Source organism: Priestia sp. MDV22-iso46 (genome assembly GCF_058629175.1).
The window spans coordinates 1,381,529-1,496,871 of the sequence record NZ_JBZVWT010000001.1; the positions used below are offsets into that span (position 1 = coordinate 1,381,529).

A 115,343-nucleotide genomic window follows, 5' to 3' on the forward strand; every position below is an offset into this window, starting at 1 on the left:
AGAGCTTCTTCTTTTCCCACATTAGATAGCTGCTCTAGTTTTTCTACTTCCATCTTATTCGTATCCCACTTTTGACGACAAATGGTTTCGACAACCTCTAGCGGAACGTAGCGAACGGGGAACATTTTAATTTTGATTACTTTTTGCATGCGGACAAGTTTATTAAGTTCAAGACTTACATTAGATCTCTCTAAATCTAACTGTTCAGCAATTTCAATCGCTGAGCTTCCTTGTTTATGTAAAAGTTCCACTTCTGTAAACTCTTGAAAATTACTCAACAGCTGATTGTATACCTTATCAATTCGTTTCATTAGAAGCACCTTCTTTATTTTCAGTTCACGATTGGGATTTTCTCTTTCAAAGAAATGATCATTCCCTACTACTACAAGCTATTTCATCTACAAGTACCCTCATGTCATACTAATCTATGAAAACGCTTCAAACCATTATATGTAAATATATTAAGTTAGTCAAACCTGCATGTCAACCGGTTTCATTCTTAAAGTTATAGTCTGTCTGAATGTTTCATTTTCTTTAAATAACTATTAATGTAGATACTGCTTTTTTATTTTAATCACCGCTGCGGTTACAGCACATTTTTGATTAAATAATAAAACGAAAGAAAACAGCAGCAGTTGTCGCCATCTTCTTTCGTTTTTAAAAATTATTTATCCGTACTTAATTGCCCTTGTGGTAAAATACTGTTTTTCACAACAGCTGTTTTTGATCCTTTAATATTTAACAAGAAGCTAGGAGCAAAAGTAGAATGTTCCTCTGAATAGAAGCCTCTGTTTGTCATGTAACTTGTGATTACGACATTGTCTCCTTTCACTTGTGGAACTGCAAAATGTGAATACGTAAACGTTTTGTCATTAGGGTCGAGGTCCATATGTAAAACAAGTCCTGTATCATTTAGCGGCTTGTATTTTCCTGTCAGCGTATTTGATACGTACCCTAGCATATATACATCATCTTGGCCGATACCATCAATAGTCATTTTAGATCCGCGAGAATCTGTGAATAAGTACCATTTCCCATCTTTTTTAAATACATTTGCGCGTTCAATTTCATCTGTCACCGTGTTTGAAGTAATCAGTGGATCCATTACTTTTTTCAAGGTATAATCGTTATTTAGTTCAACAATGCCTAATGCACCGTTTGCTAAAGAGGCTTTCTTTTTATTAGAGCTCTGAAGTAATTTCTCTTTTTCTGATTGGAAAAATGGATTATTTCCACCGTAGTAAGCTCGATTGTAAAGGGAATCTTCACCTTGATAACCATCTTCAGTTCCTGTGTTTGCTTCAAACACAAGGTATTTATGCCCTTTATCCTCTACATAGTGAGGATCTCTCAACGTATGATTATCTCCTGAACCATATGCGCCTTCGTCAATAAACTGCTGAATATTTTGATACTTTTTACCATCACCATCAAAAATGGATTTATGATCTTCAACACCTTCAATTTTTAACGTATCTCCACTTGGCTGGGATACATTTACTTGAGCTGTTGTTAAGGTTTGTTTTCCATAGTTTGTACCTGAAAAGTTAGTATAGAATAAGCGTATTTTTCCGTCTGATGTTAAAGTAGCAGATCCTGACCATTCTTGTGTTTGCTTTTTCAAATGAGGATCATTCGGTACAAATTTTTCACTGTCTTTGAACACTCTTCCTGCATTTTTCCAACTGTCAATCGAATCTTCACCGATTTTTTGATAAAACACATAAATAGATGTATCATCAGCATCTTTCGGATCACCTGCTAGTGCAAATACAACTTGGTAACCATGATAGTTGGCTACTGTTCCGTCAGCATTTTGCAGAGGCCAGCTGTCCCATACGTCTAAATCAATTAAATTGCCCGATTTATCATACCCTTTTGCAGAGGCAATATTTTTGATTGTTGATTTATCAAAAGCTGGAACTTTAAACTGTTCGCTTTTTTGCTGCTGAGGAATTTTCAGCATGTTATCACGCGTAATATGGGAAACTCCATAATTATTGTTGGTATCTTTATGATTGCTTTCAGCAGCCCATGTTTGAGATCCAGCACCTACTAACAGAGCTGTAGCAAAAGATAAAGCTGTAGTTTGCTTTGCGATTTTCTTAATATTCATCTGTTTTTCTCCCTTTTATATAATACCTTTTCTTGTGTCACTCACAAGCAATTCATTTTCTATGTATCGAGAAGTAATATCAATCTGGCGAAATAACAGAACCGGTTCCATTACCTTTCCAAGATTACTTGCATAATATTGAAAAGTCAAATAGGTAAAATGGCGTGATTATCTCATTTTTCTCCCCTTGTATTTTTTATTTGGTTATAAAGTCTTAAACCTTCAACTTTTTGATTAAATGGGCAAATTCATCATTATATTTAACCTGCTATTTTTTATAAGCTCTTCTACAGCTGTTAAAGTAAGCCATTTTTAAAAAAATATCGTTAATGTATTTTTTGTGAAATAGTGGAATAATTTATTATATAATAGTTCCTATTGGCAATAATAAGAGACAAAAGAATTAGATGATTACTTTTCAATTTGATTCTTTTATCCTGTTAAATTTTATGTAGCTTTTCACGAGAAATCGTTATCATTTTAATAATCAATAATACATTTTTCAGAAAATCAAAAAGAGCTCTTTATAAAGAGCTCTTTTTGATATCATTTATGCTGTTTTTAAATAGCAGTTCTTATTTAAATGAATCAAGTTCCGCAGTACGTTTGATAAGGCTGATTAGACGGAGCAGACGGTGTACAATACTCTGGCTGACCCGGAGATTCATATGGGCTAGAAAGCACTTCAAGAAGGGTTTCCATCACGCTGTAGTCTTCTTTTTGTGCTGCGTCTAACGCTTCTTCCACTCGGTGATTTCGAGGAATGACAGCCGGATTATTATTTTTCATAAGCTCTTGTGACTCCGCTTTAGATTGTTGTTGTCTACCTAGTCTTTTCTGCCATAGCTCATGCCACTGTGCAAACTCTTTGCTTTTAAACAGATCACTATTTTCTAGCTTATCGAAAGTTAATGCACGAAACGTATTTGTATAGTCAGCTTCATAGGTTTTCATTATTGTAAGAAGCTCTTGGAATAATGCTTCATCTTCTTTTTCTTCGTTAAAAAGCCCAAGTTTAGCCTGCATACCTGCCAGCCAGTTTTCCCGATAGAATTTTGGAAATTCCGTCACGGCGCTTTGCGCTATTTCAACTGCTTTTTCTATATCTTGATCCAATAGCGGTAATAAAGCCTCAGCAAACCTCGCAAGATTCCACCCTGTAATGCCTGGTTGATTTTGATAAGCGTAGCGCCCTTGTACATCAATTGAACTAAATACAGTTTCTGGATCATAGGTATCCATAAATGCACATGGTCCATAATCAATTGTTTCTCCACTAATTGTCATATTATCCGTATTCATGACGCCATGAATAAAACCAATAAGCTGCCATTTGGCAACTAGGGTAGCGTGACGCTTAATCACTTCTTGAAGCAATGATAAATATTTTTTTTCATTCTTTTCTATATGGGGAAAGTGACGTTCTAATGCATAGTCAGCTAAAGCTTGAAGGTTTTCGACCGTTCCCCATTTTGCAGCGAACTGAAATGTGCCAAAACGAAGGTGACTGGAAGCTACACGCGTCAAAATCGCCCCCGGCAGTTCTTTTTCACGAACAATGGATTCGCCTGTTGTTACGACTGCTAGGCTCCGAGTAGTCGGAATACCAAGAGCATGCATGGCCTCACTAATAATATACTCACGCAGCATAGGTCCTAGAGCTGCACGACCGTCTCCTCCGCGGGAATACGGAGTTCGGCCTGAGCCTTTAAGCTGAAGATCTACTTTCTCACCCGAAGGCGTAACTTGCTCCCCTATCAGCATAGCCCGGCCGTCTCCTAGCATGTTAAAGTGACCAAATTGATGCCCCCCATAAGCTTGTGCAAGCGGGAAAGCACCTTTTGGGACACTGTTTCCAGCCAAAATGCTAACTCCTTCTGGGCTTTGCAGCTGTTCTTTTTGTAACCCTAGAGATGCGGCTAAAGAGTCGTTAAATTTAACTATTTTAGGTGAACTCACTGGATTAGGATCAAGAGGCGTAAAAAAGATGTTTGGTAACTCCGCATAGCTATTACGTAAATTCCATCCTGTTTCTTTTTGATTAGTCATCGTATCTCCTTTTCTTTTTGTGTCTTAAAACATAATTCTTTCTTTACTGATCGTTGTTTTATAAGCGCAGTAGCCCTTCTCTGTCCTACTTTCTTCTGGGCATCTTAGAGCAGGACAGTTTCTCTTTCATTCATTATCTCTTTTACTATTATATCGTATTTGCTCGTACTTTTAATCTAAAGTGCCTTATCCATTTATATACCTCCACTTTGTTGACGGGCTATTAAATGCTCAAAAAAGAAGAAGTATTAATATACTTCTTCCTCTGTATTTTACCCCCAAATATCTTTTAAATTCCAATACGTTAACTCTTTTACGATTACGTTTCCTCCTTCAGTAAATAACTCAATTCCGAACCTGCTTTCTTTTGGATAAATACGGCTCGTCATGGTCGCTTGTCCTTCGTTTGCAAATACTTCAACGGAAGAACGGTCCACAAATATTCGTAAAGCTAGTGTCTCACCTGCTTGTAACGCTACTTTCCTCACTCCATCTTCTTTTCCCGAGTAAGTACAGTCAAGCAATAGCTTTTGCTCATTAAGGTTGTAACACATAAGCGTTTCTTCGTTGTTTATTCCACGAATTTTTATTCCTACCGATGAAGCTTGGCAGTCCGCTAAATCAAATACAGCTTGTATCTCTAGCAAGTCTTCATTTACTTCTACTACATAGCTGTTAGAAAGAGCTTTATTGGTTAGCATATTATACTGAGTTTTCCGAAGTGATGTAAGCTCTTGGACGGGGTTCATTAACACTTTATCCTCTCTTAAAGTTAGTTCTCTCGGAAGCGTTAGCGCACCGCACCATCCATCCTCTTTCGTTGGCATATTAGCTTCCCACATGTCCATCCAGCCAATTGCAATTCGCCGCCCTTTATCATCTAAAAGCGTTTGAACAGCATAAAAATCGTGGCCGTAATCTAATTCAGTAAATGACCCATGATGAAATGTATTGGTTTCATAATTATATTCTCCAACTAAATATCCTGTTTGGAAAAGGTTGTGATAAGAATCACCTTTTGCTTCTATCCCTTGAGGAGAAATCATTAACACATGCTTTCCGTCTAACTCAAAGAAGTCTGGGCACTCCCACATATACCCTAGATCTCCATCGCTTTTAGCAAGAACACCAACATATTCCCATTTTCGTAGATTTGAAGATCGGTATAAGATAACACGTCCCTCTTTTTTCTTTGTTGAGTTTCCTAGAATCATATACCAGAAATCTTCGTGCTTCCATACTTTAGGATCCCGAAAATGATGAGAGCTATCTGCTGGAGGCTCAGCAATAACTGGGTTGGTCTCTGCTTTTTCAAAGGTAATGCCGTCTTTACTAACAGCTATATTTTGGTTTTGAAAAAAAGTATCCAGCTCTTTGTCTATATAATTATGTCCTGTATAAATTAACGTAAGCTCTCCTTCGTTATCCACGGCACTTCCAGAAAAACATCCATCTTTATCAAATGTATCTCCAGGAGCTAAAGCAATCGGTAAATGCTGCCAATGAACAAGATCTTTGCTTTTGACATGTCCCCAATGCATCGGTCCCCAATTCTTGTCATATGGATGATGTTGATAAAAAACATGATATTCTCCTTTATACTGAACCAACCCATTCGGATCATTAATCCAGTTCGCTGGCGCCATAATATGATACCCTAACCGGTATTGATAATTTACCTTTTCTCTGCTTCATTTAATGAATGTTGAGCTTGTTCGATTTTATTTATCGTTAACATCATCATATCCCCCTATATAATCTGCGTTTTTTCTTGTACATCTTTTCTTATAAACTTGTGTTTTTTAGAGTTTAGTAGTGTAAACATCGAAATAACGTTAAATACCAAAACCATACCTCCCATAATTAAATAGGTACGGGAAAAACCTACGCTATCATATAATCCTCCGGCTATAGGTGAAAGAACTGAAGCACCTATTTGTGAAGCGAATTGGAATCCAACCAAATAAAGTATAGAAGATAGGCGCGTGTCAAAGTTAGCTGCCAAATATTTAAAGATGGCAATGAGCATAATAGGAAGTTCTAATGCATGAATAAGTTTCATCGAAGATATTCCAATTGGACCAACAACAAGCCCTGACCCAATAATACGAAACCCCATTAGAAATCCTGCTAAAATTAAACTATTTTTTGCACCGATCTTATTTACAATAAACGGTGCTGCGAACATCATTCCAGCTTCTAAAAATACTTGAAACGAATTTAAGTAGCCAAATACTTGGTTACCTATCGATTCAGTAGGAAACAAAGATGCATAATAGATAGGAAATTGCTGATCGTATCCCCCATACACGCACGTAACGCCAACAACATAAATCATAAAAAACCAAAATTCCTTCAATAAGAATAAATTACCTACATCTCTCAGCGTGACGGATTCAGCTTTTTCCATTTCATAGCTGCTCATTTCTACTTTTACAGAAAAAATAATAGCCATTAGGATAACCGCTGAAACAGACGCCACCCAAAAGTTAATATGGGGATTAATATTAAATAGTTGTCCTGCAAAAAATGTAGCTGCAGCCCAGCCTAATGACCCCCACATTCTAGATTTTCCGTACTCAAATTTATATTTTCGGCTGACTTTCTCTATGTATGTTTCAATCGCTCCGATGCCCGCCAAAAACGCTACTCCTAAATATAAGCCTCCAATAATAGCTCCTATCAACACATTGTATTGAAGCAAAGGTCCATAAACAAAAATATAAAATGGTCCTACAAACACTAAAAGACAGCTAATAAAAAATAAAATATGTTTCTTTAAACCTATCCTGTCAGATATATATCCGTACAAAGGCTGCATACACAAAGCAAAGATAGCGTTTACAGAAAAGATTAAGCCTGTAGCTGATCCGTTCAACTTAATCTCTTGCCCTAACCAGATAGAAAATAAAGAGTAGCTAGACGACCACGTAAAAAAGAAGAAGAAAAAATATGCACTCAGCTTCCAATATAAACTTTTTGAACTTTTCATTTTAGTTACCCCTTTAGCTTAAGATATAAAATCTTTTATCTAACAAAATGAAAGCACTTTCAATTTGATTTTATGTCAACCGGTTTCATACTTTATATTGCAAAAAGATTGTATTAGGTGTAAAAGTGGGCTTTGTGGTATGTTTAAATTGTTTAATAAACCGTTTACAATTCTTACATAGATTTTTATCGATTAAAATAAAACGTAACGACTGGAAAGCTGCTTGCTTGATTGCATTTATTTTAAGACTTTTACATGTCTGATATATACTATAAAAGCAATGCTTTGGAGAAATTAGGAGGAAACTAGATGAAAGCCAAAATTAGTGATGTAGCAAAAATTGCAGGTGTTTCACCGACTACCGTTTCTCGTGTATTAAATAACCGTGGTTACATAAGCAAAGAAACGCGAGAAAATGTTTATAAAGCAATGAAAGAAATTAATTATTTCCCAAATGATATTGCGCGTTCATTATTTAATAAGCGAACAAATTTAATCGGTATGATTGTCCCGCAAACGAGCAACCCTTTTTTCGGAGAGTTAGCCTTTCACATTGAAAGTATATGTGCTTCTCTTAACTACAAAGTACTTCTTTGTAACAGTCTTAATCGAATTGATAAAGAAAAAAAATATGTAGAGATGCTCATTAGAAATCAGGTAGATGGTGTTATTGCCGTTACTTATAATAGAGGTATTTTTGATTCAGAAAGTCAAAGTCTTCCTGTGGTAGCAGTGGATCATTATTTATCGAAAGATATTCCTACCGTATCTTCTGATAACTATTCTGGAGGAAAACAAGCCACGGAATTGCTCATTTCAAAAGGTTGTAAGCATATTGTTCATATTAACGGCCCCCTTAAACTTGAAACTCCAGCTAACTTAAGAAGGAAAGCTTATGAAAACGTGATGAAAAAGGACGGAAAACAGCCTATCACGTATGAAATTTCAAATACCTTTGACCGCAACATTCAGCGAGAAACTATTTCTAAGGTTTTCGAAGAGCATCCGGAAGTAGATGGTATTTTTGCAAGTGATGACTTACTTGCAGCTTTAGTAGTTGCGGAAGCACAAAAAAGAGGAAAAAACATCCCAAGAGATTTAAAAATCGTGGGCTATGACGGAACGGAGGCCAGTCAGACTTTGTTACCTGGTCTAACTACAGTTCAACAGCCCATTGAATCGATTGCTCAAACAGCCATTGATATTTTACTAAAAGAAATTGAAGGAGAATTCAGCAATATACCTCGTGAAATCTGCCTTCCCGTTAAGCTTCTAGAGGGACAAACAACGTAAAAATACGTTTTTTATAAAATAAATATCAGTTTGTTGCATATTCTTCTTCCTTTGTTCACACCTTAACGTTACAGAAAGGAGTTGAATACAATGGCAAACAACAAAAGCAGCAATAATAATGAATTATTAGTATACGGAGCTGAACAAGCAATCGATCAAATGAAATATGAAATCGCTAGCGAGTTCGGAGTAAATTTAGGAGCTGACACTACTGCACGTGCAAACGGATCAGTAGGCGGCGAAATCACAAAACGTCTTGTACAATTAGCTGAGCAACAACTTGGCGGCGGACGTTTCTAAGACAATTTCATACACACCATGACTTAAGGAAGAATGGATATCCATTCTTCCTTTTCATATATTTACTTTCCATCTTTATATAAAAATTATTATTCTTCCTCCTCTTTACTGACTGATTTTGTTTTTCCTTTCTTTAGTACAGCGCTGATTCCTAAACAACAGACAGCTGCTATCCATCCGGAGATGAGAAAATAAACGGAAGTATTTGCAAAGAGTGTGCCTATTAAAATAAACAGGCCTCCGAGAATAATAAAAAAGACGTGACCCTCACCATTTCTTTTCACCTTCATCACCTCTCCCTACCTATACAAACAAATGTTCAGATACAAAAGAAACTTCTTGATAAACAAGAAGTTTTCTTCGTGCGTTCCTTTTTAAATAAAAAGTAAAGGTGTTTTCTTTTTATTTATTCAACGAAACCCCTCAATATTCTTCTCAATTACATGCTATTCAATAATTTCTGCGGTTTTATACTCTTTCATAAATACATCAATGACATCTCCTGCTTCTTCGTTCTCCTCCTCCATTTGAACGAGTATTTCGTTTTGTGCATTTACCGAAAGGATTCTGACATCCGACATTCGGTTTATATCCAGCTGCAGTTCCAAATCTCGGGCAACTTCATCAGCTTTTAGTGAATCTTTAATAATATATCTGTGGCTTCTCATAACATTCGCTCCCTTTACGTTATATGAACGAATATAGTTTATCCAAACTATCAGCGTACAATGACATTTTTCTTGTATCTTTCATTTAAACAAAACAAAAAAACGGCTTTTCTCAGCCGTTTTTTTGTTTTGCCTTTCACTTATGAAAAAGCATATTTATTTCTTTATTTGACCGTTCTCTGTATCAGGTATCATACGCTTATTTATTCCGAATGCGTAAAAACTAATGACAACAAGAGCGAGGAAAATAACCCCTACAATAAGTGAAATACGCGTTTCATCATTAAACCACATGCCTACAAGCACCATAAGTAAAAAAGCAATAGTTATATAGTTTGTTACAGGCGCAAAAGGCATTTTGAAAGGATGACTGTTCATTTCAGCACCTTTAGCTTTACGGAAACGAATTTGGCTGATAAGAATAATGAACCAAGGAATCATTCCTGGAAGCACGCTAGCGCTGTATACATAAACAAATACATTCGGTGGAGCGATGTAGTTTAAAATAACGCCAATTACTAACCCAATCATAACAGCGAGTGTGCTGTAAATTGGAACACCGTTACGAGAAATTTTCGTAAAGAATTTAGGTGCTTGACCGTTTACACCAAGCGTATAAAGCATGCGTCCTGCACTAAAAATTCCACTATTACAGCCTGACATCGCTGCTGTAATAACTACAAAGTTAATGATACCTGCAGCTGCTGTAACGCCAACTTTAGCAAATGTAGATACAAATGGACTTCCTAAAGAATCTAACTCATTCCACGGATATACCGTCACGATGACAAAAATTGCTCCAATATAAAAAATTAAGATTCGCCAAATGATGCTTTGAATTGCGCTTGTTAACGTTTTTTTAGGATCTTTTGCTTCACCAGCTGTAATACCAATTAGCTCGACTCCTTGATAAGCTGCAATAACAAGAGATAGCGCAAAGAAAAAGCCTGACCATCCACCTGCAAAGAAGCCGCCGTGTGCCCAAAGGTTTGATAACCCGATTGCGTCTCCGCCATTTCCAAATCCAAAGAAAATTAACCCAAGTCCTGCGATAATCATTAAAATAATTGTTACAATCTTAATCATCGCAAACCAAAATTCAAACTCTCCAAATGATTTTACTGAAATTAAGTTTGCTGTGCCTAAAATCACCATGGCGATAATACCAGGCACCCAAGCTGGTAAATGGGGAAACCAGTAATGCATATATGCTCCTACCGCTATAATTTCAGACATACCTACGATTACAAATTGAAACCAGTTGCTCCACGCAGCCATATAACCTGCTAATGGATGAATATATTTGTGGCCAAATGTAGCGAATGAACCTGTGCTTGGTTCCATGTACAGCATTTCGCCCATGGCACGCATAATAAAGAAAATAAACATTCCGCAGATTGCGTAAGCAAGCAATACCGATGGACCTGTCCATTGGATGGTGCTTGCTGATCCCATAAATAATCCAACGCCAATTGTTCCGCCTAGCGCGATCATTTGAATGTGACGGGATTCTAAGCCTCTTTTTAGCTCTTTGTCTGCCATTCCATTTCCTCCTCCTAAACTTGTTATAGCTCTGTTAGGAAAGATACTTTTTGTGTCTGATGGAACAGCTATCGTTTTCAAAACCTTCCATTTTTACCCAGTACCTTTACGACTAAACTATTTTTTCTATTTTTAGCTATTCGACTGTATAATTACTTATTTTATAATAATGAATTTCCCTCAGAAATACAATTGTTTTTTTCAGAAAAACACTCAAGTAAACCATTTACCTTTGTTAAATCAATCATCTCAGTGAAATAGTTTTTTATTTCAGTATAATTTAAATTTTATGAATATTAAAAATAAATACGATCGTAGGATAGGCATAGCATACTGGAACACTCTATTTCTTAAGAATAACGAAATGAAACCGCTACTTAATCGAAAAAATTCCTTTCTTCTACTTTTACGTTTTTTCTTTCTCTTCTTAGGGAAAGTATCCATAGAAAATAGAGATGAGGAGGGATTTTTTCATGTGGCAAGCTGCGATGTGGGGCGGAATTTCAGGATCAGCTGTCCTTCTTGGTGCTTTAGCAGCAGTTTTTTTGCCTATCGGCAAAAAGATAATTGGTTATATTATGGCTTTTGGGACAGGTGTATTAATCGGAGCATCTACCTATGAGCTGCTTGGAGACTCGGTTCATAACGGTGGTTTAAAAGCTACTTCCCTTGGTTTTCTTGCCGGGGCTGTCGTTTTTACTTTTTTAGACTATCTAATTTCACGTCAAGGAGCGAATAAAAGAAAGAGGTCTACCAAACAAATGGCTGCGAATAGTTCTGGAATTGCTATATTTATAGGAACCGTAATGGATGCAATCCCAGAGTCCATTATGATTGGAGCTAGCTTAATTGAAAATGCAACCGTTAGCTGGCTTCTAGTTATCGCTATTTTTATAAGTAATATTCCTGAAGGACTGTCAAGTACGACCGGTCTAGTGAAAAGCGGATTCTCTAAAAAGAAAATTTTTTTACTATGGGCAGCTGTTTTGTTCATTTCAGCTTTTAGTTCATGGACAGGCTTTGTTTTTTTAGACCATGCATCTGAGACACTTATGGCTGCTATTGCTGCTTTTGCCGGCGGTGGTATTATTGCTATGGTAGGTTCTACAATGATGCCAGAGGCCTATGAAGAAGGAGGTTCTATTACGGGATTAATTGCTGCACTTGGATTACTTGCTTCACTGATACTGGATCATTTTTCTTAATCGTCTTCATACTACTTCTATCGTTTCCAAGTAGAAAGCAGAAAGCCTTCTACTTGGAGACATTTATCCTAATCACATTATTATGAATGTGTCTTCTTAATAAGTAAAATCGTAGTTTTCTTTTATTTCCCGAGTAAAAGCTTTCCAATCCGTAGCTTCAAATTCTGCATTGCGTGCTTTTAACTCTTTTTCCATTCCTTGAATCTCTTGAACAGCTTCTATAGTTCTTTCACTTCCTGGCCCTACTCTCCAAATTAATTCTTTGTATTCTTGTATTTTCTGTCGCAGCGATGCGTTATCCATTTCTACATATTTTGACATGTTTCTAAGCTCCTTTTTCTTATTTCTATTAACCATATCATATTTCATATAAATTTTTTTAAGATTAATTTTAACTTAATAAATACTACTATACAGGGCTTCGTGGTCTGATAATTTTGAGAAAAATCTAATTTTTAGAAAAAATATAAAATAACCAGTTTAATCCTTTTTTGACCGGGAAGACAGACTATGAATTCAAATTTATTAGGAGGGATGCAAGATGGCAACTAATAAAAAGAATGAAAAAATGAGCCGTGAAGAAGCAGGAAGAAAAGGTGGAAAAGCTACTTCCAAAAATCATGACAAAGAGTTTTACCAAGAAATTGGTGAAAAAGGCGGAGAAGCTACTTCCAAAAATCAAGGTAAAGAATTTTACGAGGAAATTGGAAAAAAAGGCGGCAGATCCAGCAGCAGCCAGCGTAATAATTAACTAGTATTAACTAGTATTTGAAGTATATAAACAGCTCGAAGAAGAAAAGTTCCTTATAGTATAAGCCACAGGAACTTTTCTTCTTCTAACTAATCTTCTCCATCTCTTTATGGTAATGGGCTAACGATTGATCTTTTATGGATGAGAATAGCTCTGAATTAATAAAAGGAATCAATTTCTTTCCTATCTCCCAAGCATTACATTCAATTTGATACAAAAGACCTATATCTTCTGTCTGATCAAATTTTGCACTCAAAGATAAAAGGTCTTCATCTAGCGCATGACCTAATTCGTGAGCTAAAATAATCCATTGATAAGATTCTAAACACTCATTTGAACCAAACAAGTGCCGACACTGTATTTTAATATCTTTTTCATATAAAAAAATAGAATGCGTGCTAGGAACGTACTTTCCGCCTACACACCGCGTTCCAGGAAACTCATCTTCAATAACTAGCTTTATTGTTGGATCTACTCCATGAACAAAATCATGTAAATTCATAAAATCCCCCACTTCTTTTCTCCAAACTTTAATTTTTTCCCAAAAATACATGTACAGGTTTACCATTATACATACGTTTATCTAAAATAACGTATGTATGATTTTTTTTCAATATGTACACAGCTATACATAAAAAAAGCAAGCATGGCTGCTTGCTTTTTTATGTATTAAAGCGGTGCTTCAACTTTTATATTGCCCACGTATCCTTACAGTTTTATATGTAAAATTTTATTAACGATATCGACTCGAATATTCGAGAATGCTGCGCAGCATTTGACTTGTACTCTGTGATTCATTTGTGCGTTCTTTATATTCAAGAGGGCGACTAGGAGTTGACTTATTTTCTTCTTTATATTGAGAATTTTTGTTTTCTGACACGTTTTTTCACTTCCCTATCTCTATTTTATCCAGAGCAGCTCAAAGCTGCTCTTTTTGTTGTCAATCTTTTATTTGTTATGACGGCTTACCTTTGCTTTTTGAAGCTCATCTGTATGAATATCGTTTGATAAAATACTTTTATTCACATTATCGACAGCAGCTGCACTGCTGCTGACTCCTTGGTTTGTGCTTTTATTTTGTTTACTCATTCCATCCACCTCCATGTGTAACATCTATATCTTATGGAGTTATAAAAAGAAAATAAGAGGTAGTATTAGGAAAATGACCTGCTTTTCTTTTTGCTTGCATCCCTCAAATTGAATAAAAAATAAAATCTCCATATTTAACAGAATGCACCAGAAATAAATGTTCATACTAAGAGTAGAAATTCTGCATATTCATTTTGAAAATATAGGAGGAAATAAGTTTGAGTACAAATAGAAACACACTATCCATTTTTGCTTTAGGCGGCATTAATGAAATAGGAAAAAATATGTATGCGGTTCAATATGATGATGACATCATTGTAATCGACTGCGGCTCTAAATTTCCTGATGAAAGTTTATTAGGAATTGATTTGATTATACCTGATATTACATACTTGCAAGAGAATCGAGAAAAAGTTCGAGCACTGGTTGTTACGCATGGCCATGAAGATCATATTGGAGGTATTCCTTATCTTTTAAAACAGTTGAACCTTCCAATTTATGCAACAAGCCTTACCCTTGGATTAATTGACATTAAACTCCAGGAACATCAATTATCTGCAGAGACGGAGCTTATTGAAATCAACGAAGAGTCAGAAATTACATTAGGCAATATTCCGCTTTCTTTTTTTAAAACGAATCACAGCATTCCAGATTGTCTTGGAATTGTCTTTCATACGCCTGAAGGAGCTGTTGTGCATACCGGGGATTTTAAGTTTGATTTAACTCCTGTTAACGACCAATATCCAGATCTTCATAAAATGGCAAAAATCGGCAGTGAAGGCGTACTGGCTTTAATATCAGAAAGTACAAATGCTGAACGCCCTGGATTTACGCCTTCAGAAAAGCTAGTTGGCAAACATGTAGAAGAAGCTTTTCGTAAAGCAAAGCGAAAAGTAATTATTTCTACTTTCGCCTCCAATGTTAACCGCGTACAGCAAATTGTAGATGCAGCGATTAAAACGAACAGAAAACTTGCGCTGCTAGGAAGAAGCATGGTTAACGTTGTATCAGTTGCGTTAGAGAAAGGGTATTTAACCATTCCTGAAGGGATGCTAATTGAACCTTATGAAGTACATTCACTTGCGCCTGAACAAGTCGCTATTCTCTGCACTGGAAGCCAAGGCGAGCCGATGGCCGCTCTATCTAGATTAGCCAGCGGAAATCATCGACAAGTAGAGATTCTTCCTGAAGACACGGTCATTTTATCAGCAGGGCCTATTCCTGGCAATGAACGTAATATCTCTCGTATTGTCGACAGTCTTTTCACACTCGGGGCTCATGTGATTTATGGTTCAGGAAGCGCAACAGGTATGCACGTATCAGGACATGGCTATCAAGAAGAACTGAAATTAATGGCTACATTGATGAAACCAAAGTACTTTATCCCGATTCACGGTGAGTTTCGAATGCTTCATCACCACAGCTTATTAGCAGAATCTGTAGGGGTGGAAAAAGAGAACATTTTTATTATAAATAACGGTGATATTGTTGACATCAAGGGCGGAACAGCTGTTCAAACAAGAAAAATCCCTGCAGGCAATGTATATGTAGATGGGTTTGGCATTGGAGATGTTGGCAACGCGATTTTACGTGACCGCAAACAGCTTTCAGAAGATGGTATGCTGGTTATTGTTGTTACTCTGAATAAAGCGGAAGGGAAAATTGTGTCTGGTCCAGATACCATTTCACGAGGCTTTGTTTATACAAGAGATTCAGAGCAGTTATTGAAAGATGTTAATCGACAAGTGACTAAAATTGTAAATCAATTACAAAAAACTCATGTTCACCAATGGAGCATTATGAAAAAAGAAATCAAGACAACGCTTGGCCAATTTTTATATAACCAAACCAAAAGAAGACCTATGATCCTTCCCATCATTATTGAAGTTTGATTACTCAAGTAAAACTGCCTTAGTCCCCACTAAGGCAGTTTTACTTTATAAATCCGAAGCTTAGCCCAAAGTTAGAAGTCGCCCTTTATAGTTTATGAATAGGCACTCCCTTTATATGTATGGTTAAAAGTGTTAGGTGTATTTCTTCTTTTTTATCCCATTCTATAAGAGAGATATTTCACCGTGAATATCTTGTGAAAGTATCCTATCCTTGAGGTGATTATGATGAATGATAAAAATCAAGTAGATCAGCATTCAGAACTATTCCGCCACAACTGGACGAGACCGAAGCGTTCAAAGTCCCAAGTAAATGGACATACAGAGATGTCTCAAACGAACATCATCTTGCGAAGTAATGCAAAAGCTCATCGTTGGTAAGGATACACTTCAACAAAAAAAGACGCGAACGCGTCTTTTTTTTATTATTGGCCGTCTGCTCCGCTTTGAGTTATCTTGCGAATATGACCATCTTCATAATTATTTTCTCGTAGCGCTTTTGCTTTGTCATCTACTATTTGTTTTTGATCTACTTGTGAAGAAGGAGTCTGCTTGTTTTTTGGCATAATCATAACCACCTTTTATTTTTGTAATTGTACAACGTGCATAGTGTCCCTCATAAGGATTAAATATATGTTAGCTAGTGGCTTCTTCTTCTTTCCACTTATGGCGCAGTTTTAAAATAACGAGGCTTATAACAATTAAAAAGCCTAAGCTTGCAAAGAAACCTGGCCTGCTTGCAGATTCTAACAGCGTACCGCTTACTGCAAGCAGGATTAATAAGAGGCCAACAGCTTGTTTTACTTTATCCCAAACGGTTTGTTTGATTAAGCGATGAAAAGAAATTAAAATAAAGAACCAGTTATAAATCAGCATCAGTCCCGCTGCTGTTGTAATGTACTCATAAATTTTCCCGGGCAATAGCAAGGAAAGAACAATAGAAACAACTAATCCCGCTGTTGTTAAAAGTAAAGCCGGTAAAGGAAATTGCAGCTTTTTCTTTTTTTGTTTTGAAAACAATGCAGGAGCATCTCCATCTTCTGAAAGAGTGACAATCATTGTTGTTACAGAAAAGAAAGACGCCGACATTGTTGAAAACCCAGCAACAATCATTGCTCCATTAAAAACATGAGGAAAAAATGGAAGATGGTATGTTTCTAAAGCCGTTATAAATGGACTTTGATTTCCATGAAAATCATGAAATGGCACAATTAAAATAGCTAAACTCAGTGAAACAATATAAATAATTCCAAGGAGAATAAGCATACTTCTTCCCGCTTTCGGTGCGTCTTCCTTTTTTTCTAAACGAACCGTCATGATCCCCATGACTTCGATGCCGCCGAAAGCATAAAAGGCATAAAGCAAAGCGCCCCATAAACCTAAAAACCCGTGAGGAAGTACTTCACTTATCGTTCGCGGCAATCCTTGTTTGGCACCTTGGTCAAGAAATCCAAATAAAGCGAGACTAGCTAATACAATAAACATTAAAATGGCAGCCACTTTTGTAACAGCAAATACATTTTCCATTCGTTCAAAGCCTTTTGTTCCGATTAATACAACAGCAATGCCTAAAACAGCATAAATAGAGGCAAAGACCCACAGTGGAATACCGTCAAACCAAAAACGTGTAAAAAGAGATAAAGCCGTGAGCTGACTCCCCATGATCAGCATCTCTGAACTCCAGTACACCCATCCGCTGCTAAATCCTGCCCATCTTCCATAAGCTTTTTTAGCATAGGAGCGAAACGAACCTTTTTGAGGATCTTGAGCACTCATTTTAGCCAGAGCGTCAAATACAATAAATGTACATACTGCTGCTAGTAAAAAAGCAATTAATACAGAGGGACCCGTGGCTTTTATTGCAATACTTGATCCTAAAAAATAGCCTGTACCGATTATGCACCCTACTCCGATTAAAGACAGCTGCCACCATTTTAATTTCCCTTCAACCTGACTTCCGCAGCCTATTTTCTTTTTCATACTATCACTCCTTACACCTCGATGTAGTGTGTGATAGTTTGAAAAATTTATGCGTAAAAAGAGGCAGCTTTCTACTATTTTTCAGCAGATAGAAAACGCTTTAAATTTAGTTCTGCTTTCTCCCCTTTTAAATAATGAATTGCTGTACAGCTTGCCAGCCGAAATATATACCAAATCCTATTAGAGAAAGGCCGGATATAACGGAAACTGCAGTCAAAAATGTCGCTGCTAAGTACCTTCGAAAAGTGCTTGCTAAAGCTGCCATAGCAATATCCCAGCATAAAATCCCTGTAAAAATAGCACAGCTGTATAAAATGAGCTGTTCTGTTTCGTATGTATTAGCTGTTTTGGCTAAAACAGAGCCATAAATACCAAGCCAAAAAAGAATAGTAAGCGGGTTTGTTAATGAAATTAAAAAACCTGAAAAAAAACACTTTAATACCGAATCTCCTTTTGCGTTCCGATGCTGTGTAATTTTCCCTGTGCTCATTAACCCTTCAATACCGGTATAAATTAATACGAAACATCCAAACGAAAAAAGAAACGTTTTCATAAAATCGCTGTTTAAAAAATGAACGGACCCAAAATAAACCACAAGCATATAAAGAGCGTCAACCGATGTTGCTCCTATCCCTAAGAACCAAGCATGTAAAAAACCATTTTTGATTCCTTTATCAAGCTGAGCGGCGTTAATTGGACCGATTGGTGCGGCTAACGATAGCCCTAATAACATATAGCTGAAAAAAGCTCCCACATGCATCCCTCCCTGCTTCTGAGGTTTTATAAATTGAACTATGATAAATGTATGCAGCCTGCTTAGCTTGTACTACGTAATTTTTATTTTATTTCTAAATCCTTTTGTATAGCTACGAAAAACCAGCGCATGTTAACTGTAAATACTATACAGAAGGATGAGAAGCATGAATTCATACACTCATATTAAAGAAGCATTACAATTAGCTGAACAGGCTGTTTATCAAGGGCAGATGAATTTGGATGCAGCCAATTTTCAAAAAGCTCAAATGCATTTGAATATGGTTCAGCAGCAAATTAATGAACAAAAAGAAGCGGCGTCTGGTGATAAAGAATTAAGACGAATGGAAGAACACTTAAGACATTTACGTGAAGCGCAGCAGGCTATTCAACAAAATTTTTAATAAGGATAATAACCACCTTTTTTCACTTTTATACGAAAAACTAAAAAAGCTCTACGAACTCACTGAGTTCGTAGAGCTTTTGATCTTCACCTGCAGCTTTTAAGAGCTGCGTAAAGAGTATCATTTTTTCTTTAGCCTTATACATACTTTCCGTAATCAGGACGAGCAATTTCATCGAAATTCTTCGTAAGCTTCAATAAATTAGTTGAAAGCCATTCTCCGGAAACTGGTTTTCCATGTCCGGTCACCGCCACAGATGGATAAAGTGACTGAAGCACTTCAACTGATCTTTTGGCAGATGCCCAGTCCGTAGTTAAATAACGAGGAGGTCCACTAATTTCCAATTCTTGCTCTAGTACATCCAGTAAATATTCTTGCTTAGTGGTAACAAAAGCATCTCCGGCGATAAGCGCAAGATCTTGCTTTCTAAAAAGAGAAATATGTCCTGGAGAATGACCAGGGGTGTGAATCCATTCCCATTGCGGCATATGGGGTACAGAGCCGTCGGCTGGTAAAGCTTGCACATGAGAGCCTAAATCGATGGCTTCCGTTGGAAATAGTGGAGAAAGCTTTGCTACAAGCCCGCCTTCGACTGTGCCATCTGGTGTAGGATAATTTTTTTTACCCGTCACATATGGAAGTTCAAGTGGATGTGCATATACCGGTATTTGCCACTTCTCCACTAGTTCAATAATAGATCCAATATGATCAAAATGTGCATGTGTAAGAATAATTGCTTTTGGTTTTTTTCCTTTTCCAAACCTTTCCTCTGCCTCTTTGATAATCATAGAAGCCGAATTAGGCATTCCCGCATCCACAAGTACAAAACTATTGTCTTTGTCTGGATTTCCTATAAAACATACGTTAACAATCTGTGTAGTATAGCTGTAGACGTCGGGCGTCACTTCGACTCCTTTTCCACTGGCTATAGAACTCATGGGAATGAAACTTTCCGTTGATGAACTTCCGTGCATATCCCTATTCAATTTATAATTTCCTCCTTTAGCGTGTCACTTCATATACGTGATACACGTTTATGCTATCCACCTTTGCTTTCGTTATTCTTTTTTTAAATAGCTCTCTTTTATGTATCCATAAAAAAAGAAAGGAGAAAAACTCCTTTCTTTTTTTACATCAATTATACTTTTGCCGGAACTTTAACGCCCATGATCGCTTTTGGCTCTAGATATTCTTCAATACCAAATGCTCCCCACTCGCGTCCAATACCAGATTGTTTGAATCCACCGAATGGTGCAGCTCTGTCTTGCTCGGCATCGTTGACGATGATTTGACCAGCTCTAATATTTTTAGCAACATAGTCAAGTGTTTCTTGGTCTTTTCCGACGGCATAGCCTGCAAGTCCATAAATTGTATCGTTTGCAATTTCAAGAGCTTGCTCTAGATCATCATACGTAATAATAGTTGTTACAGGTCCAAAGATTTCTTCTTGTGCAATAACCATATCATTTGAAACGTCAGTAAAGACTGTCGGTTTAACAAAGTATCCTGTCTCTAAGCCGTCTGGTTTGCCCGTTCCGCCAGTAAGAAGCTTTGCACCTTCGTCCATTCCTTTTTTAATATAATCCTGTACGCGATCCCACTGTTTTTCCGCTACGAGCGGTCCAGTTACGTTGTCTTTATTTAACGGATCACCAACTGGGAATGATGGTAGAACCTTCTTCACTGCTTCTTCAAATTTTTCTTTCATAGAGGCAGGAATGATAATGCGCGTTGCCGCCGTACATACTTGCCCTGTATTCATTGCAATGTGTGAAACTGCTATTTTAGCCGCTTCTTCTACATCCGCATCCTCTAATACAACTAGCGGTGATTTCCCGCCTAGCTCAAGCGCTACTTTTTTGATTGTTTTAGCCGCGTTTTGCATAATTTTCTCGCCTACAGCACCTGATCCTGTAAATGATACAAAATCAATGTCCGGGTGAGAACTAATACCGTCACCAATTGTGCTTCCCGTTCCGTTTACAAGGTTAAAGGCACCTTTTGGTACACCAGCTTCATCAATGATCTCTGCTAATATCATCGCTGCATACGGTGTAAGTTCTGATGGTTTTAATACCATTGGACTTCCTGCTGCGATAGCTCCTGCAATTTTAGTAGACGTCTGATTTGTTGGGAAGTTCCATGGTGTAATAAGTCCGCTTACTCCAATAGATTCTTTCACGACCTTGTAGCTTCCATGATCTTTTTCAAATGTGTAATCTTCAAGTGCATTAGCTGCTTCTTTAAAGTGGCTAAGTCCCATTTCATAGTGAACTTCTTCTGAAATCTTTAAAGGAGCGCCAAGCTCTTCAGTCATAACCTCAATAAGCTCCTGTTTACGCTTTTCATACCCTTTTGCAATATTGCGAAGCATTTTAATTCGCTCTTCTTTTGTTGTTCTTGAAAATGTTGGAAGAGCTGCTTTAGCTGCTGCCACGGCTTTATCTAGATCTTCTTTTGTACCTAAGCTAATTTTACCAATTGATTTTTCAGTAGCAGGATTGATCACATCTGACGTTTCGTTTCCTGTTGATTCAACCCATTCTCCGTTAATAAAGTGTTTTAAGTTTGTACGCATTGATTTGATCTCTCCTTTTAGTTTGTTAATTGTTGAACTATGTCATCTAGTTTTTATCTACCCGCCTGTCTGCTTCTCAAACACCGCTTATATTATTTTTGTTTCTTTCACTGCCTTATCCCTTTTCCAATCCGCTTTTCGCAGCTGAAATTATTTTCCCCCTGAAGCTTTTTAGTTCTTTATAACAAACAGAGATTGAGTCATAACGAAATCAATCCCATCTAAAGCTGAACAATTGGGATAAAGGAGCTAGTATGGATTATTTGTTATACCCCTGTTGATCTCCGTGCAAGCCTTCGCTTTCCGCGGACGGTCGATGAGCCTCCTCATCGCTTACGCTCCTGCGTGGTCTCACTAAATGGAACCTATATTCACCATAACCACAAAAAAATCCCAACGAGTTTGATTCTACGTCAAGAATCTCGGTTCCTCGTTCGGATCTTCCTTTAACTAAAACACTTTTGTTTTCCCCTCTTTTGTATTAACGTACTTCTTGTAAACGATGTACCACTCTGCTTTCAATTAACGGTTCTGTTTGCTGTCTGTATTGTTGATAGTGAGGTGTTTCAATGTGAGCCTCAATATCTTTTTTGCTTTCCCATTTCTCATAAAAAACAAATGTGCCTGCTTTTTCTGTATCCTGGTGGAGAGTGTATTGAATACATCCTTTTTCTCCTCTTGATGGTTCAATAACTTTTACTAACTCTGATCGAAGCTCTTCTTCTTTTCCTGGCTTGGCTTTCAAAATGGCGTTAATAATAATTTCTGACATCGTTTTTCCTCATTTCTTTAAAAAATATTTCCTATAAAAAGCTTCCCTCTTTTTGTATTTATTACACTGACCATCATATTTTTTGTATGATGATTGATTTCTCTAGTCCAAGACAGCAAAACATCCATGTTATCTACAGCGGTCTTTCTTGATGCTGTTGATAAAAAAGCCTGTAGGCTATAAGCCTACAGGCTTTTTTACATCTTATTTCAATAATTGCTTTACGACTGCTTTTGCTACACTGATTGTTGACTGAGGATTTTGACCTGTTATTAGGTTGCCATCTGCTTGTACATTATCTGTCCAGTTTGGAGCAGCTACTACATTTGCCCCAAGTTCACGCAGACGTGTTTCCAAAAGAAACGGCATGAAGCGGTCCAATGTTGTTTCACGTTCTTCATCATCTGTAAACGCAGCGACATCTTTTCCTTCGACCAACGGCTTTTCATCTGATAATGTAACACCTACTAAGCCTGCGGGTCCGTGGCATACAGCGGCTACTACTTTGTCTCCTTCGTATAGTTCACGAATTAAAGCATGGAGCGTTTGATTATCTGGCAGATCAAACATTGTGCCGTGACCGCCTGGTAAGAAAACAGCATCGAATTTAGCACTGTCTGTAATTGTATCAAGTTTTAGGGTATTCTCTAGATGCTTAGCTGTATTTAAGATTTCTTGAGAAGTCTCCCCTTCAAGGCTGCGAGCATCCACCGGCGCTTTTCCTCCTAGAGGACTTGCTACCGTAATCGTAAATCCAGCTTTTTCGAACTCTACGTACGCTTCACCAAATTCTGAAAGCCAAAGGCCTGTTGGATGATTTTCTTTCATTTTGTCAGCCGTTGTTACGACCATTAATATATGTTTAGACATAGTAACGTCCTCCTGTAAATAAAGATAGTATTTTCTGTTTCCGCCTTACACACTATATTGTAAAAGAGGAATTACTATAATACAAATTAGAAAATATCTGCTTATCCATAAATATTTTTATAGATAATGTGTCATTGTTAATAAAGCATCTGCGAAAGAAACAACCATATAACACCTGAACTTATTTTTTATACACTCAAAAAAACCGCCCTTTTGAGTAAGCGCGGTTTTTCCAGAAAAGCATAGAATCTGTCTTTTATTTTAAAGAACAGATTGAGCGTTCATTTGTTTCACTTTCTTTTCTCCCGTTCTTTTAAGACTTACCATAAAAATAAACGAAATACAGTACAGCCCCGCCAAGTACGTCATCGCTACTGTCATATCATAGCTTTGCAAAAGATAGCCGACAAGAATGGGTGATAACCCTCCCAACGCTCGCCCAAAGTTAAAAATAGTGTTCGTTGCAGTGCTGCGCACTTCTACTGAATAGTGGCTGCTGATCAATGCTCCGTATCCCGCGAACATTCCGTTTGAGAAAAATCCGACTACAGCTCCTCCTATAAGCAGCCCTGCACTTCCTTCGGCATACGAGTATAAAAATACCGCACAAGCTGAAGCGAGAAGAAAGATTCCAAAAGTACGTTTCGAACCAAAACGATCCATAAATTGACCAAATGTTAGCATGCCTATAATCATTCCAACGGCTGTACTGATTGTCCAAAGAGCTGAACTTGAAACAGAGAGGCCTTGTGATTGCTGAAGCATAGACGGAAGCCATATCATGAGTCCGTTATAGCCTGCAATTTGAACTGTAGCCATCACTGCCAGCGAAATAGTCGTCATCGCCGTCCTAGGCGTAGCGAATAATTGACGAAGCTTACCATTATTTTTAACAACCGCTGTTTTCTCTTTTTGAGCTTGTAGCCACTCAGGAGATTCGTTTAAATTTTTTCGTACGATAAAAGCAAAAATGACGGGGATAATTCCGACAAAAAACAGCGCTCTCCATCCGAAAATCGGCAGGATCAGAGAACTTAAAAGCGCCGCAAGGATCACTCCAAATTGTGCGCCAATACTAACATAGGATGAAGCTCGTCCTTGCTTATGTTTCGGCCACGCTTCTGCTACAAGAGCCATACCGATCCCGTACTCTCCTCCAGCCCCAATTCCGGCAATAAATCGCGAAGCATACACTTGTTCAACATTTGCTGCAAAACCTGTCAATGCCGTTCCGACTGCAAATAGAAGAACCGTGTAGGTAAAAACCCGCACTCTTCCAAATTTATCTGCTAAAATTCCGAAGATGACTCCACCTATCAGCATTCCTATATTCGTAATAGAAGAAATAAGTCCACCTGTTGCTAAATCAATGTGAAATTCAGCAATAATCATTGACATAGCAAACGAGATAAACATAATGTCCATCCCTTCTAACGTCAAACCTGCTACTGATGCTACAACTGTCTTGTTACGATAATTCATGTTGTTCCACCCTCCAGTGTATTCTTTCTGTATCAACGCTCTTTCTTTTTTGAAGGAATGGATAAATAACATATCTCCATTCTCTTTTGAAGCCTCTCTGGACTTCGTTTAAAAGAGGTAAGTAACACATAAAAGCCCTTTTGTCGCAGAGGGCAAAAGGGCACAGATAGGCATAGAAGCAGTAAATAAGTGATCCGTCCTTTTCGGCCTCTCTGGACCGTCTTAAAGGCAGTTATTATATTAATCATTATGTTAACACGCCGCACAGAACCTTTCAATAAGAAAAATATCTTCTTTAAAGCAGCTATGTACATCTCTCACTTTTTACATTCATATTATTTCGTTCATTATTTTTTAAATATGGTTAAAACCAAAGCCTAATGTATCATGTTCAAAACCTTTTTTAGGCGCACCTATCGTTCCATACACACAAACGCTAATCCATTCGTCGCTTGATCCTGAAAACTCAATTTTTCCTCGTACGATTGAAAATGTGAGTCCGACCGTCCGTAAAATATCACCCAGCTGCAGCGTTCCTCGACTAACTCCTTGAATGGCTTCAAGTATAGCATGATAAAGAGCGTGAACTTCCCGGTACGACTGGGCATTAATAATTTTATTTGTCTTGGCGCTCGTTTCAATTGCCGCCACGACTTTAGACAGCTCCATCGCTCCCACTTTTCCTACTGTGTAGCTGTATCCTCTCTCATTGATTTCCTTTTCAATACCTTCAGCTAGTTCCGTATTATGTAAAAGAACGAGTAAAGATGTTAATCTTCCCATTGAAAAATCATTAACTTGTTGAAATTTATTGCTCAACTGTCATTCCCTCCCTTCTATCCCCTTATTATTTTAACAGACGGTACCTAAAAGGGTGCTGATTATTCAACGAACGAGCGCTCACTTAAAGGGTTAGGAGATCTATGTGTACTGTCCACCACTGTTACGAAGTAGACTTTGCATAAATAAGTAACCCACCGTTTAGTAAGCGCTTACTTTATTTCTAAGGAAGAAATCATTTTTCTCTACTTACGTTAAGACAAGCTGTGATTCAACTTTTAACTTTCCCAGCATCTCTCTCGTCATTTTTTCTAGGTTATATTCTGCTTTAAATCCCCACTCTTCCATCGCACAGCTGGAATCTATATGGTTAGGCCAGCTTTCAGCAATTGCTTGTCGAACAGGATCTACTTGGTAATTCAGCACAAATTCCGGAATCGTTTTTCTGATTTCAGTCGCCATTTGTTCTGGATCAAAGCTCATGGCAGAAACGTTAAATGAATTTCGGTGCTTCAGCTTAGAACCGTCTGCTTCCATTAGTTGGATAACAGCATTTAATGCATCAGGCATATACATCATATCCATATATGTTCCTTTGTCAATATAAGAGGTATATCGCTTATGCTTAACGGCTTCATAATAAATCTCAACAGCGTAGTCCGTTGTTCCTCCACCCGGAGGCGTTACGTATGAAATTAAGCCTGGAAAACGTAGCCCTCGTGTATCTACTCCGAATTTATGATGGTAGTAATCGCAAAGTAATTCACCCGCTACTTTATTAACACCATACATCGTGGTAGGACGTTGAATTGTATCCTGCGGCGTCCAGTCTTTTGGAGTCGTTGGACCAAATGCACCAATTGAACTTGGAGTGAAAAATTGACACTGAAGCTCACGTGCTGCTTCGAGCGCGTTTACTAATCCGCCCATATTTAGATTCCAAGCTAGAAGCGGTTTTTGCTCGGCTGTCGCTGATAACAGCGCAGCCAAGTGAATAATCGTATCAACTTTATGCTTTTTAGCGATCGTAAATAACGCAGTCTGATCGGTTACATCTAAAATCTCGAATGGACCTGAAGTCACGACATCGCTCGTCGTTTTGCGAATATCAGTGGCAATAATATTTTCTGAACCATATATCTCTCTCATTTTCGTCGTTAACTCAGAACCGATTTGCCCTAAAGAACCCGTTATTAATACTTTTTTCATGTCAATATCCTCCTCGTGTACTGCCTAGATTAAACGTTTAGATTAATTTCATTTCCTTGCCTACCTTTTTGTAGATACGAAGTGCTTCATCTAACATTTCTTTCGTATGAGCAGCCGTCGGCATATTGCGAACGCGTCCTGTCCCTCTTGGAACGGTTGGGAAAACAATTGATTTAGCGTATACCCCTTCTTCTATTAATCTCTCACTAAAAATCTGCGTTTGGTTTTCATCTCCTATGATGCACGGAGTGATAGGTGTTTCACTTTCTCCAATGTTAAAGCCTAGTTCTTTTAATCCTTGCTTTAAATACCGGCTGTTTTCCCACATTTGCTGCTGTAGTTCTGTGCTTGTGCTTAGGATTTCAATTGCTTTCATACAGGCAGCAGCCGTGCCTGGTGTAATAGCAGTCGAAAACAAAAAGGGACGACTTCTTACTTTTAACCAGTCGATTAAGTCTTTTTTTCCGGCCACGTACCCACCTACAGCTCCAATCGCTTTTGATAATGTTCCAATCTGGAAGTCTACTTTTTCAGATAAGCCAAAATGTTTGACTGTGCCCATGCCGTTCCCTAATACGCCCGACCCGTGAGCATCATCTACGTATGTGATTAAGTCAAATTCCTCTGCGATTTCTACAATTTCCGGAAGCTTAGCAATGTCTCCATCCATTGAGAATACACCATCGGTAATTACCATTATTTTATTATATAAACCGGATTTTTGTGCTTCGCCTGCTTTTGCACGAAGATCTTCCATATCTGAATGCTTAAAAGGAATAATTTTTGCTTTTGATAGCCGGCATCCGTCAATAATTGAAGCGTGATTCAGCTCATCTGATAAAATCGCATCATGTTTATCCATAACCGCGGAGATGGCCGCCATATTACAGTTAAAGCCAGACTGATAAGCTATAGCTGCTTCTGTATGCTTAAACTCGGCTAGCTTTTCCTCTAGCTTAATATGAATATCTAGAGTTCCATTAATCGTCCGGACAGCTCCAGCCCCCACTCCGTATTTTTCAGTGGCTTCGTTGCACGCGTTAATAAGCCTCTCGTCTGTAGCAAGACCCAAATAATTGTTGGATGATAAATTAATTAATTGCTTTCCCTCAATTTGAATCACAGGTCCGTTTGGTCCCTCTACCGGATTAATGACATTGTATAATCCTTTATCTTTTAAATCTTCTAAATTATTATTCAAGAATTCTTTTAAACGTCTGCTTGTCATCTTCCATACCCCCTCATTGTTGTTCAACACGTCTTATAAACTTCTCTTTTCCCCATTAAAAGATTAATCTAAGCACTTACAGTATATGAGTTAAAAATCAAGTGTATTCCTGAGAAAGACAAATGTTTCTTTTGAAAGCGCTTAAAATTCAATGCTTATAGAATTCATAATAATAAACAACTAGGTAAATGTCCATACTAAAAAAACAAAAAATAAAAAATTTTCTGCATTGATAAGAATCTTTCTTATTATGAATGAGTTTACGGGAACGTTATCAGACAATATCTTTTTTATTTTCTTTCTTTGATAATTCTTTTAAGGAAGAGACTGATATATAACGAAATCAATCCAATCAACAGCTAGAAGCAGCCACATACATGAGACCTACATTCACCATACCCATAAAAAAATCCGAACGAGTTTGGTTCTTAATCAAACTCGTTCGGATGGTCCTTCAACTAAAATACTTTTGTAACAGCCTCTTCCGTTACTTTTGCATAGATATGGTCTTTATTTTTTTATGTTCGTTTTTTACTAATAAGCATGAAACAGCAAAGCTTAGTAATGCAGCTAAAAACGTTCCACTGTAAATAATGTGAACACCTGATGCAAGAATTTCATGCAGCTTTGACAGTTCTTCTGCTGGTACTCCACCTGTCTCAAACGAAGCATTTAAATTTTCTTGCCCTAATTTCTTTGCTTGTGAAAGTGTCACTAAGTTAAAGATTGTACCAAACACCGCAGAACCTAGCGTTTGACTAAATGTATTTGTAAACGTATTAAGAGCCACCGCTACTCCTCTTTTGCTAGCCGGGACCGCTGATTGAATAACTAGCATAAAAATAGGCGTAATAATACCCATTCCTAACCCAAGGACCCCAACGGCTACATAAATTAAAAATACGGGTGAGTGGGTGGAAACTAAAAACAGCATAAAACAAGCCGTACTTACAATTGCCGTGCCCAGCGTAAGGATGGAGTGCGTTTTAAGACGCCCTACTAAATTCCCTGAAAGCAGTGAACCAATCGTCCAGCATACTGGCATAGGCATTAATACAAAACCAGCAGCGGTTGCACTTTTCCCCAGCACTCCTTGACTCCAAATTGGAAGGTAGACCGTAATACTAATAACTACTGATCCCACAAGAAGTGTTAATAAGTTTATAACAGATACACTTCGAATGGAAAACAGTTCAAGCGGGATAAGAGGTTCGGGAGATTTCTTTTCTATATAAATAAAGCCAATGAATGTTAGAACAGCTAGAACAAATAACCCTATAATGGTGAGATCTCCCCAGTTTTGATGCTGACTTCCGGTTAAAAGCGCATATAAAAACGCAATTGTTCCCACTGAAAACGTCACCGCTCCAATATAATCGATATAGCGTTTTTCTTTTACCACTTCTTCTTTATAGTTTACTAAAAGAACAAAAAAAGCCATTAGTCCAAACGGTATATTTAAAAAGAAAATATAGCGCCAAGACAGCGTATCTACTAAGAATCCCCCAAGAAGAGGCCCCAGAACTCCCGCAACTCCCCAAACTGCGCTAATCCACCCTTGCGCTTTGGCTCTTTCTTTTGCTTCTTCATATAAGTCGCCAATAATAATCATTGTAAGCGGCATAACGACCCCGGCGCCCAGCCCTTGGATAGCTCTATAGACAATTAATTGCTGCATCGAAAAGCTAAGTCCGCAAAGTACCGATCCGATTAAGAAAATAATGATTCCAACAAGCATAACTTTTTTGCGGCCGAATAGATCCGCTAACTTTCCGTATATAGGTGTAGATACAGCAGTTGTCAGCATATAAATGGCATATACCCAGCTAACTAGCTCAATGCCCGACAAATCACTTGTAATTCTTGGAACAGCCGTACTAACAATGGTTCCTTCCATTGCAGCTAAAACAGTGACAAGCAGCAGCGCTGTCATGATTCGTTTCCTCATCTTTCTCTCTCCTTGCAACTGCGGGCATACCATGGTTTTTCTTATAGAAGATAAAAGCGGTTTCAATATACGGATACCCTTTTAACCTTTATATGTATGTGATGCCCCGCATATAGTTGCTGCCATATGCAGCCAAATAATTATTTTACTATAAATTTTTTCAAAGCGATAGATAATTTCAAAAATATGACTTTCCTCTCATTGATAGAAACATGCTTACATGATGTTTTATTTCCTTTTTAAATTGCAAAAAAGCATCCCGTAATACCTGTTACGGGATGCTTTTTTGTAATTTTGTATGATTAGCTTAGTCGGGGATCTTTTAATAAACGTTCCATTTCTTCCATATGATTTGTTTCATCTGCAATCATATCTTCAAGCTTTACAACAAGCTCTGTTAACCCTAACTCTTCGGCTTGCTTTTTACGCTCTTCGTAGCGCTGGATAGTTTCTTTTTCAGCCTTGCTCGCTTCTTTAAGCATTTCCGTCACGTTTGAAACGTGCTTCACCTCAGCCGGCTTTGTTGTTGGTTCACCGCCAAGGTTTTTGATTTTTTCTGATAAATAAAGGGCGTGTCCTTGCTCGTCAGGAATTTCTCCTTCAAAGAAAGGTTTTAAAATTTGATATTCTAGGCCGGTTACTGTAGACGCATAGTAAGTGTACTGAATAACCGCCGAATATTCACCCGCTAAATCGGTATTAAGTCCCTCTATTAGTTGTCTCATTTTCTCTTCCATTTGAATAAACACCCTTTCATTTGCTGTTAGTAGACATGTACCCTTTCTACCTAGTCCTAAACCGCAATAAGGCGATATTCTGCTCTTTCTTTTTAAAAGTAGGGAAATTACTGAATGGAGCGAAGATGTTTGATTTCTATATTTTTAAAGAGAGCCGTTCCTCCTTGAGAGAAAAGCGTAATTCCTTGGTCGTTGTGACGCGGAAACACCTCGCTAGAATGCACGGTTTTTCCATCATCAATAAAGACTTCAATGCTTGTTTTATCTACCAATATCTTCAAATGAACATTTTTCTTGCCTGCATCAAAATAATCACGGCTTTCCACATACTTTTTGCTTTGATCAGGCTGATTGCTATAGCTTCTGTTCACATACGAGACGTTATCTTTTGCAAAAATGCCCACATCAATGTGCCGCTTTTGATCTGCGGACTCTCGAAGTCGTAAGCCTACATTTTCTGCATCTGACCATGAAATATCTGTATCAAGCTGATAAGCTTCACCTTTTATCTTTAACTTTTTCTCTCCGTTTACTTCTACTTGTTCAAGAGAGTTTGTTGAATCAGTTAGCTGATTTAATTCTTCAACAGGCTTTGATAACAGGCTGTACTGATCGTCGTCTTGTTTTGAAAGCGTAATTTCACGGGTTACTGAATCGAAGCCGTTAAACCCTTCTTTCATCGTTGGCGTCTTATCTGGATAATCCCAGTTGTTCATCCATGCAAAAGCGTAGCGTTTTTCTAAGGAACCTGTATTTTTACCGTCTTCAAACGTGACTGCTCCGTACCAATCGAAACCATGATCGAGCCATTGTGGCTCGTCCATATCGGGAGTGAATGTTGTTCCATCGTAATTTCCTGTCCAATAAGCATAGGTGTTTGGCTTTCCGCTTTCTTTTCCATTTGCACTTGTCCCGAGAACCCACTTAACTGTCCCGTCATCTGCCTTCATTTGAAAAAGATCTGGACATTCGGTAATGCCAATATCTTTAGTTACAAATCCTCCCGTATACGTCCAATCCTTTAGATTAGAAGATTCATAAAATCCAATTTTTTCACCTTCTGACATGACGAGAACCCACTTGTCATGTTCATTATCCCATATGACTTTGGGATCTCTAAAATCTTTGGTGCCTGGATTAGGCATAATAGGATTTTTGCTATATGATTTAAAGGTTTTTCCTCTATCGGTACTATACCATATATATTGTTCTTGCTTTTGTCCATCGGCAGAAGGCTGGGTCATAATCGCTACAATTGCGTCTTTACCAAAGCCTGCTGTGTTATCTTTATCCTCTACAACGGATCCGGACCATATATCGCCATTTTTATTTGTATACTTTGGAATAGCTATTCCTTCATCTTTCCAATGAACCAAATCTTTAGACGTTGCATGTCGCCATTCCGTCCCGTTCCCTTTAGGATAATCATGATTGTATAAGTAATAGTAATGATATTTCCCGTCAAAATAAATGGGCTTTTGGGGATCATTTTTCCATTTATCAAGCGTACTAAAGTGATACACTGGGCGATAAGTGGATTCACTTTTATTCTCTTTTTCTTTTCCTTGGTCTTTTGTATCCTCTTTTTTGGATACGGTTGCTATAATGAGTCCAGCTATTACAACTAAAAGAACGGCAAGCGTTAGCCATTTATAAGCACCTTTTCTCTTCAAACAAACCCCACCTTTCTCTTTTTTGTCTACATCGAATAAAACAAAAGAAAATGGTGATTACAATCACCATTTTCTTTTGTTGCTATTGCAAAGCGCTTAGTCTTCATCCACTGTTAACTGACCTTGTTCAAGAACACTATCTTTTACAACAGATGTTTTTGAACCGTCAATATTTACTAAGAAGCTTGGTGCAAATGTAGAGTGGTTGTCTTCATAAAAGCCTCTGTTTGTCATGTAGCTTGTAATAACGACATTATCACCTTTTGTTTGCGGTACGGCAAAGTGAGAATACGTAAATGTTTTATCTTTAGGATCTAAATTCATGTGAAGAACTAATCCCGTATCATTTAAAGGCTTGTATTTTCCTGTTAACGTATTTGAAACATAGCCTAGCATATAAACGTCATCTTGTCCGATTCCATCAATCGTCATTTTAGATCCGCGAGAATCGGTGAACAAGTACCATTTTCCATCTTTTTTGAAAATGTTTGCACGTTCAATTTCGTCTGTAACTGTGTTTGATGTAATAAGCGGCTTCATTACTTTTTTGAGCGTATAGTCATCATTTAACTCAATAATGCCTAAAGCCCCGTTTGCTAAAGAAGCTTTTTCTTTATTAGATCCTTCAAGAAGCTTTTTCTTTTCAGATTGGAAGAAAGGGTTATTTCCTCCGTAGTATGCTCTGTTATATAGAGAGTCTTCGCCTTGGTAGCCATCTTCTGTTCCAGTGTTAGCTTCGAAAACAAGGTACTTATGTCCGTTGTCTTCTATGTAATGAGGATCTCTTAGCGTATGGTTATCCCCTGTGTCATAACCGCCTTCATCAATAAACTGCTGAACCGTTTGATAAATCTTTCCGTCACCGTCAAAGATTGACTTGTAATCTTCTACTCCGTCAACTTTTAACGTATTATCGTTTGGCTGAGACATGTTTACTTGAGCTGTCGTTAACGTTTGTTTTCCGTATTGTTTACCTGAATAATCCGTGTAGAATAAACGAACTTTACCATCTTTTGTTAACGTGGCAGAACCAGACCATTCTTGTGTTTGATTTTTAAGATGCGGGTCATTCGGAACGAATTTATCACTGTCTTTAAACACTCTTCCAGCGTTTTTCCAGCTGTCAATTGATTTGTCTCCAGCTTTTTTATAGAAAAGATAAACAGACGTGTCATTCGAATCTTTTGGATCACCTGCTAGGGCAAACACAATTTGATATCCATGATAAGTCGCTACTGTTCCATCAGCATTTTGTAATGGCCAGCTGTCCCATACATCTAAGTCAATTGTATTTCCCGATGCATCTTTTCCTTTAGCAGAAGCAATGTTTTTAATAGTTGATTCATCAAAAGCAGGAACTTTAAATTGATCACTGTTTTGCTGCTGTGGAATTTTCACCATATTATCGCGAGTAATATGCGAAATGCCGTAGCTATTATTAAAGTCTTTGCTGTCATTTCCTTTAGCAAATGTTTGATATCCCCCGCCTACTAGTAGGGCTGCAGCCAATGTAGCAGCAGTTGTATGCTTAGCAACTCGTTTCATTTTCATATGTTTTCTCCTTTTGTGTTAGTAAAGAATATAAATTTATTAATTCAATTAGCTATTAAAAATCCAAAAACAGAACCGGTTCCGTTCAACCAAAAGATTACTTGGATAAATGACGAAAGTCAAACATGCCAAATGTAGCTATTTCTGATTTTCATCTTTTTCATTGAGCTGTAACTAGGACCAAAGTTTACGTGTAAGGGCCTTTTTTATGTAACCGTTTTTCCAAAAAAAGTGGACGGCTTTTTTTACATTCCAAGCCACGATTTCCAGCCGTTGCGTTTTATACTTTCTACATGATTAAACACTTTATCTTCCCGGCATTGAAAGCGCTATTCCGTTTTTTATACTTTCCGACCATTCTGTTTTCATCAATCTCTTGAAAAATCAGTACTTTTTTTATTAGCCGGACATGAAAACGTTCTATTCTTTTTCCTTTCTGAAGATTAGGATGATAATAATAAAGGTCTAAAGTATGTTTTCAGAAAAAAATATTCCTTCTTTTTACCTACTCATTTTTATCTTTTTTAATGCATTATACGCTCTCTCTTTTGTAAAAAGAGAGAGCGTATAATGTATTTTTTAAATATTAAGAGTCTAAGCCAGTTGCTTTTCCTTCACGGCTGGAATCAGCTGCTCCAAATAAACGGCCGGTTTCTTTATCAATTTGAATACCTTGAACATTTCCGATTGGGAATGGCTCATCTCCAAAATTAAATCCCATGGCTTCTAGCTCTCCTTTGGCATTCATATCCACTCCGGCTTCCCAACCGATAAGTGATCCTGTACTATTAAAAATTCTTGGTTCTTCAATCGCTTCTTTTATATCCATTCCATAGTCTAAGACATTCATAAGCGTTTGAAACACAGACCCTACAATCGTTGGTCCACCTGGAGATCCTAAAGTGAGTACAGGTTCGCTGTCTTTAAAAACGATGGTTGGACTTTTACAGCTAACCGGACGCTTTCCTGCATCCGCTTGATTTAACCCTCCAGGAATAGCATCAAAATCAGTAAGCTCGTTGTTGAGTAAAAACCCATGGTCTTTAACCATAATTCCTGTACCAAAAGGATGTTCCACAGTTGATGTACAAGCGACAATATTGCCCCAGCGGTCAACTACCGTGAAGTGAGTTGTTTCACTAAGCTCACGTTCAGGTTCATAAGGCTGACGCACAACGTTCACTTTTTGGCCTTTCTCATAATCCCACGGGTTGCCAAAATCAACTTTCTCATTTTTATGCTTCCAATTAATTAATTTTTGACGTTCCTTTATATATTCGTCATTTAAAAGCCCTTTTAATGGAATGTCACTGTAGACTGGATCTCCAGAGAATGCAATTTTATCTGAAAATGCAATGCGCATAGCCTCTGCAAACAAATAATACTTTTCCCAAGATTTCACGTCGTACTGAGACACATCAAAGTCCTCTAATAGCTTTAAGATTTGCAGCACAGTGGTTCCTCCTGCACTAGGCATGTTGGAAGAAGCAATTCGGTGTCCTTTATAATCTCCCCACACGGGCTCATCGATCTTAATCTGGTATTCTTTCAAATCCGACAGTTCCATAAAACCGCCGTGCTCTTTGATCGTTGAAATAATGGCTTCTGCAATTTCACCTTCATAAAAAGCCTCGATACCTTTTTCTTGAAGAATGCGGAAGGTTTTAGCAAGATCTTTTTTATTAATCATATCTCCTTCTTGCATAGGCTTGCCGTTTGGGGAATATAGCTGCTTAGCATGTTCTCCTAGTCGGTAGGCATATGTTTTTAAAATATCTCCAAGAACCCAGTTTGTTTCCACACCTGCTTCTGCTGCTTTGGCAGCCGGTTCAATCAATTCAGCAAGGGGTTTTGTTCCATACTCTTTACGAGCTGCTTCCATCGCCTTTAAAATCCCTGGAATTCCAATTGCCGTTGCATGAGTAGAACGCTTTCTAAATGGAATAACTTCTTTATTTTCATCAAGAAACATTTCAGGATACGCTGCTTTAGGAGCCTGAGAATGCCCGTCAAAAATTTTAGTTGTTTTGCTTTCATTGTGGTATACCATAAAAAAGCCGCTGCCTCCAATACCGGTCATCATCGGTTCTCCAACGTTGAGCCCAAACTGAACGGCAATTGCTGCATCAATTGCATTGCCTCCGGCTCTTAGCACCTGTTCTCCGGCGTCTGTTGCAATTGGATGAGCACTGGCTACCATTCCTGTTTTTCCAACCGCTGTTTCTCTTCTATATGAACTCTTTCCTGAACGAGATAAACTTTTTCCATTAATCATCTTTTACAACCTCCTAGTTACTTACTTTATCTGGGATATTGGTAAAATACCCTATTGCTTTTGAGATAAAACTGTTTAAATTTGTATTGATTACTTTAGCCAGCCTATTTATAGACCAATATCCCTAGCGTATTTTAAGCCTTTGAAAGCCATAAAATAGAAAAAGCGCCAACCCTTTTTGTTTAAAGAAAAGGTTAGCACTTTTTGCGTTCTCTAACGTTTATACACTTTTACACTTGTACCGAAGCTACTTCATTATTTACGTTTAGCAGGTCATAAAGCTCTTGAAGCCTTCCTATTTCATAGGTTGAATTCCAATTTGTATCATTCTTTTTTTCCTGAGGATTAAACCAGCACGTGTCAATACCCGCTAGCTGCCCGCCTTGAATGTCTGCACTCAAAGAATCTCCAACAATTAATGTTTCATGTACGGACAACTCTTTTATACGTGAAAAAACATAATCAAAATATTCCTTCATAGGTTTTTGAAAGCCCGTATCTTCTGAAACAAATACTTCTTTAAAATAAGGATATAGACCTGAGTCCTGAAGGCGCTTATATTGCGTAGCCGATACGCCATTTGTAACAACATATAACTCATAGTGACAGTTCAGGTTTTTAATTACCTCAATTGCTCCGTCAATTAGCTGATGACCATTGTTCAAATACGTTCGGTACTCCGCTTCAAGTAGCTTTCCGTCTTTTTCTATTCCATATTCTTTACATAGAGTAGAAAAGCGAGTATTTACAACTTGCTCACGGCTTATTTTATTTTCTTCAAAAGCTGTCCATAACCCCTGGTTTATCAAGCTATAACGTTTTTTGCTTTCCTCAGTCAGCGGAATATCGTGGTTAGCAAAAAGAAGCTGTAAAGCCTGCTCTTCAGCTGCGTTAAAATCTAAAAGCGTATTATCAATGTCAAATAGCAGCGTTCGGTATGTTTTCATTCTTCTCTCTCTCCTTCAACTAATCTATTACTTTGTCTACTCGTATATATTGTCGTTTGCTAGACAGCTCAGTTTTTCCTTATCTTTGAGAATAATGGAGCCTTTCTTTTTTTCAATAACTCCTTGCGCTACAAATTTCTGAAGAACACGATTTAAATGCCGGTAAGTCGTTCCGATTAAATTAGCTATATCTTTTAAGCTTTCTGTTTTTTGATTCATAACCAAATGCGATTCTTCACAAAAAATAGAGAGCAAGTAACTAGCCAGCCGCACTTCAACTGGGTACATTAAATTAAAGCTTAGCGAGTTCGATTTTGCACAAAACTTTTTTGTGAGCATTTCCAGTAAAAACGTCAGCAGCTGTGGATCATTGCTCGCATGCTGTTTTAATCGTTTGTATGGTATACCGATAACAACTAAAGGTGAAACGGCTTCAACCGTATTCATAATATCAACATCTTGTACATACTCAATATCGCCTATTACTTCAAGGGGCTGTTTAAAGGAAAGAACAAGCGTCTTGCCTTCGGGCGATATGGTATAAACTTTAACCTTGCCTTTCATCAATATGTACAAACAGTGAGACGCATCTCCTTGAGAACAAAGACGTTCCCCTGCCTCGACATCATACAATGACAAATGTGGTAGTAACTCTTTTTTGAAAACCGACTCTAATTTATAAGTATTTATATACTCCATCAGCTGTTTCTCACTCGTAATTTCCCTCATGTTTTTCCTCTCCATCATAACGGTTTCTTTTATTAAACAATAACATTTCCTAAAATAAAAAGGACATATGTCTCAAATAAATTTTTAATTTTTACGTTATGTTCATAGCTCACTTTCAAGATAAATATATACACAAAAAAGACTCTAGCTTGTTCGCTTAGAGTCTTTTTTTGCTAAACGCTCTTTTTATTTCTACCGTATCCAACGTAAATAAAGACGCCAATCAGCATCCAGCCGATTGAATACATCCACGTTTTCATTGATAAGTTGAACATAAGAAAGATACAGCAAAGAATAGCAATAATTGGAATAAATGGTACAAAAGGTACTTTGAAACCGCGTTTTAGGTTAGGCTGAGTTTTTCGTAGAGCCAAAATCGAAAATGAAACGGCAGCAAACGTGACAATCGCTAGCATATTCGCTAAATCTGCCAGCTGTTTTAAATCAACAAAACCAGCTACAACAGCGCCTAACGCGCCCACAAGCCATGTGGATATGACAGGTTCGCTGTTTTTTCGGTTTACTTTCGCAAAAAGAGACGGCAATAATCCATCATGGCTCATTGACATCAGTATGCGAGGCACGACAAACAAATAAGCAAATACGACGGCCATAATACCAATAACCGCTCCTATAGATACAATGAACGCTGCCCATTCTTGTCCTACACTATTGAGCGCATATGACAACGCATCGCCTACGTTTAGCTCTTTATAGGAAACCATTCCTGTTAATACTAATGCAATTACTACGTAAATGACTGCACAAACACTTAGTGCAATCAAAATGCCTAGCGGCAAGTTTCTTTGCGGATTTTTCACTTCTTCTGCCGAAGTAGAAATGGCATCAAATCCGTTATAAGCAAAAAAGACGGAAGCTGCGCCTGCAAAGATTCCTTTCACACCAAAAGGGGTAAATGGGTGCCAGTTATTTGTATGAATAAAAAAGACGCCGACGGCTACAAATAAAAGAACAATACCTATCTTGATTAAAACCATTAAGTTATTTATTTTTTTACTTTCTTTTACCCCTCTTGTTAATAAAAACGACATGCACAGCACAATAAATACTGCCGGAAGATTAATAATACCTCCATCGCTCGGTATGGCCGTGAACGATTCAGGAAGTCTAATACCAAATTCAGTAAGCATATTATTCACATAAGATGACCATCCACCCGCTACTGAAGCTAAAGATACCGTATAGCAGCCTACGATGGACCACCCTATTAAATGCGCTACAAATTTTCCTAGTGAAACATATATGTATGTATATGCGCCTCCCGAACTTGGAATAGCTGAACCAAATTCTGCATAACACAGCGCAACAAGAATACAGGCTACTGCAGAAATAACAAAGGAAATGGAAACCGAGGGCCCTGCATCCCTGGCTGCAACTAACCCTGCTATAACCAGAACTCCTGTCCCAATAGTTGCTCCTACTCCCATCAAAATCACATCAAATAACCCTAGTGTCTTAGTTGATTCTTTTGCTGCATTTTCCTCTAACAGCTTGTTAACATCTTTTTTTGCAAACAGATTACTCATGATGACTAACCTCTCTTTATCTCATTACGAATGACTACTTTTTAGTGGTAGATCTTTCTATATATGTAACAGTGAATTATTTTACTACATTTAATTTTCTGTGTAAAATAATTTAGTTTTTTAACTTTTTAATGATTAAAACAAATTTACTAGTGATGTTTTTTTATAACACCATCATGATGTACCCGAACAGACTAAAAACATGTGTTAACAACTTTCTCAAAATTGGCTTCATTCACGATTGCTTTTGTACTATACTAAAGAAAAACTTCATAGGAGCAACGTAAAAGATGAACTTATTTTATTTTCTAAAGGGGTTAGTGATCGGTTTTTCCGTTGCTGCTCCCGTCGGTCCCATTGGTATTTTATGTATTAATCGCACGTTATCTAAAGGGCGATTACACGGATTTGTATCCGGGCTGGGAGCAGCTACAGCAGATGCTCTTTATGGATGCACCGCTGCGTTTGGCCTAACGTTCATTACAACCTTTTTACTAACCCAAAAGATTTGGCTTCAGCTGATTGGGGGATTATTTTTATGTTATTTAGGTGTACAAACCTTTCGTTCTCAACCTGCAGAGCACGCTGCCGCTGCTAAAGGAGGGGGTTTGCTTCGTTCTTATACATCCGTTCTTTTTTTAACGGTTACGAATCCAATGACGATCTTATTTTTTATTGGCGTATTTTCTGGTGTAGGCATTAGTAAATCAGTATTTGATGTTGCTTCTGCTTTGACAATGGTTGCAGGCGTATTTTTAGGATCGGCCTACTGGTGGCTTTCGCTCAGTTTTGCTATTAGTCTTGCCCGGTCGAAGTTTACGAATAACAGCTTGATCTGGGTAAATCGTATTTCGGGAGCAGTTGTACTGACTTTCGGGATATTTGCGTTATACAAGTTGATATAAAAAGTCATTTATCTCCTTTTCCGGGATGAAATTACTTTTTTAATAGAAAAGAATAATCTTAAAAAATACCCTAAACGCTGTCTTTTCTGTATAATAGATAAATAGAAAAACAGAAAAAGTATAAAAATGCTTGAAAACTACATACTCAATCATTAGTCTTCAAACATAATAAGGGGAAATAAAGCATGACCATTCTTCTAGTAGATGACAATCAAGTCAATCTATTTGTGATTGAAAAAATTTTAAAAGGTGCTGGCTACGATAACTGTGTGTCTCTTACGTCTGCCCATGCCCTTTTCGACTATCTTAACCTGGACGACGAGAACTCAAAAACGAATTCGGTCGATTTGATCTTACTTGATATTATGATGCCCGAAATTGATGGAATCGAAGCCTGCAGGCGAATTCAACAGGTAGAACGCTTAAAACATATTCCAATTATCTTTGTCACAGCTCTAGAAGACAGCAGCAAATTAGTAGAAGCTCTAGACGCCGGCGGAACAGATTACGTCACAAAGCCGATTAATAAAGTGGAACTGCTGGCTCGTATGCGGGTAGCCTTACGCCTTAAAGCAGAAATTGACTGGCACACGGAACATGAAAAGAAAATTCAAACTGAGTTAGATTTAGCTACGCACGTACAGCAAAACTTACTCAGTCCCCCTTTACGAGAGAAAGATATTCAAATGGAAGTTTCATATTATCCTTCTTTTAAATTAGCGGGTGATATGTACTATTGGCACAAAATTGACGAGCATCGGTACGGAATTATTCTTTTTGATATGATGGGGCACGGCATCTCTGCCTCGCTTGTTTGTATGTTTATTTCGTCTGTGCTCAGAGAAGCTATCAAGTCTCTCATAGACCCTGAGCAGGTTATTACAGAGTTGAATCGCTACATGGAATTATTGCACAGCGAAAAAGATGAAATCCCTTACTATTTCACTGCTATTTATTTAGTGATTGATACGGAAGCTAAGACAGTAGAATATGTGAATGCCGGGCATCCAGAAGGTTATATGTTAGTCGATGAACATACGCTCGTTCCTCTTCAACGAGGAAGCTGTCCTGTAGGGTTTTTTGAAGAAATGGACGTTCAGAAATCTGTTGTCAGCTTTGAAAACGATGTGCAAATTTTGCTATTTACAGACGGAGCTCTTGAATCAATGGGCCCTTGCGAAAATGAATCTGCTCTTCGTCTTCAAAAGCTTACTGAACAAAAATGGACAAATCCGCAGACATTTATGAATGAAATTTTTTCAGAAGAACAAAAGTTAAATCAGCCTGATGACATGTGCGTGCTTATGATTCAAGCACAAGCAGAATAAAAAAAGACCTCATAAATGAGGTCTTTTTTTATTGCTTTTGATAGATGCGCTCGTTCCCTGCAAACTCGATATAAGAAGCTGCTCCTTCAGCAAAGCGAAGCGTTTCTTTATCACCAAGCCCAAGAAATCCTTTTGCACACAGGCTTTCTGAAAATAAATTATACACTTGATTTTGCAGCTGAGCTGTAAAATAAATAAGGACGTTTCGGCAAATGATGACGTGAAATTCATTAAATGACTGATCCGTGACTAAATTATGCTGAGCAAAGATAATATTTTTTAACAGCGACGGATGAAAATATGCATAGTGATGGTCCGTCTGATAATATTCCGAGAAGGCGTTCTTTCCACCGGCTTGAATATAATTTTTTGTATATGACTTCATTTTACGTAAAGAAAAGGCACCTTGTTTTGCTTTTTCTAATACATCTTCGTTCATATCGGTTGCGTAAATGACCGTTTTATCCATTAACCCTTCTTCTTCTAAAAGAATCGCCATAGAAAATACCTCTTCACCCGTTGCACAGCCAGCGTGCCAAATGCGAATTTCCGGATAATCCTTTAATACCGGAATCACTTTTGTGCGAAATGCTTTAAAAAAGCTTGGATCGCGAAACATCTCTGTTACATTTATCGAAAAATCATTTAAAAGCTGATTCATAAATTCTTCTTCATGAATCGCTTTTTCTAACAATCGAGATACGGTTGGAATACGTTCAATTTTCATTCGATTATAGACCCGGCGACAGATAGAAGATTTAGCGTACTGTCTGAAATCGAATCCTGTTAATCGATAAATAGCCGTCAGCAGTAAATCAATCTCTAAATCTGTTTTTTTATTCATAACTAAGTCTTCACTTAAATCTAGGTGCTTCATATCCATTTATGTTTCATACCCCGCTTAATTTACTAGCCATACACGCATAACGGAGAACAGCTGATTTAAATCTAAAGGTTTGCTGATATAATCTGATGCTCCAGCTTCCAAGCATTTTTCACGATCATTTTTCATCGCTTTAGCGGTTAGTGCAATAATAGGCAAATCAACAAGCTTTAGCTCTCCTCTAATTTTCTGCATCGCTTCATATCCGTCCATTTGCGGCATCATAATATCCATTAAAATGAGATCAAATGGTTCACTATTCTTCATCATTTCAAGACACTCTATTCCGTTATGAGCTGTCATAATGGTCATACCTTGTTTAGCTAGCGCAGTTTTTAAGGCAAAGATGTTGCGCTGGTCATCATCTACGATGAGCACTCGCTTATCCTGAAACACATTTTCATCATCTGGCAATGAAGGTTCAACTGGTTGTACAGGATGGTCAATTTCAGTTATTTCTGCTTCAGGTTCAGCTTCTTCTATAGATACTGCTACTTCTTCATATGCAAAATTTACTTTTTCATAGTCAACAAGACCGTTAGAGAGACTAGGAAGATAGAGTGTAAACGTACTTCCTTTTCCTACTTCACTGCTTAGGGAAATCCAGCCGCCCAATAATTTTGCAAACTCACTGCAAATAGATAAGCCAAGTCCCGTTCCTCCGTACTTGCGAACCGTAGCTCCATCCGCCTGCTGAAACGCTTCAAAAATAAGCTGATGCTTTTCTTTTGGTATACCAATCCCTGTATCAGCTACAGCTATTTCTAGCCAGCAATCCGTATCCACTGTACGCATAGCTGTTGTAAGACGATGGTCAGCCACTCGTTGAATGGATACTGTGACAGATCCCGATTCCGTAAATTTAAATGCATTTGATAAAAGATTTTTCACAATTTGCTGGAATCTCTTTTCATCTGTGTGAATGATGTTCGGTACATCTTGTGCTTTATTAATTTTTAATTGTACTTTTTTCTGTTCAGCAACGTGGCTGAAATTACGTTCAATTTGATCTGGAAGCTCACTCATATTCATCTCAGCAAGCAAGACATCTAGTTTTCCAGACTCTACTTTTGATAAATCCAAGATGTCGTTGATTAATGCCAACAAGTCTTTTCCTGAAGAATGAATAATACGAGCATATTCTTCTTCATCTTCAGATAGCGTTTTAGCCGCGTTTTCCTCAAGCATTTCAGACAAAATAAGAATGCTGTTAAGCGGTGTTCGAAGCTCGTGCGACATATTAGCAAGGAATTCAGATTTGTATTGAGAATTCAATTCCAGCTGATGCGCTTTTTCTTCTAAATCTTCTTTTGCAGCCTCTAATTCAAACGATTTTTCTTCTGCATCTTTTGTTCTTTCTTCTAGCTGCTCATTAATCATACGCAGCTCTTCAGACTGCATTTGCAGTTCTTCTGATTGTGTTTGAAGTTCTTCAGACTGAGCCTGGAGCTCTTCTGTCATCGCCTGAGATTCTTTTAATAGACGGGCAATTTCCATACGTCTGATTACACCATTGATAGTGAGACCAAACGTTTCAATCACTTGACTAATAAGTTCTTGCTCTAAAACTGTAAGTTCGTGCAGCGATGCCAGCTCGATAACTGCAATTACTTCATCTTCAAACAAGACGGGTACAATAAAAATACTCTTAGGTTTTACGTCTCCTAATCCTGAAGCAATGAGCTGGTACGTGTCAGGTACATCGTTTATGACAAGGGTTCTTTTTTCTAAAGCAGCTTGTCCAATGAGCCCTTCGCCTATCAAAAAGCTCTCTCTTCCCGCGTCGCCTTTTCTATCTGCAAAAGCAGCTTGTTTGACGAATAGATCTCCTTTATCATTTTCCTCTCGAACATAAAATGCTCCGAAAGAAGCTCCTGTCATTTCTGAAACCGTAAAGAGAAATTTTTCCGCAAGCTTGTCTACAGATGCTATGCCTTGGTACATCGTTACAGCATGAGCAATGTTCGTTTGAAGCCAGTTTCGCTCTTCAATATTTTCTAACAACGCGTTCGTGGCTATCCCTAAATCTTTAATTTCATCATTAGATCGAACTTTAATTCTTCCTTTTAACTCGCCTTTTGAAGCCGTAATTCGTTTGATCGTTTGCGTAACTTCTTTAATCGTATTCACAATGGAATTGGACAAAACAATAGCGATAGCAAGTGAAATAAGCGTAACAAATAACAGCAAACCGTAAAGTCCAATTTTAATTTTTTGATTTTTCTCGTCTAACTCTGTTGCTCTTGTTTCAGTCGATTTTTTCTCTACATTTCTAAAAGAAGTAAACTGGCTGCGTATATCGTCCATATACTGGCGCCCAGGATCTTTCTCAAAAAACTGCTGAAGCTCTTTTGTATTATTTTCTTTTTTTAATGCAATGGTCGGTTCACCAGCAGCTTCAATCCAGTCTTGAATGCTTCCTTTAATCTTCTCCAGTTTCTCCTGCTGATTTGGATTATTATTTAGAAGCTGATACAGTGCATTATAATCTTTTTCCCAACTTGATGCTGCGCTGTTATAAGGTTCTAAGTAACTCGCTTCTCCTGTAATAATATAGCCTCTTTGTCCGGTTTCCATATCGAGCAGGTGTTTTTCAATTCGATTGGTCAGATCATGCACTTCAATATCATGATCAATGATAAAATTTCGTTCTTTTTGCAAAGATGAAATTTGACTGTTTAAAACAATAAATGCAATAAATAAACAGACAATAACAATTAAATATCCAATAATAATTTTGGATTTGATGCCAAACCTCATTTTCTTTTCCATAATGTTCCTACTTTCATTCTAGATATTCTTCTAGAAGCATTCGAAAAACATGTTTATTTTTGCCACTGGACAATTTTACTTTCAGTACACACTCTCCGCTCCATCTTCCTTTAGTTGATAGGGCTTCTCTCTTTTTCCTATCAATTCAACATTCCTATTATACACTCTATTTTTGTACAGAAGAATATATATTGTACAAGAGGGAAAGATTAATTTTCCAGTTTGTAAATATCTATTTTCAAGCTGTCTATAAAAATAGGCCCATGCTGTTAAAAGCATGAGCCTATCTTACAATATTTTTGTACACAATAAGGTAATGAAAAGTAATTTATGCTTTGGGGAATCACATAAATTATGACAACATAGGTATAAATAAATACTTACATGCGAAACGTAAAGCATCCATTATTTAAATTGTACTTGGATAATAGAAAGCAGTGCCACTTTTTTTAATTTAAATATATTTTTTTAATTTACATATCAGGTTAAAAAACTTTCATTTATTGAGCTTTTACCGACCTTAATCCGTTAGAAAAGCTGCAGATAAAAAGTTCTCCCACAAAAAAACCGTCTCTAAGTCAATAGCTTCACTTATGAGACAGCCTTTTCTTTTCCTTTTATTATTTTACCCAGCTTTCCGTCACTTTTTTATTTTTAGAAATCCAGTTTTTTACACCTTTTGTTTCGTCTTTTGCACTGTTAATTTCTGATTCTAAAGATGCTAGTTGATCGGCACTAATAGAAAAATCTTTCAGCCACTTTGCTGCTTCTGGATAATCTTCTTTAAATGCCTTTTTGCTAATCGACTGTATTTTTTCAGGTCCAGTTGGATTCATCGTATTTTTGGGATCTTTTAAGTATCTGAGATTATACTTTTCAAAAGCCCAGTGCGGGCGCCATAACGTAACAACAATGGGTTCTTTATTAGCAATGGCTTTATCTAATTCCGATAACATGGCGGCTGTGCTGCTTTCTACTAAATTCCAGTCTGTTAACCCATAGCTTGGCATCGCATGATCTTTAGTAAGACCGTTTATTCCAGATCCTGGTTCAATACTAATAATCTTTTCGTTAAACTCATCTTTCTTATTTTTTAAATCAGCTAGTGACTGCGCGTCTACGTAGTCGGGAACGGCCAATCCGCTATCTGCTTGATCATACCAAGTACCGAGCACATCAACTTGTTTTCCAAATCTTTTCATATAAGAACTATGAGTGGTCGGCATCCATACATCCAAAAATAAATCAATGTTTCCTTGAGCAACTCCTGAGAAAAGCGGAGCTACGTCGCTTTGAACTGCTTTAACTTTATAACCTTTTTCCTCTAATAATTCCTTCCATAGAAACGTAACAGCTACGGCTTCGTCCCATGGTATGTATCCAATTGTAATTTCTTTTTTAGTCGTGGTGCTGCTTGCCGTATTGCTATTGCCACATGCGGAGACAAGCAGCATAATGACGATTGTTAGCATAATAAAAGAAATTTTTTTTGATTGTTTCATATACTCCCACCTTTATTCATTTTATTTACTTGATTGAATACCTTCTCTTTTTTGAGTAGAAAGGTGCGTCAGACGATCTAAAATAACGGCAATAATGACAACTGCAATCCCACCGATAAATCCTAAGCCTACATCCAACATACTGATGCTTCTTAATACCTCAGCACCCAAGCCCCCTGCACCGACCATCGAAGAAATAACAACCATCGAAAGAGATAGCATAATAACCTGGTTTACACCCGACATAATCATAGGCAAAGCGAGCGGCAGCTGGACTTTAATTAATTTTTGCCATTCCGTCGCTCCAAAAGCTTCTGCCGCTTCTAAAGTGGTTTGGGGAACTTGCTGAAGTCCAAGCAGCGTCAGACGAACGGCAGGCGGCATTGCGAAAATAAAAGTAGCAATAAGAGCTGTAACATTCCCTAATCCAAATAAAAGTACGGACGGAATTAAGTAAACAAAAGCAGGCATTGTTTGCATAATATCAAGAATGGGCTTTATCACTGCTCCAACTTTGTTAAAGCGGTGTGATAATATGCCTAAAGGAACGCCAAATAGAAGTGAGATAATAGTAGAAGCTAAAACAAGAGATAAGGTCAGCATCGATGCTTCCCATAAATTCAAGCTAATAATAAGAAGTAAACCAAAACACGTAAATACAGCTATCTTCAAATCTGTTAACCATAGCGCTAATAGAACAAAAACAACGACCGTTACTAGCGGAGGAGAAGCGGTCAATACCCATTCGAGACTGCTTATTAAGCTGGTCATTATCTGGTTGATTCCAGTAAATACACCTGAAAAACTATCAATCATGTAATCAACAAATGAGTTTGCCCATTTATCTAAAGGGATACGAGGAATCGTCGCGGAATTTACCATCATATTTATCGGACCTCCATTTGATATGACTTAACTTCTTGTTGCTCGGTCACTGCAGTACGCTCAGTGAGATTTGCAATAAGAGTGTTTGGGGAAATCATACCTTGTAGGCGATGATGATTATCAACAATGACTACAGGCGAATGACTGTCTGTAAATAAAGGAATCATTTCTTGTAAAGACATATCCGGATTAACACAATGCGGCTGTGTCATTTCTTTTCCTTTTAAATCATGCTTATGAGCTTCTATCAGCTCCATCACCGTATAAATGCTTATTAAGCCCAATAAGCGGTCAGCACTATCAAGAACAAAAATAGTAGATAAATGATTGGTTCTCATTCTTCTTAATACGACTTGCGGTGATTCATACTCATAGGCAGCCGTTTCTACCGGCACCACCGCGTCTTTAGCAAGGCGAATTTTGCCGTAATTAACGTCTTGAACAAGCAGCTTTACATAACCAGTTGCCGGTTGACTTAAAATATCTTCAGCGGTTCCAAGCTGTACAATTTCCCCATCTTTCATCACGGCAGCCCGGTGGCCTAAAGTTAATGCTTCATCCAAATCATGCGTCACAAAAATAACTGTTTTTTGTACTTCTCCCTGAATATCAAGAAATAGCTTTTGCATATCTCTTCGAATAAGAGGATCTAAAGCTGAAAAAGGCTCATCCATCAGCAAAATCTCCTGCTCAGAAGCAAGAGCTCTCGCTAATCCAACCCGCTGCTGCATACCTCCTGATAATTCATAAATTCTTTTATAAGCTTGTCCATTTAAGCCCACCATTTCAAGCGCTTTTTTCCCTCGCTTTTCTCTTTCGTTTGCTGATACACCTTGTATCTCTAGACCGAACGTAATATTGTCAATCACGGTGCGGTTTGGAAGGAGGCCCACATTTTGAAAGACCATCCCAATTTTATTTCTCCGGACTTCCTGAAGCTGTCTTTTTGGCATATGAGAAATATCTGTGTTTTCTAGATATACCGTCCCTTCCGTCGGTTCTACAAGCCCGTTCAAGCATCGAAGTAAAGTAGATTTCCCGCTTCCTGATAATCCAATTAACACAAAGGTTTCTCCCTTTTTTACTTCGAAATGAGCATTGTAAATAGCAACGGTTGTCTTAGTAGCTTGTTCGACTTCATATTTACTTTCTCCAGCTTCTCGTAGCTTAAGAGCCTGTTCTTTTTGGCGACCAAATACTTTTGAAACATCGGTAACGCGGATAATGGGTTCTGTTAGTTTAGAGCTTGTACTCAATTTATTTCCCCCTTATTTTAAAGTAGATTGTTAGAGGTGGTCTGACACCTTAAGGTAACGTGTCAGACCACTTCTACTTACTATTCGACCTTCATACCGATTGCTTCCAATACATAATTGTAAAAATGAGAAACGTGCTGTTCGATAGGTACTAAAATACCTCCTTCTTTATAAGATTTTGAGCTCATATTTTCTTGACACCACTCACACGCTTCAAAGTCTTGTAAATTAACGCGGTGAAATAATTCCACGGCATCTTTTGGGTCAAAATCAGGCTTAGCCATTTCTTCCGGGTCGAATAACCATTCACAAATCACTTTAGACTTTTCCGCACTAATTGGAATAATACGATGAATAATAACGTGATCCGGTGTTAAATTGATAAATACAAGCGGCAGAACGGTAATGCCAAAATACGTGCGGTCATCTTCAGGAAGCAATCCTTTTAGCATAGGACGGCTTCCTTTCCCGCTGATTGAAAAAGCTTCTAATTCATTCCCAAACTTAGCTCCGCCTCCCACGGAACTTTGAGTGCCGATTCCCGAACGAAATTCAGGCAGCGTTGCCGTAAGTTCAGGATGAATAGAGGAACAGTGATAGCACTCTTGAAAGTTTTCTACAATAAGCTTCCAGTTTGCCTCGACTTCATATTCTTCACGATGAGCGGATTTCAAGTTTTGAATTTCATATCTAGCAAACGTATAAAGTTCTCCAAAACGATCAAAAATTTGTGCGTCTAGCTGATATTCAACAGACATAGGATTGTCAGATAAATTAACCCAAACCATGCCGTGCCACACTTCAATGTGAACGGATGTTAGTCCGTAATTTTCATTATGCACGAGTTCTTCTCGACAGTGGCTTGTGTTAGGAACACCTACTAAATCACCATCTAAGCTATAGCTCCACGAATGATATGGACAGCGAATGACACCTGCTTTACCGGATGCTTGGCTGCACAGCTTAGCTCCTCGATGCCGACATACGTTCAAGAATCCACGCAGCACGTGATCTTTTCCTCTAGTAATTAAAATATTTTCGCCTTCAACTCTCGTCGTAATATATTGTCCTGGTTCTGCTATTTCGTATTCAAATGCAACTAAACTCCATGATTTAGAAAATATATGATCTTTTTCTAACTTAAAAATGTCCCAAGATGTATACAGCTCTCCTTTCAACGTGGGCTCAAGTCTCCCATTATCATTCACTAAACCATGTTCCATAACCATTTACTATTCCTCCTTCGCTTCTTTAGAAACATTTAAATAGAACCATTCGCAAGAGCTGACGACGATTTATACTATTTTATTCGCCGCAAATCGCTGCGGAGTAAACAAATCAATTGGGTGATTAGTTTTTCCCTCTATCACTAAATCTGCTAAAATCTCTCCTACTACGCTTGCAAACTTAAAACCATGTCCAGAAAATCCCGCTGCAATCGCTACTTGAGGATATTCAGGATGCAGTGAAATGACAAAATGTTCATCTGGTGTATTGGTATACATGCACGTTTTCCCTTGTAAAAATCGACCGTTAAGCTGCGGAATACCTTGAGCTAGATAGTGCCGCATCATGTTCACTTCGTCTTCATATATATTTCGATCAATCGTTTCCGGCGTACACGCTGTTCCTTTTCGGAAAAACGCCACTTTTGCTCCTTCAGCCTTTAATCCAAAAGAAGGGAAACCATACAACTGTACATAATCATCTGCTTCCCAAATATAAATCGGCTGTTTTCCCACTGAAAAAACATCTATTCCTTGTGTTGGTTCAAAAAACATTTGCACATGACGCTCTACTTGTAAGCTAACACCTAAATCCCGTAATAAATCGGGTGCCCAAGCGCCTGCAGAAATAATGATTTTTCCAGCTTCGTATACTCCATTAGCTGTTACAACGCGCACGCCTTCACCAGAAGGATGAGCTTCCCACGACACCACTTCCTTAAAAAAATGAAGCTCAGCTCCGTACTTTTCTGCTTGAAGAAGGTGAGTATATACGCTCGCTTCCGGCCTAACGAATCCAGCTCTTTCTTCATATAGAGCAACCGTAGCAGGTGAAGGTGTAAACGCTGGAAACCGTTTGTAAATATCCTTTGCTTCTAGAATCTCATACGCAAGATTCCACTGTTTAGAGCTTTCGATGCTTCCAGAAACCGTCAAGCTATCAGGAGGTCCCATCATAAGTCCACCGGTAACCGTAAGAATTTCTTGACCGCTTTCTCTTTCAATTTCATTCCATAATTCGTAGGCGCGAAGCAATAATGGAACGTAAGCAGGGTCTTCAAAATACGACTGTCGAATGATTCTAGAACCGCCGTGACTCGATCCTAGGTCATGAGCGGGACCGTATTGTTCTAATCCCAATACCCGCTGACCTTTTTTGGCGAGCTGATAAGCAGCCGTACTCCCCATAGCTCCTAATCCGATAATAATGACATCATAATGTGTTGACATCTGCATTCCTCCTGTCTTTCGATTGATCAATTAAACTACCGCTGGGGAGTGTGTCATCATTGTTGCTTTATAACGCTGACCAAAGTATTCAACTTCTAAAACCATTTCTTCATGTACAGCTTGAGATAATAAAGTGTGTACAATACCTTTTCCTAAGCTGTATGAATAGCCGGCACTTGTAACAAATCCGAGGGCTGTTTCCCCATAAAAGACCGGTTCATATCCCATTACTATCGCTGAAGGATCATCTAATATGAGCGTCGCTAATACTGTTTCAGAATCTTTTCGCTGACGATCAAGCAATGCCTCTTTCCCAATAAAAACTGGTTTTGTTAAATCAACCATTTCATGAAGGTTAACTTCATATGGGTGATGCTCGCTCCAAAAGTCTTTCCCGCTTTTTAACGAAAAAGATTCAATTCGAAGGTTTTCAAGAGCTCGGTCTCCCGCGGCAATCAGCTGATAAGGCTGTCCTTGTTCAATTAATAAATCCCATAAATTCAGGCCTTGATCAGAAGTCGTAATCAACTCCCAGCTCTCCATTCCCCCGTAGGAATCACGCAGGGCAAGAACTGAACTATTTTCAATAAACAGGGTTTTCGCTTGCCCTTGAAGCCAAGTGCTGCTAAGGTCTGAGCGTTGAACCACGGACTTCATTACTCCTGTAGCTTTAGGACCAATTAATGCTATACTGCATGTCCCTGACGTTACATCTTGAAAAACAACTTGACCGTCTTGAGGCACGTGTTTTTGAATCCAGCTTGCTTCTACAGCTCCCGTACAAACAATCAAGAAAGTGGATATATTTTTGCGAATAACCGTTATTTGATCTTTTATGCCGCCTCGCTCATGCAACATACACGTACGTATGCTTTGACCTACTGTAATGTCTATATTTCCTGTCGTTAGCTTCTGTAAAAACTGGAGAGCTCCTTCCCCTTTAATCTCCAACCTTTTCTTTGCTGCCGTTGTATCGTAAATCGCTGCGTACTGACGAGTATGCAACTGTTCAGCCTCGATAATTGGTGACCAATATTCAGCGGACCACCCCTTTCTTATTACCATCTTCTTTTCATATGTGGATATAAGCGGATAGTTAGCTTCATACCACTGCGGCTGCTCCCACCCTGCTTTTTCGTTAAAATACGCTTTTAGTTCTTGCTGACGCATATAAAATGGACTTACGCGCATGTTTCGCGATACTTTTCGCTGCATAAATGGATGATGAATGCTATAAACCTCTTCATACTCTTCAATAGACCGCTGTTTGTAATAAACAGGGCTGCATGCATACGTATCAAAACGATTAATATCGCATAGCTCCAAATCCACAGTCGGAGCACCATTCATCACCCATTCGGCCATTTGCCTAGCGACACCTGCAGAGTGCGTTACCCATATGGCTTCCGCTACCCAAAATCCCCCTACTGCTTGTGATTCGCCAAGCAGCGGCATCCCATCAGGTGTGAAGGAAAAAATGCCGTTCATTCCTTTTTTTATTCCTGCTTGTTTTAATGCCGGAATTAATTCCATTGCATCTTCCCACGGTTTTTCAAAATCTTTTGGTGTAAAGGGTTTAACAGAAGGCATTTCTTTTGTTTCTCCGTATTTTGTAATGTCACTGAGTTCGACTGGAAACGGCTCATGCTGATATGATCCAATCCCAAGCCCTTTCTCTACCTGACGAAAATAAATTGCATTATCCTGATCTCGAATAAGAGGAGTCGCGGTTTCTTCCGTTTCTCCGTTTAATTCAAGTAAATCATTTGTAAACACATATTGATGAGCCATCGGCTGAAGAGGAATCGTTACACCGACCATTTCTCCGATGCGAGGCCCCCAAAATCCGGCACAGCACACGATTACATCTGCTTCAAATTTTCCAGCGCTCGTGTACACTGCTTTTACTTGACCATTTGTCACTTCGATATTCGTCACTTCTGTATGACCGTAAAATTCTACTCCGCACTCTTTAGAAAAACGAGTCATTTTATCAACGGCATGCAAAGGTTTGGCAATACCGTCTGACGGAACATAGAGACCTCCGCAAATACGTTCAGGACAAATCAGCGAATTTTTTTCCGCGCATTCCTGCGGTGAAAGAAGAAAAGCTTCGATTCCCCATGAGCTGGCAACACCAGCCTTTCTCTTTAGGTCTTCTAATCGCTCGGATGTACGGGCAACTTCTAAACTGCCGACCGGGTAAAAAGAGCGCTGTTCATCTGTACTCAACTCTTTAAAGGTCTCGACCGTTTGAGAAGCTAGTGTTGTCAGGATTTTTGAAAAGCTAAGCTGAAATACAAGCCCCGGAGCGTGAGAAGTAGATCCTCCCGTTTCAAACAAAGGGCCTTGCTCAATCACTGTTATGTTTCTTTGCCCCATTTTACTTAAATAGTAGGCAATGCTGCACCCGACAATTCCAGCTCCTATGACTACTATCCTCTTATGTTCCATCACTTCATATCTCCCTCCTTTTTTGGTTTAAAGATGTTAAATATTGTCGATAGTTAATTATATTTTTAATATTTATAATTTTCAAAGTATTTTGTCAAAAAGTGTGACATAGATTTTTTTGCACTTTCTTCCGCTAATGTTCGGATAACGCTTTCTTAACTTTAAAATCCCAGAAAAACCGCCGTCTTTTTCTTTCGAATAACGAATTTTAAAGAAACTATCTATCTGTCAAAATGACTCTTATCAATGAATGGTTATACTAAAAATGACGGAAAGAAGATAGCTAAAATAACTTAGCTATCTTCTTTTTAAACCATTTACCGATTAATTAATTTTGAAGGCCTAAATACTTTTACTTATTTTTAGACCAAAGTTGCTTGTTTGACTACTTTTTTCATTTCTTCTGCAACGTTTCTTTTGTCTTTTTCACTTGTAATCCCCCCGCCTACAATCACAAGATCAGGCTGTGACTGCACAACTTCAGGAAGTGTATTCAGTTTAATGCCTCCTGCCACCGCTGTTTTTGCATTTTTCACAACTCGTTTAATCGTTTGAAGCTGCTCGAACGGGGTTTCTCCTTCAGCTTGAAGATCATACCCTGTGTGTACACAAATATAGTCAACACCGAGTGCATCGACTTCTTTTGCACGTTGTTCAAGGTTTTTTACATTAATCATATCAACAAGAATTTGTGTTCCTTGTTTTTTGGCCTCTTCTACAGCGCCTTTTATAGTCGAATCATCAGTAGCGCCAAGAATGGTAATAATACTAGCACCCGCTTCAGAAGCTTTCATTACTTCATAAGCACCTGCATCCATAATTTTCAAATCAGCTAATACCTTTAAAGACGGAAAGGCTTCCTTGATTTCTTTGACTGCTTTTAGCCCTTCGTTAATCACAACTGGAGTTCCAATTTCTACAATATCGATATACTCTTGAACCTCCTGCACTACTTCTTTTGCCTCTGAAATATTTACAAGATCCAATGCTAATTGAAGTTCCATACCTACTTCACTCCTTCATTAAATGGGGTTGTCTAGCATGAATTCATTGTAAAACCGTTACTTTCAAAAAAAAAGTAGGCACTTTTAAAACATATAGTCACTAAAAATATACTATGGACGCTTCAATGCAGCGTATCATTCGTATTTATGTTAGAAAATTCTGAATAATAAGGGTAGCTTTATCCTTTTCAACAAAAGATTTTAACCCATATGGCTGGAATTATTCATTTCAGGCTCTATAACGGTTTCCATATAATTTTTTCCCCACTCATCCATGCTCTCAAGGATGGGCATCAAGCTTCTCCCGTGTTCAGTCAAGGAATATTCAACTTTTGGAGGGACAACCGGATAGACTTTTCGGTGAACGATTTGATCTTCTTCTAATTCTCGCAGCTGACTTACTAACATTCGCTGAGTAATTCCCGGCATCATGGACTTTAACTCCCCAAATCGTTTCGTCCCTTCTTTTCCTAGGTGCCACATAATCAACATTTTCCACTTGCCTCCAATAATCGTTAACGTTAATTCCTTTTCACAGTTAAACGTTTTGCTAAAAAGTCTGCTCAATCCTTTTTCCTCCCTTTTTATGCGTAATAGTATAGTTTTAGACACTATATGAAAATAAAGTGTCTACTTATAAAGGAAAATTGTACCTGCTATACTGTAATCTGTAAAGGTGGTAAAAGACTATATTCACTGCAATAGACCGTTAAAATAAAGGAGGAGATCAATTGGGCAGTGTAGCTCGTTCACGTGATAATTGTCTCAAGTCTCATTCACCACAAGCGTTAGAAGTGGATTCCATGACCTTTATCTTATTTGGAGCAACAGGAGATTTAGCTAAAAGAAAAATTTTTCCTGCGTTATATAATTTATTTTTAGATAAAAAGCTGCCTTCTTCCTTTTCTATTGTTGGTACGGGTAGAAGCAACTTGTCTGATGATGCCTTTCAAATATATGTAGAAGAATCAGTAAAGACTTTTTCAAGGCGCTTTAGCCAAGGTGAATCCAAGATAAAAGAATTTCTTAAGACAGTTCGCTATCATAAAATGGATGTTACCAATAGTGATGGATATGACCAGTTGCTGCATGCTATTCAAGAAGGCGAAGCAGAATTAAATATTCCTGAAAATCGTCTTTTCTATTTATCAGTGGCTCCTGAATTTGTAGACGTTATTGCTTCAAATATAAATAGCGGCGGATTGGGATCTACAAAAGGCTGGAAACGCCTTATTATCGAAAAGCCTTTCGGACACGATTTACAATCTGCTCAAGTGTTAAATCAAAAGCTTACTGAAACGTTCAATGAAGAAGAGATTTATCGTATCGACCACTATCTGGGAAAACCAATGATTCAAAATTTGGAGGCTCTAGCATCTGCAAACCCTATTTTACAAGCACTATGGAATCATCACTACGTTGCAAATGTCCAAATTACAGCTAGTGAAACAGTTGGTGTAGAAGAAAGAGCGCATTACTATGATCAGTCCGGTGCAATTAGGGATATGTTCCAAAACCATATGCTTCAAATGCTTATGATGACTGCCATGCAGCTGCCAAAGACACTTAACATCGCAAAGACTCGCCAACAAAAGATAAAAATTATGAAAAGCCTTCGCCCTCTACAAAAAGAGTTTATCCATTCTAACGTCATAAGAGGTCAATACGAAGCGGGAAAAATCCAAAATCGTTCCGTTATAGGATATAAAGATGAGCCCGACATCAATGCTGCTTCCGTTAATGACACATTTATAGCAGTCCGGGTATGGATTGATCATGAGCTTTGGAAAGGAGTTCCTTTCTATCTTCGCACAGGAAAAAGAATGAGTAAAAAATGCACGCGTATCGTCATTGAATTTAAACATCCTTTAAAGGATGTTTATACAGACGAAGAAGTTATTCCCAACCTTTTGGTTGTCGAAATCAGCCCAAATGAAGGTATATCACTGCAATTAAACAGCAAAAACCCTTTGAATGACAATAAAATCGAACCGATTTTTATCAATTTCTCAACAAATCAAAAAGAAGTACCCGAAGCTTATGAACTGCTGTTATTTGATGCTTTACAGGGAGACTCCACATTTTTTGCTCATTGGGAAGAAGTTGAATTATCTTGGAAATGGGTGCAACCTGTTTTAGAAGTTTTTAATGATGAACGCTTTCCTCTTCATTTTTATCCTGCGGGTACGATGGGACCAGCAGCTTCAAATCATTTGTTAGAAGACGACGGGTTTAAGTGGTGGTGATTACTTTTAATCTCGTTAAAAAGAGGCTGGGGTAAAAGTATTTTATTTGAAGAAAGATCCGAACGATGAAGCGAGATTCTTGATGGAGAATCCAACTCGTTCGGATTTTTTCATTGTGGTCGTAAGCGTAGGTTTACTGTATGTAGTTGCTTCTAGTTGTTCGTCTCTTCTTTATTTAATATCAGCCATTTGATTTTTCGATCTCGCTCTTTTCTTTCTTGTTCATCAACCAAATCATATTTCTTCAGCAAATGAAACATCTCGTTTAATGTTGTTTGCGAAGGATTTCGTACGAGAAACTCATGAAATAACGAGCGAATATCTTCTGGCAGCCATTGTGACTGCGAGTTAAACTTCTGCTGTACATCTTCTACCGAGTGGTCTAAATTACATTTACCCATACCTTTTCCTCCCTTTTTATGTAACTGTTTTGCATTTTTTAGTCTTCTTTGCGTTTAAACGTCCTTGGCATAACAACTGCCACAACTTCTCCGGTCGCAACAATGATGTCACTCGCGTATACTTCTGTTTTAACTCTCCATTTCTTCGGGTGAATTTCTTCAACCGTTCCTATCGCTTTTAGTACTTCACCCTGTGGCGTTGGTTTTTTAAAATCTACGTGGAGAGAACCGGTAACAAACCGCGGCGGCTCTGCTGAATCTCCTATTTCGTAGCCATTTTTACGGTATAGAGCAAGAGATGCAGAGCCTGTTCCATGGCAATCAATCAGTGATGCAAGAAGTCCGCCATAAACAAATCCTGGTATAGCTGTATGTTCAGCCTTAGGTGTATAAAGGGTAATAGTTTTTTCTCCTAGCCATCCTGTGCGAAAATGATAGCCGTCCTGGTTTAATCGGCCGCAGCCGTAACACCATGCAAAATCATTCGGATATTCGTCTTGAATCGCTTTTACTACTTCTTCCATGGTTCACCACTCCTTTTTTCGGAATATTTTAACACATTTTCTCCTACAATCGTTAGAACTAAACGGACTATTTTCAGTCTTAAATAATGAAAAATCATAGAATAAAAGCCTCACTTAAAAAATAAGTGAGGCCTTATAGTTAAAATTCTTCATAAGCAGCGGGGTCTTGATTATTAAGTCTTCCATCCTCGCGGTTCAATTCTGAAATCATATTCATCTCAGTTTCATCTAAAGAAAATGAAAAAATAGATATGTTTTCAAGCTGCCGCTTGCGAGATGACGATTTTGGAATTGAAATCGCCCCTAGCTGATAATGCCATCGCAAAATCACTTGTGAAACTGTCTTATTATGACGGTCGGCAATTTGTTTAATTGCTTCATTTTCTAAAACAGCACTTGCTCGCCCTAGTGGACTCCAAGATTCAATTTGAATGTTTTTCTCCTGATACCAATTTCGATATTGATGTTGATTAAAAAAAGGATGCAGTTCTATTTGATTGATACTTGGTAAAATGCCGGTCTCTTTTTCCAAGCGCTCAACATGCTCGGGAAGAAAATTGCAAACACCAATTGAACGAATCAAGCCCCAGCGCTTCGCATCAATCAATGCTTGCCAAGCTTCTACATAATGATCTTGTTTAGGATTAGGCCAATGAATAAGATACAAATCATAATAGTCTAAATTCGCGCGATACAAAGATTCTTGGATGGTAGGAATTGCTTTGTCATACGTATGGTATCGCCCTGGGAGTTTAGACGTAACGAATAGTTCTTGTCTAGAAACCGGCGTTCTTCGAAGAGCTTGGCCCACGGTGCCTTCATTTTCGTAATTATAAGCCGTATCAATTAGACGATACCCTACATCAATCGCACTCGTTATAGCGTTGACTCCTTCATTTCCGTTAAGTTTGTATGTACCAAAGCCTATAGCAGGCAAGATTACCCCGTCATTAAGGGTTATTTCAGGAATTACTTTACTCATTATTATCCACTCCTTTCGATCATGCCCTAAGGTTAGCATATATTATCCAATACTTGAATAAATTTGCATCACTCATTTTCACAAAGGAGTGATGCTTTCAAACAATCAAAAAAGTGATTACGGAGAAACTTCCGTTTTAAACTCGTTAACGTCGCACTTTTCTGTTTCTTTCTTGTTTTTAGTTAACGTAAAGAAAGCTACAAAACCCAAAAGCGCCGTACTAAATAAAATAGCAGCCATCGGAATCGCTGTGGTTTCGTTAATACCCACTAAAGGAGAAACAATTGATCCTAAAGTTAGTGGAAGCATGCCTAACACGGCACTCGCACTTCCTGCTCTATGTCCTTGATTTTTCATTGCCAATGTCACCGAGCCTGTGATCGTCATTCCTATAGAGATCATGTAAATAAAAATGGGAATAACAATCGTAACCAGCGGCCCTTTAAGCATGGTCATGATAAGAAGTACGCTAGTAGCACTTACAGCCGTAATCACGGCAATGCGAAGCAGGCTTCTTTCATGAAGAATTCCGATAAAGCGCCCAATAATAAAGCTTCCAGTCACAATGGCCAAGCCGTTAATCCCAAACAAAATGCTAAAAACTTGCGGAGAAACATGGTAGATCCCTTGATAGACAAATGGAGTGCCTGATACATAAGCAAAGCTTCCTCCGTGGACCAGTCCGACAATTAAGGCATAACCAATAAAAGAACGGTCTTGTAATAAACTGCCCATTGTGCGAACGGAATGACCAATTGAACTTGGCGTTCTATTTTCAATTGGCAAAGTTTCTTTTAAACGCATTGAGATTGTTAAAACAATTAAAAGACCTATTAAACTTAAAAACAAGAAAATAGTATGCCAACTTGCAAAAGGAAGAAGTAAAATAGCACCTCCGGCCATTGGTGCTATCATTGGTGCAAAGGCATTGATAACCATTAACAGAGCAAAAAACTTCGTAAGCTCTCTTCCACTAAAAACGTCTCTGACAATGGCTCGAGAAAGAACAACTCCTGCCGAAGCCGTAAACCCCTGCAAAAAGCGTGCGATAACTAAAGCCGTGATAGTAGGAGCCAGCGCACAGAGCAATGACGATAGCATAAATAAAGAGATGGAAATGAGTAAAGGTCCTTTTCTTCCCTTCGCATCACTGATTGGACCAATCACGATTTGACCAACGGCAAGGCCTAGTAAACACGATGTTAAACTAAGCTGAACAAGTGAAGCTCGCGCATCTAAATGATCAGCAATAGCAGGAAAACTTGGCAAATACATATCGATATTAAGCGGACCTAATATCGCAAGCGTGCTGAGAAGAAACGCCAATCCTAGACGTTTTTTCCCAGTTGGATTATGAAGCATAATAGCAGAGCACCTTCCTTACCTAAATATTGTATTTTCACAGATAACCTTTAGTCTATTGAAAGGCATCTCTTCTGTCTAGGACATTTGTCTAAAGATGTAGGTAAAGTTCCACTCGCAAAAAAGGATGTATGAGTGATGACATACGGTTGATATTCAAAAAACAACGCTTGAAATATCCTTAAGATACTTCAAGCGTTGTTTTTTTATATACTATCTAATGCCTGCTGTAAATCTCTCATAATATCTTCCCATGCTTCCAGTCCAACTGATAAGCGAAGGAGTTCGTTTGAGATTCCCATTTCTTTTCGAGCTTCTTCCGGCACAACTGCATGCGTCATCGAGGCAGGATGCTGAATAAGTGTTTCAGCATCTCCAAGACTCACCGCAATGGAAATGAGCTTAAGCTGATTAACCACTTTTACGGTTTCTTCATAACCTCCTTTCACTTCAAAGGAGAGAAGCCCCCCTCCTTTTTTCATTTGCTTTTGCATGAGAGAATAAGCAGTGCTCTTTTTATCACCTGGATAATAAACGGCTTTCACCTTGGGATGGAGACTTAATTGTTTTGCGATATATTCAGCATTTTCACAGTGACGATCCATTCGAACGGCCAGCGTTTTTAAGCCTCGGAGTAACAGCCAAGCATCAAACGGTGAAAGAATGCCTCCGATATCTTTTTGCGTCGTTTTGCGCAGTACGGAAATAACCTCTTCGTTCCCTACTACAATTCCCGCGACAACATCTCCGTGTCCACCAATAAATTTTGTTGCGCTATGAATGACTAAGTCGCATCCAAGCTTCAGCGGTTGCTGCAAATAAGGAGTTGAAAAGGTATTGTCTACTACCACAGGAATTCCTTTTTGTTTGGCGATAGAAGTAACTAACTCTAAATCTACTAAAGTCATAGTCGGGTTAATCGGTGTTTCAATATAAATACATGCTGTATCTTTTCTGATAGCAGCAAGAATTTCTTCCTCAGTTTCCAAGTTGGAGAAAGAATGACGGATTTGATATTTTTCCTCAAGCATTTCTAAGAGACCAAACGTGCATCCATACACTCCTTTAGAACACAAAATATGATCGCCTGCTTTTGTAAGTCCAATCAATACAGCCGATACTGCAGCCATTCCCGATCCAAATGCCAAAGCGGCTTCTCCTTCTTCAAGCTGTGCCATACGCTCTTCTAAAATGGTGATCGTTGGATTAGATAACCGGGAATATACATAACCATCTTCTGCTCCGCTAAACCGGTTTGCACCTTGTTCTAGAGATGAAAATGTAAATGTAGACGTTTGATAAATAGGCGGAGCTAAACTATCAAAATGATGTTTTGATTCATACCCTGCGTGAATGGCTTTTGTTTCAAACTGATATTTCTCTTTTTCGTTCATACGGCTTCCCCCTTATGCAAACAAGCGCTGTGTCATCTTTAAAAATGTAAGCGTTTTCTTTTATTATATTTCTCTTTTCTTTTTTCGTTCCCTTCCTCCTTACTTAGATAATTCTACCGTAGAGAAAGAAGCGACATGCACCCTGCATCTCGCTTTACTTCATCATTTGTTTAATTAGTGTTGAATTACGCTTTTTGAATACTTCATTGTGAGAAGAAACCATAGCTGTCTTAGCCGCAGAAGGCTGAACGAATTGTTTTGCTTTGTTTACGGCATTAGCAGCATCTTGAAAAGCACCCGTAATTAAATGGACTTTCCCTTCGTGCATGAGAATATCTCCCGCTGCATATACGCCTTCTACAGACGTTTCGCTTGCTGCATTACCTGCGATGTAATAGTCATCAATGGTTTTGATATGTAGTTTACTGTTTTTTAACAGCTCTGTATCTCTTTCATAACCGTGATTAATGATAACTTCTTCAACCGGCAAATAAGAAATCTCACCGGTTTGATGATTAGTCAGCTCAACTGTTTCAATAAATTCATGCGTCGCATCAGCCACTAATTTTGTAATAGATGTGTTAAGCAGACAGTGAGCTGAACTGTTTATTAATTGTCTCACCTGTGCTTCATGACCAGTTAGTTCACTGTTTCGATACGTAATATATACCTTTTCAGCAACGGGCTCTAGCTCATTTGCCCAATCAATGGCTGAATTACCCCCTCCGGAAACAATCACCGTTTTATTTTTAAAATGCTGCAGAGATTTAACCGTATAGTTTAAGTTTGTTACTTCAAATCGTTCTGCCCCTTCGATTTTGAGCTTTTGCGGATTTAAAATACCTCCTCCCACAGCAAGGATAATCGTTTTAGAGTAATGATGTTTCCCTGAAGAACTCGTCAGCTGGAAAATACCATCTTCTAAGCGGGAAATGGAGTCAACTTTCTCATTTAAAACAACAGTTGGATCAAACGTCAGCCCTTGTTCAACAAGCTGTTCAATAAGCTTCGCACCAGTAATAGGAGTTTGGCCTCCGACATCCCAAATCATTTTTTCAGGATAAACGTGAAGCTTTCCGCCTAGCTTTGGCTGATATTCAATTAGCTTTGTTTTCATTTCTCTTAGTCCACTATAAAAAGTCGAGTAAAGGCCAGCCGGCCCCCCTCCTATAATTGTCACGTCAAACAGTTCGTTTTTTGTCATAAACATCCACTCCTTGCAATTAATCGTTATTGATTATCATTCTCATTTGAATATACATCTTCTTCACCGTTTTGACAATAAAAATAACTATTGACATCTGAAAACGTTCGAATTATAGTATGTAAAGTAAACGACATTGATAATCATTATCAAGTATCGTTGTATTAAACGCAAACGGAGGGGCAAATATGGTTCGCCTATATACAGAGAAATTACATATTAGTTATGGTGAACGTCTAATAGTTAAGAATTTAAGCGTTAACATTCCAGACAAAAAGATTACCACGATTATTGGTTCAAACGGATGCGGCAAATCAACGCTTTTAAAAGCCATCACCCGCATTATTTCCCATCAATCTGGCTCCGTCATTTTAGATGGCGAAAACATTTCAACAGAACATACAAAATCACTCGCTAAAAAAATGGCGATTCTCCCTCAGACACCAGAAAGTGCCAGCGGCCTAACTGTTGGAGAACTTGTATCTTATGGGCGATTTCCCTATCAAAAAGGTTTTGGGCGTCTATCGAAAGAAGACTATAAAATGATTGACTGGGCGCTTGAAGTAACCGGAACAAAAGATTACAAGTTTCGTCCCGTTGACTCTCTTTCAGGCGGTCAGCGCCAGCGAGTGTGGATTGCGATGGCTTTAGCTCAAGAAACCGATATTATATTCCTCGATGAGCCTACTACCTACTTGGATATGGCTCATCAGTTAGAAGTACTTGAACTCCTGCAAAAACTAAACAAAGAGCAAGAACGTACAGTTGTAATGGTGCTTCATGATCTAAATCAAGCCGCTCGCTTTGCGGATTATATTATCGCTTTAAAAGATGGAGAAATTGTCAAAGCCGGAAAATGTGAAGAAGTCATTACGCAGGACGTTCTAAAAAAAGTGTTTCATATCGACGCTGAAATTGGGCGGGATCCGAGAACAAATAAACCAATGTGCATCACATATAACTTATTAAGAGGAGATAACTAAATGAAAAAATTACTGCTTCCATTCATGCTTATATTCGTACTACTTATTAGTGCCTGCAGCAACGGTTCAACTGAAAGTAAAAATGATTCTAGCAAAAACAGCGAATCCAAGACGATCACATATCAATCTGAAGACGGCCCTGTAAAAGTTCCGGCTAATCCGAAACGTGTTGTTGTGTTAGGTTCCTATGCAGGTAACGTACTTTCTTTAGGTGTTAACATTGTCGGAGTGGACTCATGGTCTAAAATGAATCCCCGCTTTGAAAAGAAATTAAAAGGCGTCGAAGAAGTATCAGAGGAAAATTTAGAAAAGATCATTGAATTAAAGCCTGACTTAATTATTGGCTTATCTACTACAAAAAACATTGATAAATTGAAAAAAATTGCCCCTACTGTCACGTATACATACGATAAAGTAGATTACCTTACTCAGCATGTAGAAATTGGAAAGCTATTAAATAAAGAAAAAGAAGCACAATCATGGGTAGACGACTTTAAAAAGCGTGCGGCAAAAGCTGGTTCTGACATCAAAGCTAAAATTGGCGAAGATGCCACGGTTTCAGTTATTGAGAACTTTGACAAACAGCTTTATGTGTTTGGGAATAACTGGGGACGCGGAACGGAGATTCTTTATCAAGAAATGAAATTAAAAATGCCGCAGAAAGTAAAAAAAATGGCTTTGAAAGATGGGTACTATGCAATTTCACCGGAAGTTCTTCCTGAATATGCCGGAGATTATTTAATCTTTAGCAAAAACCAAGATGGAGATACATCATTTGAGAAAACAGATACGTACAAAAATATTCCTGCTGTAAAGAACAATCACGTATTTGAAGCAAATGCAAAAGAATTTTATTTTAATGATCCAATCACACTAGATTATCAACTAGATTTCTTTACTCAAAAATTTCTTGGTAAGTAATTCATTCAAGAGGAATTCTTTTTAGGATTCCTCTTGCTTTGTGTTACTAAATTTATTCTCACATGAAAAGATGGGTGTTTTATGAAAAAAGACAATCAGCGTTTCATTCCCTTTTTATATAAATTAATAGGTATGCTGTTCGTATTCATCACAATGTTTGTTTCTTCAATGGTTTTTGGCGCTGCTGATATATCTATAAAAGATGTGTGGTTAGCACTTTCATCAAGCACTGTAAACGAACACATCTCGATCATCCGGGATATTCGTTTACCCCGTGAAATCGCCGCTGTTTTTGTTGGCGCTGCTTTATCCGTATCAGGAGCAATTATGCAAGGTATGACAAGAAACCCTCTTGCAGATCCAGGACTCTTAGGGTTAACGTCTGGCGCAAATGCGGCTTTAGCTGTAACAATTGCCTTGATCCCTTCTATAAATTATTTGGGTATTACGATTGCTTGCTTTATAGGAGCCGGGGTTGGCGCAATCCTGGTGTTTGGAATTGCTGCTATAAAAAGAGGAGGATTTTCTCCGCTTCGAATTGTACTAGCGGGGGCTGCCGTTTCAGCATTTCTATATGCCATTGGAGAAGGCTTCGGTATTTATTTTAAGATTTCAAAAGATGTATCCATGTGGACTGCTGGCGGAATTGTAGGCACTTCTTGGGAACAGCTTCAAATCATCGTTCCTTTTATTGTCGGCGGTATATTCATTGCCCTTTTGCTTTCTCGGCAGCTTACTATTTTGAGCTTAAATGAAGAAGTCGCTGTAGGGTTAGGCCAGCAAACAACAAAAGTCAAAACCATTTTATTTGTCGTCATGATTCTTCTTGCCGGCGCTTCTGTTGCGCTAGTCGGAAACATGGTGTTTATTGGCTTGATGATTCCTCATATTGTACGAGGAATCGTAGGAACCGACTATCGTTATATCATCCCTATGTCCGCTATCACTGGCGCAGCGTTTATGCTGCTTGCTGATACATTGGCTCGAACAGTAAGTGCTCCTTACGAAACACCGATAGCAGCAGTTGTATCGATGATTGGTTTACCTTTCTTTTTAGTCATTGTTCGTAAAGGAGGAAAAGCATTCTCATGATTCACCCAGTGCTTATTAGAAAACAACGAATAATTATGATGCTGCTCACTGTTTTGATTCTTGGAACGGTTGTGATAGGAATGGCGCTCGGTGATGCACCCCTTCCTTATAATAAAGTGTTTCCTACTCTTTTTGGCAAAGGTGATTTTGCAGATGAGTTCGTCCTTTTTTCAATTCGACTTCCGCGCATTATCATCACGCTTCTAGCAGGAATGGCTCTAGCTTTATCAGGAGCTATCTTACAAGGTGTTACGCGCAATGATTTAGCGGAACCTGGGATTATAGGAATTAATTCAGGAGCAGGAGTCGCAATTGCTGTATTCTTTTTATTTGCCCCAATTGAAGCTGGTTCTTTCGTCTATGCCCTTCCGCTAGTAGGGTTCATCGGTGCCTTGTTTACAGCTAGTCTCATCTATCTTTGTGCATATAGTAAAAGCCAAGGACTGCAGCCTGTAAAGCTTATCTTAACAGGCGTAGGTTTTTCGATGGCTCTTTCTGGAATGATGGTGGTGATTATGTCATCAGCTGATCGCGCTAAAGTTGATTTTATTGCTAAATGGATTGCAGGGAACATCTGGGGGACAGACTGGCCTTTTATATGCGCTCTTCTACCTTGGCTTCTTGTCTTGATTCCTTTTATATTGTACAAAGCAAACTCATTAAACATTTTTAATTTAAATGAAGCTGCAGCTATTGGAGTCGGCATTTCTATGGAGAAAGAACGTATAACATTGCTTTTAGCCGCGGTTGCATTAGCGGCAGCGGCAGTTTCAGTGACGGGCGGCGTTGCTTTTATTGGACTTCTTGCTCCTCATATTGCTAAAGGCTTAGTGGGACCGAGAAATCAGCTTTTTATTCCCGTCGCTATTTTACTTGGCGGTTGGCTTTTGCTGATTGCAGACACAATAGGACATAATATTGCCGATCCTAACGGTGTACCAGCAGGAATTGTCGCCGCCGTAATCGGTGCTCCTTATTTTGTTTATTTGCTTTTGAAAAAATAACAAACGAGGCTGAGAGATAACAACATTAATCCAATCTAAAAACGAACAACTAATCAAAATGTTTGATTAGTTGTTCGTTTTTCACTTGGGCCAAAATACTTTTATCCCAGCCTCAGTTATTATTTTTTTGTCTTTCATCTGCAGCGTTCGCTCTAGCCTGTGCTTCTAAATCGGCTTGGTCTGCTAATTCACGAGAAAACTCTTCGTCTACTCCATCTGCTTTAGATGCAGGATAATCCGCTACCTTTTTTAATTGTTTTTTCAACTCTTTTTCATTCATTATAAACACTCCTTTATTCTAGACTGTTATTAGTATGCGTTTGTCATTTCTGCACTATGTGGGGAAAGAAGGAATTTTACTAATAAGACCGAAAGCATACATAACGAGAAAAAGAAAGGATGGTTTAGATGATTGTCATTATTACGCTCTCTATTATCATTGTATTTGTTATTTTACTGCTATGCGTAATTACTACTTCGAAAGCTTATGATTACAAACATACCGTAGATCCTCTTACAAAAAAACAAGACGAAAAAAAGTAGGTGCGCTCGTTTCACACACCTACTTTTTGTATTAGCTCTGCAGTGTTTTTAAATCATGATCATTCAATTGAAATGCTTGTTTAATTTTGTCCTCCAAGTTTTTTGTTACTCTTCGCTTACCCACTTCAACCAGTGCAATTAAAGAAAAACTGCAGTTCACCGCTTGAGCAAAGCTGCGCTGATTCATATTGTAGTTTTTCCGAATGTTTTTTACCATCTCTTTATCCATTTACACTCACTCCGCTTAACTCAATATACTTTTGTCTATTCAAGTTCAAGTCACATGTTCATCTAGCTGCCGACAGAGCGTAAGAAAGTGCTGCTGTTCTTCTTCTTTATAGCATGCAAACAGTTTTTCAACTTCTTGCTGCATGTCTTTCTCAGCAGCTCGAATGACTTGTTTCCCCTTGTTTGTAAGTTCAATCATAACTTTACGCCGATCATCTTTTGAATGGTAGCGCTCCACAAGATTCAGTTCATACAAACGTGTAATCGATGCTGTGATAACGCTTGGACTCGCCTTCATTTCGTCTGCCACTTTGGTAACAGGTATTGTATGTGATCGTTCAACAATCAGTAAAATATGATATTGAAAAGGGGTAATTCCGTAATGCTGTAAAAGACTTTTTACATTTGTCATTACTTTTTTGTTTAAAGATATTGAAATTTTTTGAATTTCTTCACCAAATATCAGTGGATCCATCCACCTCACCGCCCCTTTCTCTCTAACATGTCTTATGATGAACGTTAGATTTCTATAGCTCCTTATGAATTTATACTTTTGGGAGCTGGAAGCATACGAATATCTTCCTCTTGAGCTTCTGATTTCTTTTCTTCGACTACTTTATCTTTACGTACGTCACGAAGGAAGAAGCTTAAAATCAAACCGATAACAGAAATCGCTGTTGCCCAGTAGAAGGCATCGTTAATACCTTGAATCGTACCTTGCTGCGTCATTTTTCCAGATAAAATCGTGAGCGCTTGCTGCTGAGCTTGATCTTGTGATAAATGCAAAGTAGCGGCCACTTTTTGGACGAATAAATGAAAGCTATTCATAAAGAATGGATCTGACGTATTCATGGAACTGCTGATTTCATTTACATGATACGTTGTACGGTTCGTAAAAATCGTCGTCATCAAACTAATACCAATTGAACCACTTACTTGACGAAGCGTATTAGACATTGATGTTCCGTGACTGCTTAGTCGCTGCGGAAGCTGATTTAAACCGGCTGTCATAATCGGCATCATTAAAAGTGACATACCAAACGAACGGATAATATAAATCCCTAAAATATGATTAAACGGTGTATCCATCGTCAGCTTCGTAAATTCAAACGTTGAAATAGATGTAATGAGCATACCAACGATTGCTAGCGGACGAGGTCCCACTTTATCAAACAATGTACCTGAAATTGGCGACATAACCAGCATAACAAGTGCTCCAGGAAGTAACAGGAGTCCTGAATCAAAAGCAGAATAGCCGCGGATGTTTTGCAAGTAAATTGGAAGTAAGAACATACCTGCGTACATACTGATTGTAATTGCAATACTAATAATATTCGATAATGAAAAGATATTATATTTAAATACCCGCATATCCAACAGCGGCTTTTCAGATTTAATTTGCTGAAGGACAAATATAATTAACAGCACTGCCCCGCCAATGATTGTAGAAAGAACAACTGGATCCGTCCAGCCGTCATTTCCAGCTTCACTGAATCCATAAAGCAATAACCCCATACCTGCAAGTGATGTCACAACAGAAGGCATGTGTACTTTTACATCTTTTGGAGGCTGAATATCTTTTAATTGAAAGAAAGCAATAATCAGTACAATGGCACCTAATGGCACCATGCCGTTAAAAAGGATGTGCCAATCATAGTTTTGAATAACCCATCCAGATAAAGTTGGACCAATAGCCGGTGCGAACATCATGGCCAATCCAAAAATCCCCATCCCTTTTCCTCGCATGTGAGGAGGGAAAATAAACACAATAATAGTCATGACAAGAGGCGATAAGACACCTCCGCCAATAGCTTGAATTAAACGGCCTGTAAGCATAATGGGAAACGTAGGTGCAATTCCGCAAATCAATGATCCTACTGTAAAACAAAACATTGCAAATAAGAACAAGCGACGTACACCAAATCGTTCAATTAAAAAAGCTGAAAGCGGAATTAACGCCCCGTTCACAAGCATATATCCAGTTAACAACCACTGAGCTGTATTTGCCGTTACGCCAAACTCAGTAATCAAATGCGGGATGGCTACGTTTAGTAACGTTTGGTTTAATATTGCAAGAAACAAACCAAGCATTAAAACAATTAATAGCGGAATATGCTTTTTGATGGATCCATCACTTGTGTTTTCTATACTGGCTGTCATCATATTTCCTCCCTTCTTGAACTGTTGTAGTAAGAATTAGTCTTTCGAAATTTTCACTTCGGCGTTCATACCTGGCAGAACATGCTCTGAATAATTAGAAATAGAAATTTTCACAGGAACCGTTTGAGACACTTTTGTGTAGTTTCCATCTGAGCTTGAGTTGGATGTTAAAGATGAAAGTGAATTGGTTGCATATCCAATTTCTTCGACTTTACCGTCGATTTTTGCACTGCTGTCTCCGTCTACCGTTACATCTACATCGTCGCCTTCTTTAATATCCTTAAGCTGATCTTCTTTAATATTTGCTACGATAAATAGGTCTTTCATATCTACTTCCGTTGCAATTTGCTGTCCAGCTTGAACCATTTGATTTTCTTTTACGTTTGTTTGAATAATTTTTCCATCTGCTGGTACTGTAGCAGCTACAGACCCTTTTTCAGCTTGAATTTTAGCAATTTCAGCATCTTTTGATACATCATTTCCTTCTTCTACTGTCCAGCTTGCTACTTTACCTGCTGCAGGTGCAACTACATTGTATACATCTCCGGATACTTTAGCGTTATCCGTTGTAATATAGTTCGATTTTTGAACGTAATAATATCCTCCTCCAATTAATAAAGCTAAAATAACGATGATTCCAATAAAATTTGTTACCATTAAGCGACTTCTAGACATTCATTACTCCTCCTTAATACTTCAATAATAAAATTACTTTTTTATATAGCTTTTTCATAAAGATATTATCCCCATCTATTATGAGATATGTTTCTTTATAATCATCTATTTGGTTAACCACCTAAATAACTTTATCATAAAGATATTTTTTCGTAAAGATATTAATTTAAAAATAATAATGGTGGTTAAAGATAATCATTGCCATCCTTTACAATTGTTTCATTTTATTTTAGAGTTAGTTTATATATGTCGGTAGTGTACAAGGAGATGGAAGCTAGCATGGCTAACAATTTAGAGTCAAAAATTGAACACCTTTATCAAATTAACACATCTTTTTTTCAATATATGCGACATTTAGTCGAAGAAACATTAAAAACACAGCCTTATCACTTAACACCCACTAAATTTTATATCTTAAACTACATTGCCAGCGGCACAAAGTATATGGTAGCAGATATTTCAAATAAACTTCACTTAACCTCGGGCGCTACAACTAGCTTATTAAATCAATTGGAAGAAGAATCTCTCATTAAGCGCGTGCGAGACGAAAAAGACCGGAGAGTCGTGTGGGTTTCATTGACCGATGAATCAAAGAAACTTGTTTCAATAATTACAGAGAAGCGAAATGGATTTTTAAAAGATATGCTGTCAGCTCTAACTGTAGAAGAACAGGAAGAATATTTTCGCTTATTAAATAAAATGGATGCCCTCTTAAGCGATAAATATGGATTTTCATATTAGGATCCTAAAAGAGCCCCGTTTCGAATAGAAACGGAGCTCTTTGTTATTTTAGAAAGCAGAGTTTATTAGTGCAGCTGCTTTGTCAGGAAAATCGATAAAAGGATTTCGGTTGCCTTGCAACTCAAAGATTGCTGCATTGCGATGTTTTTCATAAAGTGAAACAGTAAATTCTTCATGCCATTTTAGTAAAAGAGGAAGATCTACTCGCGAAGAGTCAATTTTATTATGATAGCGAATTAAAAAATAAAGAGTTGATCGAGCCACAATTCCTTTTCCATATTCGGGTTCAAACTTACCTTTTTCTGCTTTGCCACATCCTTCTTTCACATCTGATTGCTTTACTTCCGGCGTATAATCCGGGAAGTCAATATAAGAAGAATTACCTCTTCGACTGTTACAAGAAGGTTCACACGCAAATAAATGATGCAAATCGCCTCTCATAGGCTCTTGTTTCCCAAACCAAGATTGCGGGACAACGTGCTCACAGTTTAGCAGTATATCATTGCTTGAAAGAGAGGAGTTACTAAGCGACTGAAGTTGATCAATATCTTGCTGTATAGTTTCTAACGGATCCATCCCTTTCCCTGAGTATAGACTTTTCAGCTCCCCATTCTCCTGTAGATCCACCCATGGATATACATATTTATGCGGCGAATAACTTAGCAAATGCTGATGCGTTTCCTTTAACAAAGTTTGCATGGCTTCTCTTTCAAAGAGCGTATCTTGATAATAAAGATTTTTATTTTCTTCATCTGTCTTTTCATCATAATAACTTCGATTGTTTGCGTATTCGTGATAAAGAGCTTTTGCCTGCTGCTTTTCCATCATTAACATATCTAAACTGCTTCTCATCCGATCACCTCTGAAGTCATTTGACGTTGAATTTCACGCAACAGCTTTTCAACAACGGTCAAGTGCACAAATCCGTTTCCTACTTCTCTTGGTGATTCATTTAATGGAAGGGTTCTTCTGATTAACTGTGCATAAAGCTCTGGTTCTGTAAGTTCTCTTCCAAACATTTCATTTGAAAGAACTTTTATCAATCCTAAGGCCCCTGCTACGTGAGGTGTTGCCATAGAGGTTCCGCTCAGTGCAGCATACTTTCCATTCAAGTAAGTTGATACGATCTTCTCTCCCGGAGCCACTACATCTACTTCGTTGTTTGAGTTGGAAAACAACGAAGATCGTTTCTCTAAATCAACAGCTCCTACGCTAATCACTTCATTATATGACCCTGGGTACGCAAACTCATCTGTGGAGCCTTCTCCATCTCCTTCATTTCCCGCTGCGCAGACAACTAAAATATTCTGATCAACAGCATCTTGAATCGCTTCATGTAGCTCAGGCACATCCGACGGACCTCCAAGCGACATCGAAATGATATCTGCTTTTTGCTCGATGGCGTAGTTAATACCTTGAATAATCCACTCGTATTGACCTGAACCATTTCCATCAAGTACTTTTAGGATAAGTAAGCCCACTTCAGGAGCCACTCCTACAACACCCGTTCCATTATGCGCTGCTGCAATTGTGCCTGCTACGTGAGTGCCGTGACCATTATAATCTTGAAAAATATCTGGATTTTGTTGATCATCTTGTGTAAAGTTTTTTCCTCCAATAATTCGCTCCTGCAAATCTGGATGTGTAACATCACAGCCAGTATCCAAAACCGCTATGGTTATTCCCCGTCCCTTTGTTTGCTTCCATACTTGCTCTGCTCCAATTAGAGCGACTCCTTCTGGGACTTCATTAAATTGATTCAATTGTTCAACTACTTGAAATGGGATAATGCGCACTTTGCTCTTCATTCAGATTCCCCCTGCAGGATTAAATGGAAGCTGGTTCATGGTGGGATCACTTTTAATCGCTTATTTTTGGAGCTTACTCATCGAGGTTTGTTACTTCTAAACTTATTATAACACAAAAATAGAACGCATGTTTGTATTTTTGTAAATTTTTTTGCAAATAAATAAAAAGCAGAAGCGAAATTTCCGCCTCTGCTTTTTATTTATTGTTGGTTTTTAGAAGAATCAGGAACGGCACATTGACCATCTGCACAAAAGGCATCATCTGCGCCTTCTGGAGAAAGGCTCTTCAAAGCGGGAGTCGGATTTTCTTCTTCCCATACTTGTTGGAGAGCTCCTACAAATGTTTCGATTGGCTGTGCACCTGAAATCGCATATTTTTGATTAACAACAAAATATGGAACACCGCTAATACCATATTGCTGAGCCGTTGCTTCATCACTGCGCACTTCATTTGCGTATGCGTTTTTATCCGCGAGAATTTGACGTGCTTCTTCTCGGTCAAGACCTGCATCTTCTGCAATAGCAACCAGCGTCTCTTTTTCACCTAGATGTTTTGATTCAGTAAAGTATGCATATAAGAGTTTTTCTGTAATGGCTGCTTCTTTTCCTTGAGCTTTTGCAAATTTAGCTAAGCGGTGAGCATCAAATGTATTAGTTGGCTTCATATCGTCAAAATTAAAGGATAAGCCCACACTAGCTGCCTGCTGTCCGATTCCTTCATTTGCTTGCTTCGCTTGTTCAATCGTCATTCCATATTTAGCAGCAAGAGCTTCATTAATCGTTTTGCCAGTATCAACTGGGGCGTTTGGATCCAGCTCGAAGCTTTTAAATTCAACCTGCACATCATCTTTGTGTGCAAATTGCTGAAGCGCTTGCTCTAATCGGCGCTTTCCAATATAACAAAAAGGACAGACAAAATCTGACCATACTTCTATTTTCATCGTGACACCTCTTCAATTCAAGATAATTCTTATCGTAGCATACCTTTGAAGAAACTCCATCATAACTTGCTCACACAAAGCAAAAAACACGGTGTTGATTTACATACTAAGTGTATTAAATCAACACCGTGTTTTTATCTCACTTATTTTAAATTCATTGCTTTTAGAAGTGCATCATGTAAATACGTATTTTCGTATACTCCAGTAAATCTTTCTGAGCCGGCACCCATTGCATTTAAAGGAACGTCTGATGACGTATGCTCTTCAGTTGTCCAATCCGCAACGAACTGCTCTTTTGAATGAGCGATTGCAAATGGCCCATCTTCTTTTGATGCTTCATCTCCACCGTTATCTTTATTGTCTACTTTTTCAAGTGCTAAACCTCCGGTTGCATGGTCAGCTGTTACTAATACGAGAGTGTCTGGGTGTGTTTTAGCATAAGCTTTAGCCATCTTCACCGTATCATCAAGCTGCTTACCTGCTTTAATCATGAGTTCAGCATTATTATTATGAGCCATTTCATCAATGGCTTCCTCTTCTACTACAAGAAAGAACCCTTTTTTATTTTGTGATAGCGTATTGATTGCTTTTTTTGTCATGTCTTTTAGAGATACTTGAGGGTTGTACACATCACCTTGGCCTTCAGGAGCTTGTTGAAACATTTCTTCATTAGCAAACAGACCAAGCAATTTTGTTCCTTTAGCATATTTTAATTCATTTTCGTTATTAACGTACGTATACCCAAGTTTTTGTGCTTTGTTTACTAAGTTTCCTTGCGTTCCTTTGCTTCCTTCAGTTTTATCTTCTGGCGGGGCATCTGGATGTGCACCTTCATTTCCTTTTGTGTACCAATAATCTTCTCCGCCACCTAGAATCACATCTACTTTACTGTTTTCAAGATACTGCTTCGCGATGTCACTTTGAGCACTTCGATCTTTAACATGTGCGCCAAAAGCAGCTGGAGTTGCGTCTGTTACTTGACTTGTTGTCACAAGCCCCGTCGTTTTCCCAGCTAATTTTGCTTTTTCTAAAACTGTTTGAACAGGCTTTCCTTTCATATTTACGCCAATAGCGCCATTATAACTTTTAACTCCTGAAGCCATGGCTGTAGCAGCTGCAGCAGAATCCGTAACAAATGAATTTCCTGAAGATGTATGGACTCTCCCTACTGCCGGCATATCATCCATTGCTAACTTTCCATTTGCTCCTACGGCGGCCAGTCGGATCGCATCACGATGATCGGTACCCATACCGTCTCCAACAAAAAGAATAACATTTTTAGCTTTTTGGTTATTTACGCCTTTAGCTGCTTTAGCATCTGTTGGTGAATTTGTTCCAAATGCTAGCGCTGCTACAGTTACCGCTGATAATACTGCCGCTCCAATTGCACGTTTTTTCATTGTTTACACCCTTTACTGTTTATTATTGACATAACTTAACTGTACACGCAGTCTGTTAAATCAACTTGAATAAAAGGTTAAAGGTGTGTAAAAATATATAAACTTCCATTTACAATGCATGAAAGAGGCTTTCCTTTTAGCTAATCAATACTTGGCGGAACTTCAAGCCAGCCTTTTTTAATCATAATTTCTGTTGCTTCGCTTGCATATTGAAACGCATCTTCTCCTATCAGCATCATTTTAGCCACAATATCTCTTCGAAAACTAAATGCTGCTCCAAACGCCTGACTTCCGATACTGAAGTTACTTAGTAAAATATCGCATGTCAGCATCAAACGATCCGAAAAAGCAGGCGTTTCAGAAGTCGTTATGCTTCCTGTTGAGGCAACAGAAGGTGAAATATCGTCTTGTATAATTATTTCTTCAAGTCGTGTAATAATTTTTTTACTGAGCTCTTTTCCTTTCAAAAAATGCTTTTTCACTTCGGTATCTGTCGCCGTTTGAGAAAAAGCCTTCATTAACTTCATCCCGACAATGTTTGTTTCGACTCCATGATAAATCTGCGCTAGCTCCATCGTATTTAATACTCTTTTGTCCGCAAATACATTTAAGCCGCTCAGATATTTTCTATTCGAAACAAACTCAACGGTAGTTGGCATTGGAATATAGGGTGGGCGTGATAAAATTCCTTTTCTCAATAAGTACTGCGTACAGGAATCGTAGCACTCTTGCGTAATTTTTGTTAAATCTTGATAAAGTTTCACCACATCTTCTCTGTAGGCCTTGCCTAAACTTAATGTATACATCCCCATACTAATTTCTTTGATGACACGAAGAAACATAATATCAAATCCGTTAGTAAATAGTTTTGGAGCCTGTACATTTACGTCTTGAGATGAAAGCCCCGTTGGCACTACCGCTCCTTCTTTTTCAAATATTGTTTTTATTTTCCATATGTATATAATAAGCTGCTCACGCAAGTCCGTCATAATTGTTTTAGCATCTTCATCATCCGCATGTTCAATCATATAATCTAACAAGCAAATAATTAACGTTTTCTGCTGATATGTCATCCACAGCGTCCCAATTTCGCTTGAGGTAATACTAGGTTTGTCAGGCACTGTTACTTCCCTCCGCTTCTTCAGATTTGTTGAGTACGTCTGCTTCTTTGAAAAGAGAGCATACTCATTGTACATTTACTTATCATTATGCTATCCAACATTCTTTTTTTTATTTAAATCTCTAACAAACAGCTTTTCAGGCAACAAAAAACAGCTCCGATTACAGAGCTGTTTTTACGTTTAATTTGTATAGTTAAGATTCTAATTAATATGAAAAGGCTCGTTTTTTATTAAATCGTTGCTACAATAAAAGTTAATTGACCAGAGAGTTTGTATTCTCCAAATTGGGTGGGGACAGTGAAAATTGCTCTTTTAATATTGTCCATTTTCTTTTAGCTGTTCCTCCAATGAAATTGAGCTGTGTATCCTCATCTACTTCTATTCCCAGCTTTTTAAAGATGTCTTTATTACGGATGCGGTATACAGGTTCACTGTCGACAATTACGCCATCCATATCAAAAATAAAAGCTAATTGATTCATCTTTACCCCTTCTTTCGTTTAAAGATTGTCACGAAAAACTTTTACTTTGTCCATGAATTTTTTTACACGATCAACATCCACATGGTTTTCAAATTTGCCGTCGTATTTAAATGTTGTACCTACAACTGCCCCATCAGCAATAGATAACTGTTCTTTGAAATTAGTGAAATTAACTCCTGTATTAACAAGTAGAATTGTATTGGGAACAGCCTCCTTTACGCGCATTAATAACTGCACGTCCGTCTTGGCCCCTGCGGTTAATCCAGATACACATAGTGCATCTGGTCTATTATTAAATACCGTAGATGTAGCAATACTTTCAATTTCCCGCTCAGCCAAATACGCAGCAGATTCAGGAACAACATTATATAATAATTTAACGTTTTGTGCCCCAATTCGATGCTGATGTCTAATTGTTTCTCCAACGTTGGTATTCCAAGTACCAAAATCACTTGCATATACGCCTGTAAAAATTTCTCTAACAAATTTAGCCCCTGTAGCAGCCGCTAAATCCAAAGATTTCTTAGCATCCCACAATACATTTACCCCAAAGGGCACTTTAATTTCCGACATCAATTCACCTATAATTCGGGCCATCGCAGCTACAGTTTCCGTTTTAACATCCGTTAAATATGGCATGCTAAACTCATTTGAAAACATAATGGCATCCACTCCGCCTTCTTGAAGAGCATGCAAATCCTTTCTTGCCATTTCTACCACATAGTCCATGCCTTTTTCATTATTAAAATATGGATCTCCCGGCAACGGTAACAAGTGACACATAGCAATAATAGCTTTTTCCGTTCCGAGTATTTCTTTTAACCACGTCATATACATTGCCCCCTTATTCTACAAATACTATATTTCAAGTCAACTAGGAAACCTCCTTCCAAAATAATTAGAAGGAGGCAAATTTTAAATAAAAATATCAAATAATAAAACGCCTCCAAAAGCAATAAACGAGAGCAGTGTTTCTAGGACCGTCCAAGTTTTAAACGTCTCTTTTACTGTTAAACCAAGATATTCTTTTACTAGCCAAAAACCTGCATCATTTACATGAGAGAACATTAGTGATCCTGCTCCTGTCGCAATAACCAGCAGTTCCAGATTAACTCCAGACATATGCACAATGATTGGTGAAACAATGCCGGCGGCTGTTGTTAATGCAACGGTTGCTGATCCTGTAGCAATACGAATTAATCCTGCTACCATAAATGCTAAGACAATAGGAGAAAGCGATAATTGCTCAGACATTTGAGCAATTGATGTACCTACACCGCTATCAATTAAAATTTGTTTAAATCCCCCTCCAGCTCCAATAATTAAAATAATAGATCCGACCGGAAGTAAAGACTCTTCCACTAATTTTTTAATCACATTTTTCTTCATTCCCTGACGCATGCCCAAAAGATAAAATGCGGCAAAGCAAGAAATTAAAAGTGCGATGACAGGACTGCCGATAAACACAAAAAATTTAGTTAAAAAGCTAGAAAGCGGTATATACGGAGCCATAACAGATAACACCATTAATAACACAGGTAATAAGATAATGAAAAATGAAATACCTGTTTTAGGTAATTTTTTAGATGAAGTGCTGACACGAATTAATTCAGGTTCCCCTTCAGGAATCACACGTTTATGCACCCATTTTGCGAATACAGGACCTGCTACTATTGCTGCTGGAAGAGCAATAACCAATGAATAGAGCAAAACTCTTCCTAAGTCTGCATTATATATTCCAATGGCTGTCATCGCTCCCGGGTGGGGGGGAACAAGACCGTGTACAATCGACAGTCCTGCAATTACAGGTAGTGCAATTAATAGAATATTTTGTCTTGTTGTTTTATGAATAGAAATTACTAACGGCAGTAAAATAACAATTCCGACTTCAAAAAAAACCGGAATGCCTATTATAAAACCAGCAAAGAGCATCGCCCATGGCAACTTTTTGATTCCAAAAAACCTAATGAAAAACTCCGCGACCTGCATGCCAGCACCTGAGTCTGACATCATTTTTCCTAAAATCGTTCCAAGCGCCAAGATTCCAACAAGGTGACCTAAAACACTGCCCACTCCTGTTTCATAAGCTCCCACAATTTTGTCCATCGAAAGCCCTGACATAATAGCCAGAAATAAACTGGCAACGGTTAAGCTGATAAAAGCATGCCACTTCCACCAAGAGACTCCTAATACAACAATAACAATTGCTAGGCATGTCACAAGCAATAGATACATATCCATACTAAATTCCTCTTTTCCCCCATTTAGTAAACGCTCTCATTTTTCAGGCGAAAAGAATATGTATTCTTCTCGCACTTCTTAAATATCGTAATTCACAATGTATTGCTGCATCTCTGTATTATAATAGCCCTCACTGTATTCGATGATATTTCCTTCTTCATCATATGAATATCGTGATCTTTTTAATAGCGCTTCTCCGGCCTGCATATTTAGTCTTTCTCCTACATAAGAATCAGCTTTTGCAACAGCAAACTGATCTCGAAATTTCTCCAATGAAATATCCTGTTCTTCAATCAAATCGTATAACGATTGTGCATTTAAGTGTGTTAATTCTATCCCTTCCATGCGCTGCATGGTTAAATAATGCGTGTAATGAATATAAGGTTCATTATCTAAATAGTAAAGACGTTCTATTCGAATGCATTGCTCACCGAACAGCGTATATAAAGTTGTTTCTGGTGCATTTTCAATTGTCTCTGCCCCAAGCAGCCTTTTTTGAATGATATGCCCTTTTTCCACCAACACTTCGGTAAAGCGTTTTCCTTTTGACAGCCTTGAAATGGATGTATTTCGAATAACTTTTGTTCCTTTACCGCTTTTTGTTTCTAAATATCCATCTTTCACAAGTTCTTTGATAGCATTTCGAACCGTAATTTTACTTACTTGAAATTCCTCTTCCAGCTGCGGTTCAGAAGGAATATTTGTTTGAATGGGATACACGCCATGCAAAATTCGATCTTTTAAGATATTTTTTATTTGCAAATACAATGGTCCTTTTTTTCGAGATACGTTCACTATTACATCCTCTACCTTTCTACATCGCCTACTGATTCTGTCATCGCTTTTTGTATATCATACTGAGATGACATAGGAGTATCGCCTACGATTGTATGAGCAAGCACTCCCGCTGTTACAGCGAATGCAACAGTTTTTTCTGCTGAAAAGCTCTCCAACTCGCCATATAAAATGCCGCTTGTATAGGCATCTCCTGCGCCTATTCTATCATAGACAGAAAAAGTAATCGTATCAGAAAATGTAAATGTATGATTTTTATATATAAAACCGCATAAAGAGTGCTTATTGTCCTTATTAATAGATCGGTGCGTGCCGGCTACGACAGAAAGGCCGTATTTCTTTGCTACCTTTGGAATTAGTTTCATCAGCTGCTCTCTTCTGCTTGCTTCTTCTGTTTCCATCTTAAGAATGTGCATAGCATCTTGTTCATTCATCATTACGATATCTGCAAGGTACAGCATATCTTCATAATGAGGTTTTGCGTTTTCATATCCTCCATCTCCCCATAGAGACGGACGGTAGTTACAGTCAAATACGACCGTACCACCGTGTTCTTTTACCGCTTTGGCAAAGGATTTCATATGGGACCGGACGGAATCATTCATTGCCAGAGAGATTCCGCAAAAATGCACCACATCTACTTTCTCTGCAATATTCTCAAAATCATATATGCCTTCAGGAGCTCTGTTGAAGCTGCTTTCTAAACGGTTGGTATATGTAACCCGGCTAGACCGGGACCCAAATCCATTTTCTAAAAAATACATACCGACATGTTTTCCGCTGCGTTTAATAAATGACTGTGAAATACCTAACTTTTTAAGATAAGATAAAGCCGCATCTCCCAAAGCATTATCCGGTAAAGCAGAAATCAAATATCCCGTATATCCGAAGTTAGCTAATCCCGCCGCTACATTTACCCCTGTACCAGAAAACGAATAGCTTAATGTATTAGCTTGAGAAAGTAATTCATATCCTGGTACTTGTAAACGCATCATTACCTCGCCAAATGCTGCAAAATTCTTAGCCATGCTGATCAACTAACTTTTTCATCTTTTCAAGTAACTCACGTACATCATCTACTTTTGTCTTTTCTGTTTTTTGGTCAATAATTGACGAATAGACATGTGGAATAATCTTTGGGACGTCCGCTTCCAAAGCAATACGCAAAATTGTTTCAAAGTTTTCTTTATCAATTCCGCCAGTTGGCTCTAGAGCGAATCCTTCTTCGCCGCAAGCTTGTGCCACAGCTCGGAATTCTTCTTCATGGCTTAACCCTTTCATAGGAAAATACTTGAGCGCGTTGCCTCCCATGTCACGTACTAGGGCAATAGCCGTTTTTACCGGTACAATAGCTTGTTCATTATGCGCTGCACTAACTGGACCAGTCGAAATATTTACGTAGCCGACTTTTCCAGTTGGGGACACTAAACTATTAATCCAGCTATCCTTTTCACCTAGATTAGCACGTGTTGCTCCAACAGCGGGAAATACTTGATTAATATGACTGCCAGCATAGTTCTTTGCAATTTCTGCTACTACAGCTGCCTGACGATTGTCTCCAGCCCCTAAACCGATTGATACTGCTTCTTCAATTTCTTTTCCGTATTCTTTCATTGCTTTTACTGCTTCTTCGACAGTAGAATAATCCTTGGATAACACGCCTACTAAGACATGCCCTTCTGCAGCCTCAAATACTTCTTTGGCATTTTCGATACTGTTTGCTAATACGTTTAACGCTGCGCGCTCTTTATAAAAACGTTTTGTAATGTTTGACATGTCACTTTCCTCCCACAATTTCGCGTATTCTAGACTCAATTACATGTATATCGTCGCCCTTTAAAGGTCTGGGATCGATGTCAAAATATCCTTGTCTTATCCCATAATCGCGTGTATAAATAGCAATTTCACCTTTACACAACTCTTTTACAACCTCTTTCGCAGTTGTATTAGCCCGTTCTGGACTGATTTGAATTCGTGCACGGAATATAGCTCGACCTGCTTCATCTTGTACAATTGTCACATTCACGCCTTCTATATCTTTTAATGACATCAATGCTTGTAAACTTTCTTTTTCTTGTTCACTTTTATCTTTTTTCTCGCGATACTCATCAAGAGCTTGAAGTAATCCAAACGTTGTTTCCTTACCAACTTTCATACTTCTTCCAATGCAATGTAATTGAACTTTCAACCATTCAATGTAGTTACGTTTACCACCAACAATTCCAGACGTTGGACCTTCAATTGCCTTTGAACCACTATAAATCGCAAGGTCTGAGTATTTTACATACTTTTGAAGGTCTTCTTCTGCCGCGGCATCCACAATCAATGGAATATTATTCTTCTGTGCAACTTCCCACGCTTCTTCCACAGAAATCATATTTTTTTGAACAGTGTGATGAGACTTCACATAAAGGATAGCAGCTGTATTTTCGGAAATCGCTTCTTCAATATGAGTTGCTCTACCCTCATTAGCATAGCCAACTTCAATAAGCTTTCCGCCACCTAAATAAACCATGGTTTCAACTGGGGCCCCGTACTGTACGTTATGACCTTTCAGCATAATAATTTCATTTTTTGAGATGACTTCTTGATGAAGGCGCTCGCTTTTACGGCGGTTTCCTTGTGTAACAAGAGCAGCAATAGAGAGAGCAATTCCACTTGAAGCTGAGTTAACAACCACAGCTGCTTCTGATCCTAGAATGTCAGCAATATGGTCACCTGCTTTATCAACTAAATCAGCAATCTCAACGTAATTTTGTCCTCCTTGCTTCATTGCATCCATTACTGTATCAGTTGGTGCTGATACTCCTAAGATGCTCATTCGGCCGCTCGCATTAATTACTCGTTTCAAGCCATATTTAGCATTCAATGAACGTTCCATTTACAACTACTCCTTTTGCTTTAATTATTTGATTACCTTCTCTCTGCTCTCCTTCGGAATCAATAAACAGAACAGGCTCGTCTTCTATAGTAAAGAGAGTTAAATTGGCACGGTCTCCAACTTGTATCCTTCCTAACTCAGGTCTGTTAAGCCATTTTGCCGCATTAACAGTAACACCATTAACTACTTCTTCAAGGCTGTATCCTAAATAAAGAAATTTAGATAATACATGAGCTAAGCTATATACAGGCCCATTTAGTCGGTTCTTCCGATAAATATCTGTACTGATTGTATCGAATTTAACATTATGCTTTTTGGCAGCTTCTGCTACTTGAAACGAAAAGCTTGCATTTCCATGCCCTACATCCAAATGAACACCTCGTTGGATGGCCTCCATTAGGAGTGGAAGCGGCTTTCCTTCATTATCAAATAGATTATTAGCTTTTCCATTTAAATAGTGAGTAATAATGTCTCCTTTTTCTAGAATCGAAACAACTTCCTCAATAGCAGGAGGGCCAGATCCGATATGAACCATTAATGGAAGTGAAATTTCACTAGACATTTTTCGAGCAAAATATAAAGGCTCAATACCCCTTTTACCTACTACACTTTTACTTATACGGGCTTTTAAACCTACAATAATGCTTCTATATGCTTTCATGGCTTCCGAAATTTTTTCCGCTTTTAGCCACTCCATATTTGAAAGCTCATCTGTGCGTTTTAGACCAATACGCGAAATATTTAAAAACGCTAACAAATTAGTTTTTGCTGCATATTGGCTTTGAACTAAATCTGCTATTTGATCAGCACCGCAGCTACCTGCATCTACAAGTGTTGTTACTCCTTGTTTCACTCCTATCTCGTCTATCTCATCTCCATACGGCTCGAAATCTGGAAATGCATGAACATGTAAATCAATCCATCCGCTTGATATGTAGGTTCCTGAGTAATCATAAACAAGCGGTGCTTTTCCTTCACCAGCTTTTGCTATCTCAGAGATTTTTCCATTTTCTATAACAATATCAAACTCTTTTTCAGTGACCGATTTGACATTCCGTAATAGAAACCGATTCTCCATTTCGTTCACTCCCCTTATGATGACGCTTACACTAATGTTAATTATTTTTCTGCTTTTACAAATGTAGAATAACATAAAGAATTAAATAAGTAAATATAACGTTATAATGTTTTAATTCAAAAAAAGATAAAAAGCGGCCAATAGCCGCTGGTTTTTACCTTTGCTTGAATATATATGTCACTTTTGTTAACTCTTCCGATGCGCTCCATAGTTTTTCCGCTACGTCCGCTTTAAATAAAACATCTCCCATCATATCTTTTACAGGATATCCTTTTTTAGCAGCTTTTCCGTCTGGCCCAATATACGTACCTCCTTCTATTGATTCAGTGGCTGCATAAAGAGTAGGCAGCGCTCCCATTTCTGCAGATTGACTAAATAGCTTGACTAAAAATTTCAACAAAGCGTTTGGCTCTTTGCCTGAACCGCGTGATAATAGGTTAGTATTCGAAATGCCTGGATGCACAGCGGCACTAATTGTCGTTGATCCAGCTACTTCTAAGCGGTTTTGCAATTCTTTTGCAAACAACAGGTTGGCGAGTTTACTTTGTCTATAGAACTTCATTGGACTGTAGCCTTTTTCCCCGTCTAGATTATCAAAATAGATTTCTCCAGAATTAGCAGCTATACTGCTTACCGTTACGACTCGTGAATGTGGAGTTTCCATTAGCAAAGGAAGAAGCAAACCCGTCAATGCAAAATGCCCTAAATGATTACAGCCAAACTGCAGTTCAAATCCATCTTTCGTTTTGCTGTGAGGCGGCACCATCACGCCTGCATTATTAATGAGAAGATTCAAAGACGAGTATTGTTGAAGAAATTGATTGGTGAAATGTCGAATAGAGCTCAAGTCACTGAGATCTAATGACATAATCGTCACTTTAGCATTCCCGTTAGCCGCTTTAATTCTCTTTTCAGCCTCTTTCCCTTTTGCTTCATTACGTACAGCAAGAATGATTTCTGCTCCGCGCGCAGCTAGAGCCTTTGCAGCTTCAAATCCAATACCGCTGTTTCCTCCCGTTATAAGGGCTGTTTTTCCCGTTACATCGCGCATTCGTTCAGCTGTCCATTTTGTTATCATATAAGTTCTCCCTTTCAGCTATAGCTGTTTTTCTAGAATTTAAGCGTCTAAGTCACACTAAATTAACGTTTTTTTTAAATTAAGGTATGTATAAAGTATAATGTCTTCAAAACAAAAGGAACAAGCTTTTTCAAAGCTCGTTCCTTTTATATGTTTATGTGGTCCGCGGCGAATCGTAGCGTCCAAACCAGTCGTATCGGTTTGTGGAGACCCATTTGTATAGCGGACTGAACGCTTTTTTCATCAATGGTAAATGCAGAAGTACGCCGATTGGAAATGTAAGAGGCAAAACAGTTAAAAGCCGTCTAACCGTCTCAAATCCTGCTAGCACTTCACCTTTTTTGGTTACCATATGAATTTGGTCATACAAATCCCTTCCTTCTTTTTTTAAATAACTATACTCTGTTCGTTCAATGTATTGAACTGGAATCCACTGGATTTGGTTCGTCCAGTCCAGCGCTTTAATTATTTTTTTTACGTTGTAACATAAAGGACATTCCGCATCAAAAAATACTTTGTGCTTCATTGTTTCCACCTTTCTTCCTTTGTTTATTTTTCCTTAGTTTATAAATACCCTTTTCCTCTTTTTAATAACCACCATTAGGAGGCATTTCTTGTATAGCCTGGCTTTAAAGCGAACATTTTTTGTGGGGTTTCTTTAGTGAAGCCGCGAAAGAAGACAGGATTTTTTTTATAAAATATCACTTTTTTGGTTTAAAGCGCTAAAAACATGTTAGAATAGATTCCATATTGATTTAAAGCACTAGATGCACGCATTTAGTCACATACTAAAAAGAACTGAATGAATCCAATGATAAAAGGTAAAGGTAATGTCTTCATAAACTTATCATGGAAGTAGGTTTATAAATGACGGAGAAAAAAGGAGAAACAGGTGATTACTTTTATCCATTTCATATAAGCTTTATTTACGTAAGGATGTGTAAACGATGAAAAATAAGTACATGCTGTCAGCTTCAGGTATGTATATTAACTACTTTCTACTTGGCATGGTAAATATCATGCTTGCATCAAATATGTCATTTTTGACAAAACAATTAAATACCGACGGCGCCGGAATCAGCTATATTATTTCTGCTATCGGAATTGGAAAGCTGCTTTCATATTCTCTATCAGGCATCTTGTCTGATAAATTCGGACGAAAGCCTTTGATTCTTGTTTCGTCTCTGACGATGGCTATTTTCTTAATTGGCATTCCATTATCGCCAAATTATCCAACAGCCTTTATCTTTGCCATTATTGCGGGTATTGCAAATTCTGCTATGGACGCTGGAACGTACCCTGCTTTGATTGAAGTTTTTCCTAAATCTTCAGGTTCAGCCAGTGTTCTTGTAAAAGCATTTATTTCAGCTGGAGCGGCACTTCTTCCGTTTATGATTGCCTTTTTTGCGGATCGTGATTTGTTTTATGGGTATGCTTTTTTCCTTCCGGCTCTTATTTATTTACTAAATATGATCTTTATGTTCAAACTGCCTTTTCCCAATCATAAACGCGAACAGAGTACAGTTCAACAACAAAATACAGCGGAGAATAAATTCATCTCTCCTCCTAAAATGAAACAAGAAGGAATTGCTCTTATTGTGATTGGATTTACTTCTACAGCGCTGTTTACAGTGGCTCAAATTTGGCTCCCTACTTATGGTCAACAAGTATTAGGTATGGCTGAAAGCAGCTCGGTTCGCCTTTTAAGCTACTACAGCATCGGAGCTTTAATCTCTGTTTTAGTATTAGCTGTATTATTAAGCAAAGTGCTTCGTCCTGTAACGGTTATTCTCGTTTACCCGATGATTACTCTTATAGCCGTACTTACGCTTCTGTTTGTTAAAGTACCTACTATTGCAATTGTAGCTGCTTTTTTCATGGGGTTTTCTACGGCTGGGGTCTTTCAATTAGCGATTACTGTTATGACCGAGCTTTTCTGGAACAAAAAAGGAACGGTTACTGGAATTGTAGCCACGGCTGCTGGATTAGCTGCTATTTTATTGCCTTTAGCAACAGGGCTCATGTCTAAAACTGGGCATATTTCAATTATCTTTATCTTTGATGCGATGCTTTCAGTAGTAGGTATGGCAGCGGCAGCTTTTGTTAATTACCGCTACCGCAAAATTTTAAATAAAAATCGCAGAGAACAAATTCAAGAAACAGCCTCATAAAAAAAGAGGCTGGACATACCGAAATGAATCCAACCCAAAGACGAACAATCTGGATACATGATCTGGACTGCTTGCTCGAACGCTGTTGCTTTCCGTGCAAGGCTTCGCTTTCCGCGGGCGGCCGATGAGCCTCCTCGTCGCTTGCGCTCCTGCGGGGTCTCATCTGTTCCGCTGTTTCCGCAGGAGTCTTCGCCTTGCCCTTCAACCAACAGCTAAAAGCACCTGTGTTCATCATAATTATAAAAAAACACGAACTATTTATCCATTTTTGATAGATAGTTCGTGTTTTAATTTAATGAAACTACTTTTTTTTCACCTTCTTCTTAACTTTTCAACTCATTTCCTCAGCTGATTTTTGCTTCATAAACAAGAACATCACACCTGAAATAACCGCGAAAACAGCTAAAATGTAAAAAGTAGAAGGCAGCGGAATCACGCTGACTAGCGACCCCATAGCTAAGCTGCTGACAACTGCTGAAGTTTGTATAGCCGTCATATATGCCGTTGTGGCTAGTCCAATTTGACGCGGAGCCAGTGACTGAGCATACACCATTCCCACTCCCATTGTAGCGGACAGAATAAAAGCATAAAATACTTGAAGCACAATTAACCCACTCAGCGGTAAATGAAGACTCGTTAAAATAAAATAAAGCACTTGGCAAGCAATTCCAATGATAAAGAATCGTTTAACTCCGATCTTATCAGAAAAATAGCCCCCTAACGGCATAAATACTAGCTCAAAAACAGATGTAACGGTAAAGAGAATCCCTACAATCGAAACGGATTGTTTTAACGTATCCGTTATGTAGAGCGGCAAATACATAGAACGCCCGGAATCACCCGCAAAAATGAAAAGAGCTGCTACGAATACAGCTATTAATACAGAAGGTATACCTGCTGGCGCTTTTGAAGATGCATGAGCTGAAGTTTGAGGCATACTGTCTTCTTTAAGCGCAAAAAGAACCCACCCTAAAGTTGCTAGCGATAACAACCCTGATAATAAAAATAAAAGAGTATACCCTCCGTGGTCAATAATTAAAGCGCCAAGCATAGGTCCAAAAATATAGCCTTGTGAAAAAGCCATTCGCACGGTACCAGTAATCGTACCTGCCTGCGATTTGCTTTCTTGCTTTTTAACAATAAAATCATTCAGCAGGGCAAAGAAAAAAGAAAACGCATTAAACCCTCCTATAGCAAGTAAAATGAGTGCTATTGTATAAGAATGCGTAAACGCTAACGGCACTCTTGAAATGGTTCCAATCAGTAACGCCCAAATAATAAATGGCTTTCGTTTCCCCCATTTGTCTGATAACGAAGCTAAATAAAACGATACGATTAAACCAATAATGCTCATTGGCACAAATAAAAATCCTGCTTGAAAAGAAGTGGCATGCAATGTATTTGTTGCCCAAACCGTTAAATAAGGCATAAAGCCGCCAACAGCTAATCCAATAATAAATAATGAAATAAAAATCGTTAGAAAATCCCGGTCTGTAAATACAATCTTTATGCCTGATACAAACGAATTTTCTGTTTTCGACATAAACTCATTTCAACCCTTTCTATCCAGCTGTCAAACGTTCAATTTCCGCAAAAAAATGCACCTTTCTTCCAGAAACAGTAGAAGAAAGGTGTGTAAATGAAGGTTATTTTCCAATTGGTACAGCAATTTTTTCTTTTTGTTCTTCCTTGTTGATCAGCTCTTTGAATTTAGTTAAAAGAGGTGCTTTTAATTCTTCATCCTTTAATGCAAAAGCAAGGGTCGTAAAAATAAAATCTAATTTTTCTCCTGCATCATAACGTTCGCCCTCGAATTCGTAAGCATAAATAGAACGGTCTATATTCATACGCTGAATAGCATCCGTTAGCTGAATTTCCCCACCTTTTCCAGCTTCCTGCGTTTCAAGATAATCAAAAATGTCAGGTGTAAATACATAGCGTCCAATAATTCCTAAATTAGACGGAGCTTCTTCGACTGATGGTTTTTCTACAAAACCATTCACTTCGTATAACCGGTTTTTATTTGCTTTTGGATCTATAATCCCGTAACGGTGAACGGATTCTTCCTCTACGCGCTGTACGCCGATAACCGACGATCCCGTTTGGTTATACTGGTCAATCAGCTGTTTTAAACAAGGCTGGTCTGGGTCTGTTAAGTCATCTCCAAGTAAAACTGCAAACGGTTCGTTTCCAATAAACTGTCGAGCACAGCCAATTGCATGGCCAAGGCCCTTCATTTCTTTTTGACGAACGTAATGAATATTCGCTAGTTCAGAGATATGCTCCATTTCTTCTAATAGTTCAGTTTTTCCCTTTTGATGAAGCAAGTGTTCCAGTTGAATATTGTGATCAAAATGATTTTCAATTGCTTGTTTCCCGTTTCCTGTAACAATTAAAATATCTTCGATTCCTGATTTTAAGGCTTCTTCTACAATAAATTGAATTACGGGCTTATTTACAATTGGAAGCATTTCTTTTGGGATAGATTTTGTAACGGGTAAAAAACGAGTACCTAACCCTGCTGCTGGTATAACTGCTTTTTTTATAGTCTGCATATTATATTTACTCCTCTCTGTTAGTTATCTAGCTGCCTTACATCTATTACGCTTTGACAGGCACCACATTGAAAATTTCTTTCACTCCTTGCTTGTATCCTCCCGCTGAGCGAAGTGATTCTCCAATTTGTTGTGCATGCTGTTTATATGTGTGAGTAGTTAAAACGTCGTTAACTGTATTTTTGATTAGCTCAGCAGATACATTATTTTTATCTAATTTTACACCTGCTCCTAACTCCTGCACGCGATCGCCAACCATAAATTGATCCACTGCCATTGGAATAACGACAAGGGGCGTATCGTAGTATAAACCTTCACTGCTGCTGTTCATTCCGCCGTGAGTAATGAATAAATCCGCACGTTTTAAAATTTCTAGCTGAGGTACGTATTGTTTCACAACGAAGTTTTCTGGAATGTGTGCTAATTCTTCAGGTTTTGTATTTTTACCAATAGATAAAATAACTTTACCCTCAAAATCTTTTAATGCTTCTACACATAAGTTATAGATTTCTAGCTGCTGATTAAAAATAGTTCCCATAGAAACAAAAATAATTTTTTTATTTTCATTTTGTAAGTAAGAAGGATCTTCAATGTCTAATCGTTTAACAATTGAAGGACCAATAAACTTGTACTCACTCGTAAATTCAGATACGTTTGGCTGAAAGAATTCTGACGTAAATACTAGCGTAATATCCCCTGGATTCGACATAATGTCAATGGAATCTTTTAACTGAGTATTATATTGGTTGTTGAACTTATTTAATGATTTTTCGAATTGAGGATAAAAGGAAGATTGGTCAGGTTCTGTTTGACCACTTGGCATCATACAAGTTGCTAACTCTTTATTTAACGCAAATGTTGTACAAAGAGAAACCTTCGGAAGCTGAAGAAGGTCGGCCACAGCGGAACCTGCTAAAAGGTGATAATCATAAAGTACATAATCATATGTTTCATGTTTCGTTTCACTCATAATTTTAGTAATAATATTTTCAGACTCATTTAAAAACAAATTCATTATTTCATAGCGGTCATAAGACTCTTCGTTTGTCATCCGGTTGCTCATATCAAGACTTGGACGAAAATCTTCGTATTCACGAAATTCCGCGCCTGATTTCCGAATTTTTTCAGCATAGTCTTCAATGCCGTAATAGACGACCTTTTCCCCTTGAGCCATCAACTCTTTTACAATTCCTAAAGAAGGATTCACATGCCCTTCACCTGGAAAGCCTATTACTAATACTTTTCCCATAACATTCATTCCTTTCACTTAGTTAATAATTAAATCATTTAATTATTCATTTAGTAAATTTATTGTATAGAAACTGAATTTACTATAAATTATCTTTATCGTAAAGTCATTAAGCGTTTTCAACTAAAAAAAGGTTAAATAGGCTCATTTTGGAATATAGTTATAAACTAACTCAAGAAAAACAAATATTGTAAAATTTATCTTGTTTGTAAATAGATGTATGCGCTTCATTATGATGCAAATAAAAAACACACCTCACTAAATCAAGCAAGAGGTGTGTTTTTTATTTAAAAGGTGTATAACTCCCATATATCTGAGGTTTCTGAACCAATATACCAAGCTGCCGCCCCACCTAAATGATAGTCATTAATTAATTTAACCCGACGCTGCATAGATGCTTTGTCTTCGAGCCATATTTGATGCTTCGTACCATTTTCCGTGTATTCTACATAGTACTGTGAGGCTTGGCTATCCCATTTTTTAGTTAACTTTTTAGAAGAGATAACAGCTTCGGCTTCTTTCATCGTTAAGTCTTTTGTGACAACTTTTTTGGTCGATAGGTCCGTTTTCCATTCTCGCGTATAAAAAGGAACTCCCAGAAGGATTTTGTGTGCAGGTACATCTTTCATAAGAAGTTGTGTGCCTTCTTTCACCCAAGGCAGTGAAGCAACAGATCCTGGAACCTGACTCCCTCCCCAGTGTTCTTCATATCCCATCATAATGACATAGTCTGCCACTTGACCAATCTGTTTTCTATCAAAGCTTCCCGACCAAAAAGGATCATTATTTTCTCTTGTTACGTCTACTGAAATAGTCATACCATGAGGTTTTAACGCTGCTTTTAATTCCTTAATAAATAAAACAAAATCTTGTTTGTTTTTGATATTAATGTTTTCAAAGTCAACATTGATCCCATCGCTGTTTGTTTTTACTAGCGAACTTTCTACTGATGATACAAGCTTTTTCCGCTTTGCTTTGTTGCTTAGCACATCACGTGTAAGTACATCATCAAAATTGTTACCAATAAGCGGCCAGACTTTTTTGCCGTTTTTATGAGCCGTTTGAACATATGATTCATTTATAGAAGATGAAACAACTTTGTCATTCGACGTTAGCGTAAACCAACGAGGTGAAACAACGTCTAAATTCTTTTGCTTCATCGATTCTGTATAGCCTGCTGTTTTTTCATTAAAGCTCCAACCCATAACTACAGGCTGATGCTTCTTTTGCGCTAAATCAGATTTTTTGATCCAGCCCTTTTTCCCTTCCAAAAGCTGTACTTGTACATAGTAGTCAGGAATAATAAGCATTTGTCCGGGCTTAATATTTGTTGAGGATAGCTGATTTAACTTTGTTAATTCATTCGCTTTTACACCGTACTTTACGGAGACTTTCCAAAGCGTATCTCCTGATACTACTTTATGTAACAAGCCTTTTGGTGGTATTTTCAGCGTTTGTCCTGGAATCAGCTCTGTCTTTTTTAGCTGATTTTGTTTTATTAGATCACTGACTGTTACACCGTATTGCTTAGCTAGTAGCCATAGTGTATCTCCCGGCACTACCGTATGAGTAGTAACCTGAGCTGCATCTCCAGCTTCAGATGAAATGACAGGAAATTCTTCTCCTTTTTTCACTGTCTGCATAACAGAAGAATGTAAGGAAGGAGAACGATATACGTTTACGTTGTCACCTTTGACAGTGCCCACTGAAGAAGCAGCGGCTCCTTTACTCATCGGGGCCAATCCTCCACTTAAAAGACAGAGAACGATCAGGCTCATACATATTTTCTTCATTTTATAATTTCGCCTCCCCACTTTTTGACATCACCTGTCTAGTTTACTACTCCTATAATATAGAATCCTAGAGGTACATTGTGGTAAAGCAACGTCTGGGTATACGTAAAATTCAAATAAAAAAGCTTACCGTCCGATGACGATAAGCTTTCGTTTCTTATGCATTTCCCACTACATTTTGATCCTTAATATCCATATCAATTGTATTAGCGGTACTGGAACTGCTTGTAATATTCATAAAATTCCCTGTGTTCCCGCTGCCAGAACCGACTGTTGTAAAAGCTGTACTTTTTGGCTTAATAGCCAGACAATCACCAAACTCCACTGAAGATGAAACCAATACATTCGAGATATTTACGGCTCCTACTACCGATGGCATCTGCCTCTCCTCCTGTTCATTATCTATCTGCTATATGATATGAGCAGAAGGCCAAAAAGTAGCTTTTTCATCTTTTTAATTTTATTAAGGATCAATTCGTTTATACCTTGATTCTGCAAACATATATACTCCGTATGCCATAAGCCCGATTGATACGATAGCCAGCAGTACAGACCCAAAAGGACGCTGTGCTACTTCAGCAAGGGCTCCATCTAACCCTTTCGTTTCGTCTGGATCCGCTTGAAGAGCCGTGCGAATAAGAAAGAAACCAATAATTCCAAAGACGATACTTCGAGCAATAATACCTACTTTTCCAATATGCCCGCTCCATCGCCACTCTTCTTTTGACATTTCGTTTTTCTTTAGTTTTTTTAGGAAGCGTCCTGAAAGAGCCCAATATACTTGTCCAATCCCAAAGATAATAACGCCGATACCTGTAAGCGCAATGATGGTTTGCCCAAAGGGATAAGATAACAACTTGGCCGATACCGTTTGATAATGCTTACCTGACGTATGAACGTGAGCATGAAGCAAAATTTTTACCGAACTCACACAAAGACTAATATAAAACGTGGCTACAACTAAATAGCCTAAACGAGTAAAAACGCCTTTTACCCCATGCCCAACGTGGTGAGGATCAAAAATAGCAGAAATGATTTGCCAAAACGCATATCCACTTAAACCTACTGCCAAAACAATTAAAATTAAAAATCCAAACGGCTGCTTTGCAATTGTGTGTAGGGCTCCTTGAGAAGTAACTAAATCGCCTTTTAATCCGAAAGCTGTCTGAATCGCTAATATACCGATGATAAAATAGACCACACCTTGAGCCACATGACCAAACCGTGAAAAACGCACGACAAATGGCTTAGTACGTTCTTTTAAGCGATGTAACTTTCGACCAAACGTATCTTTTTTAACAAATGGAGATTCACCCATACGTTTCCTCCTGCTTTTTGAAAACAAACTTTATTTTATAAAACACCTGAAAATAAGCGCGCAAATGACTCTTTCGAACGTTCTACTAAGCTTCGCTTGTAAAATGCTACTGGTTTGATCAAATGACTGTCTTCAATATCTTCTTCGTAATTTTTGATGAGCGTTTGAATCGTCTCTCCCTCAATTAAAAATGCATTAACTTCAAAGTTCAGATGAAAACTTCTCATATCCATATTTGCAGTACCGACCGAAGCCATATCTCCATCTATAATCACAATTTTTTGATGCAAAAACCCTTTTCTATACGAATATACTTCAATTCCACATCGAAGAAGTTCAGCAAAATATGACCTCGTTCCATATTGAGTCAGAAAGCCATCATTAATTTCTGGTACCATAATTCGTACCTCTACACCTTTTCTAGCCGCAATACGAAGGGCGGTTCTTATGGCTTCATTTGGAACAAAATAAGGGGTTGAAATCCAGATTGATTTCGTCGCGCTTGTAATCATAGTATAGTAATAATCACTCATATTTTCCTGCGTATCCGGCCCCGTCGCCACCACTTGCACAAAGCCTTCGCCTTCGACAGGATGAGGCTTTGTATATGCTTCATTGTTAATTAAGCATTCTCCAGAAACGTATTCCCAATCGAACATAAAGATTGAATGCAAGGTTTGAACAGATTCTCCTTTTAGCATCAGATGAGTATCTCTCCAAAAACCAATTTTTTTGTTTTTTCCTAGATACTCATCCCCAACATTCAATCCCCCTACAAAACCTACTTCCCCGTCAATTACGACTATTTTACGGTGGTTTCGAAAGTTAAATTTTTGATTAAAAAACCCATACTTAATAGGTAAGAAAGGATGCACTTTAATATTCGCTTTTTTCATTCGTTTAATATCTGAACCCGATAGTGTAAAGCTTCCCATTGTATCGAATGTAAAGCGCACTTCTATACCTTCGCTTGCTTTTTTTATTAAAATATCAATGATTTCTTTTCCTAGAGAATCTGAGTGAAACATATAGTATTCCATATGAATAAACTGTTTTGCTGATTGCAAATGCTTTTTGATTTCATTAAACGTTTCTTGCCCGTTCTTAAGGACGTAGGTTTTTGTATGAACATTCATCTTGGTCAAAGATACACATTGAAGATACTGAGCAAAGTAACGCTGATGAGATTGAAGCGGCGATAGATCAGGCGTCGTTTCTTTATCTGCCATCTTTCTAAGCATCTCTCGGTTATGCATACGCTTTTTTTTGAACATATGCCCCTTTAAATAGAGCTGTCCTGAATACAAATAAAAGAAAAAGCCTGCAACAGGGAAGAAAAAGAGGACATACATCCAAACCAACGTACTTTCAGGCGTTCGATTTTCAAGCATAAGTGAATACATACAAATGAAAATAATGACACCATATAATCCAACTAAGGCATACTTCCAATGAACATCAATAGAGGTAAAAAAGAAAGCATAAATGGAAAGTAAAATAATAAATAAAAAAATAAAGTCCAACCGGCGTTTTTTCATAAAAGCTCTCCTAAAAACAAACTGTATTGTATCACTTGTCTATCTTTCATATGAGGTAGTATATGGAATACACAGAATTCTTATCATGCATGCTACATAAAATGTACATATATTTGCACAAAAAGCAGTTTAGCCGCTTAAGCAACTAAACTGAACTACCTCAGACAAGCATCATTCATATACCTATACCCTGGATGGTAAAACAAAAACCTCCCTACGGGGAGGTTTTTTGTTTTACACGCATGACGATGTCTTTTTATGAGTTGGTATAACCGGACTCTTTTTCTTTTTTAGGCCAAACGAAATTAGAAAGAGATAATAAAAAATCAATTCCTACAATAACTGTCCAAAATTCCACTACATTTTGCAGCACGTTGGTTTTTCCATTTGGTACTATATGCATCATCGCCGCTAAAAGAGCTGCTCCAATAGCGTAAGCAACAAGATGCTGTATCCATGACTTAAAATAATGCTTTGCATATTCTTTTCCATAGCGCCTACGAGGTTTCTCCCCGCTTTTTATCACATAATATTGAAAACGTTCGTCTGCCCATTGAATCATACTTTTTCCAAAAGCGATCGAAATTCCAATATACACGGCTGCAATAGCGTGAGCATAGGTCGCTGTAGCACCTCGGTAAAGGTCTACACTCGTCACAATCAGAAGAAAAAAATCAACAACAGGTGTTAGAGCTAAAATAAAAAAACTGAGCTTTTGTTTTTTAAACATATACCTTGTTGCTAATCCTAAAATGATGACTATCCAAAAAGCGATTTCACATGCAATAATCATCCAGGCTATTAAATTCAAATAATCCCCTCTCTTCCTCTCGTTCAACGAATAGATAATTGGTTTTAAATAAAAAATTTTTATGCATAAGTTTATTTTTATGTATATACATCCTGCTTCATAACCTTACGGCTTATTCCATCCTCAGCTGAGTTCTAAGATTCGTTGAACCGTATTTGCTAGGCGGATCTTTTAAATCGATAGCTATAATACTCCCAGCTCATTCCTGCCGCGACTCCAATCGAATAGGCTAGTATATCTCTCCATAAGAAGCCATACCCCAGAATGAGCCCTCCTAGCGCATTTTTTCTTATGTCATCAATACACGGAGCGTGATACAGCTGTGTAAATTCAATGAAGTAACAAAACACTATAGCAAACATACCAATCGTTTTTGTCTTCCATGCAGGAAACAAAAAACCCGCACTGACAAAAATCATTAAGGCCCATAACGAATCTCCCGCATATATATTTACGATGTGAGGAAGATACGCGGTAAGTTTTCTTGATAAAAGGCCTGCTCCCATGATAACAATAGCTAGAAGCAGATATACCCATCTATTTCTTTTATTCATTTCAAACTCCTTTTTTCTTCTTAAATGCTCCGTAACAATAAGCCTTCACTGTATAATTTTATCAGAACCGAAGACTGTTAAATACCGCTTTTTTTCATTTTTTACAGCTTCCCCCTACGTATATATGACAAGTGTCATAGTTTCTATATGACACGTATGTCTTAAATAGTCAGAAAAATCCCTTTATACTGAGGGTAATATACGGTAATGAAAGGAATTTCATATGACTATACAAAAACAAAAGAATTTACGAAAACAAGTTGCACCTTTTGAAAAAGCAGTAATGAAAGACAGCATAAGACAATTGATCAATACTTTTTTACCTTTTTTCACACTGTGGTTTCTCGCTTATGAGAGCCTTTCAATTTCTTATTTTTTAGCATTTCCGCTAACTGTTATCGCAGCAGGGTTTTTAGTAAGAATATTCATTATTTTTCATGACTGTTGTCACTACTCTTTCTTTAAGAGTAGACAACACAATAAAATTCTCGGAACAATTACCGGTGTCTTAACGATGTTCCCTTACAGTCAATGGGGACATAGCCATGCAATTCACCATGCAACAAGCAGCAACTTAGATAAAAGAGGTACGGGTGACATTTGGGTGTTAACCGTAACAGAATATAAAGAAGCTTCTATTTGGAAAAAAATCGCTTACCGTATCTATCGCAACCCGTTCATTATGTTCGGCGTGGGACCTATATATGTATTTTTGATTACAAACCGATTCAATCAAAAAAATGCGAAGAAAAATGAAAGAATGAATACGTACCTTACAAATGTATTGATCGTTGCATTAGCGGCAGCGACCTGCTGGTTGGTAGGTTGGCAGGCGTTCCTATTAATTCAAGGACCGATTTTCTTCATTTCAGGTTCAATTGGAATTTGGCTGTTTTATGTACAGCACCAGTTTGAAGACTCTTATTTTGAAGAAGATGAGCACTGGGATTATGTAAAAGCAGCCGTTGAAGGAAGTTCATTTTACAAGCTTCCAAAACTATTGCAATGGCTAACAGGCAATATTGGGTTTCACCATGTACATCATTTAAGCCCAAGAGTGCCCAACTATAAGCTTGAAGCTGTTCATCAACACACACAGCCTCTTCAAAATGTACCAACCATTACACTCGCAACAAGTCTTCGCTCTCTTCGATTCCGTCTATGGGATGAAGAAAATAAAATGTTTGTGAGCTTTAAAGAAATAAAAACACGCTCAGCTGTACCAAAAGCAAGCAGAATGTCATCTCAAACAAAAGCAGAACTTTAATAAAACAAAACAGTCAAGCTTTCAAAAGCTTGACTGTTTTATCTATCCGTCTAAACTTATTTCATTCTACTTTGTGGTAAACTAATAGTGTATTTTAACAAGTAAACGAGGTTCTTTATGAAAAAATATACGTTTTTCCAAAAAATCACTGGGCTATCTCCTTACATATGGACGGTATTTGCCATTTTACCATTTTATTTTATCTTACAGTCTTCATCCATGAATCACATTATTGTTGGTTCGTTACTCACCATCTTATTTTTTATTTTCTATCGTTTTGCATTTGTTTCAACGGACAAGTCCGTTTACGTATGGACGGCTTTGTTAATCGTTATTTCCTTAGCCCTGACAACTATTTTCAATTATATTTACTTTGCCTTTTACTTTGCTTTTTTTATCGCTTATTTTATTGGAAATATCCAAAAACGGCTCGCTTTCTTTACTTTGTATGCTGTTCATTTAATTAGCACCGTTATTTCGGTAAACTTTAACGTTGTTATGCAAGAAGAGATCTTTTTAAAACAGCTGCCTTTCATTTTTGTAATTTCCATCAGTGTGATTGTACTGCCATTTAGCATTTATAATCGGAAGAAGCGAGACCGGCTGGAAGAACAGCTTGAAGATGCAAATAAACGTATTTCTGAGCTTGTAAAACAGGAAGAACGCCAGCGGATAGCTCGCGATCTGCACGATACGTTAGGACAAAAGCTGTCTCTTATCGGTCTAAAAAGTGATTTAGCAAGAAAACTTATTACAAAAGATCCTGAAAAAGCAAAATCAGAATTAAAAGATGTCCAGCAAACAGCGCGCACGGCTCTTAATGAAGTGAGAAACATGGTTTCTCAAATGCGTGGAATCCGCCTTAGTGAAGAACTAAAACGCGTTCAGGAGCTTTTAGAAGCTGCCGAAATTAAGTTTGTAGGAGAAGAGGCCATTTCATTAGAGAATGTGTCGTTGCTAATTGAAAATATTCTTAGCATGTGCTTAAAAGAAGCAGTAACCAATGTGGTCAAACATAGTCAAGCCACCGTTTGCACGATTACTTTACATCAGTCTGCAAAAGAAGTAGGCATAACGGTAGAAGACAATGGAGTTGGTATTAATACGAAGAAAACCTGCTGGAAAGGAAACGGTCTTTTAGGAATGAAAGAACGGCTGGAGTTTGTAAACGGCCATCTTGATATCTCCAGTCAAGGGGGGACGATTATTCATATTACAGTTCCAAACATCGTTAAACATATTAAGGAGGAACAATTATGATTCGAATTGTCATTGCCGAAGATCAGCAAATGATGTTAGGGGCTTTAGGCTCTTTGTTAAATTTAGAAGATGACATGGAAGTTGTCGGAAAAGCTTCAAATGGGGAACAAGCGGTATCACTTGCTAAGCAGCACCAGCCAGATATATGCGTAATGGATATCGAGATGCCTCTTAAAACTGGACTTGAAGCTGCAGAGGAACTGAAAGATTTAAACTGCAAAGTCATCATTTTGACAACGTTCGCTCGCTCCGGCTATTTTCAAAGAGCTTTGAAAGCAGGCGTAAGCGGATACTTACTAAAAGATAGTCCAAGTGAAGAACTCGCAAATTCCATTCGAAGCGTGATGGCAGGCAGGCGCCTCTATGCTCCAGAATTAGTGGATGACTTATATAGTGAATCTACCAGTCCTCTTACAGCTAGAGAGAAAGAAGTATTAGCTCTAGTAGCTGATGGAAAAAACACAAAAGAAATTGCTGACGAACTATCTATTAAGACTGGAACGGTGCGCAATTATATTTCTACCATTCTGGACAAACTCGAAGTAAAAAACCGCATTGAAGCCATTACTCGCTTTAAGGAAAAAGGCTGGTTCAAATGAAAAAAGCATGCATCAAACCGAGATGCATGCTTTTTAATCATTTGGCAATTTATCGTACCCTAATTTGTCGATGATCACAACATGCTCGGGGAATTCATCAAGCAGCTGCTGTTTTGTGAATAATTCAAAGTCACGGAAATCAAAACCTGGTGCGACCATGCATCCAACGAGAGAAAACGTATTCTCATTTGCCACAGAGGAACCAAAAATCGTATCTCTTGGAACTAAAAATTGAGGAACTTCTCCATTTTCTAAGTTTGTACCTAGTTTTACTTCTTGATAGGTTCCGTCGCGGTAAATAATATGAATGGTTAAAGGGCTTCCCCCATGATAGTACCATAGTTCATCTGATTGCAGCCGGTGGAAATGCGATACATCTTGAGACCTTAATAAAAAGTAAATACTCGTGTATAGAAATCGTTTATCATCAAACTGCGATGACACTTCTTTATCAGAAATTTCATCATTGGAGCGATAGGTTTGTTTATAAAACCCTCCTTCTGGATGAGGCTGAAGCTCGAGCTTTGAAATCCAATATTCCCACTTATGTAAATCCATTACGTTCCTTCCCTTCCTTTTTCTTTTATCATTAACTACATCATAGTAAATCATTCTTTCTAACACAACAAACGGCTTCATTATTCCATCAGGAAAAATGAAGCCGCTTACCACTGGTATCTTATCATTACATCCTACCCTTTCTGTTAGCACGGTTATATCTATACCTGCTAGAATGGCAGCGATGAAATAAATATGTCATATACAAATCTAACTGAAATCGATCTCCCTCAATGAAACATTGAAACGGCTGTTCTCTGCCTTGATCATTTTTTGCAGATGAACGCTGCTTAAACGGGACAATATTCATCTCTTTTCCCCCTCAGACAGATGTACTTTTTAGTGTAAATGCTGATGACAAACGTAATATTTTTTGATAAAAGTGAGGGCTGCCTGTGCATCTTGAATGCCAAGCTTTTTACAAACGCCAGCTAACATGAGCAGTTTGTACATAACCAGCTTTTGATTATTTGTTGCCAGTACGTAATAAACAATCGTATTAGCAACTGCCCGCGGTAATCTTATTTTTTTCAGCTCATATAGCGCAGCAGACGAAGACATGCCTGCTTCAGTTAAAATCTGCTCAGTTGTGTACGTCTCCAAATAGCGAGCAAGCTTTCTTTCTTTATCGTTAAATATACCTTTAGAATCGTTCATTTTCTCTCCCTCTGTTATTTTAATAATCCATTAAATGCTGCATTAATTAGCCATAATGCAATAGCTCCCCCTGATAAATAAGTGCTGAGATAGAATAATAATTCCATATACCTCCCTCCCATTTCTATCTTACCCCTTCATTTCTCTAGCTGCAGTGATATTCATCACAGGTAAAAAGTGTATTGTTGAGCTACTGAATAGCTCCGCAAAAGAGCTCGTGAGAAAGATCTCACGAGCTGCTTAGTTAGCATTTTTATTTTCGGATAAAGCGTTTAAAAATCATAATAATTAATAATACAACTACAATAACAAGCAAAAATTTCAACATGAGTTGTCCATCCCTTCAAATCAGTAAATCATCTTTCATTAGTAAGTAGTTACCCTGTTTCGTTTTTTATAAACTGCTTACCTACTTATTTCATGCCAAAAATTATATAATAGTAGAAAATCATCTAAAATAGCCCTACAAGTAAAACATAAATGGGAGTATAACCATGACTGACTATCTTCAAACATTTCTGCTTGAACATTTAGAAGCAGCTGGGTTTATCAGCATTCTCTTGAACATTCTTATTAGCATTACGGGCGTATTTCCAAGCGCACCCCTTACGTTCGTAAACGTAAAATTATTTGGTTTTTGGAACGGATTTTTACTTTCTTTTATTGGAGAAGTTTTAGGTGCAGCTCTCTCTTTTTGGCTGTATCGAAAAGGTTTCCGTACACTTGTTCATACAAAAACACCTTCTCACTCCAAGTCGCTAAAGCTGCTGCGCGTACAAGGGAAAGAGAGTTTTATATTGATTCTTTCTTTGCGTTTACTTCCCTTTGTTCCATCAGGCCTCATTACATTCTTCAGCGCTGTAGGAAAAGGCTCCTTTGCCGTATTCATTTCTGCTAGCGCACTTGGAAAAATTCCAGCGCTTTTTATTGAAGTTTATTCGGTTTATCATATTTCACAAGGATCTATGCAAGGCAAAATCATTTTAATGGTTTTATCCATTATTTTACTTTTTTATATAAGTAAAAAATGGAAGAAAAAAGCTTAACAGACTATAAAAAGGGAAGACTATCTAAAAATAAGCAAAAACATTATCGTATGTAACTGTAATAAGATAACGTATTGGAGATGGTCCATTGATTTTTCTGTTAGTTTCTGGAAGTATTATTATTCCTATTATCATGCTCTTTTTCTCACTCAAATGGAAAGGAGCAGAGCTAGTTTTTAATACGCTAGCCCTTCTTTCAGCGCTAGTATTTGGAAATATAGCTGCTGCTTCTATCTATCGTATTTTAAAAAACCATACTGTTTTTATGACGAGCATTCATGCAATCTTTTTAAATTCAGCTTTTTTATTAACCGGTGCATACCTTGGAATCTATGTATTGTATAAACTGTTAGTTCTGACCTTAAATGTAAAAAGCCGTTCTTTTAAATAAGAACGGCTTTTTACATTAATGAACAAATTCCATTTTCTCTTCGATTTTATGAAATTTCTCATAAAATTCCTCCGCTGAAATCGGTTTGGAGAAATAGTATCCCTGCACCTCATCACATTTTTCTTTATGAAGAAGTTCTACTTGTTCAACTTCTTCTACACCTTCTGCTACGACGGATAGCTGCAAACTTTTGGCTAGTGTAATAATGGCTCTGACAATCGATACTTCCGTTGTATTAGGATCTAAATCTTTAATAAAAGACCGGTCAATTTTCAGCGTATGAATAGGTAGCTTCTGAATATAGCTGAACGAGGAGTATCCTGAGCCAAAATCATCAATCGAAATAAATACTCCTGCATCTTTTAAGATTTGTAGCTTTTCGATTGTTTGCTCAACATGCTTCATCGTTACACTTTCTGTAATTTCAAGTTCTAAATATCGTGATTCTAACTCTACTTCACGCAAGACACCTAACACATAATCAACAAAATCAGTTGTACCAAAATCAACGCTTGATATGTTCACACTCATTTTTAAGGGAGGAAGTCCTTGAAGCTGCCAATACTTATTTTGATGGCACGCTTTTTTTAATACCCATTTCGTCAGTGTAACAATAACGCCTGTTTCTTCAGCAATCGGAATAAATTCTGCGGGAGAAATGACGCCCATCTCGGCATGAGTCCACCGGATTAAAGCCTCCACTCCAACAATATGGCCACTTTGAATATTGACTTTCGGCTGATAGTGAAGCTCCATTTCGCCCAGCTCAAAAGCCTTGCGTAACCCATCTTCAATTCTCATTCTTCGCGTAGTATGAACCTGCATTTCTTTTTGATAAAACAGATAATGATTACGCCCTTGTTTTTTGACTTCGTACATCGCTAAATCAGCATGGCGAACTAGCACTTCAAGCAACTTTCCATCTTTAGGAAATAAACTAACTCCGATGCTTACCCCTAAATAAACATCTCTCGATAGCACTACAAAAGGAGTGGATAAGCAGTCATTTAATGATTGACAGATTTTTTTCACTTCTTCATCAGTCCTATCATGCAGCAAAACTAAAAACTCATCTCCTCCAAAACGCGAAAGCACATCTTGGTTTCTTAGGCAGCTCTTCATTCGATCAACAACCTGAAGCATAAGCTGATCTCCAGCATGATGACCAAGCGTGTCATTTACCTGTTTGAAACGATCTAGGTCTAAAAATAAGAAATGAAGCTTTTTTCCTGAAGTAGCTGCTGAATCAATGGATTTCTCTACAATGCTTGAAAACATACTTCGATTTGGTAAATCTGTTAGCATATCGTGAAAAGCCATGTATTGAAGCGATTCTTGAGCTTTTTTCTGTTCCGTTACATCTCTAGTTACTGTCTGAAAAAGCGTCTCTCCATTAATTTGAATGAGCGTAGATTTTACTTCTAAGAAGAGTTCCTTACCTAACGCATTAAACATTTTCAACTGAGCTAATGGAGATCTTGGCTCATCTTTTCTATCCTTTACTGCCTTCAATCCTTTTTTAATATCAGGAACTTGTTCAGATGAAAAGAAATCATATAACGATTTACCAACGAGCTGGTCTTCCGTTACTCCTAAAAGCTGAATCATAGCATCATTCACAGACACGACCTCTTCTTCTCGATGGACCATAATTGCCAATGGAGAGGAGTAAAACAAGTTTTCATAGCGATTTTTTGCTTCAATCAACGTTTTTTCCGCTTCGCGCTCTTGCGTCATATTGCGGATATACAGCATATACTCAACCGTCTCTTCAATTCCTACCGCCATCACCGTTATCTCAACCGTAACTTCTCTATTACTTATCAAAAGGGAGTGCTCAGTTCGTCCATCTTGTAGAGAAGAAAATTCATAGAAGGGCAGCAGCTTAACAACATTACTCCCGATTACATCTGATGCTTTAAGAGAGAAAAGCGTTTCCGCTGCATAATTGAGCGATAAAACATGTCTTTTTTCATCGATTACCAAAATAGCATCCAGGGCGGATTCAAAAAAAGCCCATTTTAAAACTTCTTGTTTTTGTACGCGTCGATCCATAAAAATGGTTAAAAACACAGCCGTAAATAGGCACACAATAAAAAAAACAATAACGACGGATAAATATATTGGATTTAAGGCAAAGCCGTTTGAGTGTTCAGACATTGACATTCCTGAAAAAGAAGCTGCCTGCATGCCCGTATAGTGCATACCTGCAATAGCAATGCCCATAATAGTAGAACAAATAACCTTAGCAAAAACGGTAAGCTTCCCTTCATTTAGCTTTGAATAAAAACCAAGCCACAAAGCTGTATTAGAAGCAGCAACAGCAATAAGAATAGAGAGAAAAACGATAAATGGATCATATGAAATCATAATTGGCTCCATAGCCATCATGCCCAAATAGTGCATAAAAACAATTCCAGCTCCCATAAAGCTCCCTGCAATGATAAGTGCTTTTATACTTTTCTTTTGTTTGTGAATGAGGTAGAGGCCTATATAACATCCCGTTATCGCTCCCAAGATTGAGAGAAGAACAAACCATAAATTATATGAAACATCTACGGGCAAGTGAAAAGCAAGCATGGCGATAAAATGCATTGACCAAATGCCTATTCCCAATGTAAATGCCCCGCTGATTAACCAAAACTGAATAAATTTTGCCCGGGAAATTTTCACACGATTAGCTAACCCAAAAGAAGCGTACGCCGCAGTAATAGCGATAAGGAAAGAGAGTGTAACGAGTAACTCATTGTACGTCCCTTCTAGTAAATGTGTATGATGATTCATTCATGACCTTCCTTCAATTCGTTCTTTTCTTTGTTATCGGTTAAGGCCTAAAAATATTTACTATTTCAAAAGAACTTATGCTTGATTTACTTCTTACCTTTTGAACGTCCTGACAATATCGCGCTCACTTTTTCCTTGTTGACGGTGTATAAACAAGTACAATCATCTGACTCATACGCCTCTTCTAGTTGAAACGAAAATTTTTTTAAAAGAGTAATTGAATCTTTATTATTAGGATCAACTTTTGCTTCAATTTCTTGTATATGAAACTCTTCAAAAGCTTTTTCTAGCAAAAGGCAGAGCGCTTCTGTCATGAGGCCTTTTTTCCAAAAAGGTTTGCCTAAATCATACCCAATCTCTGCTTGCTTTTTAACATAATCAATACGGTTTAGACCGCAGGTTCCAATGATCTCATCGGAAGTCTTTAATCGAATAGCATAGCGTGTTGCTTTCCCTTCTTTCGTCAAACTTTGGAGAAGTGCAATCATGCTTTCCGCTTGATAAAGCGTCGTAAAGGGCTCAATATTCATATATCTAGTAACCTCTTCATCCGACCAATATGCAAAAACTTTAGAAGCATCTTTTTTTTGAAGAGGAGATAAATATACCCTCATCTATGTTCTCCCTCCTTTTGGTGAATGATGGAGCAAGACATTTTCATCTGCGCCTCTTTCACATCTTAAAAAATCTCACATGGTGCACGGAACATGTGAGATTTGACATTTAACTATTCTTTGATTGTGCATCGCGCAGCTGCGTATATAAACGATTAATTGCTACAGTCATTGACTGTTCATAGGAATGATGATCATAATAAACCGCTATATTTTTTAACATTTCATACGTTTGATGATCAAGCTGCACCTCAAGCGTAATTTTTTCGTCAATTGTTGCTGTTTGCAAATGATGAGGCAAGTCCTCTTTTGTAGACACTTGCTCTGCAATATGAATTGCTTCTTCTACTGTTTCAATTCGGCCGTACTGATGCACCCATCTTCTGCCCATTTCAATCGTATCTTTTACAAACTGACGATTGGTAATGGTATCTTTAATATTAAATTGATGATCTGCCACATATACAGATTGATACAAGATTACACTGATCACTTCGTCTTTTAAATTTAATTTTCTCAGCTCATCAATTAAATCCGCTATATATTTAGGTAATGGACTAAATGTCCCTCGCACTTCCTTAATTAAATCCATGGCAATGGATTCAGTTGAATTGCGTTTAAATGCTTTTATAATATCTATCATTACATGTTCGTTTGCCATACATACACCACCATTTATGAATCGAATAATTTCATGATCCTTGCTGCTTTGCATAGACATTCACTATTCGTTTAAAATATATACTATTATTCTATTATATAAAAAATACGAATAAGTTGGTATAGGATGAATGATTTATCATTATTTTTTCATAAAATTTCATGAAAAAGAACATGTTTATCTATTACTAGCACAAATCCAGCACAGCAAACAACGGCCTCGCCAAAATCTGAGAAGACAAGCATTTATTATTAGTAAATGTGAGTTTTTCTTTGATAGAAGACATTAAATAAAAGGGAGCAAACCAATCTCGCTTATTGAAGTATATGGTTAAAAGATTTTTAGATGTTAGATGACAGAAGGTATCCAATATCAGCAATTAATCTCCTTCCCTGTTCATTGTCACTTAGTCCATCTATCAAAACAACGGCATAATACGTTTCGTTACCTCGCATGAGAATAGCACTATCATGTTCTGCTCCCTGTAGTTCTCCAGTCTTATTCGCAGCTTGAAACGCTGATCCTATACGTGCTGGAAGCTTATGCTGAAACTGCTGCATTTCTAACATTCTCATTATTTTTTCGCGACTAGATTTTTGCAAAAGGTTTCCTTCATATATTTCCCTTAAACACTTTACTACGTCAGAGGCACACGTATAATTATCAACCCCTTTTTCAACAGCGATTTCGTCCATCATATAGCGGTTTAAAACAGTTTTCTTTAATCCTAGATTTTTAGCACATTCGTTAATTTTTTCAAATCCTACTAAAGAAATGAGCTCATTTGTAGCTGTGTTGTCAGAAACAATTATCATAAGGGTAAGCAGCTCTTCCACTTTAATATGTGTTAACCGCGGAAGAGCTCTAAGTATACCTGCTCCACCAACCGTGTTTTTTTCCATTCTTTGAATGACAGATGTTAAAGCCAAGATGCCCTCATCAATTTGACGAAACGCTTCTATTGCAAGCAGCAGCTTGATTGTACTTGCTGCTCGTTGTTGGATAAAAGAATTAATCTGTATGGATTCTTTTCCTTCAATATGAATACGTATAAGTCCATTATTACTCCGCTTCCATGTAGTAACTGCATCTTCTATTTTCATTCTCGCTCTTTCCATCATTTTGTCGCAGCTGTTTCAATATAGTTGTTACTCATTATCTTTTGATTGTATAAGTGACAGGCTACAAAGTGATTGTCTTCAACTTCCTGCCACTCTGGCTTTTGAGTCTTACAGGCTGCTACTGCAAGAGGACAGCGTGTATTAAACACGCAGCCAGAGGGCGGGTTAATTGGACTCGGTAATTCTCCTTTAAGAACAATCCGCTTCCGATTATCCTCAACGTCAGGATCAGGGATAGGAATAGCTGACAGTAGAGCTTGAGTGTAAGGGTGAAGCGGTTTTTGATACAGCTCCGAACTTGTTGTTAATTCTACTAAATGCCCTAAATACATAACTCCAATACGATTGCTTATATGCTTTACCATCGACAAGTCATGTGCAATAAATAAATAAGTTAATCCTTTTTCTTTTTGGAGTTTTTTTAATAAATTAACTACTTGAGCCTGTACAGACACATCTAAAGCAGAAATAGGTTCGTCTGCAATAATGCATTCTGGATTTAGTGCTAAAGCTCTTGCAATCCCTATACGCTGGCGCTGCCCGCCGCTGAATTCATGAGGATAGCGATTGGCATGATCACGATTTAGCCCGACATCTTCTAGCAACTCATACACGCGGTTCAGCATCTCTTTTTTATTCGAATAAAGTCCGTGAACCTCCATTGGTTCTGAGATAATCTCCTTCACGGTAGAACGAGGGTTTAGTGAAGCATATGGATCTTGAAAAATCATTTGCATATTACGATGAAAAGCAAATTTTTCTTTCTCTGATAGCTCATGCACGTTTTTCCCTTTATAAAGCACCTCTCCTGATGTACGGTTATACAATCCAATGATTGTTCGCCCGGCAGTTGATTTTCCGCAGCCGGATTCACCAACAAGTCCAAAGGTTTCTCCTTTTGAAATATGAAAAGACACGCCGTCTACTGCTTTCAAAACCTGCTTATTCGTAATCGGAAAATATTTGCTCAGCTGCTTTACTTCTAACAAATGCTTCGTTGTCATAACTGCCACCTCCTAATAATAGCGCCGGGCTGCGCACAGCTCTTCTTCATAAAGCGTTCCTTTTAATTCAATCAGTTCAACGGTTTTACCTGTTTTAGGTGAATGAAGCATTTTTCCTTTACCATAATAAATACCAACATGGTGGATAGCCCCTTCACCTTTTTCATGAGCGAAAAACAGCAAATCTCCAGGTTGAATAGAGGCTAACCCTACTTCTTTTCCTTGCCTTGCTTGATCGGTTGCATCTCTTGGAATAAGATATCCGTTTGCTTTATGAGTAGCATAGGCAAACCCGGAACAATCATATCCCCAGGCACTCATGCCACCCCATAAATATGGAAGATTCAAAAACTGTTCTCCTGCTGCAATAATCATATCCCCAGTTCCTTTTACTTTACGGTTTCTATCCTCTATTACAACAGCATCTTGACGTTTTATTCTCCCACTGCCAACCGGCGTTTGAACTTGTAGCCATTCTTTATCTTCTTTTAAAAGAGGCAGCTGCGTTTGATAACTAATTTGCAAGGCTTCTTCCGCTAGGTGCAGGGTCGCAATCGTTGCTGATACCACTGCCGTTGGTTTATTCAATGGAAAATATTCAGCTTGAGAAATCAGTTGGTGGAAAGGAACCCACCCGGGATATCCTCTTTCATCTTTAGAAGAAAACTGAGAAGGAATAACGATTTTTGCCCATTTACCTTTCATTTCCGTTACATATACTTCTTCTCCTAGTAACAGCTGCGTTTGAACTAAATTTTTCTCACAAAGCTCCAACCGGCGTGTATACGTTAATTGTTCTAGCCATTTATCCAGTTTTACTGGGAAACTTATTGCATTGTCATCTATTTCTCTGCTAGAGTCATAGGAAGTCCAAACAGTCGCCACAGCTACACAAACGTAATACGCTTTTTTATCCATCACTTATTTATCCTCCCCGCAGGTTTAACCTTCAGCGTTCGACTTTATCTTTTGGTAATGTAATACCGGATTCAAATTCCACCATTCGTTCATAAGTCGACATCGTGGCATAGCTTCCAATCGCCACAGCTGTTTGAGGAGAGCAATGCCCGATGCGAAACCCTCTCATAACAGGCTTTTTTAAAGAAGTCAGGTAACTTGTTAATGCCTCTTCTAATGAAAGCGACTCCTTACGTTTTTTAGGATAGCAGTTATGAAAATCTCCGATAATAATTCCCGCTGCATCCTGCAGTTTATTGGCCATATACAGCTGTGTCATCATGCGGTCAATTTCATACGGCTCTTCATCAATATCTTCAATAAATAAAATTCGATTTTTTGTATCTAGTTCAAATGGAGTGCCAAGCGTGCTTACCAGCAAAGTAAGATTTCCTCCTATCAGCTGACCAGTTACTTCTCCTTCACAAATAGTGTCGAGCGGACTAATTTGATCCGTATAGCACAAAGAACGGTGAGAGAATAATTGATAAAAAGCTTGCTTCGTCTCTATATGAACATCTTCTTTTCCGAGATCCGACGAAAGCATTGGCCCGTGAAAGGTAACCAAACCTGTGCGCTGATGAATAGCCGTATGTAAAAACGTAATATCGCTATACCCCCAAAAAACCTTTGGGTTTCGCTTAATTAAATCGTAGTTTAATTGCGAGGCAAGCCTAGCAGTCCCGTACCCTCCGCATGCACAGATAATTGCCTTTACTTCCTTATTGGCAAACATCGCATGTATATCGGCTGCTCGCTGTTCATCAGTCCCTGCCAAGTACCCGTTTTTTTTATATAAATGCGCGCCTGTTACTACGTTTAATCCTATTTCCCTTAAATATTCTATTCCTTTTTTTAGATTGTGCTGATTAGGCGGACTAGCAGGTGCAATAACAGCTACTGTATCACCTTTTTGTAATGGTTTTGGTTTTATCATTTGTTACACTCCTTTTGTGTAAAGAAATGAAGAAAGTGAAACTTGGGTCAGAAGGGAATTGAAATCCCCTCTGACGAAAAGTTCCACTTTACTGTTTATCTGCCCACTTCAAATCTAAATAGCCAACAGGATGACGAACAATTCCAGATACGTTATCTTTGATTAAAAACACATAGTTGTAGAAATGGATAGGAATGATCGGCATCTCATCAAATAAAATACCTTCTGCTTTATACATAAGCTCAAAACGTTTTTTATTATCCGTTTCGTTCATAGCTTGTTTAATTAACTCATCATATTCTTTATTGCTCCAAGCTGTACGGTTCATTGAATGACCCCTCTGGAAGCTCTCTAAAAAGTTAATTGGATCTGCATAATCAGCTAAAAATGAACTTCGTGACAGCTGAAACTTTAACGCTTTTTGTTCTTCTTGGAAAACATTCCATTCCATATTGGCAAGCTTCACATCTACGCCTAGATTTTCTTTGAACATTTGCTGCAGTGCTTCTGCTATTTTTTTATGCGTATCGTCTGTACTGTATGTTAGCGTAATAGCTGGCAGCTTTTTATATCCTTCTTCTTTCATTCCTTTTTTCAGAAGTGCTTTTGCTTCTTTGCCATCTGTTTTTAATAAGTCGCCGCTCGTTTTGCGGAAATCCTTTCCATCTGCATCTTTAAATCCGTAAGATACGAACCCACGAGCTGGTTTTTCTTTATTCTTTGTAACAAAATTAACAATTTGATCTTGATCTACAGCCATTGCAAATGCTTTACGGATATTTTTGTTTTGAAAGGGCTCTTTATCTAAGTTAAAGCGATAGAAGTAAGTTCCCGCTTGGTCTTCGATATGAACATCTCCATCTTTCAGCAGCTTTTCACTTAAATCCGATGGAATTTCAGAAACATCTAGTTCTCCATTTTGATACATTTGATATTCTGTGTTTGTATTTTCAACAATTACCCATTTTACCTTGTCGAGCTTTACATTTTCAGCGTCCCAATACTGATCGTTTCTTTCCATGACTAGATTACTGTTATGCTTCCATTGAGTTAATTTGAAGGGACCATTAGCAACAAACGAATCTGCTTCTGCAAACCATTTCGGATTTTTTGTTGCTACTTTTTCATTAATTGGGAAGAACGCTGGATTGGAAACTACGCTTAAGAAATAGGCTTGAGGGCTTTTAAGCGTAACTTCAAAGGTTTTGTCATCTAGCGCTTTTACCCCTACTTGATCAGCACTACCTTTACCCGTATTAAATTCTTCTCCACCTTGGATGAAATAACCTAAAAATGCCGCTGGAGAACCCGTCTTAGGATCTAACAGCCTCTTCCAAGCAAATACGAAATCACTTGCTTTCACGTCATCTCCATTTGACCATTTAGCATCTTTTCGTAAATGAAACGTATAGACCTTTTTGTCCTCAGAGATATCCCATTTCTCGGCCATTGCTCCTTCAGGCTCATCGCTTTTTCCTAAACGAGTCAGCCCTTCCATTAAGTTATTAAGCATATTCCATGAATATGAATCAAATCCAATAGGTGGATCAAAAGACGTAGGTTCTGCGCCATTATTCATATAAAGGACCTTACCGTCTTCTTTTGCTGTACTGCTTTTCTTTTCTGGCTCCGCGCCTGAATCTTTTGTGGCCGTACAGGCAGCAAGTGCAAATATAAGTACACACATCATTAGTAAAGACCCTATTTTTTTCATCATTTCCCCCTCTTTCATAAGTTCTCTATTCATCTATAAATCTAGCTTATAGTTGTTACAAATTTTTGGGCTCTCTCATCTTGAAGCCAGCAGTGCACTTGGTGACTTTCTTTCAGCTTTGTCGACGCAGGATACATGCGGTCACACACTTCCATTACGTAAGGACAGCGAGGTGCGAACGAACATCCGGATGGAGGTGCAAATAAATCGGGAGGTGATCCTGCAATAGGCACAAGTTCACTTTCGTATAAATCTAACCGAGGAACTGAACGCAGCAATCCTTTTGTATACGGATGCTGCGGCGTATAAAAGATGTCTCTTCTTGTTCCAATTTCTACAATCTTTCCTGCATACATTACGGCAACACGGTCAGCTACCTGAGCAACTACACCTAAATCATGGGTAATTAAAACAATAGAGACATCCGTTTTCTGCTGAATATCCTTAAACAATTCTAAAATCTGCGCTTGTATCGTGACGTCAAGAGCTGTGGTAGGTTCATCAGCAATGAGCACTTCGGGATTGCATACAAGAGCCATTGCAATGACAATACGCTGTCTCATTCCCCCGCTAAATTCATGAGGATATTGCTTTAGGCGTTCTTTAGGATTTGGAATTCCGACTAGCTCCAGCATTTCAAATGCTTTTTCTTTGGCTTTTTCTTTTGAAATGTTTTCATGTTGCATAATATTTTCTGCAATTTGCTCACCTACGCGAAGAGTTGGGTTAAGCGCAGTCATAGGATCCTGAAAAATCATCGAAATATCAGCGCCTCGAATGTCTCGCATTTTCTTTTCTGATAGTTTCGTTAAATCCTGGCCTTTAAATAAAATAGATCCGCTTGTGATCCTGCCCGGAGGTGTCGGAATTAACCTCATAATACTTTGAGATGTTACGCTTTTTCCGCACCCTGACTCTCCGACAATCGCTAGTGTTTCTCCTTTATGTAAATCAAAACTAACGCCTCTTACAGCTTGAACTCGCCCTCCGTAAGTTGAAAACTGTACGTGTAAGTTTTTGATTTGGATCATTTTTTCCATTTGCTTACCTCCTTAATTTCGGATCAAGTGCATCTTGCAGTCCGTCTCCAAGGACATTAAAAGCAAACATGGTAAGAGAAATAAAAAAAGCGGGAAAAAACAAACGCCACCAATAGCCTGATAGAATCGTTGATAAACCATCGTTTGCCATTACTCCCCAGCTGGCATAAGGAGCCTGTACACCCAGCCCTAAAAAGCTTAAAAAAGCTTCAGCAAAAATGGCAGTTGGTACGGTTAGTGTCATTTGAACGATAATCGGCCCCATCGTATTTGGAAGCAGGTTTCGCTTAATGATACGACTAGTTTTTGTTCCAAACGTTTTGGATGCAAGCACGTATTCATAGTTTTTTATTTGCAATACTTGCCCCCGTACAATTCTCGCCATCCCGATCCAACCTGTAACGGAAAGTGCCACAATAATCGTAGAAAGCCCGGGGCCCATGACTACCATTAGTAAAATCACCACTAATAAATAAGGAAGACCGTATAAAATTTCAATTACGCGCATCATGACATTATCTGTTTTTCCGCCTTTGTAGCCTGAGAATCCCCCGTAAATGACACCGATGATAAAATCAATAAGCGCTGCCATCAGTCCTACAAATAAAGAGATTCTAGCTCCATACCATGTCCGAGTGTACATATCTCTGCCTAAGTCATCCGTTCCAAACCAATGACTAGCTGAAGGAGGAAGGTTTTGCTCTGTAAAAGAAGCTTTCGTTACACTGTAGGGTGAAAACATAGGACCGAATATAGCCATCACAACGAGAATGACTAAAAAAAAGAGACCCAGCATGGCCAACTTGTTTTTTACAAGCCTGCGCCAAGCATCATGCCAATAAGAAAGACTCGGCCTTACAACTGCTTCAGCTTCAGATTTCTTTTTTTTCTTTGTCACAAACCACTCATCAGGAATTTGCTTATACTCCTGTTTTTCCAGCACGTTATCCCTCCTTCTTATACAGTTTGATTCGTGGATCAAGTATTCCGTAAGCAATGTCTACTAAAAAAAGCATAATGATGAGAATCGAACTGTAAAAGACCGTCGTGCCCATAATTACCGGGTAGTCTCTCGTATTAATACTGTCCACAAAATATTTTCCCATGCCAGGAATAGCAAAGATTTGTTCAATAACAAATGTGCCGGTTAATACGCTGGCTGCAATCGTTCCAAGAACTGTTATAACGGGCATTAAAGCATTTCTAAGCGCATGCTTAAATACAATTTTTACTGGCGAAAGCCCTTTTGCACGCGCTGTTCGAATATAATCTTGAGTTAGTACTTCTATCATGCTTGAGCGAGTCAAACGTGCAATAATAGCCATAGGACCTGTGGCAAGAGCTAGAGTCGGAAGAATCATATGTAAAGGGCTTGTCCACGTAGCGGCAGGTAAAATTTTCAAATTGACAGAAAGCTGTTGAATTAACAACGTGGCCATAACAAAATTTGGAACCGACAATCCGATAACTGCTATGCTCATCGCCATGTAATCAATTATTCCATTCCTTCTAAGAGCAGCGATAATGCCTAGTGTAATACCGGAAATCACCGCAAGAATTAACGTCACCATTCCAAGTTCAAATGACACGGGAAACCCTCTTCCTAAAAGGTCGTTAACCGTTTGAGACGGCTGTTTAATGGAAGGACCAAAGTCAAA

Annotated in this window: 111 protein-coding genes and 2 pseudogenes (2 of these 113 running past the window's edge); 22 read left to right on the forward strand and 91 right to left on the reverse strand. The window is 38.1% G+C overall.

Annotation, left to right across the window (positions count from 1 at the left end; translation table 11 throughout):
* The 5 genes and pseudogenes from AC4NPH_RS07135 to AC4NPH_RS07155 form a co-directional block, all read right to left on the reverse strand.
* Nucleotides 1–311, reverse strand: the beginning of a protein-coding gene (locus AC4NPH_RS07135; RefSeq protein WP_029324242.1) for a sigma-54-dependent transcriptional regulator. The gene continues 2,476 nt to the left of window position 1, outside the view; the window shows 311 of its 2,787 coding nt (coding positions 1–311); its start codon is at nt 309–311; its stop codon lies off the left edge, out of view.
* Nucleotides 312–664: 353 nt separating this feature from the next.
* Nucleotides 665–2,116 carry a glycoside hydrolase family 68 protein gene (locus tag AC4NPH_RS07140; protein ID WP_491938673.1) on the reverse strand — a complete coding sequence of 484 codons (1,452 nt, stop codon included), beginning with the start codon at nt 2,114–2,116 and terminating at the stop codon, nt 665–667.
* 588 nt (nt 2,117–2,704) lie between these two features.
* Nucleotides 2,705–4,165, reverse strand: a complete 1,461-nt coding sequence (locus tag AC4NPH_RS07145; protein ID WP_098197137.1) for a protein adenylyltransferase SelO — start codon at nt 4,163–4,165, stop codon at nt 2,705–2,707.
* Between the two features lie 272 nt (nt 4,166–4,437).
* Nucleotides 4,438–5,894: pseudogene (locus AC4NPH_RS07150) on the reverse strand (glycoside hydrolase family 32 protein).
* Between the two features lie 21 nt (nt 5,895–5,915).
* Nucleotides 5,916–7,157 (reverse strand): MFS transporter, encoded by a 1,242-nt coding sequence (locus AC4NPH_RS07155; RefSeq protein ID WP_098197136.1) that lies wholly within the window; start codon nt 7,155–7,157, stop codon nt 5,916–5,918.
* Nucleotides 7,158–7,466: 309 nt separating this feature from the next.
* Between AC4NPH_RS07155 and AC4NPH_RS07160 the strand changes: the two genes are divergently transcribed.
* Together AC4NPH_RS07160 and AC4NPH_RS07165 are read left to right on the forward strand one after the other, a co-directional pair.
* Nucleotides 7,467–8,450 (forward strand): LacI family DNA-binding transcriptional regulator, encoded by a 984-nt coding sequence (locus AC4NPH_RS07160; RefSeq protein WP_029324231.1) that lies wholly within the window; start codon nt 7,467–7,469, stop codon nt 8,448–8,450.
* Nucleotides 8,451–8,540: 90 nt separating this feature from the next.
* Nucleotides 8,541–8,750 carry an alpha/beta-type small acid-soluble spore protein gene (locus AC4NPH_RS07165; RefSeq protein WP_013058452.1) on the forward strand — a complete coding sequence of 70 codons (210 nt, stop codon included), beginning with the start codon at nt 8,541–8,543 and terminating at the stop codon, nt 8,748–8,750.
* 89 nt (nt 8,751–8,839) lie between these two features.
* Here the strand turns inward: AC4NPH_RS07165 and AC4NPH_RS07170 are convergent, their stop codons facing one another.
* The 3 genes from AC4NPH_RS07170 to AC4NPH_RS07180 all read right to left on the reverse strand — a co-directional run bounded on the left by AC4NPH_RS07170 (nt 8,840) and on the right by AC4NPH_RS07180 (nt 10,960).
* The gene (locus AC4NPH_RS07170) at nt 8,840–9,040 is read right to left on the reverse strand and encodes a hypothetical protein (RefSeq protein ID WP_013056287.1); all 201 of its coding nucleotides are present in this window, start codon (nt 9,038–9,040) and stop codon (nt 8,840–8,842) included.
* Nucleotides 9,041–9,196: 156 nt separating this feature from the next.
* The gene (locus tag AC4NPH_RS07175; protein ID WP_013056286.1) at nt 9,197–9,418 is read right to left on the reverse strand and encodes a hypothetical protein; all 222 of its coding nucleotides are present in this window, start codon (nt 9,416–9,418) and stop codon (nt 9,197–9,199) included.
* 156 nt (nt 9,419–9,574) lie between these two features.
* Entirely contained in the window at nt 9,575–10,960 is a 1,386-nt protein-coding gene (locus AC4NPH_RS07180; protein ID WP_098197135.1) for an amino acid permease, read from the reverse strand.
* 473 nt (nt 10,961–11,433) lie between these two features.
* On the opposite strand from AC4NPH_RS07180, the gene AC4NPH_RS07185 reads away from it, so the two are divergent.
* Entirely contained in the window at nt 11,434–12,165 is a 732-nt protein-coding gene (locus tag AC4NPH_RS07185; RefSeq protein WP_013056284.1) for a ZIP family metal transporter, read from the forward strand.
* 96 nt (nt 12,166–12,261) lie between these two features.
* Here AC4NPH_RS07185 and AC4NPH_RS07190 read toward each other — a convergent pair whose 3' ends face one another.
* Nucleotides 12,262–12,486, reverse strand: a complete 225-nt coding sequence (locus AC4NPH_RS07190) for a hypothetical protein (RefSeq protein WP_013056283.1) — start codon at nt 12,484–12,486, stop codon at nt 12,262–12,264.
* A 220-nt stretch (nt 12,487–12,706) separates the two neighbouring features.
* On the opposite strand from AC4NPH_RS07190, the pseudogene AC4NPH_RS07195 reads away from it, so the two are divergent.
* Nucleotides 12,707–12,910 (forward strand): annotated as a pseudogene (locus AC4NPH_RS07195) (KGG domain-containing protein); the annotation flags it as partial.
* Nucleotides 12,911–13,001: 91 nt separating this feature from the next.
* Here the strand turns inward: AC4NPH_RS07195 and AC4NPH_RS07200 are convergent.
* The 3 genes from AC4NPH_RS07200 to AC4NPH_RS07210 all read right to left on the reverse strand — a co-directional run bounded on the left by AC4NPH_RS07200 (nt 13,002) and on the right by AC4NPH_RS07210 (nt 14,005).
* Nucleotides 13,002–13,418 (reverse strand): hypothetical protein, encoded by a 417-nt coding sequence (locus AC4NPH_RS07200; protein WP_041816660.1) that lies wholly within the window; start codon nt 13,416–13,418, stop codon nt 13,002–13,004.
* A gap of 231 nt (nt 13,419–13,649) precedes the next feature.
* Nucleotides 13,650–13,796 carry a hypothetical protein gene (locus AC4NPH_RS07205; RefSeq protein WP_155660526.1) on the reverse strand — a complete coding sequence of 49 codons (147 nt, stop codon included), beginning with the start codon at nt 13,794–13,796 and terminating at the stop codon, nt 13,650–13,652.
* Between the two features lie 68 nt (nt 13,797–13,864).
* Entirely contained in the window at nt 13,865–14,005 is a 141-nt protein-coding gene (locus tag AC4NPH_RS07210; RefSeq protein ID WP_013056280.1) for a hypothetical protein, read from the reverse strand.
* A gap of 218 nt (nt 14,006–14,223) precedes the next feature.
* On the opposite strand from AC4NPH_RS07210, the gene AC4NPH_RS07215 reads away from it, so the two are divergent.
* A complete protein-coding gene (locus tag AC4NPH_RS07215) occupies nt 14,224–15,897 on the forward strand; it encodes a ribonuclease J (RefSeq protein WP_013056279.1) in 1,674 nt (557 codons plus the stop codon).
* A gap of 225 nt (nt 15,898–16,122) precedes the next feature.
* Nucleotides 16,123–16,275, forward strand: a complete 153-nt coding sequence (locus tag AC4NPH_RS07220) for a YpzG family protein (RefSeq protein WP_013056278.1) — start codon at nt 16,123–16,125, stop codon at nt 16,273–16,275.
* Nucleotides 16,276–16,319: 44 nt separating this feature from the next.
* On the opposite strand, the gene AC4NPH_RS07225 is transcribed toward AC4NPH_RS07220, so the two are convergent.
* The 3 genes from AC4NPH_RS07225 to AC4NPH_RS07235 all read right to left on the reverse strand — a co-directional run bounded on the left by AC4NPH_RS07225 (nt 16,320) and on the right by AC4NPH_RS07235 (nt 18,628).
* Nucleotides 16,320–16,460, reverse strand: a complete 141-nt coding sequence (locus AC4NPH_RS07225) for a hypothetical protein (RefSeq protein ID WP_013056277.1) — start codon at nt 16,458–16,460, stop codon at nt 16,320–16,322.
* Nucleotides 16,461–16,530: 70 nt separating this feature from the next.
* On the reverse strand, nt 16,531–17,874 hold the full coding sequence (locus AC4NPH_RS07230; RefSeq protein ID WP_053487054.1) for an amino acid permease: 1,344 nt from the start codon (nt 17,872–17,874) through the stop codon (nt 16,531–16,533).
* A gap of 127 nt (nt 17,875–18,001) precedes the next feature.
* Nucleotides 18,002–18,628 (reverse strand): LysE family transporter, encoded by a 627-nt coding sequence (locus tag AC4NPH_RS07235; protein ID WP_279824941.1) that lies wholly within the window; start codon nt 18,626–18,628, stop codon nt 18,002–18,004.
* Nucleotides 18,629–18,794: 166 nt separating this feature from the next.
* On the opposite strand from AC4NPH_RS07235, the gene AC4NPH_RS07240 reads away from it, so the two are divergent.
* Nucleotides 18,795–19,031, forward strand: coding sequence for a hypothetical protein (locus tag AC4NPH_RS07240; protein ID WP_013056274.1), 237 nt, complete (start codon nt 18,795–18,797; stop codon nt 19,029–19,031).
* Nucleotides 19,032–19,168: 137 nt separating this feature from the next.
* On the opposite strand, the gene AC4NPH_RS07245 is transcribed toward AC4NPH_RS07240, so the two are convergent.
* The 16 genes from AC4NPH_RS07245 to AC4NPH_RS07320 all read right to left on the reverse strand — a co-directional run bounded on the left by AC4NPH_RS07245 (nt 19,169) and on the right by AC4NPH_RS07320 (nt 39,357).
* Nucleotides 19,169–20,017, reverse strand: coding sequence for an MBL fold metallo-hydrolase (locus AC4NPH_RS07245; RefSeq protein WP_053487053.1), 849 nt, complete (start codon nt 20,015–20,017; stop codon nt 19,169–19,171).
* 152 nt (nt 20,018–20,169) lie between these two features.
* Entirely contained in the window at nt 20,170–21,609 is a 1,440-nt protein-coding gene (locus AC4NPH_RS07250) for an aldehyde dehydrogenase family protein (protein ID WP_025749256.1), read from the reverse strand.
* Between the two features lie 481 nt (nt 21,610–22,090).
* Nucleotides 22,091–22,381: a putative quinol monooxygenase gene (locus tag AC4NPH_RS07255; RefSeq protein ID WP_013056270.1), complete on the reverse strand. Its 291-nt coding sequence runs from the start codon at nt 22,379–22,381 to the stop codon at nt 22,091–22,093.
* A 204-nt stretch (nt 22,382–22,585) separates the two neighbouring features.
* Nucleotides 22,586–23,251, reverse strand: a complete 666-nt coding sequence (locus AC4NPH_RS07260) for a type 1 glutamine amidotransferase domain-containing protein (protein ID WP_013056269.1) — start codon at nt 23,249–23,251, stop codon at nt 22,586–22,588.
* Between the two features lie 261 nt (nt 23,252–23,512).
* Nucleotides 23,513–24,733: an MFS transporter gene (locus AC4NPH_RS07265; RefSeq protein ID WP_013056268.1), complete on the reverse strand. Its 1,221-nt coding sequence runs from the start codon at nt 24,731–24,733 to the stop codon at nt 23,513–23,515.
* A 354-nt stretch (nt 24,734–25,087) separates the two neighbouring features.
* On the reverse strand, nt 25,088–25,552 hold the full coding sequence (hutP, locus tag AC4NPH_RS07270; protein ID WP_013056267.1) for a histidine utilization transcription antiterminator HutP: 465 nt from the start codon (nt 25,550–25,552) through the stop codon (nt 25,088–25,090).
* A gap of 210 nt (nt 25,553–25,762) precedes the next feature.
* Nucleotides 25,763–26,722: an L-threonine 3-dehydrogenase gene (locus tag AC4NPH_RS07275; protein WP_013056266.1), complete on the reverse strand. Its 960-nt coding sequence runs from the start codon at nt 26,720–26,722 to the stop codon at nt 25,763–25,765.
* A 37-nt stretch (nt 26,723–26,759) separates the two neighbouring features.
* Nucleotides 26,760–27,950 carry a glycine C-acetyltransferase gene (locus AC4NPH_RS07280; RefSeq protein ID WP_013056265.1) on the reverse strand — a complete coding sequence of 397 codons (1,191 nt, stop codon included), beginning with the start codon at nt 27,948–27,950 and terminating at the stop codon, nt 26,760–26,762.
* A 487-nt stretch (nt 27,951–28,437) separates the two neighbouring features.
* Nucleotides 28,438–29,898 carry an MDR family MFS transporter gene (locus AC4NPH_RS07285; RefSeq protein WP_013056264.1) on the reverse strand — a complete coding sequence of 487 codons (1,461 nt, stop codon included), beginning with the start codon at nt 29,896–29,898 and terminating at the stop codon, nt 28,438–28,440.
* Nucleotides 29,899–30,200: 302 nt separating this feature from the next.
* Nucleotides 30,201–30,635 carry a ferritin-like domain-containing protein gene (locus AC4NPH_RS07290; RefSeq protein ID WP_013056263.1) on the reverse strand — a complete coding sequence of 145 codons (435 nt, stop codon included), beginning with the start codon at nt 30,633–30,635 and terminating at the stop codon, nt 30,201–30,203.
* Nucleotides 30,636–30,742: 107 nt separating this feature from the next.
* Nucleotides 30,743–32,308 (reverse strand): glycoside hydrolase family 32 protein, encoded by a 1,566-nt coding sequence (locus tag AC4NPH_RS07295; protein ID WP_098197133.1) that lies wholly within the window; start codon nt 32,306–32,308, stop codon nt 30,743–30,745.
* A gap of 96 nt (nt 32,309–32,404) precedes the next feature.
* Nucleotides 32,405–33,859, reverse strand: coding sequence for a glycoside hydrolase family 68 protein (locus AC4NPH_RS07300; protein WP_013056261.1), 1,455 nt, complete (start codon nt 33,857–33,859; stop codon nt 32,405–32,407).
* Between the two features lie 586 nt (nt 33,860–34,445).
* Nucleotides 34,446–36,134 carry a gamma-glutamyltransferase gene (gene ggt, locus AC4NPH_RS07305; protein WP_013056259.1) on the reverse strand — a complete coding sequence of 563 codons (1,689 nt, stop codon included), beginning with the start codon at nt 36,132–36,134 and terminating at the stop codon, nt 34,446–34,448.
* A gap of 230 nt (nt 36,135–36,364) precedes the next feature.
* Nucleotides 36,365–37,081 (reverse strand): YjjG family noncanonical pyrimidine nucleotidase, encoded by a 717-nt coding sequence (locus AC4NPH_RS07310; RefSeq protein ID WP_053487051.1) that lies wholly within the window; start codon nt 37,079–37,081, stop codon nt 36,365–36,367.
* Between the two features lie 36 nt (nt 37,082–37,117).
* A complete protein-coding gene (locus AC4NPH_RS07315) occupies nt 37,118–37,810 on the reverse strand; it encodes a Crp/Fnr family transcriptional regulator (protein WP_013056257.1) in 693 nt (230 codons plus the stop codon).
* 173 nt (nt 37,811–37,983) lie between these two features.
* Nucleotides 37,984–39,357, reverse strand: a complete 1,374-nt coding sequence (locus tag AC4NPH_RS07320; protein WP_098197132.1) for an amino acid permease — start codon at nt 39,355–39,357, stop codon at nt 37,984–37,986.
* A gap of 290 nt (nt 39,358–39,647) precedes the next feature.
* On the opposite strand from AC4NPH_RS07320, the gene AC4NPH_RS07325 reads away from it, so the two are divergent.
* Nucleotides 39,648–40,262 carry a LysE family translocator gene (locus AC4NPH_RS07325; protein ID WP_491938674.1) on the forward strand — a complete coding sequence of 205 codons (615 nt, stop codon included), beginning with the start codon at nt 39,648–39,650 and terminating at the stop codon, nt 40,260–40,262.
* Nucleotides 40,263–40,447: 185 nt separating this feature from the next.
* Nucleotides 40,448–41,590, forward strand: a complete 1,143-nt coding sequence (locus AC4NPH_RS07330; protein WP_013056254.1) for a SpoIIE family protein phosphatase — start codon at nt 40,448–40,450, stop codon at nt 41,588–41,590.
* 28 nt (nt 41,591–41,618) lie between these two features.
* Here the strand turns inward: AC4NPH_RS07330 and AC4NPH_RS07335 are convergent, their stop codons facing one another.
* From AC4NPH_RS07335 to hxlR, 10 genes are all read right to left on the reverse strand, one after another.
* Nucleotides 41,619–42,473 (reverse strand): CheR family methyltransferase, encoded by an 855-nt coding sequence (locus tag AC4NPH_RS07335; protein WP_013056253.1) that lies wholly within the window; start codon nt 42,471–42,473, stop codon nt 41,619–41,621.
* 18 nt (nt 42,474–42,491) lie between these two features.
* Nucleotides 42,492–45,245: a CHASE3 domain-containing protein gene (locus AC4NPH_RS07340; RefSeq protein ID WP_053487050.1), complete on the reverse strand. Its 2,754-nt coding sequence runs from the start codon at nt 45,243–45,245 to the stop codon at nt 42,492–42,494.
* A 620-nt stretch (nt 45,246–45,865) separates the two neighbouring features.
* Nucleotides 45,866–46,747, reverse strand: coding sequence for a glycine betaine ABC transporter substrate-binding protein (locus AC4NPH_RS07345; protein ID WP_013056251.1), 882 nt, complete (start codon nt 46,745–46,747; stop codon nt 45,866–45,868).
* A 21-nt stretch (nt 46,748–46,768) separates the two neighbouring features.
* Nucleotides 46,769–47,632, reverse strand: coding sequence for an ABC transporter permease (locus AC4NPH_RS07350; protein WP_013056250.1), 864 nt, complete (start codon nt 47,630–47,632; stop codon nt 46,769–46,771).
* Nucleotides 47,633–47,634: 2 nt separating this feature from the next.
* Nucleotides 47,635–48,888, reverse strand: coding sequence for a quaternary amine ABC transporter ATP-binding protein (locus tag AC4NPH_RS07355; protein WP_013056249.1), 1,254 nt, complete (start codon nt 48,886–48,888; stop codon nt 47,635–47,637).
* An 80-nt stretch (nt 48,889–48,968) separates the two neighbouring features.
* Nucleotides 48,969–50,117, reverse strand: coding sequence for an aromatic ring-hydroxylating oxygenase subunit alpha (locus AC4NPH_RS07360; protein WP_098314628.1), 1,149 nt, complete (start codon nt 50,115–50,117; stop codon nt 48,969–48,971).
* Nucleotides 50,118–50,183: 66 nt separating this feature from the next.
* A complete protein-coding gene (gene solA / locus AC4NPH_RS07365) occupies nt 50,184–51,344 on the reverse strand; it encodes an N-methyl-L-tryptophan oxidase (protein ID WP_098314629.1) in 1,161 nt (386 codons plus the stop codon).
* A 30-nt stretch (nt 51,345–51,374) separates the two neighbouring features.
* Nucleotides 51,375–53,798 carry a GcvT family protein gene (locus AC4NPH_RS07370; protein ID WP_255286063.1) on the reverse strand — a complete coding sequence of 808 codons (2,424 nt, stop codon included), beginning with the start codon at nt 53,796–53,798 and terminating at the stop codon, nt 51,375–51,377.
* A 362-nt stretch (nt 53,799–54,160) separates the two neighbouring features.
* On the reverse strand, nt 54,161–54,802 hold the full coding sequence (gene hxlA / locus AC4NPH_RS07375) for a 3-hexulose-6-phosphate synthase (RefSeq protein WP_013056245.1): 642 nt from the start codon (nt 54,800–54,802) through the stop codon (nt 54,161–54,163).
* 201 nt (nt 54,803–55,003) lie between these two features.
* On the reverse strand, nt 55,004–55,369 hold the full coding sequence (hxlR, locus tag AC4NPH_RS07380; protein WP_013056244.1) for a transcriptional activator HxlR: 366 nt from the start codon (nt 55,367–55,369) through the stop codon (nt 55,004–55,006).
* Nucleotides 55,370–55,533: 164 nt separating this feature from the next.
* Between hxlR and zwf the strand changes: the two genes are divergently transcribed.
* Complete coding sequence (gene zwf, locus AC4NPH_RS07385; protein ID WP_081252126.1) at nt 55,534–57,048, forward strand: glucose-6-phosphate dehydrogenase; 1,515 nt, start codon at nt 55,534–55,536, stop codon at nt 57,046–57,048.
* Nucleotides 57,049–57,200: 152 nt separating this feature from the next.
* Here the strand turns inward: zwf and AC4NPH_RS07390 are convergent, their stop codons facing one another.
* The 6 genes from AC4NPH_RS07390 to AC4NPH_RS07415 all read right to left on the reverse strand — a co-directional run bounded on the left by AC4NPH_RS07390 (nt 57,201) and on the right by AC4NPH_RS07415 (nt 62,915).
* Nucleotides 57,201–57,449, reverse strand: coding sequence for a hypothetical protein (locus AC4NPH_RS07390; RefSeq protein WP_013056242.1), 249 nt, complete (start codon nt 57,447–57,449; stop codon nt 57,201–57,203).
* 38 nt (nt 57,450–57,487) lie between these two features.
* Nucleotides 57,488–57,973 carry a PaaI family thioesterase gene (locus AC4NPH_RS07395; RefSeq protein ID WP_491938675.1) on the reverse strand — a complete coding sequence of 162 codons (486 nt, stop codon included), beginning with the start codon at nt 57,971–57,973 and terminating at the stop codon, nt 57,488–57,490.
* Between the two features lie 139 nt (nt 57,974–58,112).
* Nucleotides 58,113–58,955, reverse strand: coding sequence for an aldo/keto reductase (locus AC4NPH_RS07400; RefSeq protein ID WP_013056240.1), 843 nt, complete (start codon nt 58,953–58,955; stop codon nt 58,113–58,115).
* A gap of 117 nt (nt 58,956–59,072) precedes the next feature.
* Nucleotides 59,073–60,317, reverse strand: coding sequence for a Bcr/CflA family efflux MFS transporter (locus AC4NPH_RS07405; protein ID WP_491938676.1), 1,245 nt, complete (start codon nt 60,315–60,317; stop codon nt 59,073–59,075).
* Nucleotides 60,318–60,523: 206 nt separating this feature from the next.
* Nucleotides 60,524–61,711, reverse strand: coding sequence for a methionine gamma-lyase (gene megL, locus AC4NPH_RS07410; RefSeq protein WP_013056238.1), 1,188 nt, complete (start codon nt 61,709–61,711; stop codon nt 60,524–60,526).
* A 154-nt stretch (nt 61,712–61,865) separates the two neighbouring features.
* Nucleotides 61,866–62,915 carry an NAD(P)/FAD-dependent oxidoreductase gene (locus AC4NPH_RS07415; protein ID WP_013056237.1) on the reverse strand — a complete coding sequence of 350 codons (1,050 nt, stop codon included), beginning with the start codon at nt 62,913–62,915 and terminating at the stop codon, nt 61,866–61,868.
* 188 nt (nt 62,916–63,103) lie between these two features.
* Between AC4NPH_RS07415 and AC4NPH_RS07420 the strand changes: the two genes are divergently transcribed.
* From AC4NPH_RS07420 to AC4NPH_RS07435, 4 genes are all read left to right on the forward strand, one after another.
* Complete coding sequence (locus AC4NPH_RS07420) at nt 63,104–63,898, forward strand: ABC transporter ATP-binding protein (protein WP_013056236.1); 795 nt, start codon at nt 63,104–63,106, stop codon at nt 63,896–63,898.
* Nucleotides 63,899–64,819: an iron-hydroxamate ABC transporter substrate-binding protein gene (locus tag AC4NPH_RS07425; protein WP_029324185.1), complete on the forward strand. Its 921-nt coding sequence runs from the start codon at nt 63,899–63,901 to the stop codon at nt 64,817–64,819. It abuts the gene before it with no gap.
* A gap of 81 nt (nt 64,820–64,900) precedes the next feature.
* On the forward strand, nt 64,901–65,911 hold the full coding sequence (locus AC4NPH_RS07430; protein WP_013056234.1) for a FecCD family ABC transporter permease: 1,011 nt from the start codon (nt 64,901–64,903) through the stop codon (nt 65,909–65,911).
* Complete coding sequence (locus tag AC4NPH_RS07435) at nt 65,908–66,915, forward strand: FecCD family ABC transporter permease (RefSeq protein ID WP_308334266.1); 1,008 nt, start codon at nt 65,908–65,910, stop codon at nt 66,913–66,915. Before AC4NPH_RS07430 ends, AC4NPH_RS07435 begins: the two co-directional genes overlap by 4 nt.
* A 112-nt stretch (nt 66,916–67,027) precedes the next feature.
* Here the strand turns inward: AC4NPH_RS07435 and AC4NPH_RS07440 are convergent, their stop codons facing one another.
* Complete coding sequence (locus AC4NPH_RS07440; RefSeq protein ID WP_013056232.1) at nt 67,028–67,195, reverse strand: YfhD family protein; 168 nt, start codon at nt 67,193–67,195, stop codon at nt 67,028–67,030.
* Nucleotides 67,196–67,323: 128 nt separating this feature from the next.
* Here AC4NPH_RS07440 and ytzI point away from each other — a divergent pair, with 128 nt between their 5' ends.
* The gene (ytzI, locus tag AC4NPH_RS07445; protein WP_013056231.1) at nt 67,324–67,458 is read left to right on the forward strand and encodes a YtzI protein; all 135 of its coding nucleotides are present in this window, start codon (nt 67,324–67,326) and stop codon (nt 67,456–67,458) included.
* 31 nt (nt 67,459–67,489) lie between these two features.
* On the opposite strand, the gene AC4NPH_RS07450 is transcribed toward ytzI, so the two are convergent.
* The 4 genes from AC4NPH_RS07450 to AC4NPH_RS07465 all read right to left on the reverse strand — a co-directional run bounded on the left by AC4NPH_RS07450 (nt 67,490) and on the right by AC4NPH_RS07465 (nt 70,521).
* On the reverse strand, nt 67,490–67,687 hold the full coding sequence (locus AC4NPH_RS07450) for a helix-turn-helix domain-containing protein (protein ID WP_013056230.1): 198 nt from the start codon (nt 67,685–67,687) through the stop codon (nt 67,490–67,492).
* Nucleotides 67,688–67,732: 45 nt separating this feature from the next.
* On the reverse strand, nt 67,733–68,161 hold the full coding sequence (locus AC4NPH_RS07455; RefSeq protein ID WP_057274616.1) for a MarR family winged helix-turn-helix transcriptional regulator: 429 nt from the start codon (nt 68,159–68,161) through the stop codon (nt 67,733–67,735).
* Between the two features lie 62 nt (nt 68,162–68,223).
* Nucleotides 68,224–69,849 carry a DHA2 family efflux MFS transporter permease subunit gene (locus tag AC4NPH_RS07460; RefSeq protein WP_013056228.1) on the reverse strand — a complete coding sequence of 542 codons (1,626 nt, stop codon included), beginning with the start codon at nt 69,847–69,849 and terminating at the stop codon, nt 68,224–68,226.
* Nucleotides 69,850–69,882: 33 nt separating this feature from the next.
* Nucleotides 69,883–70,521, reverse strand: a complete 639-nt coding sequence (locus AC4NPH_RS07465) for a biotin/lipoyl-containing protein (protein WP_013056227.1) — start codon at nt 70,519–70,521, stop codon at nt 69,883–69,885.
* Between the two features lie 279 nt (nt 70,522–70,800).
* On the opposite strand from AC4NPH_RS07465, the gene AC4NPH_RS07470 reads away from it, so the two are divergent.
* Entirely contained in the window at nt 70,801–71,262 is a 462-nt protein-coding gene (locus AC4NPH_RS07470) for a MarR family winged helix-turn-helix transcriptional regulator (RefSeq protein ID WP_013056226.1), read from the forward strand.
* A 48-nt stretch (nt 71,263–71,310) separates the two neighbouring features.
* Here AC4NPH_RS07470 and AC4NPH_RS07475 read toward each other — a convergent pair whose 3' ends face one another.
* The 15 genes from AC4NPH_RS07475 to AC4NPH_RS07545 form a co-directional block, all read right to left on the reverse strand.
* A complete protein-coding gene (locus AC4NPH_RS07475; RefSeq protein ID WP_013056225.1) occupies nt 71,311–72,114 on the reverse strand; it encodes an endonuclease I family protein in 804 nt (267 codons plus the stop codon).
* Nucleotides 72,111–73,070 (reverse strand): S8 family peptidase, encoded by a 960-nt coding sequence (locus tag AC4NPH_RS07480; RefSeq protein WP_029324181.1) that lies wholly within the window; start codon nt 73,068–73,070, stop codon nt 72,111–72,113. The genes AC4NPH_RS07475 and AC4NPH_RS07480 overlap by 4 nt, the downstream gene beginning before the upstream one ends.
* A gap of 200 nt (nt 73,071–73,270) precedes the next feature.
* Nucleotides 73,271–74,011, reverse strand: a complete 741-nt coding sequence (locus AC4NPH_RS07485) for a DsbA family oxidoreductase (RefSeq protein ID WP_098197127.1) — start codon at nt 74,009–74,011, stop codon at nt 73,271–73,273.
* 143 nt (nt 74,012–74,154) lie between these two features.
* Complete coding sequence (locus AC4NPH_RS07490) at nt 74,155–75,411, reverse strand: alkaline phosphatase (RefSeq protein WP_029324180.1); 1,257 nt, start codon at nt 75,409–75,411, stop codon at nt 74,155–74,157.
* 140 nt (nt 75,412–75,551) lie between these two features.
* Nucleotides 75,552–76,532: a DUF3231 family protein gene (locus tag AC4NPH_RS07495; RefSeq protein WP_491938677.1), complete on the reverse strand. Its 981-nt coding sequence runs from the start codon at nt 76,530–76,532 to the stop codon at nt 75,552–75,554.
* A 253-nt stretch (nt 76,533–76,785) separates the two neighbouring features.
* Nucleotides 76,786–77,013 carry an HAD family hydrolase gene (locus tag AC4NPH_RS07500; RefSeq protein WP_013056220.1) on the reverse strand — a complete coding sequence of 76 codons (228 nt, stop codon included), beginning with the start codon at nt 77,011–77,013 and terminating at the stop codon, nt 76,786–76,788.
* Between the two features lie 18 nt (nt 77,014–77,031).
* Nucleotides 77,032–77,844: a BtpA/SgcQ family protein gene (locus AC4NPH_RS07505; RefSeq protein WP_075420561.1), complete on the reverse strand. Its 813-nt coding sequence runs from the start codon at nt 77,842–77,844 to the stop codon at nt 77,032–77,034.
* 84 nt (nt 77,845–77,928) lie between these two features.
* Entirely contained in the window at nt 77,929–79,254 is a 1,326-nt protein-coding gene (locus AC4NPH_RS07510; RefSeq protein ID WP_013056218.1) for a GntP family permease, read from the reverse strand.
* 78 nt (nt 79,255–79,332) lie between these two features.
* Nucleotides 79,333–80,049, reverse strand: coding sequence for a GntR family transcriptional regulator (locus AC4NPH_RS07515; protein WP_013056217.1), 717 nt, complete (start codon nt 80,047–80,049; stop codon nt 79,333–79,335).
* An 11-nt stretch (nt 80,050–80,060) separates the two neighbouring features.
* Nucleotides 80,061–81,077 (reverse strand): sugar kinase, encoded by a 1,017-nt coding sequence (locus AC4NPH_RS07520; RefSeq protein WP_053487960.1) that lies wholly within the window; start codon nt 81,075–81,077, stop codon nt 80,061–80,063.
* On the reverse strand, nt 81,070–81,825 hold the full coding sequence (gene dagF / locus AC4NPH_RS07525; protein ID WP_013056215.1) for a 2-dehydro-3-deoxy-phosphogluconate aldolase: 756 nt from the start codon (nt 81,823–81,825) through the stop codon (nt 81,070–81,072). Before dagF ends, AC4NPH_RS07520 begins: the two co-directional genes overlap by 8 nt.
* A 1-nt stretch (nt 81,826) precedes the next feature.
* Nucleotides 81,827–82,930, reverse strand: coding sequence for a DgaE family pyridoxal phosphate-dependent ammonia lyase (locus tag AC4NPH_RS07530; RefSeq protein ID WP_308334268.1), 1,104 nt, complete (start codon nt 82,928–82,930; stop codon nt 81,827–81,829).
* Complete coding sequence (locus tag AC4NPH_RS07535) at nt 82,908–84,008, reverse strand: amidohydrolase/deacetylase family metallohydrolase (RefSeq protein WP_013056213.1); 1,101 nt, start codon at nt 84,006–84,008, stop codon at nt 82,908–82,910. The genes AC4NPH_RS07530 and AC4NPH_RS07535 overlap by 23 nt, the downstream gene beginning before the upstream one ends.
* A gap of 154 nt (nt 84,009–84,162) precedes the next feature.
* The gene (locus AC4NPH_RS07540) at nt 84,163–85,086 is read right to left on the reverse strand and encodes an oxidoreductase (protein WP_098197126.1); all 924 of its coding nucleotides are present in this window, start codon (nt 85,084–85,086) and stop codon (nt 84,163–84,165) included.
* Between the two features lie 154 nt (nt 85,087–85,240).
* The gene (locus tag AC4NPH_RS07545; protein WP_013056211.1) at nt 85,241–85,612 is read right to left on the reverse strand and encodes a thiol-disulfide oxidoreductase DCC family protein; all 372 of its coding nucleotides are present in this window, start codon (nt 85,610–85,612) and stop codon (nt 85,241–85,243) included.
* Between the two features lie 421 nt (nt 85,613–86,033).
* Between AC4NPH_RS07545 and AC4NPH_RS07550 the strand changes: the two genes are divergently transcribed.
* Nucleotides 86,034–87,257: an MFS transporter gene (locus AC4NPH_RS07550; RefSeq protein ID WP_013056210.1), complete on the forward strand. Its 1,224-nt coding sequence runs from the start codon at nt 86,034–86,036 to the stop codon at nt 87,255–87,257.
* Here AC4NPH_RS07550 and AC4NPH_RS07555 read toward each other — a convergent pair.
* From AC4NPH_RS07555 to AC4NPH_RS07600, 10 genes are all read right to left on the reverse strand, one after another.
* Nucleotides 87,239–87,466, reverse strand: coding sequence for a hypothetical protein (locus AC4NPH_RS07555; RefSeq protein ID WP_013056209.1), 228 nt, complete (start codon nt 87,464–87,466; stop codon nt 87,239–87,241). The two genes, AC4NPH_RS07550 and AC4NPH_RS07555, sit on opposite strands and share 19 nt — an antisense overlap.
* Before the next feature lie 122 nt (nt 87,467–87,588).
* Entirely contained in the window at nt 87,589–88,800 is a 1,212-nt protein-coding gene (locus AC4NPH_RS07560; RefSeq protein ID WP_053487043.1) for an MFS transporter, read from the reverse strand.
* Between the two features lie 103 nt (nt 88,801–88,903).
* Entirely contained in the window at nt 88,904–89,812 is a 909-nt protein-coding gene (gene galU, locus AC4NPH_RS07565) for a UTP--glucose-1-phosphate uridylyltransferase GalU (RefSeq protein WP_029324171.1), read from the reverse strand.
* A gap of 46 nt (nt 89,813–89,858) precedes the next feature.
* A complete protein-coding gene (locus AC4NPH_RS07570) occupies nt 89,859–91,061 on the reverse strand; it encodes a macrolide family glycosyltransferase (RefSeq protein WP_491938678.1) in 1,203 nt (400 codons plus the stop codon).
* 287 nt (nt 91,062–91,348) lie between these two features.
* Nucleotides 91,349–92,854 carry a glycosyl hydrolase family 18 protein gene (locus AC4NPH_RS07575; RefSeq protein ID WP_241747276.1) on the reverse strand — a complete coding sequence of 502 codons (1,506 nt, stop codon included), beginning with the start codon at nt 92,852–92,854 and terminating at the stop codon, nt 91,349–91,351.
* Nucleotides 92,855–93,011: 157 nt separating this feature from the next.
* Nucleotides 93,012–93,233 (reverse strand): spore germination protein, encoded by a 222-nt coding sequence (locus AC4NPH_RS07580; RefSeq protein WP_013056204.1) that lies wholly within the window; start codon nt 93,231–93,233, stop codon nt 93,012–93,014.
* Nucleotides 93,234–93,317: 84 nt separating this feature from the next.
* Nucleotides 93,318–94,172, reverse strand: a complete 855-nt coding sequence (locus tag AC4NPH_RS07585) for a DUF1206 domain-containing protein (protein ID WP_013056203.1) — start codon at nt 94,170–94,172, stop codon at nt 93,318–93,320.
* A gap of 35 nt (nt 94,173–94,207) precedes the next feature.
* The gene (cls, locus tag AC4NPH_RS07590; protein ID WP_013056202.1) at nt 94,208–95,710 is read right to left on the reverse strand and encodes a cardiolipin synthase; all 1,503 of its coding nucleotides are present in this window, start codon (nt 95,708–95,710) and stop codon (nt 94,208–94,210) included.
* A 256-nt stretch (nt 95,711–95,966) separates the two neighbouring features.
* Nucleotides 95,967–96,521 carry a hypothetical protein gene (locus AC4NPH_RS07595; RefSeq protein WP_098325709.1) on the reverse strand — a complete coding sequence of 185 codons (555 nt, stop codon included), beginning with the start codon at nt 96,519–96,521 and terminating at the stop codon, nt 95,967–95,969.
* A 158-nt stretch (nt 96,522–96,679) separates the two neighbouring features.
* A complete protein-coding gene (locus AC4NPH_RS07600; protein WP_013056200.1) occupies nt 96,680–97,075 on the reverse strand; it encodes a ribosomal maturation YjgA family protein in 396 nt (131 codons plus the stop codon).
* Between the two features lie 223 nt (nt 97,076–97,298).
* Here AC4NPH_RS07600 and desA point away from each other — a divergent pair, with 223 nt between their 5' ends.
* The 3 genes from desA (at nt 97,299) to AC4NPH_RS07615 (ending at nt 100,201) form a co-directional block, all read left to right on the forward strand.
* On the forward strand, nt 97,299–98,342 hold the full coding sequence (gene desA, locus AC4NPH_RS07605) for a Delta(5) desaturase DesA (RefSeq protein WP_013056199.1): 1,044 nt from the start codon (nt 97,299–97,301) through the stop codon (nt 98,340–98,342).
* 117 nt (nt 98,343–98,459) lie between these two features.
* Nucleotides 98,460–99,602, forward strand: a complete 1,143-nt coding sequence (locus AC4NPH_RS07610; protein WP_013056198.1) for a sensor histidine kinase — start codon at nt 98,460–98,462, stop codon at nt 99,600–99,602.
* Nucleotides 99,599–100,201 (forward strand): response regulator transcription factor, encoded by a 603-nt coding sequence (locus AC4NPH_RS07615; RefSeq protein ID WP_013056197.1) that lies wholly within the window; start codon nt 99,599–99,601, stop codon nt 100,199–100,201. Before AC4NPH_RS07610 ends, AC4NPH_RS07615 begins: the two co-directional genes overlap by 4 nt.
* A 33-nt stretch (nt 100,202–100,234) precedes the next feature.
* Here the strand turns inward: AC4NPH_RS07615 and AC4NPH_RS07620 are convergent, their stop codons facing one another.
* From AC4NPH_RS07620 to AC4NPH_RS07630, 3 genes are all read right to left on the reverse strand, one after another.
* Nucleotides 100,235–100,759: a cupin domain-containing protein gene (locus AC4NPH_RS07620; RefSeq protein ID WP_013056196.1), complete on the reverse strand. Its 525-nt coding sequence runs from the start codon at nt 100,757–100,759 to the stop codon at nt 100,235–100,237.
* 127 nt (nt 100,760–100,886) lie between these two features.
* Nucleotides 100,887–101,069 carry a hypothetical protein gene (locus AC4NPH_RS07625; protein WP_029324165.1) on the reverse strand — a complete coding sequence of 61 codons (183 nt, stop codon included), beginning with the start codon at nt 101,067–101,069 and terminating at the stop codon, nt 100,887–100,889.
* Nucleotides 101,070–101,098: 29 nt separating this feature from the next.
* Nucleotides 101,099–101,416 carry a hypothetical protein gene (locus AC4NPH_RS07630; RefSeq protein WP_013056195.1) on the reverse strand — a complete coding sequence of 106 codons (318 nt, stop codon included), beginning with the start codon at nt 101,414–101,416 and terminating at the stop codon, nt 101,099–101,101.
* Between the two features lie 494 nt (nt 101,417–101,910).
* Between AC4NPH_RS07630 and AC4NPH_RS07635 the strand changes: the two genes are divergently transcribed.
* Together AC4NPH_RS07635 and AC4NPH_RS07640 are read left to right on the forward strand one after the other, a co-directional pair.
* The gene (locus AC4NPH_RS07635) at nt 101,911–102,462 is read left to right on the forward strand and encodes a TVP38/TMEM64 family protein (RefSeq protein ID WP_098449045.1); all 552 of its coding nucleotides are present in this window, start codon (nt 101,911–101,913) and stop codon (nt 102,460–102,462) included.
* A gap of 88 nt (nt 102,463–102,550) precedes the next feature.
* Complete coding sequence (locus AC4NPH_RS07640; protein ID WP_233335083.1) at nt 102,551–102,853, forward strand: transposase; 303 nt, start codon at nt 102,551–102,553, stop codon at nt 102,851–102,853.
* Between the two features lie 15 nt (nt 102,854–102,868).
* Here AC4NPH_RS07640 and AC4NPH_RS07645 read toward each other — a convergent pair whose 3' ends face one another.
* The 11 genes from AC4NPH_RS07645 to AC4NPH_RS07695 form a co-directional block, all read right to left on the reverse strand.
* Nucleotides 102,869–105,637 (reverse strand): bifunctional diguanylate cyclase/phosphodiesterase, encoded by a 2,769-nt coding sequence (locus AC4NPH_RS07645; protein WP_055988974.1) that lies wholly within the window; start codon nt 105,635–105,637, stop codon nt 102,869–102,871.
* Between the two features lie 86 nt (nt 105,638–105,723).
* Nucleotides 105,724–106,251, reverse strand: a complete 528-nt coding sequence (locus AC4NPH_RS07650) for a GNAT family N-acetyltransferase (protein WP_013056191.1) — start codon at nt 106,249–106,251, stop codon at nt 105,724–105,726.
* Between the two features lie 109 nt (nt 106,252–106,360).
* Nucleotides 106,361–106,912 carry a hypothetical protein gene (locus AC4NPH_RS07655; RefSeq protein ID WP_013056190.1) on the reverse strand — a complete coding sequence of 184 codons (552 nt, stop codon included), beginning with the start codon at nt 106,910–106,912 and terminating at the stop codon, nt 106,361–106,363.
* Between the two features lie 341 nt (nt 106,913–107,253).
* Nucleotides 107,254–108,015, reverse strand: coding sequence for a serine hydrolase (locus tag AC4NPH_RS07660; RefSeq protein WP_335483462.1), 762 nt, complete (start codon nt 108,013–108,015; stop codon nt 107,254–107,256).
* Between the two features lie 14 nt (nt 108,016–108,029).
* Complete coding sequence (locus AC4NPH_RS07665) at nt 108,030–109,037, reverse strand: ABC transporter ATP-binding protein (protein WP_013056188.1); 1,008 nt, start codon at nt 109,035–109,037, stop codon at nt 108,030–108,032.
* 12 nt (nt 109,038–109,049) lie between these two features.
* Entirely contained in the window at nt 109,050–109,955 is a 906-nt protein-coding gene (locus AC4NPH_RS07670) for a C40 family peptidase (protein ID WP_013056187.1), read from the reverse strand.
* 31 nt (nt 109,956–109,986) lie between these two features.
* A complete protein-coding gene (locus AC4NPH_RS07675) occupies nt 109,987–110,931 on the reverse strand; it encodes a S66 peptidase family protein (protein WP_491938679.1) in 945 nt (314 codons plus the stop codon).
* A gap of 88 nt (nt 110,932–111,019) precedes the next feature.
* Nucleotides 111,020–112,663 (reverse strand): peptide ABC transporter substrate-binding protein, encoded by a 1,644-nt coding sequence (locus tag AC4NPH_RS07680; RefSeq protein ID WP_335483467.1) that lies wholly within the window; start codon nt 112,661–112,663, stop codon nt 111,020–111,022.
* A 23-nt stretch (nt 112,664–112,686) separates the two neighbouring features.
* Nucleotides 112,687–113,685 carry an ABC transporter ATP-binding protein gene (locus AC4NPH_RS07685; protein WP_029324157.1) on the reverse strand — a complete coding sequence of 333 codons (999 nt, stop codon included), beginning with the start codon at nt 113,683–113,685 and terminating at the stop codon, nt 112,687–112,689.
* 4 nt (nt 113,686–113,689) lie between these two features.
* Nucleotides 113,690–114,628 carry an ABC transporter permease gene (locus tag AC4NPH_RS07690; RefSeq protein WP_491938680.1) on the reverse strand — a complete coding sequence of 313 codons (939 nt, stop codon included), beginning with the start codon at nt 114,626–114,628 and terminating at the stop codon, nt 113,690–113,692.
* A gap of 1 nt (nt 114,629) precedes the next feature.
* Nucleotides 114,630–115,343 carry the 3' portion of an ABC transporter permease gene (locus tag AC4NPH_RS07695; protein WP_335483465.1) on the reverse strand. The gene runs 216 nt beyond the window's last position, so 714 of the gene's 930 nt are visible here — the last part of the coding sequence; the start codon falls outside the window, past its right edge — the gene reads right to left on this strand; its stop codon occupies nt 114,630–114,632.

Bases quoted from the DNA above. Each gene is read 5' to 3' on its own strand.
- AC4NPH_RS07140 (WP_491938673.1), bottom strand. From the start codon at position 2,116: ATGAATATTAAGAAAATCGCAAAGCAAACTACAGCTTTATCTTTTGCT.
- AC4NPH_RS07145 (WP_098197137.1), bottom strand. From the start codon at position 4,165: ATGACTAATCAAAAAGAAACAGGATGGAATTTACGTAATAGCTATGCG.
- AC4NPH_RS07155 (WP_098197136.1), bottom strand. From the start codon at position 7,157: ATGAAAAGTTCAAAAAGTTTATATTGGAAGCTGAGTGCATATTTTTTC.
- AC4NPH_RS07160 (WP_029324231.1), top strand. From the start codon at position 7,467: ATGAAAGCCAAAATTAGTGATGTAGCAAAAATTGCAGGTGTTTCACCG.
- AC4NPH_RS07165 (WP_013058452.1), top strand. From the start codon at position 8,541: ATGGCAAACAACAAAAGCAGCAATAATAATGAATTATTAGTATACGGA.
- AC4NPH_RS07170 (WP_013056287.1), bottom strand. From the start codon at position 9,040: ATGAAGGTGAAAAGAAATGGTGAGGGTCACGTCTTTTTTATTATTCTC.
- AC4NPH_RS07175 (WP_013056286.1), bottom strand. From the start codon at position 9,418: ATGAGAAGCCACAGATATATTATTAAAGATTCACTAAAAGCTGATGAA.
- AC4NPH_RS07180 (WP_098197135.1), bottom strand. From the start codon at position 10,960: ATGGCAGACAAAGAGCTAAAAAGAGGCTTAGAATCCCGTCACATTCAA.
- AC4NPH_RS07185 (WP_013056284.1), top strand. From the start codon at position 11,434: ATGTGGCAAGCTGCGATGTGGGGCGGAATTTCAGGATCAGCTGTCCTT.
- AC4NPH_RS07190 (WP_013056283.1), bottom strand. From the start codon at position 12,486: ATGTCAAAATATGTAGAAATGGATAACGCATCGCTGCGACAGAAAATA.
- AC4NPH_RS07200 (WP_041816660.1), bottom strand. From the start codon at position 13,418: ATGAATTTACATGATTTTGTTCATGGAGTAGATCCAACAATAAAGCTA.
- AC4NPH_RS07210 (WP_013056280.1), bottom strand. From the start codon at position 14,005: ATGAGTAAACAAAATAAAAGCACAAACCAAGGAGTCAGCAGCAGTGCA.
- AC4NPH_RS07220 (WP_013056278.1), top strand. From the start codon at position 16,123: ATGAATGATAAAAATCAAGTAGATCAGCATTCAGAACTATTCCGCCAC.
- AC4NPH_RS07225 (WP_013056277.1), bottom strand. From the start codon at position 16,460: ATGCCAAAAAACAAGCAGACTCCTTCTTCACAAGTAGATCAAAAACAA.
- AC4NPH_RS07230 (WP_053487054.1), bottom strand. From the start codon at position 17,874: ATGAAAAAGAAAATAGGCTGCGGAAGTCAGGTTGAAGGGAAATTAAAA.
- AC4NPH_RS07240 (WP_013056274.1), top strand. From the start codon at position 18,795: ATGAATTCATACACTCATATTAAAGAAGCATTACAATTAGCTGAACAG.
- AC4NPH_RS07250 (WP_025749256.1), bottom strand. From the start codon at position 21,609: ATGCGTACAAACTTAAAACACTTTATTAACGGAGAATGGGTTGAATCA.
- AC4NPH_RS07255 (WP_013056270.1), bottom strand. From the start codon at position 22,381: ATGTCAGAAATTATTATTAACGCCATTTTGAAAGCCAAGCCAGGAAAA.
- AC4NPH_RS07260 (WP_013056269.1), bottom strand. From the start codon at position 23,251: ATGTCTAAACATATATTAATGGTCGTAACAACGGCTGACAAAATGAAA.
- AC4NPH_RS07265 (WP_013056268.1), bottom strand. From the start codon at position 24,733: ATGAATTATCGTAACAAGACAGTTGTAGCATCAGTAGCAGGTTTGACG.
- AC4NPH_RS07275 (WP_013056266.1), bottom strand. From the start codon at position 26,722: ATGAAAAAAGTATTAATAACGGGTTCTTTAGGGCAAATCGGTTCTGAG.
- AC4NPH_RS07280 (WP_013056265.1), bottom strand. From the start codon at position 27,950: ATGACAAGCAGACGTTTAAAAGAATTCTTGAATAATAATTTAGAAGAT.
- AC4NPH_RS07285 (WP_013056264.1), bottom strand. From the start codon at position 29,898: ATGAGGAAACGAATCATGACAGCGCTGCTGCTTGTCACTGTTTTAGCT.
- AC4NPH_RS07290 (WP_013056263.1), bottom strand. From the start codon at position 30,635: ATGGAAGAGAAAATGAGACAACTAATAGAGGGACTTAATACCGATTTA.
- AC4NPH_RS07300 (WP_013056261.1), bottom strand. From the start codon at position 33,859: ATGAAAATGAAACGAGTTGCTAAGCATACAACTGCTGCTACATTGGCT.
- ggt (WP_013056259.1), bottom strand. From the start codon at position 36,134: ATGATTAATGGAAAAAGTTTATCTCGTTCAGGAAAGAGTTCATATAGA.
- AC4NPH_RS07310 (WP_053487051.1), bottom strand. From the start codon at position 37,081: ATGAAAACATACCGAACGCTGCTATTTGACATTGATAATACGCTTTTA.
- AC4NPH_RS07315 (WP_013056257.1), bottom strand. From the start codon at position 37,810: ATGAGGGAAATTACGAGTGAGAAACAGCTGATGGAGTATATAAATACT.
- AC4NPH_RS07320 (WP_098197132.1), bottom strand. From the start codon at position 39,357: ATGAGTAATCTGTTTGCAAAAAAAGATGTTAACAAGCTGTTAGAGGAA.
- AC4NPH_RS07325 (WP_491938674.1), top strand. From the start codon at position 39,648: ATGAACTTATTTTATTTTCTAAAGGGGTTAGTGATCGGTTTTTCCGTT.
- AC4NPH_RS07330 (WP_013056254.1), top strand. From the start codon at position 40,448: ATGACCATTCTTCTAGTAGATGACAATCAAGTCAATCTATTTGTGATT.
- AC4NPH_RS07335 (WP_013056253.1), bottom strand. From the start codon at position 42,473: ATGGATATGAAGCACCTAGATTTAAGTGAAGACTTAGTTATGAATAAA.
- AC4NPH_RS07340 (WP_053487050.1), bottom strand. From the start codon at position 45,245: ATGGAAAAGAAAATGAGGTTTGGCATCAAATCCAAAATTATTATTGGA.
- AC4NPH_RS07345 (WP_013056251.1), bottom strand. From the start codon at position 46,747: ATGAAACAATCAAAAAAAATTTCTTTTATTATGCTAACAATCGTCATT.
- AC4NPH_RS07350 (WP_013056250.1), bottom strand. From the start codon at position 47,632: ATGATGGTAAATTCCGCGACGATTCCTCGTATCCCTTTAGATAAATGG.
- AC4NPH_RS07360 (WP_098314628.1), bottom strand. From the start codon at position 50,117: ATGGTTATGGAACATGGTTTAGTGAATGATAATGGGAGACTTGAGCCC.
- solA (WP_098314629.1), bottom strand. From the start codon at position 51,344: ATGTCAACACATTATGATGTCATTATTATCGGATTAGGAGCTATGGGG.
- AC4NPH_RS07370 (WP_255286063.1), bottom strand. From the start codon at position 53,798: ATGGAACATAAGAGGATAGTAGTCATAGGAGCTGGAATTGTCGGGTGC.
- hxlA (WP_013056245.1), bottom strand. From the start codon at position 54,802: ATGGAACTTCAATTAGCATTGGATCTTGTAAATATTTCAGAGGCAAAA.
- AC4NPH_RS07390 (WP_013056242.1), bottom strand. From the start codon at position 57,449: ATGGGTAAATGTAATTTAGACCACTCGGTAGAAGATGTACAGCAGAAG.
- AC4NPH_RS07395 (WP_491938675.1), bottom strand. From the start codon at position 57,973: ATGGAAGAAGTAGTAAAAGCGATTCAAGACGAATATCCGAATGATTTT.
- AC4NPH_RS07400 (WP_013056240.1), bottom strand. From the start codon at position 58,955: ATGAGTAAAGTAATTCCTGAAATAACCCTTAATGACGGGGTAATCTTG.
- AC4NPH_RS07405 (WP_491938676.1), bottom strand. From the start codon at position 60,317: ATGCTTCATAATCCAACTGGGAAAAAACGTCTAGGATTGGCGTTTCTT.
- megL (WP_013056238.1), bottom strand. From the start codon at position 61,711: ATGAACGAAAAAGAGAAATATCAGTTTGAAACAAAAGCCATTCACGCA.
- AC4NPH_RS07415 (WP_013056237.1), bottom strand. From the start codon at position 62,915: ATGACAAAAAACGAACTGTTTGACGTGACAATTATAGGAGGGGGGCCG.
- AC4NPH_RS07420 (WP_013056236.1), top strand. From the start codon at position 63,104: ATGGTTCGCCTATATACAGAGAAATTACATATTAGTTATGGTGAACGT.
- AC4NPH_RS07425 (WP_029324185.1), top strand. From the start codon at position 63,899: ATGAAAAAATTACTGCTTCCATTCATGCTTATATTCGTACTACTTATT.
- AC4NPH_RS07430 (WP_013056234.1), top strand. From the start codon at position 64,901: ATGAAAAAAGACAATCAGCGTTTCATTCCCTTTTTATATAAATTAATA.
- AC4NPH_RS07435 (WP_308334266.1), top strand. From the start codon at position 65,908: ATGATTCACCCAGTGCTTATTAGAAAACAACGAATAATTATGATGCTG.
- AC4NPH_RS07440 (WP_013056232.1), bottom strand. From the start codon at position 67,195: ATGAATGAAAAAGAGTTGAAAAAACAATTAAAAAAGGTAGCGGATTAT.
- ytzI (WP_013056231.1), top strand. From the start codon at position 67,324: ATGATTGTCATTATTACGCTCTCTATTATCATTGTATTTGTTATTTTA.
- AC4NPH_RS07450 (WP_013056230.1), bottom strand. From the start codon at position 67,687: ATGGATAAAGAGATGGTAAAAAACATTCGGAAAAACTACAATATGAAT.
- AC4NPH_RS07455 (WP_057274616.1), bottom strand. From the start codon at position 68,161: ATGGATCCACTGATATTTGGTGAAGAAATTCAAAAAATTTCAATATCT.
- AC4NPH_RS07460 (WP_013056228.1), bottom strand. From the start codon at position 69,849: ATGATGACAGCCAGTATAGAAAACACAAGTGATGGATCCATCAAAAAG.
- AC4NPH_RS07465 (WP_013056227.1), bottom strand. From the start codon at position 70,521: ATGTCTAGAAGTCGCTTAATGGTAACAAATTTTATTGGAATCATCGTT.
- AC4NPH_RS07470 (WP_013056226.1), top strand. From the start codon at position 70,801: ATGGCTAACAATTTAGAGTCAAAAATTGAACACCTTTATCAAATTAAC.
- AC4NPH_RS07475 (WP_013056225.1), bottom strand. From the start codon at position 72,114: ATGAGAAGCAGTTTAGATATGTTAATGATGGAAAAGCAGCAGGCAAAA.
- AC4NPH_RS07480 (WP_029324181.1), bottom strand. From the start codon at position 73,070: ATGAAGAGCAAAGTGCGCATTATCCCATTTCAAGTAGTTGAACAATTG.
- AC4NPH_RS07485 (WP_098197127.1), bottom strand. From the start codon at position 74,011: ATGAAAATAGAAGTATGGTCAGATTTTGTCTGTCCTTTTTGTTATATT.
- AC4NPH_RS07490 (WP_029324180.1), bottom strand. From the start codon at position 75,411: ATGAAAAAACGTGCAATTGGAGCGGCAGTATTATCAGCGGTAACTGTA.
- AC4NPH_RS07500 (WP_013056220.1), bottom strand. From the start codon at position 77,013: ATGAATCAATTAGCTTTTATTTTTGATATGGATGGCGTAATTGTCGAC.
- AC4NPH_RS07505 (WP_075420561.1), bottom strand. From the start codon at position 77,844: ATGACGTGGTTAAAAGAAATACTCGGAACGGAAAAAGCTATTATTGCT.
- AC4NPH_RS07510 (WP_013056218.1), bottom strand. From the start codon at position 79,254: ATGGATATGTATCTATTGCTTGTGACATGCCTAGCAATTGTTATTGTT.
- AC4NPH_RS07520 (WP_053487960.1), bottom strand. From the start codon at position 81,077: ATGGCTAAGAATTTTGCAGCATTTGGCGAGGTAATGATGCGTTTACAA.
- dagF (WP_013056215.1), bottom strand. From the start codon at position 81,825: ATGTCAAACATTACAAAACGTTTTTATAAAGAGCGCGCAGCGTTAAAC.
- AC4NPH_RS07530 (WP_308334268.1), bottom strand. From the start codon at position 82,930: ATGGAACGTTCATTGAATGCTAAATATGGCTTGAAACGAGTAATTAAT.
- AC4NPH_RS07535 (WP_013056213.1), bottom strand. From the start codon at position 84,008: ATGGAGAATCGGTTTCTATTACGGAATGTCAAATCGGTCACTGAAAAA.
- AC4NPH_RS07540 (WP_098197126.1), bottom strand. From the start codon at position 85,086: ATGATAACAAAATGGACAGCTGAACGAATGCGCGATGTAACGGGAAAA.
- AC4NPH_RS07545 (WP_013056211.1), bottom strand. From the start codon at position 85,612: ATGAAGCACAAAGTATTTTTTGATGCGGAATGTCCTTTATGTTACAAC.
- AC4NPH_RS07550 (WP_013056210.1), top strand. From the start codon at position 86,034: ATGAAAAATAAGTACATGCTGTCAGCTTCAGGTATGTATATTAACTAC.
- AC4NPH_RS07560 (WP_053487043.1), bottom strand. From the start codon at position 88,800: ATGTCGAAAACAGAAAATTCGTTTGTATCAGGCATAAAGATTGTATTT.
- galU (WP_029324171.1), bottom strand. From the start codon at position 89,812: ATGCAGACTATAAAAAAAGCAGTTATACCAGCAGCAGGGTTAGGTACT.
- AC4NPH_RS07570 (WP_491938678.1), bottom strand. From the start codon at position 91,061: ATGGGAAAAGTATTAGTAATAGGCTTTCCAGGTGAAGGGCATGTGAAT.
- AC4NPH_RS07575 (WP_241747276.1), bottom strand. From the start codon at position 92,854: ATGAAGAAAATATGTATGAGCCTGATCGTTCTCTGTCTTTTAAGTGGA.
- AC4NPH_RS07580 (WP_013056204.1), bottom strand. From the start codon at position 93,233: ATGCCATCGGTAGTAGGAGCCGTAAATATCTCGAATGTATTGGTTTCA.
- AC4NPH_RS07585 (WP_013056203.1), bottom strand. From the start codon at position 94,172: ATGGGTGAATCTCCATTTGTTAAAAAAGATACGTTTGGTCGAAAGTTA.
- cls (WP_013056202.1), bottom strand. From the start codon at position 95,710: ATGAAAAAACGCCGGTTGGACTTTATTTTTTTATTTATTATTTTACTT.
- AC4NPH_RS07600 (WP_013056200.1), bottom strand. From the start codon at position 97,075: ATGAATAAAAGAAATAGATGGGTATATCTGCTTCTAGCTATTGTTATC.
- desA (WP_013056199.1), top strand. From the start codon at position 97,299: ATGACTATACAAAAACAAAAGAATTTACGAAAACAAGTTGCACCTTTT.
- AC4NPH_RS07610 (WP_013056198.1), top strand. From the start codon at position 98,460: ATGAAAAAATATACGTTTTTCCAAAAAATCACTGGGCTATCTCCTTAC.
- AC4NPH_RS07615 (WP_013056197.1), top strand. From the start codon at position 99,599: ATGATTCGAATTGTCATTGCCGAAGATCAGCAAATGATGTTAGGGGCT.
- AC4NPH_RS07620 (WP_013056196.1), bottom strand. From the start codon at position 100,759: ATGGATTTACATAAGTGGGAATATTGGATTTCAAAGCTCGAGCTTCAG.
- AC4NPH_RS07625 (WP_029324165.1), bottom strand. From the start codon at position 101,069: ATGAATATTGTCCCGTTTAAGCAGCGTTCATCTGCAAAAAATGATCAA.
- AC4NPH_RS07630 (WP_013056195.1), bottom strand. From the start codon at position 101,416: ATGAACGATTCTAAAGGTATATTTAACGATAAAGAAAGAAAGCTTGCT.
- AC4NPH_RS07635 (WP_098449045.1), top strand. From the start codon at position 101,911: ATGACTGACTATCTTCAAACATTTCTGCTTGAACATTTAGAAGCAGCT.
- AC4NPH_RS07645 (WP_055988974.1), bottom strand. From the start codon at position 105,637: ATGAATCATCATACACATTTACTAGAAGGGACGTACAATGAGTTACTC.
- AC4NPH_RS07650 (WP_013056191.1), bottom strand. From the start codon at position 106,251: ATGAGGGTATATTTATCTCCTCTTCAAAAAAAAGATGCTTCTAAAGTT.
- AC4NPH_RS07655 (WP_013056190.1), bottom strand. From the start codon at position 106,912: ATGGCAAACGAACATGTAATGATAGATATTATAAAAGCATTTAAACGC.
- AC4NPH_RS07660 (WP_335483462.1), bottom strand. From the start codon at position 108,015: ATGAAAATAGAAGATGCAGTTACTACATGGAAGCGGAGTAATAATGGA.
- AC4NPH_RS07665 (WP_013056188.1), bottom strand. From the start codon at position 109,037: ATGACAACGAAGCATTTGTTAGAAGTAAAGCAGCTGAGCAAATATTTT.
- AC4NPH_RS07670 (WP_013056187.1), bottom strand. From the start codon at position 109,955: ATGGATAAAAAAGCGTATTACGTTTGTGTAGCTGTGGCGACTGTTTGG.
- AC4NPH_RS07675 (WP_491938679.1), bottom strand. From the start codon at position 110,931: ATGATAAAACCAAAACCATTACAAAAAGGTGATACAGTAGCTGTTATT.
- AC4NPH_RS07680 (WP_335483467.1), bottom strand. From the start codon at position 112,663: ATGAAAGAGGGGGAAATGATGAAAAAAATAGGGTCTTTACTAATGATG.
- AC4NPH_RS07685 (WP_029324157.1), bottom strand. From the start codon at position 113,685: ATGGAAAAAATGATCCAAATCAAAAACTTACACGTACAGTTTTCAACT.